This window comes from Xenorhabdus vietnamensis, from assembly GCF_002127535.1.
Classification (GTDB): domain Bacteria; phylum Pseudomonadota; class Gammaproteobacteria; order Enterobacterales; family Enterobacteriaceae; genus Xenorhabdus; species Xenorhabdus vietnamensis.
In genome coordinates, this window is the sequence record NZ_MUBJ01000006.1 from 123,275 (window position 1) to 205,684 (window position 82,410).

Below are 82,410 nucleotides of genomic sequence, written 5' to 3' on the forward strand. Positions count from 1 at the left end.
GTTGTCCACCACCACACCGATGGTCAATTCCCCTCGATTTCAGATCCAGACCAAGCCTTTTGCCCCTCAATTACATAATGGGCAAAAACTGGCATTCAAACTCCGCATGAATCCCACTGTCTGCCTGACGGATAAAGATTCACGCAAACAACAACGCCATGATGTTCTGATGCATGCCAAGCGTCAGGCACAGGATTCTGATATCAGTGCTGATGAGATTGAATCATTGATGATACAAGCCGCCCAAACTTGGATACAAGATGAGAAACGGCTGGCTAATTGGGGTATCCGCTTCGATTTCACTCCAGATATTGAACGCTATACTCAACATCGCAGCTTCAAAACCTCTGGTCAGAAAGTGGCATTTTCCAGCGTAGATTATCAGGGCGTGCTTACCTTGTCAGATAGCGAGCTTTTTCTTGAGCAATACTGCAAAGGATTTGGTCGGGCAAAATCCTTTGGTTGTGGGTTAATGCTGATAAGGGCACTGTAATGGCATTTATTCCATTAAAACCCATTCCCATCAAAGACAGGAATTCGATGATCTTTATTGGCATGGGGCGTATTGATGTCAAAGATAATGCGTTCGTTGTAATTGATGAAGTCAACGGTGAACGCATGCATATTCCCGTCGGCTCCATCGCCTGCATTATGCTGGAGCCGGGCACTCGCATCAGCCATGCCGCAGTGAAACTGGCCTCAACAACCGGGACATTACTCATTTGGGTAGGAGAAGCAGGAGTCAGGCTCTATTCCGTAGGGCAGCCGGGAGGTGCCCGTTCAGACCGATTGCTTTATCAGGCCAAACTAGCGCTGGATGAGGATTTGAGGCTCAAAGTTGTCCGCAAAATGTTTGAATTGCGTTTTGGTGAACCTGCTCCCCAAAAACGCAATGTTGATCAACTTAGGGGAATAGAGGGCGCTCGTGTCAGGAAAATCTATCAAATATTGGCAAAACAATATGGGGTAAAGTGGCATGGACGCAACTACGATCATACAGATTGGGATAAAGGAGATCTCATCAATCGCTGTATTAGCGCCGCAACCTCCTGTCTGTATGGCGTAACGGAAGCCGCGATTCTGGCGGCTGGTTATGCGCCAGCCATTGGTTTCCTGCATACAGGCAAACCCTTGTCATTTGTCTATGATATTGCGGATATCCTGAAGTTTGATACCGTCATTCCCATAGCGTTTAAAGTTGCTGCCACCAATAGCATTGCACCTGACAGACAAGTCAGGATTGCCTGCCGCGAAAAATTCAGAACAGAAAAAATTCTGAAACGCCTTATTCCCTTAATTGAAGAAGTCCTTGCCGCAGGCGAAATTTCTCCCCCACCTCCACCTGCCGATGCACAACCTCCCGCCATTCCTGAACCAATATCCATCGGCGATATTGGGCACAGGAGCCAATAAATATGAGTATGACCATTGTTGTAACAGAAGCCGTTCCCCCTCGGTTACGGGGACGTTTGGCCATTTGGTTGCTGGAGATACGGGCAGGCGTTTATGTCGGGGATATCTCCCATAAAATCAGAGAAATGATTTGGGAGCAAATCACGGCGCTTACCGAAGATGGAAATACCGTTATGGCATGGCAAACCAATACCGAATCTGGATTTGATTTTCAGACCTATGGTGAAAACAGAAGGGAACCGATAGATTTTGATGGCCTACGTTTAGTTAAATTTAAACCACTTTCAGAGGATTAGTTTGGAGGAGTTAAAAGGCGATGAAAAATGGTAGAATTTTCCCTGCTAATAAAGTTATTTAAAAACAGATAACTATATTTAGAGTATTCCCCGTAGGTACGGGGATAAACGGCTCAGTTCCAGTAGTCAGGCATTGTTTTACGAGTATTCCCCGTAGGTACGGGGATAAACGGACTAATTCACCCGCTGCATCATTACTGGCAGGGTATTCCCCGTAGGTACGGGGATAAACGGAGCGATAACTTGGTATTACTGATATCGAATCAGTATTCCCCGTAGGTACGGGGATAAACGGGCTGCGCATGGCGTGGCTTTTTTTTCGTATTCGTATTCCCCGTAGGTACGGGGATAAACGGTTTAATGTATTCACTCCTGATAATAGCATCACGTATTCCCCGTAGGTACGGGGATAAACGGCAGCCGCATATCAGGATGCCACTGACGAGTAGTATTCCCCGTAGGTACGGGGATAAACCGCGCCTAACGCGACGTCTGACGACCCAGATCAAGTATTCCCCGTAGGTACGGGGATAAACCGCGAAAAGGGCAGCACTGGGTGGATGACGAAGGCGTATTCCCCGTAGGTACGGGGATAAACCGTACACATCTACTCTAAAACCTAATACTCAGATGTATTCCCCGTAGGTACGGGGATAAACCGGGCGGGCGTCAGGCGGCGGCAGCCAGCCGCCAGTATTCCCCGTAGGTACGGGGATAAACCGAGGCGGCGTATCAGGAGGCTGTAGAGGAGCAAGTATTCCCCGTAGGTACGGGGATAAACCGCATCGATTCATTGATAGCCTCTCAACATTTAGGTATTCCCCGTAGGTACGGGGATAAACCGACCACGAACAATTACGAGCGCTCACACCGGATGTATTCCCCGTAGGTACGGGGATAAACCGGCTGCTGCAATTACAGCAGATTATCAACAAAAGTATTCCCCGTAGGTACGGGGATAAACCGCTAATTTTAACTGTTTTTTGCTTTATATGTTTGTATTCCCCGTAGGTACGGGGATAAACCGCTGATTTACAGAAAGCACAGTCACAAACAGTCGTATTCCCCGTAGGTACGGGGATAAACCGTTATTACACCAAATGGTGATGCTATGGGGATGGTATTCCCCGTAGGTACGGGGATAAACCGATAAATATTCTGCCGGTACATCCCCATAAAATGTATTCCCCGTAGGTACGGGGATAAACCGCGTGGAACCAGAGGGCAAATGACGGAGGGTGGGTATTCCCCGTAGGTACGGGGATAAACCGATCGTGATGGACTACGAACAACACCGGAAATTGTATTCCCCGTAGGTACGGGGATAAACCGGTGATCGTGAACAATGATGTCGCCTGTGAGGTGTATTCCCCGTAGGTACGGGGATAAACCGATCAGTACGCCGCGCTTTGTATCAGTTCCTACGTATTCCCCGTAGGTACGGGGATAAACCGGGCGGTATAGCCTGAATGATTTGCACGCTGCTGTATTCCCCGTAGGTACGGGGATAAACCGGAAGTTCGCTCTTTAACAATATAAACCCCACAGTATTCCCCGTAGGTACGGGGATAAACCGTCGAACACTACCGCAGAACGACAAGTTCCATGCGTATTCCCCGTAGGTACGGGGATAAACCGATAACTACGCTAAATTAGCGGTTTTCTCAGGTGTATTCCCCGTAGGTACGGGGATAAACCGCTCGACGCCCTCATAATGTATACCTTTCTCAGGTATTCCCCGTAGGTACGGGGATAAACCGAACAGATGATGGTGATGTATTCGACCCGTCATGTATTCCCCGTAGGTACGGGGATAAACCGGAATAGCAACTAACGCAATGAACCATTTGTACGTATTCCCCGTAGGTACGGGGATAAACCGGATTAGCGAGCGCCTTGCTGTAGCAGTAGCAAGTATTCCCCGTAGGTACGGGGATAAACCGGGCTTACTGATTTCTAATGGTTTTATTACTCCGTATTCCCCGTAGGTACGGGGATAAACCGATGCCAAGGTGCGTCTGGAACATCGCGAGGAAGTATTCCCCGTAGGTACGGGGATAAACCGGCCTTTGTCTCTTCCCTATCGATCAGGTCGAAGTGTTCCCCGTAGGTACGGGGATAAACCGCTCAGTTCAGCGATTTTTTGCGGACGCTGCCAGTGTTCCCCGTAGGCACGGGGATACATCATATCGGTCAACAGCGGATAAAATATCAGCAGAATATTCCCTACAAATATATAAACACCCCAAAAATTGTTTAATTATTACACATCACAGTATTTCCGAAAGCTCGATAAATGACTCCAATATGTTGAGTATAAAATACATAAATATAACCACCATTTAAATAAGACATAAATAATCCAAAGTAAGATTACTAATCATCACTGAATGATGATTTATTGTGGAATTAGTCATATATAAATAAGAATAGAAACTTTCCTGTACTATTCTCTTATTTTAAATAACCAAAATAAAAATAAACATTAGGCATAATCACCATGCGAATTAATTATTTTTACTAAGATATTAGGGAGATAAAACCAGCTTTATTTGATAATAAATCGAACGAATCTTCTAAATTATGCGATATTCCATCTACAAGCATAATTCGTTAATGATTGCCAAAAATACCTATGATAATCTACGCCGCTTTCCATCCTGAGTTGTTCATTTGATATACAATTAACTGTCCAAAATAGGAAACGAATTAATTTATGAACGTAACTAACACCAGTAAATTGTTAGCCGCTACTCTGTGTCTTGCAACCTCGTATAGCTACGCAGATAGTGATCGCCCACTTTTTTCATTGACTATGTCAGAATCCGGCGTTCAGAAAACGAATAATGATGGTAGCTTATCCCAATCTACTAAATCGGAATCTCGTATTCTGCCAATTTGGGGTGATAAAGCTCGTGAGAAAGGTTACGACCTGCCTGAGCCGTTTGGAGTTAGTTATGGTTATATAAATCTGCGGCAAGATATTGTTGTAGATAAAATCGGATTTATTATGCCCGAAAACCCCGATACACCTGATGCTATAATAATTAATGCAGGGAAGACTCGAGAACGCAATGAATCACATATGCTTAAGCTAGATACATGGGTTATGCCATTTTTAAATGTTTATGGTGTATACGGAAAAACAAAAGGTTCATCGGAGACTAATATCGACAGTATATTATTTGATTTTGGTTTTCCAGGTATGAAACCAGTCCCGCTACTCAAAGATGAACCCTTTACATTAGATTTTAAAGGTAAAACCTATGGTGGAGGCCTAACATTAGCGGGGGGTTATAATCAATTTTTTGCAACATTAGATGCAAATTATACACAAACCAATTTAGATATTTTAGACGGTGATATAAAAGCCCTTGTTATAACTCCCAGAATTGGCTACGAATTTACATTTAAGCCATTATTTGCCGGACAAGGTAATACCAAAGTCCAAGTTTGGACTGGTGCCATGTATCAAGATATCACTCAACGTTTTAAGGGTAAGGTCGCTAATCTAAATATGACAGGAAAATTAGGAACAATTGTCAAAGGATTCCTTGAAAACGACCCTGAAATGTCATTCGACGTAAAACAACACCTCGCCCACAAATGGAACAATACTGTGGGCGCTCGCGTCGAAGTTACCCGTAATTTCAACGTATTATCTGAAATCGGTTTCGGCAATAGAAACAGCTTCTTTATTTCCGGTGAGTTCCGTTTTTAATGTTTGATCTCACAATATTCAAAAGGCTGGTGATTTCCAGCCTGCTTATTTTTACTGTTTCATCAGCACACGCTGATATCTTGCCTGATCGGCAAAAAATTGATGGTTGGTTAAACGAATTAGGCGGCAGCAACCATTTTGATGACCGCAAGAAAATTGACTGGGGTGTATTGCCCGGCCCTTTTTATACTCCTGAAATGGGCGTGGGGATTGGTGTCGCCGTGGTTGGTTTATACCGCCCTGACAGTTCTGATCATATTAGCCAGACATCTTCATTGGGGCTCAGTGGTTTTGGATCATCGACCGGTGCATTTGGCCTGAATTTCACCAATTATAATTTTCTTGCCAACGACCAATGGCGGTTATTTGTTTCCGGTACAGTAAATAACACCCCGACTTATTATTGGGGCAAAGGCTATAACGCCGGTAAAGATAATAGCAATAAAGAGAAATATCATTCGCAGGAATTTGATATTCGCCCCCGCTTTCTTTATCGCGTCACCAATGCCACTTATATGGGATTAGGCTGGAATTTTTCATCCGTCAATGCCAGTGATCCAGATATCGGCGCTAAACGATATTTTGATCAATCTGTTGGTGGCTGCTCAGTAGTAAGTTCCGGTGTAAGTGCCTATTTTAGTTATGACACACGGGATTTCTTACCCAATGCACAACACGGGCAGGCATTCGAGATCGTTTATACCCATTTTTCTCCTGAGTTAGGCAGCGATCATCGTTTCCATACCACGCAATTGCAGTTTTCAACCTATCACCAGTTATCTGAAAAAACGGTTCTGGCCTTTGATAACTATGCCCGTTTCAGTTCAGGCGATGTGCCGTGGAATCAGCTCTCACTGCTCGGAAATGGTCAACGGATGCGCGGGTACTATGAAGGGCGTTATCGTGACCACAACATTCTCACATCACAGCTAGAATTAAGGCATAAACTTGACTGGCGCCACGGTGTGGTCGGTTGGATAGGCACCGGTACATTGGGGAACTCTCCTTCACAATTGGGGACAAAACATTGGCTTCCTTCTGTTGGTGTTGGCTATCGCTTTGAGTTTAAGCCACGCATGAATGTCAGATTAGATTTTGGTGTCGGTAAAAACAGTACTGGGTTCTATTTTCAGGTTGGGGAAGCGTTTTGAGATTATTAGTTACCCTGTATCTCTGCTTTTTATTGATGGCATGCCAAAATAAACCTCACCCTATTAATTCGGTAAAGCCTGCCCTCGTCAGTGATACCCACGAACAGTCACAGGAAAATTGGGACGCATTACCACCTATTGATCCACCAGAGGGTTTGAGAGCCTGTTGTGCTTTTGGTTATAACCTCAAGGCCCAACTCTGGAATATTCCCATTCCTCTCTACAATATTGGCAATATTGTAGAAGCCAAGAAATTGGGAGAGCATCGTTACAATGACAGTATTATCGGTGCCAGTGCCGCATTGTTGGGAATAAGCAATGAAGAAGTTGGCCTGCTCTACACCCATAAAGGTGGGTTTATTGATATTTCTCATGTAAGGGATACCGCCGACTATACGCTCTATCTGTTCAGTCAAATTAATGCCCATCTTGGTCAAGAGTGGAGATTAACCCTGAATAATGAACTTGCCGCACGTAAAATTCACTTTTTTGCTTTTACGCCGCCGGAAGATCCTGCTGAACGTTATACACTAAGCGCTTATCTGGCCGCCAAACTCGCTTTTCAACTTGCAGCCTGGCATGAAATCGCGCAATGGTACGGCTATCAATCAGTTCCGGGATTTTCAGAAGGTATTTCAGCTTTTTCACCGGAAGATCTCTATTCGAATCTGCTGGGTGCACGACTGGCACTGACGTTGATCTTAGAAGGTCACGCACCTTCTGTGGCACAGTTCTCATCCTCCATGGCTAAGATCTTGCAAATTGCTTTGCATGAACTCGGAGATTACCCCAAGTCGGGTACAAAAGAGATGTTTGACAGCTTAGATGGCTTATGGTGGAACAGTTATCAGCGCATTCCCGAGAAATTTTTAGTACTGCAACGGAATTATGATATCCAAGACAATCGCCATCCATTCATGCCTTCGGGTAAAGAGGGCCTTGCCTTACGCCTGTCTTTGCCTGAGCACTATCAGCACTTTTCGTTGGATAAACTAGCTGAATTCCAATTATGGCCAACCAATGAGATGAAAAATCTACCTGCCCCAAAACAATACTGGGCAGTGAAAGATTTTAAAATGCTGGCGGAAAATGCCCAATATGAAGACGGGAAGCAGAAGCTAAATAAATAGGGAGTGGTAAAATCCGCCTATTTAATAATATATGTGAGGAATATACCTAATTGATAGATGTATTCCTCTATTCGGATTATTTTATTTGGATTACTTACCCAATCCCCCCAATACCCTACGTATCGGTGTATGCTGTTTAATCAATTCCTGCAAAACCTCTTTCAATAACTGACTTTTGCCATTACCCAGTAGCTCCAGTACACTTTTTTCATGAGATTCAGCTTTGGTCAGCAGCCCTTTTACCACATTTTTCCCCGTTTCAGTCAAACGTACCAACGTAACACGGCGATCACCTCCGCCATTGGAAAAACGAGCGACATACCCCTGTAATTCTAAACGCTGCAAAACACGGGTAATAGTCGGCTGTTTACTCACCGTTTTCTGCGACAGAAGGCTAATGCTAATCGAGCCACTTCCCGCCAACGTCGATAATACCCGCCACTCCAGTACTGACAACCCTTGCGCTTCAACGATATCATGGAATTCAGAAGAAACCAGCATCCATGCTTGCCCAAGCAAAGCAGGCAAGTAATTGTCAACAAACACTTTTGAATCTGGCATAAGTTGAACAACCCTTTTATCTCAGGAAGTTTTTTGTCCTCCAATGTTAAAAGGTTCCCTAGTGAAAAACACGTCCATAGCAATCATTCAGTTAATATTTTCCTGATAACAGTGAGCCAAATCTCGGAACGTATGTATTCAACCCAAGCTGTTTCAATATCATGTAGGTTGTTGCCATAGATGAGGAAATAACAAGCAATTCTGCCGTTCTTCGCTTAGCGCTAAACAGAGCATTTATTTTCACGGCAGCTCTCAAGAACAATCCCCCTTTTTCAGGGGTAATTTTGCTTATAAATGCGCTATTTTTCCGCAGTGATTCCCATTACAATCCTGACAGAAAAATAACCTCCGTTTGAGACAAAGATCATTGTGGTGAGGAACACCCGTCAGGAACATTCGTTACACACTTAAAAGGACATCAAGCATGAATCTTCAGGCTGGACAGAATATCGTTCTATCTACGACTTCTCTTCGATTGACACTTTCTTACCCAACAACTCCCTCTTTTCGCAGTGAAGTAGATGCCTCCGCTTTTCTATTGAATGCCAATGGGAAAGTCAGGGGAGATAGTGATTTCTACTTTTACAATAATCCCTCAGCCGCAGATAACAGCTTGGTTTTGGAGACATCTCACCAAAGCAGCGTTATCACTGTGGATCTGACAAAAATAGATGCCGATGTGAGCAAAATTGCTATCACGCTGGTGATAGACGGCCCTGATTCAGTCGCCAATCTTCAGCAACTGAAATTTGAAGCCCCAAATATTGCTAGCTTCACTGTTTCAACCTCCGGCAGAACTGAAAAGGCAATGATTATTGCGGAAATTTACCGTCATTCCGGCAACTGGAAACTTCGGGCTTTAGGGCAAGGGTTCAATGGTGGGCTGGAGCCTCTGGCTGTGAATTTTGGTGTGGATGTGGAACAACCTGTGCCTTCAAATAATCCACCACCTAGCCCAACCATCAGCCTTGAGAAAAAACTACAGGACAAAGCACCACGCCTTATAAACCTCGCCAAAAATGCAACTATCAGCCTGAATAAGCACAAACTACAATCAATAAAAGCACGAGTCGCATTTGTTCTTGATGCATCAGGATCGATGCACGATCAATTCAAAAAAGACCATGTGCAGGCTGTGCTGGATCGTATTGCAGTACTGGCCGTGCAATTTGACGATGACGGTTCAATGGATCTCTGGGGCTTTGCCTCAAAACACAAAAAATATCAGGACGTAACCCTAGATAATCTTGATGGCTACATTCACACAATACAGACCGCTATAAAACGCTCTATGTGGGAAATTCTTCCTGGTCTCGGCGGTGTAAATAATGAACCACCAGTTATGGAAGAGGTTATCGACTTTTTTAAAGACAGTGATCTACCTGTCTATATTGTGTTTATTACCGACGGTGGTATCAGTAAAACTCGTCAGATCAAAAATGCCATTAGACGTTCAGCAAATTATCCTATTTTTTGGAAGTTTGTTGGTTTGGGTGGTTCGAATTACGGAATACTGGAAGATCTCGATAACTTTACCGATCGTCGTCTTGATAATACCTATTTCTTTGCGATCGACAATTTTGCCACCGTAAAAGAAGATCAACTGTACGATCTGTTATTAAAAGAGTTTAAAGACTGGCACGATGCCGCCACCGCTGAACGAATTCTGTAGTTATGCAGTATGTAATTTATAACTATGAGCGCCCCAAATTAGGGGCGCTGGATTCATCCTAAAATCGCATAGAGTCTCTCAATTTCCTTTCTCCATATCTCCTGATTTTTCAGCTTCTGATGTTTCGGTTTCCGAGCCAAATCCTCTGACAAATTTTTTTCCAATACTACAATGCGTTGAAGAATGTTCTCTTCATCCGCTAAATTCACCAATGTTTCTGATTCATCATGAGTGCTTCCCTTATTCCTAACCACTTCTTTTTGAGAAGAAATCACCTTTTCATTCAGGAACTGATAATACCCATCACTGGATGTCACTTCTTCCAGCTTACCGTTTCTAATCAATAAAAAACGATTGGCGACGTTATCAATAAACGCCCTATCATGCGAAGTAATCAATATTGTCATTTCATTATTAATCAATTCACTTTCCAATTCCATTTTGCCAAAAATATCCAAGTGGTTGGTAGGCTCATCGAGAATCAAAAAATTGTGTTTATTTAACTTCAAAATTAAAAACATTAGTCTGGAGCGTTCACCACCACTTAAGCGCCCTACCAATTTATTAAAATCCGCATATTCAAACCCTGCCGCAATCAATTGTTGCTTACAGGTGATATCGTCGATATTCGGCGTGTTATTTCTAACCACATCAAAAATCGATTCATTCAGCGGAATTTTCTCCAATTCCTGATCGAGATAGCCCATATTACACTGCGGGGAAAAAGTGATATTTTCGGTATCGTAAGCCGAATTATCCAACTGCTCATCATGCTTCTTTCTTGCCTCACTGTAAGTCTCAACTAGAGTATGAATCAGCGTAGATTTCCCCACGCCATTGTCCCCCAACAAGGCAATTCTGTCTCCCGGCCGGATATATAATCCATTGATTGAAAATAAAAAATTAAACTTCCCATCCTGTTGATAACCAATCCATTTTTCTTCAATCTGCAACATGTGTTTGGATTTGATAATGTCAACATCCAACGATAATCGATAGGTCTCTCCTTCAGTTATTTTAGTTTTACTTTTTTCGAGTCTTTCAACCCGCTTCTCCATTGATTTGGCTTTTCTGGCAAACTTTTCGTTATCGTAGGTTTTTGCCCAATATGCCATACGTTTGGCACTTTCTTGTATGCGTCGAATATTCTTTTCTTCCGCTTTCAACCTCAAGGCATCAGCTTCATCTTTTTTTTGTAACTCTTCAAATGCCTGACTAAATGGCAGGGAAAATAACGCCAATTGTTGATCACGTAAGAAAATTGTCTGGTTGGTAACGTTATCCAGAAAGTTTCGGTCATGGGAAACAATAATAAAAGCACTCTTTAGATTATTATTAAAAAAATTCTCAAAAAACTTCAAAATATTAGCATCTAAATGGTTACTGGGTTCGTCAAATAAAATAATATCTGGCTCTACAATTGCACTCATGGCAAACATTAGTTTTGTCTTTTGCCCGCCACTGAGATCAGCGACTTGGGTTGTGAAATCTGTATCCTGAAAGCCAAAACTATAAAGCATTGATATTGCTTTATAATCACTATATTCATCAATCTGTTTTACTTTTTTGGATATACATTCCAGCAAAGTCATTTCAAGCAATGAATCATCAATGAATTGAGAGACCATTTCTAATCTCAGGCCATTAGCATACTCAATTAGTCCATCATCCGGTTTTTCAATGCCAGCCAATAGCTTAAGTAAGTGAGTTTTTCCTGTGCCGTTATAACCGACCAATGCAACTCTGTCGTTTTCTTTAATAGTTATGGAAAGATTGCTAAATAATGGCTTTGAATTAATACTAAAGTTAACCTTATTACAATGAATCAGCGTTGACATTGTTATGTCCCCATCATAAAAAACCTTTGTTAATCTCATATTGATGTTTATTTTGCAAGCAAAACTTATATATTCAAAGAAAAACCAGGTCAAGCCATTGTCATAATAAATGAAGGCATAACTGCGAAATTTTATGTGTCTTAATGTTATTATTTAATCCTTTTATGAGTAAATCTTTTTAATGATGGCAGGAGTGATAATTATGTGAATCCATGATTAACGTAATAATTACAAAAAGGTACTTTCCAGTAGAGGTACTTTCCAAAATAGAAAAGCACCTTGCTCTATAAAAATAAGATCTTGATTTAATCCCAATGAATATTGAGATCTGCATAAAAGAGAAAAAACATCCCACGAACACATCAAGAAATATACGCCTTAAATTCGTTGCTTAGAAACGATATCCCACACCGATATTAAATCCATTGATATTAAGTCGATCTTCACGACCTTTTAATGATGAACCTTCATAGCCAGCATAAAGGCTGAGGTTTGGAATGGGATTGATTTCCACTCCAGCACCATAAGCGAAATCGGTCGATTTATTATCCAGTTTTACAGAATAAGAAATTATTTCCCCATTTTTTCCACGCTCAGTTCCTCTCCCGAAAACATCGACTTTTGAATGAACAAAACCCAACACCCCATAAACACTCACATAATCATTAATTCGGTAAGCTGGGCCAGCCATCAACGAATAATATTTTAGATCAGCATTGGCTTTCCAAGAACGGTAAACACCACTACCACTACCATTTTCGCTGCCTTTCATATAAGTAAATGAGCCAATAATACTCACAGGAGAATCCCACTCATAACGGTAGTGAAAATTCACGCCACGAATATCTTTAATATCTTGAATCTTACTTTGAGCATAACCCACAGCGACAGTCTGTGTATCAGCATAAGCAACTGAGCCACACATAAAACCGGATACAACCAAAGTTGCAAGAAGTGCTTTTTTCATCACCATTAATTATTACCTTTTATGTTTATTAAACGTTTTAACCGTTTAGTTTTAACCGTTTAGTTTTAACCGTTTAAAGTATAGATAGTTTCTGTAAGGCTATCGGGTAAAATGCAACAAATGTGAACAGGATTGAATTATTAACATTGTGGTATCAATATAACGTGTGGATATATTTCATCAAAAGAACGAAATACCTCTATTTAAAACCCAGTATCAAATTGATATCTATTGATATTTATTTTTGATATTGCTCCACCACAATGTAATTTTGTAAATTGGCTATAATTTTTTCTCTAATCCAAATAGATAACAATAAGGTACGGCATGATAAATAAATTTATATTCCAGACATAAAATAATCTCTCATGGCTATATCCCGTCAGCTAATACAGGAACCTCAACCAACAAACCAACCGAAAAAACGCGCCACTATTTTTGATTGTCAGTCTCAAATGTCAGTATTACCTCACTTAACTCAAGGAAATGACAATGAAATTAGAAACTTTATCTATCCATGCCGGTTACTCACCAGATCCAACAACCAAAGCTGTTGCTGTCCCCATTTATCAGACTACTTCCTACGCTTTTGATGATTCCCAGCATGGTGCAGATCTTTTTGACTTAAAAGTCGAAGGCAACATTTACTCCCGCATGATGAATCCAACAAATGATGTATTGGAAAAACGTGTTGCCGCTTTAGAAGGTGGTATTGGTGCGCTTACAGTTGCATCTGGGATGTCAGCTATCACCTACGCTATTCAAACCATAGCAGGCGTAGGTGATAACATTATTTCGGTGGCGAAACTCTATGGTGGTACTTATAACTTAATGGCACACACTTTCCCAAATATTGGGATTGAAACCCGTTTCGTGGCTCATGATGATATTGCTGCCACTGAAGAGATGATTGATAAAAAAACCAAAGCAATATTTTGTGAATCCATAACCAACCCAAGCGGGAATATCATTGATATTCAGGCATTGGCAGATATTGCCCACAAGCACGGAATTCCCCTGATTGTCGATAATACCGTCGCCACCCCTTATTTATGTCGCCCGTTTGAACATGGTGCAGACATTATCATCCACTCCCTGACCAAATATATTGGGGGACATGGTAACTCGATTGGCGGAATTATCGTTGATTCAGGTAAATTCCCGTGGGCAGAACATCAAGATCGTTTTGCTATCTTGAGCACACCGGATGCTTCATACCATGGGATAATTTACACCGAACATTTTGGTATCGCGGCCTTTATCGCCCGCTGCCGTGTCGGGCCCCTGCGCAGTACTGGATCAGCGCTTTCTCCATTCAATGCTTTTCTCATCTTGCAAGGCCTTGAAACATTGGCACTGCGTATGGAACGTCATACCGAAAATGCCCTGAAAATCGCACAATATCTGGAACAACACCCTCAAGTGTCATGGGTTAAATATGCAGGACTGCCTGCACACCCAGAGCATGATTTGGCTGTGCGCTATATGGGAGGAAAACCCGCTTCAATTCTTTCTTTTGGTATCAAAGGAGGAGAAGAAGCTGGTATCCGTTTTATTGATGCCCTGCAACTGATTGTGCGTCTAGTAAATATCGGTGATGCCAAATCATTGGCTTGCCACCCAGCTTCAACAACTCATCGCCAGCTAAATGATAAAGAAATGGTAAAAGCAGGCGTATCGCGTGATCTGATTCGCCTATCCATTGGAATCGAACACAGTGATGATATTATTGCTGATCTTTCACAAGCACTGAGTGCAGCAAAATAATTATAATCCTGTCCCTTTATTTATAGATTATTAAAGTAAGGGCTGGCAAAACCAGCCCTTCAACCATCAGGCTTTAAATGTTATCCACGGCTTTATTCTTGCCACTGACTGGATTAACCCTGCCTGCTCTTGAATTTCGATCACTGGTGTAATCGGCTTATAAGCTTCTGGAGCCTCTTCACGCATACGCTCGCTTTTCAAGGTGATGCACTGCCACGGTAATCGACCATTCTTTTGGATATCGGGCCATTTACCACGCATTACCTGACGTCGCACTGAACGACCAGCTCCATGTGAACACGACCATAACCAATCTGAATTACCTTTTCCCTTCACCAAATAGGAATAATCTCCCATTGAGCCGGGGATCAGTGCCAATTCACCTGCTCTCGCTGGTGTTGCGCCTTTACGATGTAGATTCATTCCCTGCTCAGGAAAAATAATATTATGCGAAAGGTCCACAATCAGCTTGCTTTTATCCTGTGCAAATACTTTCTGCCACGCCGAGCGAACCAACTCTGTGAGAACAATACGAATTGAGGTTGTAAAGGAAACAATTTGTTCAAATATTACACTTGAGTACTTATTATTGTACATGTACAATAATAAGTACGTAAGCATTATGAGATAATGACCATGAATGTTATGAGTTATTCAGCATTTCGAACGCATTTAGCCAGTACCCTAGATAAAGTGAACGATGATCATCAACCCATCATGATCACTCGTCAGAATGGTAAACCAGCGGTTGTACTCAGTTTGGAAGATTTTCGCGCTTATGAAGAGACTGCCTATTTGATGGCAAGCCCTAAAAATGCAGCTCGCTTAAACCAAGCTATTGCAGAAGTGGAAAGCGCTAACACCCTCGAAAAAGGCTTGCTGGAAGAATGATTCTATCTTGGGCAGAAACTGCATGGGAAGATTATCTTTATTGGCCACAAACCGATAAAAAAACCCTAAAACGCATTAATACTCTTATTAGGGATATCGCACGGCAGCCCTTTGATGGTCTCGGTGATCCAGAGCCCTTAAAGCACAACTGGTCAGGATACTGGTCTAGGCGGATTGATCGCGAGCATCGTCTAGTTTACAAGGTGACAGACACAGCAATAGTTATTGTACAATGTCGCTATCACTATTAATTTATATGCCGAAATTTTCCCATCCGAATCGCCAAAATAAAAATGCGCAATCGACTACCTCCGGTACGATTGCGCTGTGATAGGCAAGCAGTCTATTCCAAGCCTATTTAAATAATCTTCCCAGCCCCCCCTCCCCAACTATCCCTTTTTCCTAATAATCCGACGACGTTTATTAAACAGATCCGGCAATATTGCCTGCGATACACATTGCCACTCAATTTGATCAATATCGACGCCCTGTTTGGCGAAATGATCAGCCAGCGCGGACTGACATTGTTGAAGGATCGCAATATCACAATCGCCTTCCAGGCGCAGCAGCAAGTCAGTTTGAGTCAACCGATAATCGCTGGTCAGTGGCAGGGTATTGGCAATAATCCGTGAACAAGGATCGGCAAAAATACTCACTTTTTCGCCATTGTGTGAAGGTAAAATCAACTGATCATCACTGCGCCCTTCTATACGCTCTATCGCCAGTGCCGGATTGCCACAAGTACATGGCGTTTTCTTCACCACCAGAATATCGTCAAGCTGATAACGCACAATAGGTTGAGTTTCCCGCGTAAAATCTGTGATGATCGGGTTAAAACGTGATTCATCGATCCATTTCGGCTCAATATGCAGAAACTCTTCGTTAAGGTGCAATGTTCCATGTGGGCAAGTACACGCTAAGAAACCTTCCGTTGCCTGATAAACCTCTCCCACTTCCCGGAATACGCCTTCCAATAATTGGCGATCTTGTGGCTCCAGCACTTCTGCCGCCGAAATCACTTTAGCGGGCGACAATGACGCCTCGCCTTGCTGGATTTTCAATGCCAGCGCGCGCAATACTTGAGCGGGCGCAACAACGATCGTGGGTTGGTATTCCACCAGCGCTTGCACCTGCTGATTAAAGTCAGCGAATAAATCAAAAAAACGGAAGGATATCCAGCGGTTCTGAACGCTATCGTAGAGATTGTTTCCTGCCCGTAAAAACAGCGCGACCCGCTCACCGTGAAATAATCCGTTTGGCAGCATTTTGGCGAGCATGGTTCCTGCCCAAATGCTCCGCTCTTTAGGGCTAATGACGAAAATTCCCCGCTGCCCTGATGTGCCTGACGACATTCCAACGCTGAATTTACCGACTGTTGGTTTGAAATCTCGTGACTGTTCGCTCAATCGCGCGCACTCCAAAAGCGCATCACGCTTGAGACCTGCCGTATTCATTTGATCGAAATTTTCCATCATGATGGCTTTATTCATGAGCGGATATTTCGCCAACGGCAAATCACCATATGAGGCAAAATAAGAACTTTTCGCCAGAATCCTATGCCGAAATTTCGCTAGCTCTCTCGATTGATGTTGTTCAAGCTGCTGTCGGCTGGAAAATTTCCACTGCTTTTTGGCTCGCCAATAATACCAAAGCGTTTTAAGAATCATTCCAAATCTCCCTCGTGACATAGCTGGATAGGAACCTGCTTTTGGTCAATTTGGTGCAACTTATTCAATGTTTCATAATAAGCACGGCTGTCATCCATAATGATATTTGCTAACTTTGCTGGCCCGCGCAGTTCACGGTAGTTACTTGGTGACCAAGCCGCATCACCCGCCAACAATACCCAACCCTGTTCAGCCAATACACAAAGGCCGAGGTGCCCAGCCGCATGGCCGGGCAGTGGAACAATAAACATCTGTTTCTGGCTCTCTGGTACAGCGTAACCTTCACCCAATACCGACAATTCTTCTGGCATCGGGCTGGTTTCAAACCCTTCATAAAAACAGGCTCTGGATTCAAAATCTTCGGGGATTAATCCCCGTACAAATGCTTTTTTCAGTGCAGCGATACCACGTAAGTTACGGGTTTGCTGCCAACCTTCCCCCGAACAGATAAATTTGGCCTGCGGGAAATCCCGCAATCCAGCAATATGATCACCATGAAAGTGAGAAATAATGATGCCATCAATATCACGCGCTTGGATGCCTTCCTCTTTCAGCTGCATCACCAATGAATCTTTGGTGTCAAAGTAGACTGGCGTGACCGTGCGATATAATCGAATGATCCCACTGCGGGTATGATCGTAAAAATGGCTGGCATACCCGGTATCAAGCAGCCAACGCTTGTCATTGCACTCCAGCAACCATGCACGGGCTGGAAATTTACATACGCGAAGACTGGCACCTTTAAGTGCCACGCAGCCGGGATGAGTACAGTATCCCACCTCAAAAACACTCATCTTAACCATGTGAATCCGCCTGCTGGTCTATCTGTTTTAACCAATTGGCTGTTAAATGAATACCTTCTTCCATGGTATAAATCGGCGAATAACCCAGCTCTTCCCGTGCCTTTGAGTTATCCAGTGTCATAGAATAATAAGCCGCCCCAATACCGTAACGAGTCAGCAACGGCTCTTTTCGGGTGAGCATAGCCACCCCTTCCATTACAGCCGCAACGCCATACAGAAATGGATAAGGCAATGATTTGATCCGATAACCAAACTGCATCTCGTCAAATAACTGCCCTAAGGTCTTCGCCAGTGGTTGTGGCTGCTGATTGGTAATGTTATATATCGCCCCACTTTGTAAACCTTCGCGTTGGGTTGCCAATGACATGGCATGGACAACATTCATTACATAAGTGAGATCCAAGGCATTCTTTCCACCCGCAGGCAAGGCCATAACACCTTTACTGGATTTAACCTGAGCCAGCAGGCGCGGCAACAACACTCGGTCATGCGGGCCAAATAGCCCACGGGGACGCAGGATAATATAAGTTGTGTCTGGATAGCGGCGAATCAGTTTGAGTATGCACTCTTCCGCCAGGAACTTCGTCCGGGCGTAATCATTAGCAAAACGCTGGCTACGCTGATTTTCGGTAATATGCTGTTGATGTGAAAAATTAAAATACACGGCCGGAGTAGAAATATGGACAAATCGCTGGATACCACATATTCCCGCCGCCTGTGCCAACATATGTGTCGCAGTTAAATTGATACGTTCAAACTCATCCGGATCACCCCAAGGAGAAGATTTAGCGGCACAATGCCAGACTGCATCACAATCTGACATCAGCTCAACGGCTTCATCTACCGTTAATGTCTCCAGTTCAGCACGGCGAAATTTGGCTCCCAACTGAATTAACGACTCTCCCGCCTGCGGATCACGCCCGGTTGCCACCACCGTCTCCCCACGCGATAACAGGTAATCAACGGCATTACGACCTAAGCCGCTTGTTGCTCCGGTTACAAGGATTCTCATGGTTTTAAAATCATCTCACTTAATGAAAGCCCTGCCGCAGTACCAAGCAACATCACATAATCACGACCATAATAGCGATCGGTCATCATAGCTTCATGCAGAGCACTGGGAATTGATGCAGCAACCTGATTACCGCGATAACGATAAATATTCACAAATCTCTCATCCCTGATATTCAATCTCTTGCGAATATGTTTCAGTCCTAAATGGCTTGCCTGATGAGGAACCACGGTATCAATATCAGACATTTCAAGATTGGCACTCGCCAGTACACGCTCGGTAAAGCCTTCAATTAATGAAGCAGTCAGTTTAAACAGTGGCTTACCTTGCATCTGGAACAGAAAATCACTATCTTCCATGCCCGCACGAAGATTCTTGCGGGTTCCGCCAGCCCGGATCTCGCATAATTCGAGGCCTTCTGGATAAGTTTCATGTTTGTAGGTCACAATCCCACTTTGCCCATCTCCTCTTTCGACGATCATACAAGCCGCCCCATCACCAAAAATCAGTGAGGATTCCTGATGTGACCAATCAATGCCACGGGAAGCCATCTCTGCGGAGACAATGGCAATACGCCGATACTGTCTGGTCGCCAACAATCCACTGGCAGCACTCAGGGCAGAGATAAAACTCACACAACTTGAATTAATATCAAAACAGGCGGTTCCTGCCTTTAATCGGCTCACTTTTAAGATATGTGCAGCGGAATAAGGTAAAGCTTGAATTGGGATTGCAGAAGCTGAAATCAGTAAATCAATTGAATCCGGCGAAATTTGATGCGTTTCTAGAGTATTATGCAATGCATCTACAGCTAATTTAGCTTGAGATGCTTCATAATCAGAATGATAGCGATATTCTATTCCGGAATGCTTTTCTACAAAACCACTCGGTTTATTTAACTTCAAATCTAAATCGGATGAATACACTTTGTTTTCTGGCAAGGCAGTACCAGACGCAATGATCTTTAATGGGATCAATTCATTTGAATTTTTCATTTTTTTATTACTTCCAAGTGTTAATTTTTTGTTTAAATTTATTATCAGAATATGAAGTTAGTTCTGAGTATAGGGGCAGAGTAAATTAGTATTTATCAGATAGTCGGTTAAACAGGAAGTAGATATTTATGATACATCATATTACTAAATTGAAATATCTGACACAGATGCATGAAAAATAAAAAATTTTCTCGGTTCATCATTTCAATGTCATAAATTTTTTTTAATAGAATTAATGTACCATGAGATTTAATCATGGGGTTTGTTGTGTTTATGTGAAATAAAAATAAATATTAATTTACAAATAAATCAACTTAATTTATTCACAAGTAATAGTTTTACTGTATTTTTATTTCCAAAGTAAATTATTCGAATCACATTGTTAAAAATAAACATCAATTAAATATCAATTAAATATTTTTGGTTATTTACACCGCCAAATAAAATAGATTGATTAATTTATCATCCTATATATTTAAAAAATAAAAATGATGAATGGATAACTCTGAATAAAACATTGTTATTCAGAGAAATGAATTCAATAAATTAAATCCTATTTTATTTTTAGTTTCTTATGCACCTCTTCATTTGCTAGTTTGCTTGCGATCAAAATGTGCCACAGTTGCCTGTAAAATTAACTGGCACAAGATGCCGATAACAATCGCCGTTGATATCCCTGCCATAAGATCGGTAAATAAATGCCGACGTAGTTGAATAATGGAAAAACCTATCAACATTCCCCACGTTAGCCACAACAACTGCCAAAATCTTTGTTTTCCTTGCCAAAGTGCATACACAGACAATGCAGTTAACGAAGCATGTAATGAAGGCAAACAATTTTGTGATGAATCTATCGTGATCAAGTAAGCCAGTATACGATCTGTAATTTTGTCGCCCGTAATCGACGGATAATCGAGAGTGGTGGGATAAAGTAAATAGATCAAACCGGAAAACAGGGCACAACCCTGCATTGCCAACATTAACCAACGTACACGGGATAGTGGGCAGAACAGATAAGCCAACGGTATCAACAGGAAGAAAGAGAGATAGAACCAAACTCCATTGGAAGAAAATGCGATCCATTCGTCAATAACAGAAAGTTGCAATATCGTCACTTGATCGTTCAAATAATAGTTAGCTGTGAAATGGTAAATAACCCCAACTGTTCCCCATCCTAATAAACAACACCATAATCGGTATCCTAGACGTTCAATTTTCCTGTTCATTCTGGCCTCCTGCTTAAGTGACAGTGCTTGTTCTCACACTTTCGCCATAATCGATTTATTGCATCAGCTAAAAGTATTTTCATCGCCTGGATTTATTTAACTTAAGCTCTAAATCAAAGGAATATACTTTCTGTTCCGGCAAAATGTACCAGAGGAAATAATCTCAGATTAGAGCAATAACTTGAATTATTAATTTTCAAAAAATATTTATTTTTGTTATTTCTTATCTTAAATGGTCGTCTCAGAAAAAATGATTTCTGAGGGCAGGGTTAGAATAAACTATTATTTATCAGATAATCGAGGGAACAGAAAGAGGATATTTATTAAATAGAAGGGAACTAAAAACAAATTCATATACAATCAATTGAAAATAAAATTATTTTTAAATTTAATTTATATTTAAATATCCTAAAGATAAATTAGTAATATTTTTGAATAAACTGATTATGTCCAAACATTTCTCACAAAAATCATTCCGGACAAACCAACACCTTGCCCTTCATCACTTTTGCGAGCATGATCGCAATACCTTTACCCATTAATCAAACAAGTTACATGCCTACAATCAAAGCACTCCAGGTCGCAATCTCAAACCTTTCTATCTGGCGCAAGGGTGATCAACGTGCACCACATAAGCCATTACTATTGCTGTATGTACTCTCTCAATATCAGAAAGGCCATGAACGACTGTTTGATTATGGGGAGGAGATCCACCAGCCATTACTAGAATTACTCAACAACTTTGGTCCAAGACGCAAAAGCCACGATCCTTCCTTACCCTTCTGGCGTTTACGTGGTGATGGTTTTTGGGAGCTGCAAAATACCGAACTCTGCACGCCACAAAAAGGCAGCAAACAACCACCAAAACGTGAACTAATTGAATTTGGTGTAAAGGCTGGTTTTGACCAACAAAACTATCAGCTATTACGCAAAAAGCCGGCTGTCATTGATAAACTGGCACAACAAATTCTCAGTGAACATTTTCCTGACAGCATACAGGAACTGCTCGCCAATCAATTAGATTTCTCGTTAAGTGATACCCGCAAAATGCGTGATCCACATTTTCGCCAGCAGATACTGCGCGCCTATAACTACGAGTGTGCAATATGTGGCTATAACCTGCAACATGACAGTACTCCCGTTGGTCTGGAAGCAGCGCACATCAAATGGAAACAATACGGCGGCCCCTGTACCGTAAATAACGGGCTTGCCCTTTGTTCATTGCACCATTCCGCATTCGATATGGGCTCAATCAGTATTGACCATAATATGAATTTACTGGTTTCAGAAAGTATTAATGGTGGGCCGATAGTTAAGCAACTTTTTTGGAATTTTGCAAAACAGCCAATATTACGTCCCCAGAACAAAAACTATTATCCGTCAGAAAGTTTCATCGACTGGCATCGTAATCAAGTCTTTAAAGAATAACCCTCAAATATTAAAAGGGGAGCAACGTCTCCCCCAATTACTTAATTGAATTTCAGATCACTGACTTGCTTTCAGTTTTTGGAAATACTCTTCGTACAAGATACTGGCATTGCCAACATCATTCTGCCATTCCCCTTTTTGGATCACGGCTTCATCTGGATACAGAGATTTATCTTCTGCCATTTCCTTAGGCAGTAATTTTTTCGCCTCTAGATTCGGGGTTGGATAACCAATTTTCTCAGCTACTTGCGCTGCAATCTCTGGACGCAACAAGAAATTGATCAATTTCATCGCACCATCAACATTCTTGGCATTCGCTGGAATAGCCAAGCTATCCATCCAGAAAATCCCACCTTCTTTCGGCCAAATAATATCAACAGGTGTGCCAGCCTGACGTGCAACATAAGCAGAGCCAGTCCACATCATACCGATATCAACTTCACCTTCCATAAATGGGTTAGCAGGGTTGTCAGAGTTAAATGCCAGTACATTTGGCATCAGTTTTCTCAGTTCCTGATAAGCGGCTTCAATCTCTTTCGGATCGGTGGTATTGCCGGAATGACCCAATTTCAGCAACGCCATCTGGAAAACTTCACGGGCATCGTCAGTCAGCACTAAGCTGCTTTTGTACTTCGGTTGCCAAAAATCAGCCCAAGCAGAGAGGTTTTTTGGATCAATAGTATCGCGATTAACGCCAATCGCCGTTGCCCCCCAAATATAAGGAATAGAGTAATCGTTATTCGGGTCAAAAGACTTATGCAGCAAATTAGGATCAAGATTATGGAAGTTGCTCAGTTTACTGGTATCGATTTTTTGCAACATCCCTTCTTTACTCATTTTTGAGACAAAGTAAGTGGATGGAACCACTAAATCATAAGCACCATCTTTATAGGTTTTCAGCTTGGTGTACATGCTCTCATTGGATTCATAGGTAGAATAAATCACCTTGATCCCAGTTTCTTTAGTGAACTGGTTGAGCAAGCCAGGCGGAACGTATTCAGTCCAGTTGTAGAAATACAGCGTTTTGCCATCATTAGCAGCAGCGGCATTTACCGAACCAATGCTTAATGCCATCATTCCAGCGGCTAACAGATAAAACCACTTTTTCATGTCATGTTTTCCACACAGTTAGTGCGTCAATATCGTATATAGGCTCTGCATGAACCTACCCCCCCAAAAACGGCTATTATAAAAGCAGCATTTTGTAGGGTAAAGCCACTTGTTAAATTGCAGGTTTATGAATTGTACAATTTATACAATTTAATTGTACAATACGCCAACCATGCACATAATATATACAAATGCAGGAGAAAACATCGTGGATACATTCACCATTTCACACGCCCGCGAAAATCTAGCAGCAGTTATCGATCAAGCTGTGGCTGGCCAACCCGTAGAGATTACCCGTCATGGTCGAGAAACTGCCGTGATTATCAGTAAAAAAGAATTTGAAGCACTCCAAAAAGCGAAATTGGACGCTGAATTTGCTGATATCGTCGGCCTATTAGATACATCGAACAGGGCATTAACAGATAGATGATTCGACACGTCACTCCCGATGAAGTAATTGCCCTTCATGATTATCTTTTACGTCGTTATGCAGGTGTGCCCGGATTGTCTGATCCTGGCCGAGCAAACGCGATAGTTAGCCGAGTGATGAACCGAGAATTTTATGAAGCTATCACTGATATCTATGAACTAGCTGCAACATACTGGCTCGCCATTGCCCGCGGCCATATTTTTATAGATGGAAACAAACGAACAGCTCTGAATACCGCTATATTATTCCTGAAACGTAACAGAGTAAAAGTTTATGACCATCCAGAATTGGTTGAATTGACGGTAAAAGCAGCTAAAGGAGAATTTGTAGCTGCACAATTGGCTACCAAACTCAGAGAACTTTTCAAACCAGAGGTTAATCCTTACTGATATTCATCGAATTGTTTACCTATGGCAAAAACGATTACAAAATAAGAAAAGCGTGGTCAACCTATAACCACGCTTAAACAACCATGCTTAAACACCCACGCTTAAAAGAAGATTAAGACTTACCCGTGCGATCGCGCATTACAAATTGGCTAATCATCACCAAAACCAACGACATAAGTAACAAAATCGTTGCCAATGCGTTCACTTCCGGCGAAATCCCTACTTTTACCATTGAATAGATCTTAAGTGGCAGGATTTCATAGCTTGGCCCCGTCACAAATGAGGAAACAACCACATCATCCATTGACAGAGTAAAACTCAGCAACCAACTCGCCATGACTGCCGGCATCGCCAGCGGCAAGATGATTTTCCGCAGGATGGTCAGTTCACTTGCTCCCAAATCACGTGCTGCTTCCAGCATTTTGATATCGAAGTCTTTCAGGCGGGAGTAAACCGTGACAACCACAAACGGCAGGCAGAAGGTGATATGCGAAAACAACAGCGACCAGAACCCCAGTGAGATGCCGAGCAACATAAACAGCACTAACAAGGAAATCGCCATCACGATATCTGGCGACATCATCACCACAAACAGCATACCGCCAACGAACTTTTTGCCACGGAATGAGTAACGATACAAAGCCACCGCAGTTAAAGAGCCAATCAAGGTCGCAAACGTAGCAGATGCTACCGCCATTGTCAGAGAGTGGCCAGCCGCTTGAAGCAGGCTGTCATTGGAAAACAGCAGACTGTACCATTCGGTGGTAAAACCCTGCCACTTAATACCAAAACGTGATTGGTTAAACGAACTTACCAGCAGAATGAGAATCGGAATATACAGGTACGCATAAATGATGGTCATGAAGCCACCGCGCAACAGGCGTCTGATCATTCCAGTTCCACCTTCTTGTTCAACAGCTTAGCTGCACGATAGTAAACCAATAACATCAACCCCATTACCAGCGTCAGACAAATGCTGGTCGCCGCCCCAAACGGCCAGTCGCGGATATTGAGGAATTGACTCTTAATCACGTTACCGATCAACAGGTTCTTTGCTCCGCCCATCAAATCCGCCACATAGAACAGCCCCATCGCTGGCAGTAATACCAGCAAACAACCGGCGATAATGCCCGGCATGGTGAGTGGCACAATAATGCGAATAAACGTCTGCAATTTCCCTGCCCCCAAATCGCGCGCCGCTTCCAGACAGGGTTTATCCAGTTTCTCAATGCTGGAATAGAGCGGCATCACCATAAACGGTAGCAGGATATAAACCAGTCCCAATACAACCGCTTCAGGGGTATACATAATGCGCAACGGTTTATCAACAATCCCCACCCACAGCAGAAAATCATTCAAATATCCGCGGGTACTGAGGAACATCTTCAAGCCGTAAATACGGATTAGCGAGTTCGTCCAGAACGGAACGATCAGCAGGAATAACATGAGTGGACGCAATTTCTGCGGCATGCGTGCCAAGAAAAAAGCGAACGGATAACCAATCACCAGACAGCACAGCGTCGCCACAATCGCCATATTCAGCGAATGCAGCAACACCTCAGCGTACAGCGGATCGAACAACCGGGTATAGTTATCCAGCGAGAATACCATCTTCACTAAATTGGCATCATCACGAGTCAGGAAGCTGGTTCCGATAATCATCAGATTCGGCAAAAAGACGAACAGCATCAGCCAAGCGACAATGCCCGTAATGACGATATTCTGGAATAGTTTACGCGTCTTCTTCATCGACCAGCACAACCTCCCAGCTTTCTACCCAAGTCACGGCAATTTTCTGGTTCAGGGAATGGTCAACATCAGGATCATCTTCGTTGAAGAATTCACTTACCATGACCATCTTGCCATTTTCCATTTCGACCACTGAATCCAGAGTCATGCCCTTGTAGTTACGCTCACGGACATAACCAATCAGGCCTGATACCTGCTCACCGTTGTTGATTTCTTCCACGCGCAGGTCTTCCGGGCGCAGCAATACTTTCAACGTTTGCCCGACCATCACAGGTAGCGAAGTGAAAATATCACATTCGTGGCCTTCAACATTAGCGCGTATCCGCTGCTCATCAATACGGTGCAATACTTCAGCATCAAAGATATTGATTTCGCCGATAAAGCGGGCAACAAACAGGTTTTTCGGCTCTTCGTAAATCTCACGTGGAGAACCATCCTGTTCAATGCGTCCGTCACGCATAACCACGATGCGGTCTGACATGACCAGAGCCTCTTCCTGATCATGGGTAACGAAGATAAAGGTGATGCCAAGCTTACGCTGGAGCGCCTTCAGCTCATTTTGCATCTGCTTGCGCAATTTGTAATCGAGCGCGGACAGTGATTCATCCAGCAGCAAGACTTTGGGTTTATTGACTACCGCACGGGCAATCGCCACACGCTGCTGCTGGCCGCCGGAAAGCTGGGCAGGTTTACGCTGGGCAAACTCTTCAAGCTGAACCATACGCAATGCTTCTTCAACACGCGGAGCAATCTCTTTTTCCGGTGTTTTCTGCATTCGAAGTCCAAAAGCGACGTTTTCAAATACGGTCATGTGGGGGAACAAGGCATAACTCTGGAAGACCGTATTAACGTGACGGTGTTCGGCGGGAATATCGGTAATGTCCTGCCCTTCCAGTAAAATTTTGCCACAATCAGCATCTTCTAGCCCGGCAATCAAACGGAGTACTGTGGTTTTGCCACAACCGGATGGCCCCAGAATGGTCAGGAACTCGCCATCATTGATTGTCAGATCAAGCTGTGAAATAACTTGTTTGCCATCGAAGCCCTTATTCAAGGCTTTCAATTCAACAAGTGGTGTCAGAGAGGTATTCTCAGTCATTTATGCTATCATCTATCCCTTGGAATAATGCAGATAGAACCGCCACGGGAAAAGACTGTGTCAGCTAGCAGGAGGCATCATTTCTCCGCTAAAGCTCAAAGCCAGTGGCGCCGGTTGAAATTACGAAGCGCGCATGATAAACGCAGTAAGCCCAAATTGAAAGCCGAAACAATGACAATATGTCATTTTTTATTATCATTTCACAAATGATAACGCTTATAACCATCTTGAACTAAATATTACCGTATGAAAATTATTTTCCACCCTCCATTTTGGAATAAGTTAAATATTGTTATTTTTCAATTAATTATCACAAAAACCCAAAGCAAACTCCATAGCCATGCGATACCCCACTCACCGATACTTCCAAGAGACTCAGGCATTCATTCTTTTGTTATGACATTCTGACTCTCTTTTCATACTGACAATCATATTGATAGCTGTCATTCCGATGATGGATTTCTTTTTTATTATTGAGGTCTATTAATTTATTAGCACTATTTTTTATTGTTTTAATAACTAATTTTGTAATTCTTGGATTCTCCTAATAAGTTCATTTTCCTGTGGTGAGAAAGGTGCCTTACTATAGCAATTGACCGCCTTTCTGAGAAATTGCATTTATTAGTCTAATCCACCAAATAGCACCAATCAACTGCACATCTAACTAATTCTTCCGTAGCATCAATATACCAATCCGTATTACCTTCCCTTTTAAGAATAACCGGTATCTCACTACACCCCATAATAAATTTTTCAACCCCAATATTTTTAAGCTGAGAAATAACTGACTCTATTAACCAATAAGCCTTTTCTTCATCGCCGCTTTTATAAGCCAAAATACTTTCCATAATAACTTCCTGCTGAATATCATCAGGAACCACAAAGTTCACTTTTTCTTTTTCCAACTGAGATTGATAAAGCCGTGACTTTATCGTCCCTGTTGTAGCAAGAATCGCAACGTTATTAATCCCTTCCATTACGATTTTATTACAAGTAATTTCAATCATATTCAGAAAGTACATTTTAGTTGATGCTTTTAACTCATCATACCAATAATGCGCTGTATTACACGGCATAATAATACACCGTGCTCCCGATGACTCTAATATTCTCAATGAAACCAACATGTTATTTAATGGCGATACTCCACCAGAAAGTATACTTTCCGTTCTGTCTGGAATATCAGGAAAAGAAACGGTAATAACAGGAATATGTTCCTGATCTCTGTTTGCTGGTGTATATTGAATTATCTTTTCCATTGTATCTACAGTTGCGGCCGGCCCCATGCCGCCAAGAATGCCAATTATTTTTCTCATATGCCATCTCCATAAGTAATCGTTATGATGGCATATAAATTACGGTTCGTGATTGCAATATTTCTATGGCCTATGTTGAATTTGCATGAACCGTTTTATTTATTGATATCAGCAAACGTTATTTTGTATGGTGGATTTATGTTTAATAATATTGAACTGAAATGGTTATATGATGCAGTAATGTTGGAGGAGTTACGAAGTTTTACACTTGCCGCAGAACGGAGGAATATATCTCAATCTTCTTTTAGTCGCAGGATTCAAGCTCTTGAGAATGCTGTCGGTTTTGAAATATTTAATCGTAACTCGAATCCATTACAGCTTTCATTGCAAGGAAGAGGTTTTATTGTTTATGTCAGGAATCTTCTTGGTGATATAGAATATCAAATCGGTAAGTTAAAAGGTGGAGAAATATCTAAATACCGAATTAATATCACCGCAGCTCATTCGCTTTCTATTTCTCTATTACCTGAGTTAATTTCTGGTTTTGCGGAAAATTCAGATAAGGTTTTTAATATCGAATCCATTAATGTTGATGAGGCTGTCAATAATCTCAAAAACGGTAAAAGTGATTTTATTTTGTCTTTCTTTAATGAAGAATTGATGACATCACCGTTCCTTCATCATAAGGTGTTGGATGCTCGATTATACCTTGTCTCTGGCTGTACAGCGGATGGTAAACCGTTATATCGGCTGGAACATACGCCTTTGCCATTAATGAAATACACCAATGAAAGCTATATGGGGCGTCAGGTAAATCAGTTGCTGGAAAAAGATTTCAGGGGACGGTTTACTTATTTTTGTCTTTCCTCCATGAGTGAACTGCTGAAACGTATGGTGCTGGATGGTCACGGTGTCGGTTGGCTGCCGGATTATTCAATCCGTGAGGAACTCAAGGAGCAGAAATTGTGTTTACTGGAACCAGAGCAGGCTTCGATAAAAATGGGCGTTTTTATTTATCGGACTTACTCCCGCCTTAATCCTTCGTCAGAGCGCTTTTGGCAATATATGCGCAAACGGTGGACAGCAATCTGACCACCAGCCTGCTATCAGATTAACTTGCTGTAATCGCTGCTGAATATAGCAAGTCTGCTCACGCTTCTTGGCGAACTATTTCATTTTGCTGCTCTGCCCGTTCATCACTACCCTGCTTTTCTTCCAATTTAGCAATCACGGCGGTGGAAATGCTGTTACCTACTACATTGGTCGCTGTGCGCCCCATATCAAGGAATTGATCAATGGCAAGGATGAGCAAGATCCCCGCTTCTGGCAGGCTGAACATCGGTAATGTCGCCGCGACCACCACCACCGAAGCTCGCGCAACGCCAGCCATGCCTTTGCTGGTGATCATCAATGTCAACATAATCAAAATTTGTTCGGTGAGACTCAGATCGATGTTGTAAGCCTGTGCGATAAAAAGGACGGCAAAGGATTGATACATCATCGATCCATCAAGGTTAAAGGAGTAGCCCAACGGTAATACGAAGCTGGAGATTTTTTTCGGTACACCAAAGCGATCTAGCGCGTTCATGGTCTTGGGATAAGCGGATTCACTGCTTGCTGTGGCAAAAGCCAATGTCACAGGTTCCCGAATAAGTTTCATCAGTGAAAACATGCCATTGCCGAGAAAAAAGAATCCAACAGCTGACAGAATCGCCCAGAGCAAAAGCAATCCGAGGTAAAAGAGTCCAATAAGTTTGCCGTAATCATAAAGCAAGCCCAAGCCTTGTACGGTAACGGCGGAGGCAATGGCAGCAAACACGGCAATCGGCGCAAATGACATTACATAGTCTGTGATACGAAACATGATGCGCCCCAGATCTTCAATCAAGGTCACAATGGGGCTTTTTTTCTGGCCGTTGTGGCAGATATAGGAAAGTGCAGCACCAAAAAAGATCGAAAAAACCAGGATTTGCAAGATCTCATTATTTGCCATCGCAGAAGCGAAGCTGCTTGGGAAAATATGGCTGATAAAGTTTTTCAACGAGAACCCGCTGGTATTGAGGCCAGTATTTACCTCTTCCTGCTGTGGAATAGTGACATTAAGCCCAACGCCGGGCTGAAATACGTTAGCCATCAGCATACCAATACCCAGTGAGACTAATCCCGCGGCAATGAACCATACCATCGCTTTAAGGGTAATCCGTCCTACGGAAGATGACCCGCCAATTGACATTAATCCCGTCACAATCGTGGCAAATACAAGTGGTGCGATGATCATTTTGATCAGGCGCAGGAATATATCGGTGATAATGTTGATATAGGCGGCAATTTCTTTTGTCTGACTGGCATCAAGATAATGATGAAAACCCCAACCGGTAATAATCCCAAGCAGTATGGCGATAATGATTTGTCGCATGAGCTTTCGCCTGTTCATGATGACCTCTTATTTTTTGTTTTCTGATTTTTACTTGATTGGATGTTTACATTTTTTTAACTTTTGATGAAATGCAAATGAAAGATACGGTATGCAGAAAACGCATGACTATATAAGGATAGAAATTAATTCCACAAATTAAATCCATTACTTCATCTATAAAGATATTTTATTGAAGTTCTGCCATAAATGGAGACTAATCTTTAGAAAAACGCTTAACTAAATACCATCAAGATAATTTATTTAATTTGTTACTGTGAATATTAAAAATATAACAAATCAAATTATTCATGTTTAATTAAGATAATGCTGATTTTCGACAACTTATCACATACTATAAGCCAAAGAAGAGATAGGTTGTGGTTTATTTGGTTATCTTGACGGCCCTAATACCTACATTCTCCATGCTTTTGTTAAGAAAAGCTCCAAAACCCCCAAGAAAGATTTGGATCTGACCAAATACCGCATGAGAGAGGTGAAGTATGAGCAGATTACACGCACTTAAAACTAAAGCATTACAAAACCCAGAGGTCAAGCAAGCTTATGATGAATTGGTACCTGAGTTTGAACTGATTAATTCACTTGGCGCATGATCGTTACAGTCATGCGCTTTGCCTGTATTTTCAATCTAATAATTTAGTTTAATACAATATCGGATAAACCCCCGGCCCAATTGGCAACCCAGCGAAATACCATCCCACTAACAGCAGTATCCAAACAGCATAAAACACCAAAGGATATGGCAGTATTAACGTGTAATAAGTGCCTAGCTGAGCATTTTTATAATAACGCTGGAGGAATCCCAAGAAGAGGGCTACTGAAGTTTTTCACGATATTCGGCAATATCCACTGTAATCCTTCAGCGCCCAGTAAATTTTTAACTCTGATGAGTTCCCCATTGGTGGGATTTTTTACACTCAAATCAAACCAAGAAAAAATAGCCATCGCTATCATTAAAACAGCAGTTAAATAAACGAATAAAACAAAAGGATTTGGAATTTTATTTCCGACTTTTTCAATCCAACCAAGAATACGCCCCGGACTTTTATTGACAGGAATAGTTGCTTCACTCATGGTTTTTTCCTTTGTGTTTGCAGTAGCTATTATTTTGTAATCAGGTAGCTTCGAAAGAAGGTAAATGAAGGGCGATAGTCGCTAAGGTTTTCACTGCGGTTTTCATCACGTTCTCATCAAAATCAAACCGCTCATGATGGTGACCTGCACTGAGCTGTGATCCGAAAATGAGGTAGGTAGCCTGACCGCCATTCGCTTTGACTCGCTCCATAAAATAGGTCGCATCCTCCGAACCCGCAGGTTGTTGAAAACTTTTGGCAACAGATGAAAGCTCTGGAATATGTTGTTGGGCTTGGTGATAAATAAAATCGACCCATACAGGGCTGGGTTGACTGCTTTGGGCGGCTCCCATTAATTTTATGTCATATTCAACACCCTGCATTTTTGCTGCGCCATCAATAATATTAAGGGCCTGATGATAGACAAACTCATTGATCTCATTAGTTTTACCACGCGTTTCCACTTTCATTAATGCGTAATCAGGTATAACGTTACGGCCAATGCCTGCCTGTAACACTCCGACATTAATGCGTGAACTGCCCTCGCTGTGGCGAGAAATAGCATGTAACCCTAAAACGGCATGGGCCGCAGCTAATAAGGCATTTTTTCCCTCTTCTGGTTTTGCGCCAGAATGGGCGGCAACGCCACGATAAGTGACATCAATTTTGGTAGTGGCAAGAAAATTATCACTCCCGCAAACCAATTCACCTTGAGGCACACCAAGACCGATATGGATAGCGATAAATAAATCCACATCATCAACGACACCCGCTTCCGCCATTGATTTTGCCCCACGAGTGCCCTCTTCCGCAGGTTGAAAAATCAGTTTTATTTTTCCTGTCAGTTGGCTTTCATATTTCTTCAATATATTGGCAAGCCCCAAGCCGATTGCTGTGTGGCCATCATGACCACAGGCATGCATCATCTGTGCGTTGCAAGAAGAAAAACCTTCGGCGTAAGGGAAATGTACATGAGTTTGCTCCTCATTCTGGTCGAGAGCGTCCATATCAACCCGAAAAGCCAATGTCGGCCCCGGTTTGCCTGTATCGAGTGTCGCAACAATGCCAGTGAATCCGCCAGAAAAATGGGGCAACCATTTAGTCAAAGCCCCCTGCTTAATTGCGCGCTGTTCTTGTGCCTGTAATACTGATTCTGGAGGTAGCCCCATTCGGGCATCTGCCTTGATAACCTCTTTTCCCATTTTCAGGCTATAACCTAAACGATGTAGTTCATCTGCCACGATAGTTGCTGTTCTGAATTCAAACCAACCAGATTCAGCAAAATGGTGGAAATCTCGACGCCAGCTTTGTAATTTCCCGGCGATTTGCCGAATAGATTCGCTTAGTAAAATATCCATAATAATATTCTCTTAAAGTTATCCAAGAAGATGGAAGTTCTTTTATTTAGTCAATATTGACTTACGTTAATAAATCAAATTAGTTTCATTCCAATTAAATTTTTTTTATTTAATTTGTTAATAATTGAAAATATTTTCGTTCTTTGATCGGGAGCTTATTTTTATTACTAATTTCTAATGTAGACAATAAATTTCATTTAAATAAGATACAATTAACTTTGCCTATATAATTAAAAGTTATCGTGAGAGAGAACAATGGCAACACCAATAAAACTCAATCAATTACGTGCTTTTGTTGAAATCAACCGTTATGGTAGCATCAGAGCAGCCAGTCGTTTTTTATCACTCTCCCAACCAGCTTTGACTAAATCGATACGAGAATTGGAAGATGCACTCGGTGCAAAATTATTTATCCGCAGTAACCAAGGTATTCATTTAACAGAGTGTGGAAAAGGTTTTCTACAACGCGCAAGTTTAATACTTGAAGAGCTTCGAATTGCTCAAGAAGATATTTAGCAACATATTGGCTTAATTGGAGGTGTCGTTAATATTGGTGTTGCAGGCAGTATTGCACGTACAATTATGCCAAAGATAATTACGCAGTTTCACCGGGATTACCCAACGGTAAAATTAAGGGTTGTAGAGGGGCAATTATTGACTATGCTGCCTCAACTTAGACTAGGTGAATTGGATTTTACCGTGAATACCTATTATCCCGGCAGTTTAGATGCAGAATTGAGCTTCGAAAAGTTGATGGAAAAAGAGTACAAGGTGATTGTACGCAAAGGACATCCAAAAACGAATGCAACCTGTTTGCAGGAATTGGCTGATTGTGATTGGACTATGCCAACACCGAAAGGCACTTATTATCGTAGCTTATTTGAAAACTTTTCATCGCTGAATAAACCACCGGTCTTTAGCGTTACGTGTGAAACATTGATGACTTGTATGAGTTTAGTCGCCGAAAGTGACTTTTTAACGATTGTGGCAGTCGATGTGGTTAATGAGATTTTGTTTGATCAGCAGTTTGTAGCTTTGGATCTTGAAGAACAACTTCCGTTTGCGACTTTTGGCCTTGTTCAACGAAGAGATACAAAACTGACTCCTGCAGGAGAACATTTGGCGAGGCTTTTTCGGATGTATTGTCGGGAGTGATTTTCGTGCTCAGGATGGAAATTTTGATCATCGTTACCTTTACAAAACTGGTGATATATTTTTATCGAATAAGCAGTGCATTAGGCACATCGTACAGATGTTCAGGATAGTGTGATTGTAAACGGTGATCTAACAGAGCCTGAAAAATATCAGCACAACTATCGTTCTTTGCTATTATTTTTCCCTCTTTATCAAACTGTATGTTAAGTCTGAATTTTTCAGCATGTAGTCTTAAGCTTTCCATAAATGAGGTGTTTTTATAATATCCTTTCTCTCTTATTGCTAAAGCTCTTCTTAGTTGCATAGCATTATTTCCCACATATGTCACAAGTGGCAATATATCAGTAAATATACTATTAAACTCTGCTTCATTAGTAAGTGCGGTAAGGTTGCTTAAATACGCCTGTTTGTAACTAAGAATGGATTCAAAAATCCTTTTATCTTTGATAAGAATATTCCCTTCAAGGATAAAAAAATCAAAATTCATTGCTATATTAAATTTGGGTTCATTATCAATTGTTAACGTATAATCTTTATAAATAAGTGATTTTATACCTTTTTTATTTTTCGTCTTCCAAGATGAATCAGCTTTTTTCACACAATAAAGAACCACATCATTATGAACTAATTTAACAGAGTAAAAATCACAATTTGCAATATTTTTCACATCCTCAGCTTTCTTAGCTTGAATCTGATTAGATGAAAAATCAATCAATTTTTGTGCTTCAGTTTCATTTGCTCCAATGTGAAGTAGACTACTTTCATTATTCTGAGCCAATAGTCCGTAATTTATTACTTCACTATATTTGCATCTTTCTTCACTAATGAAACTATTGAGTTCTTTTCTTAATTCATCAGAAACACTGACCCACCAGCCTGTATAATGAACAGCAGAATTTCGTATACTTTTCCGATAAACCCATAGAGTTAAAGATGCATCATCAATATTAAAATCCTGCAACCTATTGAGCATAATCAAGGCCTTTGATTTATAACAATAACTGACTGTACATTTTGCGACTCATACTCAATATTAGGCTGGATATCCTTATTTGCAAGCACGATACCAGTGAATTCATCTTTCCCAGCGGGAAATCTGTATGTTATTTCATACATTCGCCAATTAAAAACAATTAGCATTGGATTCAAAATCACCTGCCCTGATTTATAAGATAACCAGAATAACCATATTAGGAAAATGATAAATCCAAAGAATTTTGTATCTTGCAAATAATCAATACTCATGAATGATACAATATAAGGTAAGACATAATTCATTAAGTCTGCGGGGGTATACTTTGCTGAAATAACTTTAATTATTTGTCCTTCAGAACCGGTCAACTTAAGAGTCAGCCACGAAAACACAAAACATATCAAACATATAATAAGAAACCCCAATGATAAATAAGGTTTATATAAAGGTAACTGACAGGAATCACTGAGCAAAACATTCAAGCAAAAATTTCCTGTGGCTTTTCTCTTATCATAATCCTGTATAAGGAGGATCGTACTTAATGGCAAATATGAGCCAAGAAATATGGCAAGTGCTATAAGTAACCTTGGTTTCATACTCTCCTCCTTCTAGATATTGCGCATAGTTATAACTAAGCCATTCTTGCATCCCTTTCGTTTCAGTGCTTTCTTGGCCTATAAGCTTTAAATATTAACTATAGTGACAATATGGAAAAATACATTCAAAGAGCCCTGAATTCAGCAATTCTATGCCCGATCGATAAGTAAACCCCCCGATATAGAATCTATATCAGATTGATTTTAATAATCATCGAATAAGCCCCCATTCATCAAACTGTTCCTTAATCTCTTTAATAGAAGTCAGTTTAATCTTAGGTATAGTTAATCGTTCAAACAATGCAGCATAACATTTTCTGCTTTTTGGTGTGACAACAGTAATATGATGGATCATTTTCCATTTGATGCTGTCTTTATTGCCTGCCAGACCACCATAGCGGTTATGTTGGAAAAGAGTTCTGTTTGCATAACGCAGCAGGCTTGATGGCGTCGAGATATCTAATAAAATAACGCCTGTTGCTCTGGATAGGCGCTGTGGTAGACATTTTCTATAGTTTCCGTCTATGACCCAACTTTCTTCTTTTATTGCCATGTCATGCAATGAGATGAATTCATCTACAGGACGTTCCTGCCAGTTTGTATTTAGTAGATGAAAAAGCTGATCCAAGTGAATCACTTTCAAATTACATTTTATGGAGATGGCATTGGCAAGCGTAGATTTACCACTATTTGAAGGCCCCATAATACAAATTCTATTTCCTAAATCTGAAAGTTCCATAACAGCCTCCAGTAATTATAGATTTACCTCTGTTATCGGTATCACTGACATTAATGAGACGCCCAATTTTTCACATGTAAAACACTTAAAAATAGGAACTCAATTTAATTGTAAATCACAGCATCTGTGCATAGATGCATACACAACACGTTGATATGATTAAACTCATAACGATGTAGATAGCTAAGTTTTATGAAAAGCCTTGCAAAATCTGAATTTCAGACATAAAAAAAGACGCTTTCTTTTAGCGTCTTAATTTTGAAGGCCGGACTCGAATTTCACACCCAATAGACTGATATCAATGTATTTTATAAGTAGAAATAAATGATTATACCCGCACTTGTACCCACAAGTTAAAATCCGTACAAAAAATAGACATTGCGAGTGGGTATAAAGCCATACCAGTAGAACACCGATATGGCCATCAAAGCAACATTCAGGCAGGCAGGAAAGTTTTCTTCAGAGGCACCAAAAGTTTGGTTTCGATATCGACTTGCTCGTAGTTCTCAATAAGCGCACGGACGAGATCATCAAGCGTCCAGAGCGTCAGAGGTATCGTCGAACGGTCGGCTTCATATCGAGCATCTTTCGTAAAGCCCCCCGTACTGACATAAAGCCCGCGATCATCTTTATGGCGACCGCCGATAAAGCTGCGAATCTGCTGACTCCCCATTTGCTCCCTGCGATGTTTTACCTCAACGATAATACGTGGATTTTCAAAACCGAATCCATCAGGTGAAGCAATGATATCTTTACCCCGATCGGCTCCCGCAGGTGAAACCTGCGTTTTATAGCCCATACTGCGTAAAACTCCGGCAACCAGATTTTGCATCTCGTCCCAATCAAGAGAGTTGATGCGATCTTTGATACCTTCAAACGCCAGCATTTCCATATCGCGCAGCGGATCAGAAACGACCTCATCTTCATCAATCGCAATTGGATTCTGAGTAATAACATCTACAGTGGGTTTCTTATCCTGCAAAAGCTCTTCTAACGCATATTCCGGAAGCTGGAAAACCGTCAGCGTGGAGCCCAATGTATTTTTGGTAGCAACAGACAATCGATCGCGATCGATTTCTTCAGTATTCCATTTAACCTGCCGAGCGATTCCCATTCCCTCTTCCACCCATTCAGGATGATATTGGAAGTCGGACGTGACTTTGCCTAGCAGATAAGTACGGTTGGCTGGCGAATAGGTAATAACCCAATCACCCTTTTGGATTTCATTCACAAAACGCCAGACCTGAGATGCACCAGAGCGGGCACTTCCCAGCTTCGTTAAGGGATCGACTTCCTGGTATAAGCCGAGTAACTGGGCTCGGGACAGACCTGGTTTGACCAATGGTGCCAGTTGAGGCCAACCGATACCCACGATTTGTTTATCGCGAAAATCGTCATAAAGTTTGCCGCCGTCGCCGCGAATCATCCACATTCTGTTGCCCATACCCGTCCCTTCATGAGGAAAAGAAATTATGCTGAATCATAAGCTTGTTAGCCGTAGGCGTCAAAACTCTACAAAATTACTTCGCTAACATTCCTGGGTAGTGTTTAGCGATAATATCGTTCATCCTCTCAACTAAATCCAGGCGCTTAAAGATCAAGTGCGCAGAGCCCTTCTGAAAGTAACGAATACTGAAGAACTCATCCTCGTAAACATCTTTAGCCGAGTTGTCACGAATATGATCCATCAAACGTATAGTGACATCACCACGATTATCGGGAATCGGTTTACCATCCAGCAAAAACAGCATTCGTTCCAGGTCCGCTAATTGATCCCGCCGCCAACCCCAATTCAGACTAAAGCCCCAGCGGTTATACGTCACCAGATTGTTAATGATGATCTTCTTACCAAAGCTGCAGGGACTATTGGTTTTGTAATCCCATGATAGCCCTTTGAAGACATTGATGATCCCACGTTCGAAGACATCCATTTTGTTGAGATGCAACTGCTCAAAGGTATTGAGGATATTCGCCTCACTGATTACAGGGAGGTCGCCCTCTTCAAGGTTCTTATGCCACTGATCGCGGGCCTGCGCATCCATCAAAGCCATCATGCCGGATTTCAACATCAGATCGCGCCAGATGCTGCGGTCTATATTGCGGGTGATCGCAGGTATCGCTTTATCAACGTCTTCAGTCAGCCAACTATCATAACGGTGCCCGGGTTTCATCGCCCAGTCTTGCGCTGTACCACCGCCGACTTCTGAGGTTAACCTGGATATAGCATCAAGCTGCTCGATAATCTGTTTAATCTGCACCAGTGCAGTATCGCGGCCAGTCACAATGCGTTCGATACTGGTCGAGAGGATGAGTTCATTGTGTTCCGTCAACACGTCGGGTTCTGTTTGCATCGTAATCGTCCATAAAAGCAAACACGCCTGCCGGGAGTGGCAGGCGCATTATGTGATGAATAAAAAGGGTGGGAAGTTCAGAGGTAAAAATCAGGAATGAGACTCGAAAAATTTACGTATTCGTCAGCCCGGTAGCACGCTTTGCCCTGAGAATATCGGTAGCGCTCAGAAATGGTGTCTGCTCCTGCCAGGTGAATCCCTTACGGTCAGTACGTACCAGTTCATAGCGTTCCACCAGGAAATTCACCGCATCGGCTAGATTTATTCCCGCCTCGATATGTTCTTCGATGGCCGTATCGTCGTGGAATGGCGTGTCATTAAGTGTCAGGCCGTAATGATGCTCCAACAGATACGTTAACAGTTGCTGCCAGACCTGCACGGGCGACAGACGTGACAAAACCGGCACCGTGGCCGGTACAGTTGAAATGTGCATGGGTAGAATCCTGAGAAAAGAAGAAGAGAGAAGGTGTTACGGGGTTGGATAAATAGAAATGTAAACGTAGCCGCAGCTACCACGGGTATCAGCTATGCAGGTTAAACTCGCAAATTGAATGGTCACCTGATGTTGCTGCTGTGGATTTAGCTCACCGGAACGCAGCATTGCTTCCAGTTGACTGATAAACAGCGGGAAAGCCTGATCCAGTTTCTGCAGTTGCTTCGGAGTAAAATCCCCCGTCAACCCAGCCCTGTCAGCCAGGTAATGCAGACTGTTGCCTTCCTGAACTAATCTAGCGCCAAATCGTGGGGTGATATCGCTTTGTAGCCCCCATTCATGAGGTGGTGTGATTGACATGAAAACCTCCGTTTAAAGCAAACCCTGCTCAGCAAAAGAAACCACTTCATTCCCAACAACCAAATGATCCAGCACTCGCACCTCTACCAGTGCTAACGCTTTCACTATCCGCTGAGTGATGTGTTTGTCCTGCTGACTGATTTCTGTCGTACCTGACGGATGGTTATGCGCCAGAATTACCGCAGCGGCATTGTGTTTCAGAGCCAATTTAACCACTTCGCGGGGATGCACTTCGGTATGGCTGAGTGTGCCGGTAAATAATGTTTCGCATCCCAGCAGGCAGTGCTGATTGTCGAGATACATCACGATAAAAACTTCACGCTCCTGATGAGCCATCTGTAATTGCAGCCAGGTTTTAGTGAAGCTGGTGGAGGTAAATGGCTCACTCGGTTGACGCTGATATTTCTCCAGCAGGCGTAAAGCCCGACGAATGATACGTTGCTCGTTTGCAGGAAATACCGGGGATAAATTGAATACAGACATATTTTCTCCTTAAAAAAAGCCTCGCCGGTTTATTGGCAAGGCTTGAGGGAAGGGATAATAAAAAGGTTCATGAGGCAAGCTGCAGCATATTCTCAGCCATCATCCACAGAGCGCGGTTAAGCTTCACATCACCGTCGATACCTTTTACAGCACGGGTATGGGCACGTTTGCCTTTAGTCGTTCGCCCAGGCAGACCGCCTTTAATCAGGTTTTCCTGAATGCGCTGATAAGTGGTCCACAGGTCGTTGCTTTCATCCTGCCAGCGGCGTGGAGAGAGTATCTGCGATTCCGTCACCGGCTGATGCTCTTCACCAAAGCGATAGGTTAATGCTGCTTTCGCCATCGCCTGCTGTGCTGGTGGCGGTAACATTAGCGACTGCATGGCATCGCGTTTCTCTTCTACTCGGTCAAAAATCCCCAGCACTTCGTAAGCCCCTTCAATGACTTTCTCCGCTACGTTGCCTTTATGGGGTACACGAACCTCCCCAAAAGACTCACCGCAAATCAGCCCATTTTGACAAACCGATCTGAATAACCCCGGCAACATCTGGTAAGAGCTGGAGCCGTCATGACTGTTAAGCAAAATAATTTCCGGTACCTGTTTGCCAGTGATCTGGCCTTCGCGACGCAGGCGTAGCATGTGCTTCGTATGTTCGCGTTTGCTCTGGTCGCGTACTCGGGTCTGGCAAGCAAAGAAAGGCTGGAAACCTTCTCGCTGTAGGTTATCAAGTAGGGTAATGGTCGGAATGTATGTGTACCGATCGCTGCGGGATTCATGCTTTTCTTCGCTGAACACACTCGGCACATAGTGGGCCAGTTCATCACGAGTTAGCGGGCGGTCGCGGCGTACAAGATTGACCGCACCAAAGCGGCTGGCTAAACGTTTCATAATTAATTCCTTATAACAATACATAAAAAAGACCATGCCTCATGATGAGGCATGGTCTTTTTGTACGAGTGAACAGTGAAAGAAGATTGTGTTAAATATCGGGTGAAGTCACACGGATAGTACAGAGATAAAAACGACTGTAATTTAAATATTACCAGCCAGTATTCTGCTTCCTGATAGCCCGGTTGAGCGTGTCCAAATCTTGTATAGTTTTTTCTTTTACTGTGTAGGTGGTTCCATTCGGGTCAATAGTGACTGATTTCGGAAAATGATCCTTTATGATTTTAACCGTTGAGGGGTGACTAAAAAATCGATATCTGAGACCTGTGCTACTGATAAAGTCTCCCTCTGATGGGGTAGCCAGTTCATCTGGTGGTTGCGGCTCATACAAAACCCCGACAAAAAAACCACCCCCGCGCATACCTTCCAGCCCATTAATACACAACTGATGTGAGTGTTTTTTCCTGTTCCATCCATTTCTGGCCATGTCATGAAACGTTCTGTACTTAATGTTGTTCAGATCGAACAAAAGCGCTTCATCGTCGTTTGATCTGTTAGTGTGCACAGGAATCACCTTACATGAATAATCAATCTTTACTTCGAGGCCGTCAGCGGTGTGTTGTCTATATTTTACTGTTACCTTTCCGATAAAAAATAAAAATAACGCAGGTTTGAATTCACTATTATCAGGGGCATGAAGTTTTGTCTGCAGGTATGCAATTACTCTTCTGAGTATATCCCTCTTGTTTATTGCTTCCGCAGGCTTTGGCACGTCACTAAACATGATGTAAGGAAGCGTTTCGATAAAACTATCTCTTTGAAACAAACGATGAAACGCATCGGCTGTTCCCCTGACTATTCCATCAATAGTCAGATTATTGATTTCAAAACCCGCATTAAAAACCCTTTCTGGCACAAGGTTTTTATTCGCCACCAGTTTACCTGTAGGTAAAAGTGTATCGTTATCCATTCTGTACTTCAGGGCATCGAGCAGCATGTCCTGAATAACAGCTGAACTGCTACTACCCGTCCTCTTCGCCAGACTCAATATCATCTGATGAAGTTCAGGATAGGAAAAATTAACTGTTATTCGATTTTTACTTGCCATCACAAAACCACCATAAAGTGCAGCACTTTTTAGATTTTAACAGTGATGCACCTTTTTAAAAAGTGACTTAAATCAAGAGAATGCTCGATGCAAAAACAACCACTTTCGGCAATGCCCGGCATGGTGGCATGAGCAACAGTAAAATGTTCATCTGCTTACTGGGGCAAGAAATAGCCCCGTAGTCAGCGTACCGGGATAACTTAAGAGTGGTTTTAGTCCGAATGGCGGGAGTAATAACAGCCAGAAAACCCAATACAGCAGGGGCATACGAGGTAGCAGGTGGCGATTTCAGTGATTATTTACTGCCGGACACTAATATTATGCTTATTGTTGTTCTCTACAGTATGAGCAGGAATAGGGGTATACAGAGATCCACAGGGAAGTGGGTATAGAACCGTTAAGAGAGAGTAAAGCTATCAGCAGAGGCTCAAGCCAGTAGTAGTGTGAGGCAGTGTTTTCTTTGATCGCCCTGTAACTGCGTTAAAAGTTACCGAGGCTCTCATGGGTATGTCACCAACATCATGAGAGCCCAGAAATGATACTCAAAGAATGTAACAGCGAGAAGAATGCCTACCATATGCAGCGTCTGGAAGCGCTGACAGCCTTCGTGATGAATGAGCATGCCCGTGTATTAGCCTTCGGGCTGGATTTAAGCCTGCCGCAGCACAACCAACATAAGGGATATGAATCTGCGGTTATAACCCGTTTTATTGCCTCGCTTAAGGCACAATTAGCCGCTTATCTGAAGAGACGCAGCAGAGAAGGTAAACGAATATACTCTTGCCCGGTGTATTACGCATGGGCCAGAGAGTTCGGTGAGATGAATAGCAACAAGCATTATCACCTGGTGCTCTTGGTTAACCGTGAGGTGTTCAGTTGCATGATGCTGAAACTGGGGTTTAAGGGTACCGGAAGAGGATTATTGCTAACGATGGCAGCTAAGGCGTGGTGCCACGCGCTGAAACTGAAGGGTAAAGCGAAGGAGAGCGTAAGTTATCATCTGGCAGGCATATTTGAGCTGAACCGCAGAGAGGGAACCAACAGCCTTGATTATGAGAATTACCTGAATCGGATCTGCTATCTCGCCAAAAAACGTTCCAAAGAAAATGAGGACGGCGAGCGTAACTTTGGCTGCAGTCAGTTTAAGACCAAAGCGAAAAGTAATTTATTACCGGAGAAGTGATTGTAATGACGGAGCACACAACATGACCTTAAATCAACAGGTTAGTTTTGCTCCTGTCTTTTACCCACTCAAAGACAGAAGGAAAATCGTCATGAACAATCTACTGACTCCCGAGACCGACCTGATGAACGATAAGCTGGTGGATATGGTCTTCATCACCACCTTCACGGGCTTAACCGATAAGTGGTTCTACAAGCTGATTAAGGACGGGATGTTTCCGAAACCTATCAAGTTTGGCCGCAGTTCCGCTGGCGGGAAAGTGATGTCAGGCGCTGGGTGATGGAGCGCATAGAAAAATCCCGCTAATAAAGCCCTTTAGCGCTTCTCTGTACGCCCTACCCATAATCATTACAAATACATACACTATGTCGGTAAACGCCTGACAGGGCTTTTGCTGCGCATTATCCGGTAGTAATGCTGTGGTGATGAAATGGATAGCTTCTCAGTAGGGTTACACATAATTAAAAGGGGGAAGTGTTGGATTATTTACTGACACTTGCTCCCCCCAGACTAACCACAGGTAAATTTAATTATTAAAGGTCCAGCTACCGGAATCGGTGACAATACTGGCTTCGAGAATACGGTCACATTTCATATATTTGAAAGTAGCCACATCACCGAATTTATATTTGTAAGGCAGGATTCTGTTACCGACGCTCTCCATTTTACAGTTCCCTCTGTTAACCCGAATGGATTTCAGTACCACATTGTCATCAGTGATAGTGAGCTGAATAACGCCATATTTAGTATTCCAGCCTTCATTGCTGACAGAGCTGCCGAACTGTACTTTAAACGGTGGCGTCGTAGATTTCTGTACCTGCTGTTGCTGAGAGGATGTAGGTTTATTAGCCTGCTGGCTACCAACGCCATTAATACCATTCAGGAGGAGGCTCCTGGAAACTCTAATGGTACCCGGTTTGCAGGATACGGTGCTGGTTTCCTGCCCCATTGAATTCATGACCGTGTAATAAGCATCACCTGTACCGTCATATTCCGAATAATTAAAAGCGATAGCGCCTTCAATATCGTCACTTTCTCCGCGCAACGTGAAAGAAGCGGTTCCTACACCTGTATTAACAGCCAGATTCTGTTTCGCTTCGCCGGAAGCAATATCCAGTTTAATAACGGAGCCTCCCTCTTCGGAGTCACCACCCGGCTTTTCAAAACTGATATAAACAGTATCACTGGCATGACTGAGCGTCATTTGCTCGCCGTTTTCAAGCATGCATTGCAAGTCGTAACCTCCGCCTGCATGAGCAGACTGAGCAGCAAATAACGATATAAACAATGCAGGAATAATTAGTGGTTTCATTAAATGCTTTCCTTATCCAAAAAAATGGTCCCAGACGTTACCCGCCCACTCAATAGCCCTATCTTTCCCCTTACGTGCAAGCTCTTTGACTGGACCAGGTAACGGAACAGAATCAATAACGTCGTCAAGTATCCCGGAGATCACGCTGGTAAAGCCGCCTTTCGCTTCAGTCTTTACGTCATCGGTTTTGTACTCTTCCTTAAATTGCGAGGCTGTGCTGCTTTTAGCCCGATCTGGTAATGCACGGATCATCGTTTCTACCAAACGAAGGATGTTGTAGCCCTCATCGGCGGAGATCGGGATTACCGGATATCGCGTAAAGCCAAAACGTTCAGTAATGTAAGATTCTTTCTTTTCGATGTTGATGCGCTGTGTTGGGGACGGCTGATGCAGGTATGTATCCCATTCACGGAAGGGCTCGATTTTATCAACCTGGTTGAGGACGAACAAAACGCGCTCACCCCCACCTGCAGGGAACAGGACATTATTGTAGAAATGCTCATCTGCAGAAAAAGCTCGATCATCGCCTTTAATCACCCAGAGGATGAGATCCAGTGAGGGAAGCAAAGTACGATAAAGATCTTCGTACTCTTTATCCCGTAAAGCATTCTCACCGACGCCAGGGATATCAATGATCTTCAGCGAACGTTTACCAAAACGTATACGCAGCTCCTGAACCTCACGCGTGCAGGCTTCAACGTCACTGACCGCACAAATTTCGCCTTGAAATAGCGCATTACACACGCTTGATTTACCTGCGCCGGTCTTTCCCATAACGCCAATTACAGGTTCATAGTCGATAGCTTCACTGATTTTGTTAACCAGGTTTTCCCGCAGTGACTGAGGGAAAACATCGAGAATATCCCTGATGTCAGGTATGAGCGGCGAACTGTCGGTTTTTATCCCATTGCTATCATTAAACATATTGTCCCATAGTCCTGAAATCCCCCCTTCTCTTCTGGTGATGCCATTAGCATCAGTAATCATCCGGCCTTCCCCCTTTAACGGGTCATCCATAAAGGTCTCTTTGCTTATGTTGAAATGAACGTTGCCAGCTACTCTCTGAAGGTCTGAATAACGTCACTGATGAAACGAAAGTGTGGAAGAGCCGAAATAAACTCCTCACTGGCGGTGAGTGCATCAAGTTCAGGCTTTCTGCGAAAAGAGGTGTCAAGAACAGTCACAGCGTTAACGTCTTCCATCCGAAACACCTGTAGCTTTCTGGCTCGAGTAGCCACAAGAAACCAGTTTCTGGACTGGAAGATCAGGCGGCGAGGAGCCACTGCGTCGTAGCTCTTACCATTGACTAATAGCGTAACGGCTCGGTAGTCACGGATCGCTTCGGCCAGCTCCAGAAAGCAGGTGGTTTGGGTGATTGGCGATGGCAATCCTCCATGTCCGATAAGACATGGTGAGCACCCAGAGCTGCTGGTAATGAGCCGGATTAATCTGCGGTTCTGGGCCGGAATGATCCCCGAAATCCCAGAATTGAGGATAAACGTAAAGGTATTGGGTATATGCTCTCGACCAGTTCGCCGGATAAGTCGATAGCTGCCACTAGAATGTTCAAGATCCAGATGGATTAGACGCTGTTGAAAATCCCGCTGTAGAGTGCGCTCTGAGACACCAAACTCATTTGCCAGCGCTTTCAGCTCCAAGGATTGACCAGCCAACAATCGGCTGATAATGACCGATAGCCTTACAGAAAGGCGGTCATAATGATCATGTTGTGTTTTCATGGTGAGAACAGTCCTGAACTCCCAAAATAACCAGATATTGATATGGGAGATTATGACGTACTGGTTCGACACGTTATGTCGTACCAAAGGGTGGTGGATTGAAAAAATGGTGGGGGTAACTGCTGTTATCTAATGCTATGAAATATATGTTAATTAGTTAATTCCAAGGCGAAGTCATCATCAAAAAAACGACACAACCTGTCGCATTCCGCATTGTCAGAAAGGGACTATCTGCTGCTCACGAAAATGATTTAGTTCTGAAAAAAGTTATAAACCAATATGAGTCCGTGCATTGATTACGTTGCCGTAGGTGGAATATGGTGAGGTTTCTTTTGATTGGCTAAACGCATGAGAAAGTGCAGTGATTTTAGGCAGGAATAAAAAAGTTCAAGACCGAAGTAATCTGACAGCTACCCGTATGAATAACCGATAATTGTCAGATCTGGTCTGAGCTAAGACAATCAATTAATACTCCCACGCCTCAAACGCCAGTGGCATCTTATTGAGCAAATCTCGCCGCTCGCGCCAGTTAGAAATCAAGCGGTCCATATGTAGACGGAAACGCTCGTTGTGATGACGCTCCAGTAGATGAACCAGTTCATGCACCAGAATATACTCCAGACACTCAGGTGGTTTCTTGACCAGTTCCAGATTGAGCCAGACTCGCTTTGTGGTGGTATTACAGGTGCCCCAAAAGGTTTTCATCTTTTTTATGCCCCAGAACGTCGGGGAAACGCCGGTTCTGTCTTGCCATTCGGGCAGTAATTTAGCGACCTGCCGTTTCAGCTCATGCCGATAAAAGTCGGTTAATACCAGCTCCTTATTTTCATTGCTCGTTCCTGGCTGAACATAAAGCTGGAGTTTATTATTTCCCGCAATCTTCACCTCATGACGTCCCTGACGCTCGATCACAAACAAGCGATATTTACGACCCCAAAGATAGTGGCATTCTCCGCTGACCATCTCCCGCTCGGACTGGCGTGGCTGTCTGGCGAAATCCTGCTGTTGTTTTCGGATCCAGCGGAAGCGGGAAGCGACCGCCATCCGTATTGCCGTTTCTGTCATGTGTTCCGGGGCTGAAACGCGGACTTTACCGTCAGGCGGCAGGACGCTGATATGCAAGTTCTTAATCACCTTACGATTGACCTGTAAGCGCAGCGTGCCTATCTGCATGACCGGCATCAGTGGTATTCCTTTTGCTTACGGGCAAGCTCAAGAACGTCATCAATATTGACGTTATAACTGGCGGTTTCTTCGCGCAGCGCGCGGGCAAGCTCTCGTTCCTTAAAACGATCGCCAATCCACTCCGCTTTTTTGGTATAGCGGATTGTCGTATCAATACGGGTTGCCAGCACCTCGTCATGACCGAAGTTATCATAAAACGCGCGCTTTGCCTGCGTATCCATCGTTTCAGGATAGGATGCCCCGTTGGTTTGTTCTGGGCGGATGACCTGTTTGCTCAAATCCCGGATACGCTCCAGATACTGCTGGTAATCAAGCGCATTCTGGCGGCGAAGGGTAATCAGTTCATCCAGCAAAAGCGACATGCGCCCGTAGTATTTCGGGTTCACTGGGTTTTCATCCACGATGGTTTTACGCACGTTGTTTTCGATGGTTTCCGCCATCGCATCCTGATTGTTGCGGATCTCGTCCGGTAGAGCAGCGGTTGCTGCTGCGCCTTTTTCAACAATCAGCTCAATCAGGCTTAACTCTTCGAAATCCATCAGCACTTCGCTACCGTCGGCGCGAACGTACATATCCAGCAGGTGGCGCATGGCGGGCTCAAAGCGCTTCATGTCCAGCAGATCGCCGCTGGTCAGTTTAATGTCGTAGCGCAGTCTCTCGAATTTAGCGACTTCGGCGCAAATGCTTTCTACTTCCTCATCGGTATAACCCGCTTCCTGCATTTCATTCGCCAGGCTGGCGTATGCGCGCAGCAGGCGGGCGACATTCTGATAGAACGACAGGCGCAGCGCCTCTTTTTCGCCTAATATCGTCTGGTTTTCCCCCGACTGACCACAGAAATAGTGCTGATAGTCCTGCAATTCGCGTGGTGCCTTGACAGGTTCGCATAGGCTGCGAACTACCTCCAGCGCGCTGTCGAGATCCAGCTTTGCCTGCTCCAGACGATTTTTTAGCAGTCCATCAACATCATCGCGATCGTAATCGTCAAACGCGCCCGTGGTGTAATTGGTTATCGCTTTATCCAGCGAGCGGAACAGATCTTTATAATCGATAATATAGCCGTATTCTTTATCTTCCCCGTCCAGCCGGTTTACCCGACAAATCGCCTGAAACAGCGTATGGTCTGTCATGGTTTTATCAATATAAAGATAGGTCGCAGACGGTGCATCAAAGCCGGTTAGCAGCTTATCCACCACGATAAGCAGACGCATTTGCCCCGGTTCATTTATAAAGCGCTGCTTAACGTCTCGCTCGAATTCGGCGATACGACCAGCAATCTTCTCTTCGCTTTGTTCAAAATAGTCAGCCAGCATTTTGCGATAGGTCGAGAATTTGTACAGTTTCTCGGTCAGGCCCGCGCCGGTTTCTTCACCTTTGATACTGGCAGCATCGGGACGGAAGCTGGTTACAATTGCCACTTTTCCAGCCAAATCGGTCTGGCTGAACATCTCGTAAACCTTACAAGCCTGATACACACTGCTGCATACCAGCATGGCGTTGCCGCGCCCGTCCATCAGCCGCGGGCGGGTATCCATATCCAACAGAATATCATTAACGATCTGCTCCAGCCGCGACTTACTGGAAAGCAGTTTCTGCATTGAGCCCCACTTCTGTTTAAGCTGGGTTTTGGCTAAATTCGACAGGCCACGCGTTTTGGCTTCAAACCAGTCATCGACCTTTTTCTCAGACGTCAGGTACTGGTCAATATCGCGGGCCTCATAGCGCAGATCTAGCACCACCCCGTCGGCCACTGCCTCATCAAACTTGTAGGTGTGGATATAAGGGCCGAACACCTCCACTGATTTCTTTTTATCTTTCTTCATCAGTGGCGTACCGGTAAAACCGATGAACAAAGCTTCCGGAAGAATGGCGGTCATCGCGTTATGCAACTTGCCGGACTGCGTGCGGTGGCACTCATCCACGAAGACAAACAGATCGCCTTTGGCGCGGAACGTTTTCGTCAGGGATTGTTGCAACTCGGTGATGAAGTCGTCGGTTGCCGCAGCGTCTTCCGCTTCGCTACGACGACCAAACTTATGCACCAGAGAGCAGATGAGCCACGGGTTCGGATGGTTAAGCGTCGCAATAAGGTCGTTGCCGCTAGAGGTGCGATAAATCTCTTCATCCACACCCATAAACACGCTTTCGATCTGTTCATCCAGCTCGGTGCGGTCGGTCACAATCAGCACGCGTGAATTCGGCACATTTTCGCGGATCCACTTCGCCAGCCAGACCATCGTCAGGCTTTTACCCGAGCCCTGCGTGTGCCAGATAATCCCGCCTTCACGACGGGCAATATGCTGTTTAGCCGCCTCGACGCCAAAGAACTGATTATGGCGACAGAGCTTTTTCACCCCAACGTCAAAGGCCATGTAGTTATGGACGATATCCAGCAGCCTTGATTTGTTGCAAAGGCGGCTTAAATGGAAGTCGAGCTTATGCATGTATGCATCAGTATTTTCTTCTTTCCATTCCAGATAATATTTTTCCGGCGTTTCGATGGTGCCGTAGCGCAGCCCCTGCGTATCGTTACCCGCCATCACCAGTTGCATGGTGGTAAAGAAATTGCGGATAAAGGTTTTCTTTTGATTGTCGAGATTCTGGCGGATGCCTTCGCTGACGTGGACTGAAGAGCGTTTAAGTTCAATCACGCCCAGCGCGATGCCGTTAACGTACAGCACCAGATCCGGGCGCTTGCTGTATTCACCTTTTATCGTCACCTCGTCGGCGATGGCGAAATCATTGGCTTCAGGATGCGCCCAGTCAATCAGCCACACGGTCTGATTCTGCTCGCCCGCGCCTTCCTTCTCCTTCACGCCGTAACGCAGCAGGCGATAGACCTCTTTATTGGCGTAATACAGCTTCTTGCCTTCGCCCAGCGCGGCGGCGGAATCCAGTTGCCGAAGCACGCGGGTAATCAGCGTATCGCTGACGCCACGCCGTTTCAGCCATGCGCTCAGTATGTCCGTGTCGATATTGCTGTCACCGGCATATCCAGCGCTCCGCCCCAGATAGCGGTATCCTAAATCTTTAACAAAAAACTGAATCAAACGCTGCTGTGTGGCGCGTTCGCGCTGGCCGATAGTGCTCAAAGGGCGCTCTCCCTAAATGTTCAGCAATGGAACTCCATCACGCGGTTGATGGCAAATTGCAGATTCTTATCGTCAAATAACTTCATCTTACGACTGGCCCAGCGTTCACCCGCAGGCCACTGGTACAGCCCCTCTTTCACGGAGTCCAGCGTGGGCTGGCACTCTCCCCGGGTCAGCAGCCAGTCAACGGTTGCCAGCAGCTCCAGACCAAACGGCGATTCAAAGCCGTCAATCAACTGGCTGACCTGCTCCAGCGCCGGTAACCACGCTTTGGCCTCGTTGTTCAGCCAGAGGTTGACGTGTTCTTTTTCCTGATCGTTAAACCATATAACGTCCAGCGGCTGGCTGTCCGGGATGCGTTTCTCGGCTTTCAGATATGTGCCGTCCAGCGCATTAAGCAGATGGTTCAGGTTGGGGGCATAAGGGCCGTAATAATGCGCTTCAAACCGCAATTTGAGCACATCTTCGTGCTGGTGCAGTTCAATGGCACGTTGTAACAGCCATGCCAGCTTTTGGATTTCCAGCAGGCTGCACTCCATCCCCAGCACCCAGTAGCGGCGCACCAGTTCAGCGATCATCGCTCTGGCAGGAGTGAGCTTTTTTACGCCGGTGCTCTTAGCGACGTTCTGGTATTTTTCGGTAGGCTCATAAATCAGGATTTCAGTGCCCGGAAGGTCGCCCAGCGCAGATTCAATCCGCGCCCGAACGTCCGGCCAGTTCAGGCCTCCGTTGCCAGCACCCAGCGGCGGAATGGCGATAGACTGCACTTTCTCCTCGATCAAAAAGCGACGTAAGTCCTGCAAGCCGTCTTCAATCCACTCCATGCGGGAGTCGGTGCGCCAGTGCTGTTTGGTGGGAAAGTTGACGATCCAGCGCGGCCCCATCAGTTCGCCGGTTTCGGTAATAAACATTTTGCCGGTCATCACCTGCTTTTGTTTACAGGCGAGGGCATAGGCTTTCATATTGTCGGGGAAGCGCTCTTTGAACATCAGCGCGATGCCTTTACCCATGACGCCGACGGTATTAACCGTATTCACCAGTGCTTCCACGGGCGCGTCCAGTAAATTGCCTTGTGTGTATGTCATCATGAGAAGTACCACCCGGCCCGTGTGTGAACGGGCATTGACAGATTGCGTTGCGACAGCCACTGCTCTAATTGTAACCTGACGCCATCGTTGTAACAAATCATCCCGCCCAACAGCGTGATGGGGCAGTGCTGCCAGATTAACGCCTCGGCCTGATAGCGTTCAAACTTGGCCGGATCGTCCGGATCGCGACGGAAATCCCGCGCCTGTAAGATAGGCCAGTCGATCTGGTTCAGATCGTCCAGACGGGTGTAGTAGTTAACCCAGTTATAGTAGGCGTGGCTGTCGGTAAACACGAAAGGGACGTTTTGCTCCGCCACGTTTCGCAGGCTGCTGACCAGAATGACGATCTCTTCATTGGGGCGCTGCTTAATGCCGCCGCGCCCGCTGCGGATGTTCATCAGCATCGGCGAGAAGGGGGTAAAGTAAAACGGCACATAGTCATGCAGCGTCCCGCCCGTCCCGACAGGCACCGGATGCCCGGCGCGTTTGTCGATAAGCTCTGGGTTACCGATATTGATCCAGTTTGCAGCCTGTGCTGGGCTGTTGCCGCAGTGCAGGCCGTTGTCCAGTATCCACGGAATATTGTCCCGATGGACAATGCGCCAAATCAGGGCTTTTTCTGGATTGAGGCTGGAGCTGTAATCATGAGCCATGTGCATTCCCTTCTATACTAAGCGGGTTTTCCCGGTTAACAGTTCCTGCATCATCCCCTGTTTAAGCTGGCGGGTTTTGTCCAGACGCTGCTGCAAGGTCTGAATGTCCTTGTCCATATCGGAGAGGATGGCGGAGATGGCGGTTTGTTCTTCTTTACTTTCAGGTAACGGGATTTTAAAGCCTAACATATCTTTATTAGTTATCTGATTGATAGTGGCACCCATAATTTCGGCGATTTGCTTTTGAATAACGTTAGACTGAAATTGATGAAATATAAATCCATATATATCAGTTCGAAATACTGACATAAATGCACCGAATGCCGAACCTTGCGCATTTTTGTCAATTAATGCGCATTTACCAATAAGTTGGCGACTGCCATTTCTCACACACACCAAAATATCACCTTCTTTCACAATTGTGCGCTCAGGTGGTTCTATACTGACGAAGACATTATCATCATAAGCTAAGTGATTATTTTGAATATTGGATGAGCGTAATACCAATGTACCATAATCAGATGTATCTTCAGGTTTGTAAGTTAATCCAATAATGCAATTACCTAGTTCACCGAGATTAATACAACTCCAATCCTCAGGGATTTCCCCCAACTCACTCTTTTTATATCCCTTAACAGACCCATCATCCCGCAACGCAAACTGTGGCAAACGGGTTTTACCCGTTAGTAGTTGCTGCATGGTGGCTATTTTGATGGCTTGTTTTTTTGCGATAAGCTTTTCTGACGCTAAAATAAAGTCATCAATATCCGATAATGTATTAGCTATAGCGCTTTGTTCTTGCTTGTTTTTTGGGCACGGAATCAAAAATGCTTTTACAGCAACTAGCGGTACACGACGGTGTCCTGCACTTCCCACCATTTCTGATTCCAATGATGCTCTGAATTTTTTATCAGTTGTCCAAAAATAGATGAAGCGAGAATCGGAATCTTCACTTTCCCTTAATACATGAAATTCTGTACTACCAAAACCTATGTTAGTAAGTAATTCAGCGGTATGGCATCCCTTTCCATTTTCAAAGCATGGGGTTATTTTTGCTAACAACACATCCCCTTTTTCAAAATAAGTGAAGCCGCTTTTAACTTCTTTAAAAGGAATCTGGATACTATTTTTTAATTGTGCATCCTCACTAACATCCTGCATTCCAATAAATGAAACCAGCTCATGATCGCTGACGTTTTTTTTCTTTATGCTTGTTTTAAACAAGTTGCCAAATGGTACGCACTCCCAATCCTTAGGAATAACCCCAACTTCCGTCAGTTTAAACCCCACAGGCACGCCTTTCCCCGCCATACCCGACTGCTGCTCACTCACCATTAAATCCACCATCACCACACCAGCCCCATCGCCCGCAAATGCCCGGCCACCTTCTCGCTCAACGCCCCAACGGACGCTTCAAGTGCCGGTAACGGTTCAGCATAACGCTCTTCCAGTTCCTTCACGCGCTCTGCCAGTTGCTGGGTGATACGCTCAATCTCCGCCTTAATCCCGGCCTGTAATGTAGCCAGCCATTTGTCCTGTACCATCAATGTTTTAATCGCAGATTCATCCAGAGTGGGATAATGTTTAAATACCGCGCGATCCAGCGCCTTCTGTGCTGCTTTTCGTACTTCTTCCGCATTGGCTTTCGTCTTAATCAACGCCAGGCAGCGGGTCAGCGCTGCCAGCTCATCCGGGTCGGCGGTAGTTTTCTTCAAATGAGTCAAGCGGACATTGACCAGCTCTTTCGTCACCTTATCTTTGTCGTTCTTCGCCTCGGCCAGCAGATCGTCTTCCCCGGCCTGCTCTTCGACAAACTCCGCTAACTGACGGCCGGCTTCTTCACTGCGTTCCTGTGCGCGGTTCAGCGCATCCAGTAGTTCCGGGAAACATCGAATTTCCACCAATGAACGGGGCAGCACATCGGCCTTGTAGCGCCGCTTGTCAAACTCAAAATCGTGCGCTTCTTTCCAGACGTTTTTTCCTTTCTTGTCTTTCACTGGCTGGAGTTCGCGAATTTGCGCGGCGGCTTTCCAGCCGTCCTGCATAATCACGTATACATCGTCCTGCATGACATCGGCCCAGTAGTCCATCAGGATCTGGTACACACTGTATTTATTCAGCAACTCGCCGTTAGCATACTGCGCCAGCAGCATCTCGCTGATATCGTGGATCAGTTCCTTCGGTTTATCACCTTTGCCTATATCTGCCAGCGCCGCCTCTTTCACCCATGCCTTAAACGGCAGCAGGCTGCGGGTGGTAAAATCCTTAAATTCCTGATGCGCCAGAATGGTCGGCTTAACCTGTTGGGCTTCTACCTGCGCCCGACAGTAGCCGGGGCGATCGTCGGCAAACAGCACGTCGCGCAGGGTGGGGAATACCCGCCAGTAATCCTGTAGGGCATCAACATCGCGCGCCGGAATACCGCCCTGTAGGTGGGCGGTCAGATCGTGCAGATCTTCCGGCTCGCCGCTGTCGATATAGCGGGGGATATTCAGGTTGTAATCATTCCCGGCGATATCGATTAACGCCACCATTCGGCTGTAGCCGGGCACCGTGCGCTGGTGGTTAAACACGTCCACGATGCGGTGAATATCCCGGCTGCGCAGGCGGTTCTTATTGCCATCTTTGATAAAGCCCCGGCTGGCGTCGATCATAAAAATGCCTTTGCGGCTGTGGGCGTGCTCCTTGTCAATCACGATAATGCACGCTGGGATGCCGGTGCCGTAAAACAGGTTGGCTGGTAGGCCGATAATGCCTTTGATATAGCCCTGTTTAATCAGGTTTTCGCGGATATTCGCCTCGGCGTTGCCGCGGAACAGCACACCGTGCGGCAGGATCACCGCCCCTTTACCGGTGCTTTTCAGGCTCTTGATGATGTGCAGCAGAAAAGCATAATCCCCGTTCTTCTCCGGTGGAACGCCCCAGACGAAGCGCTCAAACGGATCTTTTTTCGGATCCAGTCCGCTGGTCCAGTTTTTATTGGAAAACGGCGGGTTGGCCACGGCGAAATCAAAGGCTTTCAGCCTACCGTTGGCTTCTTTCCACTGCGGATCGCTCAGGGTATTGCCCTGCCAGATTTTCGCAGTGGCATTGTTGTGCAGGATCATGTTCATACGCGCCAGTGCGCTGGTGGCGTTGTCCATTTCTTGCCCGAAGATCGACAGCCCGCGTCGCGTTTCGTCGCTGACTTTGAGCAGCAGCGAGCCGGATCCGCAGGTGGGGTCATACACCGTGGTATCCTGCGGCGTATCGGGCGTAATGCCGATCACTTTCGCCAGAATGCGCGACACCTCTGCCGGAGTATAAAATTGTCCCTTGCTTTTACCGGATTCGGTGGCGAAGTGGCGCATCAGGTACTCATAGGCATCGCCCAGCAGATCATCGCCATCGGCCCGGTTGCCGGAAAGATCCAGCCCCTCGAAGATACCGACCAGCTTCGTCAGGCGGTCAATCATCTCTTTGCCTTTACCAAGCTTGTCTTCGTCGTTAAAGTCGGCCTCGTCAATAACGCCTTTCAAATCGTTCTCTTCCGCCAGCTTGCGGATGATTTTGTTAATTTTATCGCCGATTTCTTTATCGTTCTTCAGCGCGACCATATCGTCAAAGCTGGCCCCTTTCGGGATAACGATCATTCCGTAAGGGTCGCCTTTATATTTGTCGGACACATACTTCATAAACAGCAGGGTCAGCACATAGTCTTTGTACTGGCTGGCATCCATCCCGCCGCGCAGTTCGTCGCAGCTTGCCCACAGAGAGGAGTAGAGTTCGGTTTTTTTGATAGCCATTAAATATCTCGTTTTACACGGTGATGTGCCGTAAGCGGGTTACAGCAGATCGGTGTTCAGTCCGGCGGCTTTCAGCCGACGGGTTAAGTTACGCATTTTGCTGAATTCAGTGCCGAGGCTCTGGCTCAGACCGGTGCCTTCACAAAAAGCTTTTGCCGTAATGTGTTCCAACTCGTCGGCATACTTAATCATTTGCAGATGCAACTCGACGGTGTACTGGTTACGTGGAGCTCCGGATAGCGCTTGCTGGATACGATGGTATATTTCGTTTTCATTCATAAAGGCTGGTATCCGTGGACATGCTAGATAATTTAGCTAAAATAGCTAAAATTGACATTGAGTTCAATGAGTAAGACGTTCAGCGACTCTGATTGCACGGTTTTTGAACAAGAAAATATCTTTGAGCAAATCAACCATCTAGATTTTCACACTGGCGTCTACGAAATCAGATTTCTGGGTTAGTTTCCTAAAGATATCGCTTATTTGTGACTATCATACATTTACATTTTTTATGCCTGACCCAGCTATCCAGCAATGATAGCTGAGTCAGGCATTGCAAGACGTGACTGTGGCCTTAAAGCCGATTAAACCAACTCGATCCTACGATTGCTATCAGTGTTCTTGCATAGTTACTTATTCTGGCTTAATGGGTTATTGATTTTTGCATAATCAAAAGGAGAAAAGATTTTTTCTCGATTCGCATCCAGATAATCAGCCCACCACTGCAGCATCAACCTACGCTCCCCAAGATGCTCGGCCTTATGAATATAAGCCGCCCGCACAGAACTACGCTCCTGATGGCTCATCTGCCTCTCCACCGCATCCCTCGACCACAGCCCCGACTCAATCAACGAACTACAAGCCATAGTTCTAAAACCATGACCACAAACTTCAACTTTCGTATCGTATCCCATCACTCGCAGCGCTTTATTTACCGTATTCTCACTCAGGGGTTTACGCGGATCGTGATCACCAACAAAAATCAGCTCTCGATTCCCACTCATGCTTTTGATCTGTTCTAAAATGGCTAGTGCTTGCCGCGACAAGGGAACAAGATGTGGAGTACGCATCTTCGAACCACGCTGAGAATGCTTAACACCTTCCAACGGTTCACGCTCACCTGGAATCGTCCACATGGCCGTTTCAAAATCCACTTCTGACCAGCGTGCAAAACGTAGTTCACTTGAGCGGATAAACACTAATAAAGTGAGTTCGACAGCTAATCGAGTTAAATGCCTGCCGGAATAATGATCAATGCGGTGAAGTAATTCATGTATGCGATTAAGCTCCAGAGCCGCACGATGCTGTCTTTTCGCCGTAGCAACTGCACCGGCAATTTCTTGAGCAGGGTTGTAGTCGATTAAACCGCTCTGTACAGCAAAGCGCATAATCGCGGTAGTTCGCTGTTGCAAACGGGCGGCGACTTCAAGGCGTCCGGATGACTCGACTGCTTTGATGGGTACAAGTAGGTCTCGCGTTTTCAGTTCTGCGATGTTCCGCTTACCGATGGCAGCAAAGAGATTATCTTCGAGACTTTTCAATACACGAGCGCTATGCGCTGAAGACCATTTCTGATTACTGGCATGCCAGTCTCTGGCAACCACTTCAAACGTTATTGCCTCTTGCTCCTGCTCTACCTTAACGGCTTTCTTATTCTCACTTGGATCGACACCATTAGCTAACAGCTTACGGGCTTCATCCCGGCGTGCCCTGGCATCCGCCAGCGAGACTTCGGGATATTTCCCCAGCGCCAGCATCTTCTCCTTACCGCCGAAACGATAACGAAGCCGCCAGTATTTAGAACCGTTAGGGTGAACCAGCAAAACCATGCCTTCACCGTCAGTAAGTTTATAGGCTTTTGCTTCAGGCTTTGCCGAACGAACCTTCACATCACTCAGAGCCATGATGAGTATCCTTTCAAGGGTTCTGTGTGGGTACAAACATTATCGAACCGGGATATACCCGCAGATGTACCCACATCAGTAAGTTGATGTAGATTGAATCAGGTTGACTTAGGTTGAGTGAAAAAGCGAGGAAAGCCTTGCGGATACTGGATTTCAGGCACAAAAAAAGACGTCCGTTGACGTCTATTGATGTTCCGATGGTGCCGAAGGCCGGACTCGAACCGGCACACCCGAAGGCGGTTGATTTTGAATCAACTGCGTCTACCGATTTCGCCACTTCGGCACTGAAGGGTTCGGAGAACGGAGGTGATTATACCTGTCAGAAGAACGTTCGCAACACTTATCCTTTCAATTTTGTTCAAGTGCTGAAAAAAGAATCACTCATGACTTTTTTTGACCAATGTAGCTCAAAACACAACCTTCTTCACCACTGCATCGCACACATCCCCCCTCTCACAATACTTTCCTGCCAATAGACAACCTATAAACTCCTTATATAATTCCAAACAATACACTGCTATGAGGTAAATTATCATGACTATTATCAGTTGGATTTTTATAGGTATCCTTGTGGGTATCGTGATCGGCGCCATTATGGCGATATTTAAGAAAAACAAATAACGGCTTGATTCCCCACTTGAATGCTCTCTGATTGGTTAATCCAAAAAATGAAAAAACGGCTATATAAACTGTGTGCAATTTCTGCCCTGACATGGGCGATTTCGGCTTGTGCGGATTCTGATGTGAATTATCAGAGCAAATTTCAACATTCCAATGCACAACCTGCAAAGTGGGAAGTTCACGAGGGTAATGACAAGAGCAATAAAATGTCTACTGTGCTGGTTGATCAATATTCGCAATCCATCTTTGATAAAGTCAGTCCTTTGGGGATGGCAATCGTAGTCATCGACAATAACCATGTTGTGCATCGCAGTTTCGGGGAAACTTATCCAGGGAGCGGCGTTCAGCCACAGCAAAACTCTTTGATTCGTATTGCTTCTATTACCAAATTGATGACCAGCGAGATCATGATTAAATTGGCACAGAATAAACGCCTTAAGATTACTGATCCGTTACAGAAATACTCGAATTACGGTGTTCATGTGCCAGGCTATGGCTCAGGTCAGCCAATCCGGCTGTATCATCTGGCAAGCCATACCAGTGGATTACCACGGGAACAACCGGGTGGGAAATGGGGACGCCCTGTGTTCATTTGGCCGACTCAATCAAACCGCTGGGCTTGGTTGAAAACAGCAGGAATAGGTGCAGCTCCCGGCACAACGGCTTCCTATTCCAATCTGGCCTATGATTTTTTGGCAGATGCTCTTTCCAAAGCAACGGGAAAGCCATATACGCGTCTGTTGCAAGAAGAGATCACCCGTCCTTATCATATGAAAGATACAACGCTGACCCCCTCTCAATCCCAATGTGCCCGTTTGATGGCAGGGGTTAAACCCAGCCCTTGTGTAAATACTATTGCCGCAGCGGGTAGTGGTGGGATTTATTCCACCCCCGCAGATATGCAGCGCTGGATGCAGCAGTTTTTATCTTCCCATAATCAATTGCGAAAAAAGACTGCCAGCCGTGAACAAGGTATCTACTTTAAACGAACCGATCTGACGTCAATCAAAGGAATGGATGTAGCAGGTCTGGCGGATGGCATCGGGCTTGGATGGGTGTATATGGATGCCAAAGGCGATGTTCCCGGTATTTATCAAAAAACCGGCGGTGGCGGCGGGTTCAATACCTATATGGCGATGATCCCTGAACAAAATATTGGCGTGTTTGTGGTAATGACGCGCAAAGAACAAAGTAAATTTAGCAATGTGACTAGCGGGGTTAATGAATTAGTCGCGGCATTAGCACGTAATCATAATCAAATTTAATTTTGTTATTAATAAATTTTGTTATTAATAAAATAGTACCAGATACCAATCAGAGCATTACACAGTTAATACTCTGATTGGTTATGATAGAAAAATAAACGTAGTTAAATATCAGCCTGTTATGTTTTCCTATGCAAAAGTAAGTAAATACTCACAACAAAGAACAACAAACTTGGCAGCAACGCCCCTAGTATCGGTGGCATGCTATAAACCAGACTGAGCGGGCCGAATATCTCATTCAAGACATAGAAAACAAAGCCCATGCTAATACCTACAACTACCCTGAATCCCATTGGCACGCTGCGCAGTGGCCCGAAAATAAAAGAAAGTGCCATCAGCATCATCACCGCGACCGATAAAGGTGCAAAAAACTTCTTCCACATATTGAGCTGGTAACGTCCAGCATCTTGCTGCCCCTGCTTCAAATATGTGATGTATTGATGCAAATCACGAATAGAGAGAGCTTCAGGCTCAAGGGAAACCACTCCCAGTTTTTCAGGTGTCAACCGGCTTTCCCAAACCGCAGAAAGACGCTGTGATCCAGTGATTCGCCCATCCTGCATTAAATCAGACTCTTCAACCTGAGATAATTTCCATTGATGATTATCTTTGTCATACACCGCCGAAGCAGCATATCTGACGGATAACAATTTTTTATTTTCATTAACATGGTAAATATTGATGCCATTCAGAGAATTATCCTTGCCCACGCTCTTTATATAGACAAAGTCCTGCCCATCCTTCGCCCACAACCCTTTGGTCGTAGACATCAGTGAGCCTCCGAACATTTTTTGGGAGCGATAATTACGAGCAAGTTGCTCTCCTTGTGGGGCCACCCATTCACCGATGACCATCGTCAGCAAGACCAGCGGAATCGCCGTTTTCATGACAGAACCCGCCACTTGCAGGCGGGTAAAACCAGAAGCCTGCATCACCACCAGCTCACTGCGTGTTGCCAGTGCTCCCAATCCCAACAACGCTCCGAGCAAGGCGGCCATGGGAAAGAAAATCTGAATATCTTTGGGAATACTCAACAATGTGTAAATGCCGGCAGAAAATGCAGTATATTCTCCCTGCCCGACCTTACGCAGCTGATCGACAAATTTGATAATGCCGGAAAGGGATACCAGCATGAACAAAGTCATCAGGATGGTTTGCAGGATTGTCCGGCCGATATATCTATCCAATACCCCAAACATCATGACGCTCCTTGACTCTTAAAGCGTGAACGCAGTTTGCGCATGGGTACGGTATCCCACAGATTCAGCACGACAGCCAAGGCAAAATACACACCGTTGACCAGCCACATCCAAAACATAGGATCAATTTTGCCTTTCCCCCCATTGGAACGCAGGGAACTTTGCAGCAGGAAGAAGATCAGGTAGAGCAACATCGCTGGCAGCATACTGAGTATCCGTCCCTGACGCGGATTCACAACACTCAATGGCACGACCATCAGCGCCATGATCAGCACCGAGACAATCAACGTCAGACGCCAGTGGAATTCTGAGCGGGAATCATGGTCAGTGTCATGCCAAAGCTGCTCCATCGATTTTTGTTCAACTTTGTTGCCATCGATATCTACTCTTTGATGCCCAATCACTGCCTGATAATCCTTGAACTCAGTAATGCGGAAATCACGCAATTGCGCCGTACCTTCATAACGCGTCCCCTTGTGGAGTACCGCCACTTGGTTACCATTCAGGCGCTCTTCCATATGTCCACCATCCGCAAGCACAATGGAAGGACGCTGATCATTCGTCGGACGCAGCTGAGCCAGAAAAACATTTTCGAACGTATTGCCCTTCACATTGCCGATATAAAGCACCATGTTGCCATCGCGGGAAGGCCTGAACCGCCCTTCCATGATGGCTGCCAGGCTTGGATTGGCTTTTACATCCGCCACCACTTGCTCTTTATATTTGGAAGACCATGGAGTGAACCAGATAACATTGGCAGCCGCTAACGCTGATGTAAGCAAAGCCAGAATAAGGGCTGATTTCACCAATGCACTTTTGCCCAACCCACAGGCATGCATGACGGTGATTTCACTTTCGGTATAGAGTTTGCTGAACGTCATTAATACCCCGAGAAATAAACTCAGGGGCAGAATAAGCTGCGCCATATCTGGCACACCTAAACCTAACAACGATAGAACCAAATTTGCAGGAATATTTCCTTCTACTGCCGCACTCAATACATCAACTAATTTCTGACTGAAAAAGATCAGCAGCAAGATGAAAAGTATTGCGATTTGGCTTTTCAGGGTTTCCCGTACTAGATATCTAATGATGATCACGCTTATTACGCCTGTGAAAACTTGTCTTTTTGCAGGAAAGTCGCTAACTTCGTCGTATATCTACCATTTATATGAATCAGTTTGGCTTCCCCATTGCTGAAATGATACCAAAGCATTCCATATATTGGTTCCCAATTAGAGCACACTTATCGTTAGCTAAATACCAAAAAATAATGTGCTTAGCTTAACATAACAGTTACTTTTCTTTGGGATGCATTAATGCGTAACGTGATATTTTAGCGATTGTATCCGTCTTTGTCTTTAAGATTCAGGAGAACTCATGGAGTTTAGTGTAAAGAGCGGTAGCCCGGAAAAACAGCGTAGTGCCTGTATTATTGTCGGCGTGTTTGAACCCCGCCGTCTTTCCCCTATCGCAGAGCAACTTGACAAAATAAGTAACGGCTATATCAGTGCCTTATTGCGCCGTGGTGAACTTGAAGGCAAGGTAGGTCAAACCTTGTTGCTGCATCATGTTCCTAATGTATTGTCTGAACGTATTTTGCTGGTTGGTTGTGGAAAAGAACGTGAACTGGATGAACGCCAGTATAAGCAAATTATCCAGAAAACGATCAGTACCCTCAATGAAACCGGTTCAATGGAAACAGTTTGTTTCTTGACAGAACTGCATGTGAAGGGACGCAACAATTACTGGAAAGTACGTCAGGCAGTCGAAACAGCCCAAGAGTCACTATATGTTTTTGACCAGCTCAAGAGCAGCAAAAATGAACTGCGTCGCCCACTGCGCAAAATGGTGTTCAATGTACCAACCCGCCGCGAACTGACCAGCGGTGAGCGTGCCATTCAACACGGTCTTGCCATTGCATCAGGCATCAAGGCAACGAAAGATTTGGCCAATATGCCACCCAACATCTGTAATGCCGCGTATTTGGCATCACAGGCGCGCCAGCTTGCTGACAACGCAGCTAATCTGATAACCAAAGTCATTGGTGAAGAACAGATGAAAGAGCTGGGCATGAATTCTTATCTGGCGGTTGGTCAGGGTTCGCAGAATGAATCCTTGATGGCAGTCATGGAGTATAAAGGCAGCAAAGATGCCAATGCGAAGCCAATCGTACTGGTAGGAAAAGGGCTGACTTTTGATTCCGGCGGTATCTCCATCAAACCATCCGAAGGCATGGATGAGATGAAATATGATATGTGCGGTGCAGCTTCTGTTTATGGTGTCATGCGCGTTGTTGCTGAACTGAAACTGCCAATCAATGTCATCGGCGTTCTGGCAGGTTGCGAAAACATGCCCGGCGGACGAGCTTATCGTCCCGGAGATGTTTTGACCACCATGTCCGGTCAGACCGTTGAAGTAACAAACACCGATGCGGAAGGCCGTCTGGTACTGTGTGATGCGCTGACTTATGTTGAGCGTTTTGAACCGGAATTGGTCATTGATGTGGCAACCCTGACAGGCGCTTGTATCGTTGCACTCGGAAGCCACTACACGGGGCTTATGTCCAACCACAATCCACTGGCGCATGAGCTGCTGAACGCTTCAGAGCAGGCAGGAGATCGCGCATGGCGTCTGCCGTTGAGTGATGAATATACCGAACAGTTAGAATCCAATTTTGCGGATATGGTTAACTCATGCGGACGTTCCGGTGGCGCAATTACCGCTGGTGCTTTCCTGTCCCGCTTCGCAACGAAATACAACTGGGCACATCTGGATGTTGCCGGTACAGCATGGCGTTCAGGCAAAGCGAAAGGAGCGACAGGTCGTCCGGTTGCACTCCTGTCACAATTTCTGTTAAATCGTTCAGGTCTGAATTCTGATGATTAATGCCCCAGCTACTTATTTTTATAGATAAACTCGATAAAAATGTGGCACAAAGGTATTAAGGAAATAAATGGAATTAAGGGTATTGCAATCGCGATACCCTTTTTCGTCACTGTTTCCCATAATCTTGTAACCAAGAAACTATGAAAAACGCTATCTTCTATTTATTGGAAAACCAATTATTGGAAAACCAGTTATTGGAAAACCAGTTACTGGAAAACCAGTTACTGGAAAAACAGCTATTGGAAAAACAACCAGCGGAGCAATCATCGCCAGATGATCTACAACCACATGAATGGCTGGCGTGTCAGCTTGCTGCGGACCAATGGCGTGCAGGGAAGCGGGTTCTGATTGCTTGTGAAAGTCAGCAACAGGCAGAAAAATTGGACGAAGCATTATGGCAACGTGAGCCAAGTCAATTTGTACCGCACAATCTTGCTGGAGAAGGCCCCCGCTATGGCGCACCAGTAGAATTGTGCTGGCCACAAAAAAGAGGTAGTGCTCCCCGCGATGTGCTGGTGACACTACTTCCTCATTTTGCAGACTTTGCCACAGCTTTCCATGAAGTGATAGACTTCGTCCCTATTGATGAAAATCTGAAACAGTTAGCACGCGAGCGATATAAATCTTATCGTGGCGTCGGCTTTAATTTGACCATGGCAACCCCGCCAACCTATTAAATATCAAGACACAATGGAAAAGACACCCGATAATCAAACGCAATCTGAGCCATCTCTCGATAAAACGTACAACCCGACAGAGATAGAGCAACCTCTTTATAAACACTGGGAACAGAGTGGTTACTTCAAGCCGAATGGTGATACCAGCCGTGAAAGCTTCTGCATCGTCATTCCGCCACCAAATGTCACCGGCAGCCTGCACATGGGGCACGCGTTCCAGCAGACAATTATGGATACCATGGTGCGTTACCAACGCATGCAGGGAAAAAATACCCTGTGGCAAGCGGGAACTGACCACGCAGGCATCGCAACCCAAATGGTTGTTGAGCGTAAGATCGCGGCAGAAGAAGGCAAAACCCGCCACGATTATGGCCGTGAAGCCTTTATCGACAAAATTTGGCAATGGAAAGCGGAATCGGGTGGCAATATCTCCAACCAGATGCGCCGTCTGGGTAACTCCGTGGATTGGGAACGCGAGCGCTTCACCATGGATGAAGGTCTGTCCAAAGCGGTTAAAGAAGCTTTCGTTCGCCTGTATCAAGAAGATCTGATTTACCGTGGCAAGCGTCTGGTTAACTGGGACCCGAAACTGCGCACAGCGATTTCTGATCTGGAAGTTGAAAACCGTGAAGTAAAAGGTTCCATGTGGTACCTGCGCTATCCGCTGGCTGACGATGCCAAAACCGCAGAAGGCAAAGAATATCTGATTGTTGCCACAACCCGCCCAGAAACCATGCTGGGGGATACCGGCATTGCCGTTAACCCGGAAGATCCACGTTATAAGGATCTGATTGGCAAAGAAATCCTTCTGCCGCTGATAAACCGCCGCATTCCTATCGTTGGCGATGAGCACGCAGATATGGAAAAAGGCACTGGCTGCGTGAAAATCACCCCAGCCCACGATTTCAATGACTATGAAGTCGGTAAGCGCCACAGCCTGCCAATGATCAACATCCTGACCTTTGACGGCGATATCCGCGAAGCTGCAGAAGTGTTCGATACCAATGGCGAAGCCTCTGATGTGTATTCGACTGATATCCCTGCTGAATATCGCGGTATGGAGCGCTTTGCCGCACGTAAAGCGATTGTGGCAGAGTTCGAAAACCAGGGCCTGCTGGTTGAAATCAAACCTCATGACCTGACTGTGCCTTACGGCGACCGTGGCGGTGTGGTTATCGAACCGATGCTGACTGACCAATGGTACGTCCGCACTGCACCACTTGCAAAAGTGGCGATTGAAGCGGTTGAGAACGGTGATATCCAGTTCGTACCAAAACAGTACGAAAACATGTACTACTCTTGGATGCGTGATATTCAGGATTGGTGTATCTCCCGTCAATTGTGGTGGGGCCATCGCATTCCGGCATGGTATGACGCACAAGGCAACGTCTATGTTGGTCGAGATGAAGAAGAAGTTCGCCGTGAAAACAATCTGGGCGCAGATATCACCCTGACCCAAGACGAAGACGTACTGGATACCTGGTTCTCCTCTGGCCTATGGACGTTCTCCACGCTAGGCTGGCCTGAGCAAACGGAGGCGCTGAAAACCTTCCATCCGACCAATGTGCTGGTTAGTGGCTTCGACATCATCTTCTTCTGGATTGCCCGCATGATCATGATGACCATGCACTTTATCAAAGATGAAAACGGCAAGCCGCAAGTGCCATTCAAGACCGTCTACATGACAGGCCTGATCCGTGATGATGAAGGTCAGAAGATGTCAAAATCCAAAGGGAACGTTATCGATCCACTGGATATGATCGACGGTATCTCACTGGAAACATTGCTGGAAAAACGCACCGGCAACATGATGCAGCCACAACTGGCTGAGAAAATCCGTAAGCGTACTGAAAAACAGTTCCCGGAAGGCATTGAAGCCCACGGTACTGATGCCCTGCGTTTCACACTGGCAGCTCTGGCTTCCACTGGCCGTGATATCAACTGGGACATGAAGCGTCTGCAAGGTTATCGCAACTTCTGTAACAAGTTGTGGAACGCCAGTCGTTTCGTGCTGATGAACACTGAAGGACAGGATTGCGGCCAGAACGGTGGTGAAATGTCGCTATCACTGGCAGATCGCTGGATTCTGGCAGAATTCAACCAGACAGTTAAAGCCTACCGCGAAGCGCTGGATACCTACCGTTTCGATATCGCTGCGAACATTCTTTACGAATTCACGTGGAACCAATTCTGTGACTGGTATCTGGAACTGTCAAAACCAGCTATTAACAAAGGATCAGAAGCGGAAGTCCGCGCGGCTCGCCATACGCTGATTGAAGTGTTGGAAGGTTTGCTACGTCTGGCGCATCCAATAATTCCATTCATTACAGAAACCATCTGGCAACGGGTGAAAGTGGTCAAAGGCATTGATGCCGATACCATCATGCTGCAATCTTTCCCTGAATTCGATCAGACGAAAGTTGATGAACTGGCACTGAACGATCTGGAGTGGATCAAGGAAGCGATCATTGCGATACGTAATATTCGTGCAGAAATGAATATTGCACCAAGCAAGCCACTGGAAGTTATGCTGCGTGATGCGAATGATGACGCACAACGCCGCGTTGCTGAAAACCTCAACTTCATTCAGGCGATGGGTCGTCTTGCTTCTGTTACTGTATTGGCAGCCGGAGAAGAAGCGCCTGTTTCTGTCACCAAACTGATCAACGGGGCAGAAGTATTGATCCCAATGGCAGGCTTGATCGATAAAGATGCAGAACTGGCACGTCTGGATAAAGAAATCGAGAAGCTGGATAAAGAGATCAACAGCATTGAAACCAAACTGGCTAACGAAGGCTTTGTCAGCCGTGCACCGGAAGCCGTTGTTGCCAAAGAGCGCGAACGTTTGGCGACTAACAATGCAGCGAAAGAAAAATTACGGGCGCAGAAAGAGGCTATCGCTGCTCTGTAATTTTTTTAGTTGAAATTTATTCATGTAAAGCCACTGCAAATAAAATTGCAGTGGCTTCTTTTCTAAAATTAATTGAAGGTTTTTCAACAAGCTGATTAATATAAATTATTAACAACTACATTATTATGTTTATAATTAAAAATACCTAGCTATTTGGATAGAATACATCAACATGAATATAATCTTCATGTAGTTGATAATCATTTTTTAATAGCTCAGACATATCATTAATCATATTAGGGGATCCACACATATAAACTTCAATGTCATCATTCAAGTCAATTTCTTTTCTGAAAACATCTTGTACATACCCACAATGGCTTTCTAAATGTTCTTCTTCATTCTGGCGGGACAAAGCCATATGAAAATTAAAATTGTGCAGTGTGTTCTTCCAGTTATCTATGATTTCAGAGAAATAGTGTTCTACTCTTCTTCTTCCTCCCCAAAGAAGATAAATTTTTCGTTCATTAAATAAGCCAGATTCTATTATGGATTTTATAGGAGCAAATCCTGTTCCTGTCGCAACAAAAACAATGTCCCTAACCTCATCATGATACCCGGAAATGAAGTCGCCATAAGGCCCGTATATCCACAATACATCATTGACCTCAAGTTTCTCACAAATTAAATCTGAAAAAACACCATTTTTATTCTTAGCTACATGAATTTCAACATATCCATCATTTTTAGGAATGTTTGCAATAGAATAATATCTGTATTCTCTATTAGGCACTTCTATTCCGATATACTGGCCTGGAATAAAATTCATCTTAGATCTTTTCGATAACTTGAATTTTAAGATAGTAACTCCAGGTATTCTTTTTATATCACATATAACAGCGCCTTCTTTGGTCTCAGATAGAGTTTTATTATCACCATCCAATTCACAAGCAATGTTACTTTTAGCAACAGCACAGCATGGTAAAAAATAATTCTCATCTAATTCTTTCTTTGTTAACCCAATTTTATTACCAACAATATATTCTATATCACCGGATAGTAATTTTAACTTACAAACCCGGCAGGCTCCCAACCGACAACCATTTTTTAAAGAATGTCCATTAAGCTCGGCTTGTTCCAATATAGTGAAATTTTCATCAGAAAAAAATTCAATTTCCGTTTTATTGATACTAACAAAATGTTTCATATTTCAGCTAAAATCATTCCATACCATTTAAATATTCAATATATCTCTTCCCAGATGCAATAAACTCTTCTGGTGAAAAACCACCGCCAGATTCTTCAACAATAAAATTACCCTGATAACCCTCACTCGCCATGAAAGATAATACTCTGTGATAATCGAAGTTCCCTTCACCTAATGGCAAATGAACATGTTCACCATTTAGGACATCATTGAAATGTGCATTTTTAATATATGGGATAACTCTTTTTAATGCTTCATTGTATTCTCTAGTACTTTTTTTATGCATAAATGATTCAAAGTGCACAATGTCCAGTGTTAAGAATACACCATATTGATTACATAAGATCTCATGCTGCTCATCACTTAACACGATATACTTTTCTCTGTCACTTCCTGTATTTTCTAATAAAATGGTCATGCCATTTTCTTTGGCTATCTCTGATAATTTCTTGATAGATTTAGATAACTGTTTGAAATCAAAATCAAATATCCCATTATCATCAAATTCAAGATAACCAGGATGAATCGTGATGTATTCAGCACCAATCTTCTTAGCTTCATAGATGAATGATGAGAGATAATCAACAGCAATAATTCTGTCTAGCTCTTCACTGTTAGCTATATCTGTTTTTATTCCAATATATGGCGCATGAACAGAATAATAAAGATTATTCTCTTTTTTTAATTTATTCAATACAGAAATTTTATCATTCCATTTTTCAGGGTAATAATCAATTAAATCCCTTAACTCTTTTTCAAATTCAATTTCAATATTCTTAAAATTCTTACTTAATTTATCAACCAGAACTTCTATTTCTGCCGGATTTTCAAAAATGTTTGTTGAGAAGCCAATTTTTTGAGAAATATTCATAATCTTTCCTATTACAACTCTTGCTGAGAAATTTTATTGCTAGACAGTCTATTAAAATAGAACCTTCTTTCTAAACCTAAGTGTTCTGGATTAATAAATTCATAAGTTTCAGGGAATTTTTTGATTCCACTTTGGTGAATACCGGCACATGTTGAAAATGCATGTTTTCCTAATAATGGTTTATTTGGATAAGGTAGTTTATTTATCACTTCATAATAAAAATTACACAGTTCAATCAAATCTTTCATAACGATATCGGTTTTAAATCTATTACTATATTCATTTCTATAAAAAAGGATTGCCATAACCTCTTCAAATGAAGCATTTCCGCAACGCTCTCCGACACCTCCCAATGTGACCTGTACTTCATCAGCTCCGGCATCAATTGCACTGATTGAATTAGCTACCGCCAAACCCAGATCATTATGACAGTGAACAGAAAACCTTACATCAGGGAACTTATTTTTAAAAAAGCTAATAAGTTTATTAACGTATAACGGCGTAGCACAACCTGTTGTATCTGCAAAACAGATATCATTGACATGATAAGATGTCAGTAAATTAATTTTCTCTTCTAAAAGTTCAAAACTTCCTCTTGATGAATCTTCCAGGATTGCTGATACCTTACCTGTATAATCACTATTAATTATATATTCTAAAGAATCCTTTAACATTAGCAGTATATTATTTTTAGTTGAATTAAATTTCTTTTTGATATGTATTTCCGAACCAACACATAATAAATTTAGTTTAGGTTTTTTAAATCTATTTAAAGCCAAGATTGTTTTTTCAATATCAACTTGTTTCAATCGGCATAATGAAGCAATATATGTATCTTTGAAATCTATATTAGATGATGCTGCTTCATAAAAAAAACTTTCACTGCATTCATCGGTTACCATACCAATTTCAATAGAATCAACACCTAGATCAATTAAACGTGGTAATAATTTCAATTTTTTTTCATTTGAGAGCAAATATCCAATACCCTGCTCACCATCTCTTAATGTTGTATCAAAAAAACATATTTTTTTCATTCAGCCACCATGATATTAAGATAAATAAAACAGATGATATAATCAAACTCTTTAATATAGAACCAGTGCGTTTACTAATAAAATAAGCGGTTATAACAGTAATTATGGCAAGAGCATATTTAATTTCAAAACCAAAAATTAAATTACTAATCTTTATATTATCAAGAGATATATTCACGATAATACTGCCAAGAATGAAACATACAGAATAATCTAATGAAGCAATGAGAAAACCATCTTTTTTAATTTTTTTATTACTTATTAAAAATGGTATTATCCTGAAAAAGAAACTAATAGCTCCCATCAATAATATTAGCATCATAATCAGACTCCCTCTTTAATTCTTAACTCATAAAACGCAATACACATTCCGATAATAATCGGTATCAAGACATCCATAAGTTGAACATTTATTTCATTTATGAATGGAGCACATATCCCTCCTATTAGCGTAGCAAAAACAGAAAAATCTTTTCCTGCCCGCTTAGCCGCAAGGGATGAAAAATGTATTGGAATTAACATCACTAAAAAAAGAGAGATGGAATCATAATTTAAATAATTTGAAGATACATACCCTAGCAATGTTGCCAAAACGGCAATAAAAAAACTTGGTATAGATACACCTAGATAATAATCAAATTGAGATTTTCCATCAGGAATTTTCTCTGAAACCAGATGAGTGTGAGTCACGGTGTATGTACTGGCGCTAAATGCTAACATTGACAATAATATTTGTCCCTTAGGTATACCATGAAAATACTGTGACATAACCATAGACATCAGAAAGAAACGAAAGTTTATGATTAGAGTCAGTATTATCACTGATAAGAAAACTCCATCAGCAAAATGATTAACGACAGCGACCTGCAAAGGTGCAGCAAAAGTGAATACAGACCCAGCCATCGTCTCTATTAATGAAATTCCTTTATTTTGATATAGAGCACCAACAGAAGCAAAAATAAGGAAAAAAGAAATACAGACGGGTAAAGAATCTATCATTCCTTTTTTGAATAATGAGTTTTGCATTGAGCACCAACTTTTAATATTAATAAATTCACACTAATAATCACGACATAAAAAACATTACATTAAAAAATATGATAATTCAATGTTTTCAATACCATCTTAATGAGATCGATTATTATTTACATTTAATATATGTTTAACTAGTCATATTTTATGTCTTCATATTTTGTGTGCGCTATATTAAAAATACCTTAAAATCAAAAAGATATAAAAAAATAATAAAATAGAGGAGCCTTTTCAATAATTATAAATACCTTATTAAAAATTGTATTAATCAACATCATTTACAAAACCAACTATCAATTATCATTTTTATCATGATATTTTTATATTGAAATTAAATTACATCATATAATTTCATATTATATATAAATCTTCTTGGTATAAAGGCCAGAACGGTGGTGAAATGTCGCTATCACTGGCAGATCGCTGGATTCTGGCAGAATTCAACCAGACCGTTAAAGCCTACCGCGAAGCGCTGGATACCTACCGTTTCGATATCGCTGCGAACATTCTTTACGAATTCACGTGGAACCAATTCTGTGACTGGTATCTGGAACTGTCAAAACCAGCTATTAACAAAGGATCAGAAGCGGAAGTCCGCGCGGCTCGCCATACGCTGATTGAAGTGTTGGAAGGTTTGCTGCGTCTGGCGCATCCAATAATTCCATTCATTACAGAAACCATCTGGCAACGGGTGAAAGTGGTCAAAGGCATTGATGCCGATACCATCATGCTACAATCTTTCCCTGAATTCGATCAGACGAAAGTTGATGAACTGGCACGTCTGGATAAAGAAATCGAGAAGCTGGATAAAGAGATCAACAGCATTGAAACCAAACTGGCTAACGAAGGCTTTGTCAGCCGTGCACCGGAATCCGTTGTTGCCAAAGAGCGCGAACGTTTGGCGACTAACAATGCAGCGAAAGAAAAATTACTGGCGCAGAAAGGGGCTATCGCTGCTCTGTAATTTTTTTAGTTGAAATTTATTCATATAAAGCCACTGCAAATAAAATTGCAGTGGCTTTTTAATTTTACAACCACACCAATCCAACAGCTATTATCAAACGTAAATTACATCAACAAAAATTGTATCAACATAAAAAACGCCAACGACAGAACCAAACTTTTCAATATCGAATGAGTATATTTGCTAATAAAATAAGCCAAAACAACCGTCAATAATGCAAGCACATATTTAATATTAAACTGTTCGATTAATTCACTAATTGATAAATTATTTAATGATATATTGACAATAATAGTACCCAGAATAAAACAGATGGCATAATCCAGTGAAGTAATCAGCAAGCTCTTTCCTTTGAACAAGCTGTTGTTATTCATCAAGAAAGGTGCTGTTCTTAATATAAAACTTATCACTCCCATTAATACTATCAGCAGCATCATGATGTTTTATCCTGTTTAATTTTCCACTCCCATAACGCGATTACTATTCCACATAAAATAGGGATGACCAGATCCATGACTTTCATATCCACTTCATTCAATAACGGTGCGCACAACCCGCCCATGACCGTCGCCAATACGGACATATCTTTACCGGAACGCTTGGCTGTCAGAGACGCGAAATGAATAGGAACCAACATCACTAAAAACAGTGAAACGGATTCATAATTCAAGTGTTCTGCCGAAACATATCCCAACAAAGTGGCACAAAATGTAATCACAAAGCAGGGGATGGCAACCCCTAGATAAAAATGAAACTGGGATTTTCCATTCGTAATATTTTCTGCAGAGAGATGTGAATGCGTCACCGTATAAGTACTGGCACTGAACCCTAACATCGACAGCAGGATCTTTCGTTTTGGGATACCATGAAAATACTGTGACATTACCATTGCCATCAGGAAAAAGCGGAAATTAATCAACAATGCCAAGATGATAACAGAGAATGCCGCCCCATCCGCCAGATAACCTACCGCAGCCACCTGCAAAGGTGCGGCATATATCAACAATGATCCGACCAATGTTTCCATTAATGGAACACCATGGCTTTGATAAAGAGCACCAATCGAAGCAAAAATAAGAAAAAATGAGACACAGACAGGCAATGAATCAACCATGCCCTTTCTAAAGAACGGATTCAACACTTAGCACCTATATTTAAAATTGTAGAGTAATCGACTAGCATCATAATAATGATATATCCAATAAGCTATTTCGTTGAAAAATAAGGCATAATATACCTAATGATATTATAATTTGTTTATCAATATCTGTGACGCTCTTCAATATAAGAAAAATTTCTCAACAATTTATGAACAGGAATCAGTCTAACAGTTGTAAATATTTAAATAAATAGTCTAATAAAAATTGCAACCACATCACCATCAGCAATAGAATCATATAAAAACACACTGATATTAATCATAAAAAATAACAAAATAAGAGCAAAACAGAGAATTAAAACCAATCATTAATATGATAGTAAAAATACAAAGAAACTCCTAATCACTGAAAAAAACAACCATTAAAATTAGCATTTTTTAATAAAATCCATTTAATTAAATCACCGTGTAAATTTATAGTGGAATATCTATAAAAAGCATGATAGAAACTTAACTACACCTTACACAACAAAAAACATAAAGATTCAGAAACATTTATTATTTCATCTCAGCATAGGTCATCTCAACAAATAATAGGTCACCTCAATAAATATTTAATTTAAATAAATTTAATATTTATTTTTTATCATCAGGAAGAAATAACATATGAAAAAGCATAAAATTGTCATGTGCATCATCCCGTTAACTTTAGCATATGCCACAACTTCAACTGCCGCATCTCTGAACTACAACCCGGATAGTGTATCAGTCACCACTTCATTAGGAAGGCTTTGGGGCCAAGCAGACGAATACCTCTATAATTCCCAGACTGGACATAAAAATAGCGAGCTAAACTGGAAAATTAACAATGCCCCAATTATCAAAGGTGATATTTCGTGGAATATCTTATCAAATTTAACACTGAACGCGCGTGGCTGGATAACATTGGAATCAAGCCATAGCAGTATGGATGATTATGATTGGGAGCGTCCTGAAAAAGCAATGTGGACTAACTGGAGCCATTCCAACACAAACCTAAATTATGCCAATGAATTTGATATTCATTTAAAAGGCTGGTTACTAAAACAACCTAATTACAGTTTCGGGGGCGTATTAGGTTACCAGCAAACCCGATTCAGTTGGACTGCTATTGGAGGTCATCAGATATGGTATGACAAACACGACAAAAGAAGTGACCATGATTTTTCAAATACTTCTGTGATTGGTTATAAACAAAAATTCAGTGCTCCCTATATAGGATTAATCGGACAATACCGTTACCACGATTTTGAATTTAATGGATTGCTAAAATTCAGCCCGTGGGTTCAAGCAAAAGATAATGATGAACACTATCTGCGTAGAGATCCTGGCCCTCTTAGTTACCGTGAAAAAACCAATAAATCACTCTACTATTCTGCCACTCTTAATGCAGGATATTATATTAATCCGAACACTAAATTATTCACAGAATTAAGCTGGAATAAATTTACACAAGGTAAAGGAGATACGGAAATTTTTGATCGAAAAACAGGGGAATATATTTACTTTGGTGGAAATTCGGCAGGCATTGCAAATACTAACTATAATATTACAGCGGGTATTCAATATCGCTTTTAATTTAATAAAACAGGTGCCTTTGGCACCTGTTAAATATTGCCCCCTATTAATATAAGTAAACAAATGAATAGAATATAACTTTATTTTATATACGAAGGCTTTGTAATCACCGTTATGATAGCAAACATAATTTTTAATTTTAGCCTTCGGAGATATAATGAAAACCATCATAAGTATACTACTGGTAAGCATCTTCCAACTAAATATCTCTCATCTTGCTTATGCACAATCCACCCTTGATAACATTCAATCTACAGGAATATTCAGAATTGGGACGGAAGGTGCTTATGCACCATTCAGTTACCATGATGCATCTGGAAAGCTGACCGGATTTGATGTAGAAATCGGTCGTGAAATTGCTTTGCGTATGAAAGTTAAACCTGAATTTGTTGAAGGCAAATGGGATGGTTTGATTGGTGGCCTTGATGCCGGACGTTCCGATGCAGTAATGAACCAAATCGCCATTACACCTGAGCGCGAGAAAAAATACAGCTTCTCCCTGCCTTATGTGGTTTCAGAAGCGGTATTGATTACCCGAAAAGACAACAATGACATTAAGACGTTTAGCAACTTAAAAGGAAAAAAATCAGCACATACCCTGACCAATAACTTTGCCCAGATTGCTCGCAACTATGGTGCAATAATCATAGGTACTAATGGTTTCAGTCAGGAAATAGAACTGGTAAGTACAGGCCGGGCAGACGCAACAATCAACGATAAACTTTCTTATCTCGATTACAAAAAACATCGCCCTTATGCGCCGGTAAAAATTGTTGCTGCGGATACTCAGGCTGCAAAAACTGCCGTACTGCTGCGTAAAAGTGATAAAGAATTAAAAGCCGCAGTAGATAGAGCCATTACTGAGATAAAAGCGGATGGTACTTATCAACGCATTTGGGATAAATATTTTTCTGAGGGAACTGTTGAACAATAAAAATAAAAAAATAAATAAGATCAGTATCTATTGAATTTAGAAAAAGCAGGCGTCATTGATGCCTGCATTATTATTACTACTGAATATCAGTAAAAAGAAATCGGATATTACCAACCTATTGCAAAACCAGCCCCGAATACCGCACCATCCGAGTTATTCCAGCTTGTAGAAGCCTTAATATTTATGTTTTCAGTCAATTTTGTCTGGGCACCAACCGCAATAGCACTGCCATCATGATATTGCCCCAAGCCAACACCAACACTAAAACGATTCGCATTACTGAAAGGAATATTGGTCATTGCTGCAACACTGGCAATACCTGCGTTAGCACGTTTTTCTACACGGTTAATTTTGTTATCTAATTGACGAACATTCTGACGCATTTCAGATTTTAAGGCGTTAAAACGTTTTTCAGAGTAAACATGGTACTCACCCATTTTTGTATTAACACCCTGAGCATATTCATAAATATCATCTGCTTTTGCGTCAAGCTTATTAGCCCTTTCTTCAGAAGCCTTCTTAACAGTTATGATTTTCTCATTTAACTCTTTTGTTTCTTTAACTGATTTTTTACTTTCTTGCTGAGTTGCCAAATTGATTCTTTTATTTACCTCAGTTTCTGTAGCGTTTTTTTCAGCTCTATCTGCTGCATTTTTAGCTGTATTCACATGATTTTCTATCTCTTTTACCGAACCAATTACTACTGTTTCAGATACCACGGCCGCTTGTTGCGCCGTATCCGCTTTTGTTGCCGAATCCGTTGCCGCTTGCGCTGACTGCACTGCCGCCTGTTGCGCTGTGTTCGCCTGTGTTGCCGAATCCGTTGCCGCTTGCGCTGACCGCACTGCCGCCTGTTGTGCTGTGTTTGCCTGTGCTGCCGAATCCGCAGCCGCTTGTGCTGACTGCACCGCCGCCTGTTGTGCCGTGTTCGCCTGTGTTGCCGAATCCTCGGTCGCCTGTTTCGCCGTGTCCGCCTGCTTCGCCGAACCTGCTGCCGCTTGTTCTGATTTCGTGACAACCTGTTGGATTGTAGAAAGCTTCACAAGAGCATCATCTATTTCTTTTACAGCCCCTCTCGCTTTATCTCCAATATCTTTTTGTAATTCATTAATAACACTACTTTTAACAGCATCAAGCTGCTTTTTATTAACCGCGTCGTTCGGGTTCTGAGCGTCGGCAATATTAACTAATCGTAATTGAGTTTGGTTATCACCAAAGGACACTACATTACTCTCATCTACTTCAGAATTAGGGCTTCCCACAAAATATGAGGTTGTATATGTGGGGTTGGAAAAGAAACCACGGCGGTTCAATTGAGCTAAAGTCACTGCATCTTGATCTTTAATGCCATCAGCAATGTTTGTTAACTGTTTATTTTTAGTGATATCAGTGCTATTTCCAAACGAAACCGAATTATCTCTGTCTGTTTCGGCCTCTACCCCGATTGCAACTGCATTAGTATGGGAAGAAATAGCTGATTGCCCCAAAGCAATACCATAAATTTTATGAGCAATAGCTTTCCGCCCTATTGCAATACCTTGCTTTGCCTTAACGTTTGATTTATGGCCTATAGCTACCGAATCGCCACTCTTATCATCAATTTTTCCTATAAAAGCGAAAGAGTTAGAACTGGAATTGCCAATTATTCCATCGCTCAAGGCAACAGAATTAGGGTTATTATCACCAATACGCCCGTCGCTCAACGCAACAGAATCCCAGCTATTATCGCCAATATACCCTTGGCTCAAAGCGACAGAGTGATGTCCACGTTTTCCAATTGAACTCTCAAGTATTGCAATGGAATTTACAATGCCGGAATAATTATTTCCTATATCTAGGCTACTATTATCTATACTACTATCATCTGATACAATATATTTAAATCCATGCTCTTTAATATCAGACTGATACACTCTCAAATATTCTAGCAAATTCAAAAAAGGATATTCTGACACTGATTCTGAATCAGTATTATTGCTGGCATATGATACTGATACCATACTAGCTAACATCAACAAAGCCATTGATTTAAACAAAACATTTCTCATTATTTATTTCACCGTGATAAAAATAGATAAATTCACTTATTAAAGCAAAAAATTAATCCAATGAAACACCAAGAATAAACTCAATCTGTCTTTATTAATTCCTTATAAGAAATCACATATTTATATAAAATCAAAATAAACACAGTTCTTATCTTGCGAATTAACAATAGAATATGTTGCATAAGTTGTAACTTAATAAATAAAATTAAGATAATTAAACTTGTGTGCTTATTGAGATGAGTCTATCAGTAGATATTAAAACCAAATAAAAGACAAGTTTTTTCATTCATGAGCCTTACATTACAATGCGTATATCAGAATAATTCGATCTTTTACATCTTATCTGTTATCGCTAATTTTATGATTTTATTGATATTAAATAAACCATTTAAGACTTATCCTATAATACACATTAAGTTAACAATTAGACGCACTATTATAATTTACATCAATTCACCATTTAATTCTGAAAACAATTTTCATTAATAAAACACTTTAAAAACAAATTAATGAAATTATTTATTTTAAATATGAATCTAAAAACACAATAACATCATTGCTTATGATAACTCTACTCCTTGCCACATTTATCAATATCACTGGCTCATAATAAAGTTCTAAGCTATAACTTTATTGTATATAGCGTTCACCTTTTCTTGCCATATCATCATTAAAACAAGCCTATAAAAAATAAACATATTTTTAATATTTATCGATTAGGAAGAATCTATGACCCCAGATTGGCTCAGTTTAGCGCTGGATTCCCTTTGGCCGATGCTTTATGCAGGTCTCACATTTACTATTCCCCTCACGCTGATTACTTTCGTACTTGGGATTTCGTTGGGATTCGTTGTTGCTTTAATCAGGCTGTATGGGCCTAAACCACTGGTTGCGGTGGTTCGGTTTTATGTTTGGTTAATTCGCGGTACACCGCTGTTGGTGCAACTTTTTCTGATCTTCTACGCCCTGCCCAGCGCAGGTATTACATTGGAAGCCTTCACTGCTGCCATTATCGGCTTTACCCTGAATGTTGGTGCCTATACCTCAGAAGTCATCCGCGCAGCACTGACTTCGGTTCCCAAAGGGCAATGGGAAGCTTCTCACTCTATCGGCATGAGTTGGTGGCAATCAATGCGCCGGATCGTTCTGCCGCAGGCGACAAGAGTTTCAATTCCACCCCTGTCCAATACCTTTATTTCGCTGGTAAAAGATACTTCTCTGGCTTCCGTGATTACCGTACCGGAAATGTTTCTGGCGGCACAGCGTGTCGCCGCCGTTACCTATCAACCACTCATCTTATATACCGAAGTCGCTATTCTCTACCTCCTCTTGAGTTCGGTGTTGTCAGCACTGCAAACCCGCTTAGAAAAGAAATTCTCCCAGCAGAACGGCGGTAACCAACAAAACAGCAATAAGGAAGGCAAAGATGATTCAGCTCACCAACATTGAAAAAAGTTTCGACGGACAAAAGGTGCTGAAAAATATTAGCCTGACCATTAAGGAAGGCAGCTTGACGGCACTTATCGGCCCTTCCGGTAGTGGGAAAAGTACTTTACTGCGTTGTATTAATCTGTTGGAGATCCCACAAGCCGGCAAGCTGAAAATTGGCACGGAGCAAATTACATTTAACGGTAAAGAACGGCTATCGCATCGGGAAATTCAGCGCTTTAGCCTACAAACCGGTATGGTATTCCAGAACTTCCAGCTTTTCCCGCATTTAACGGTAATTGAAAACATTATGGAAGGGCTGATTTGGGTACAGAAATGGTCACGCGAACGAGCCAGAAAGCGAGCATTTGAGTTGCTGGAAAAAGTCGGCCTGTCACACAAGGCGGATGTTTGGCCAAGCACTTTGTCGGGCGGTCAGCAACAGCGTGTGGCAATCGCCAGAGCAATGGCACCTTCACCCAAGGTACTGCTGTGTGATGAGCCAACGTCAGCACTCGATCCTGAATTATCTAAAGAAGTTGTTTCCGTTTTGAAACAACTGGCAGGAGAAGGCACCACCATGTTAATGGCAACGCACGATTTACGTTTGGCAGCCAATCTTGCCCATGATGTCGTATTTCTGGAATCCGGCGATATTATTGAAACCGGCCCGGCAAAAACCATCTTCACCCGCCCCAGTAAAGTACGTACTGTCGAGTTTATCTCAACCCTGACAGAAACCTTACCGGATTGGGAAATCTAGCAAGCAGTCACGTTTAATATCAGCAACATCATTTGTTCGGAGAAACGCAATGAAAAAAATTTTGAGTTTGTTACTGGCAGGCGCGACTGCCCTTGCTATTGCTTCCCCCAGCTATGCTGGTAAAGATTTCGATGCCATAAAAGCCTCTGGCGTCTTTAAGGTTGGTACAGAAGGCACTTATCCCCCTTTTACCTACCACGATGCCAGCAATAAATTAACCGGTTTTGACGTAGATATCGCACGGGAAATAGCCCGTCGCCTGAACGTCAAACCTGAGTTCTTGGAAGTCAAATGGGATGGTTTAATTGCAGGGCTGGATGCCAAGCGTTTTGATGCTGTTATCAATCAAGTAGGCGTCACTCCGGAACGAGAAGCAAAATTCAGTTTCTCCATTCCTTATACAACCTCTCAAGTCGTGTTAATCACCCGCAACAATAACAGTGATATTAAGACATTCACTGATATTAAAGGGAAACGTTCCGCCCAATCACTAACCAGTAATTACGGCCAACTGGCGACATCTTATGGTGCGAATTTGGTCAGTACGGATGGTTTTAGCCAAGCCATTGATCTGGTTGCTACCGGGCGCGCTGATGCCACACTGAATGATCGTTTGTCATTCCTCGATTTCAAAAAACAGCGTCCTAATGCTCCAGTGAAAGTTGTCGCCCAGAAATCCGATGCAAGTAAATCAGCCGTTTTACTACGCAAAGGCGATCCGGAACTGATAGAAGCAATTAATAAAGCACTGCAAGAGATGAAAGATGACGGCACTTATGCCCGTATTTCCGAGAAATATTTTGGCGTGGATATTTCTAAGTAAATCTGGAAAATCTTAAGAGATTGCATGACCACTTTAAAAGTGGTCACAAAACATGAATTATTTCATTTAATTATTTTATGCAAAGTATATGGGGCTACAGCCCCGTATTTATTTGGTTATTTTTTCAGGTCACGCAATATCAGGTACTCCTGAGCGATTTAAATACGGGGTTCAAAAGCATAAATCATCAGTTTGTTATTTTTGTCAAATCCATAAACTCTTAAATACAGAACATCATAGAGATTAACAACATCGACTTGTGAGTAACGCGCAACATACATTCTTCCCCTATGCCATGTATAAAACAGTTGCTTTCCCCGATCAATAACAAGAGGGAATATTTTACGAATTAAAGACAATACCCATAAATGAATTAAAATCATTGTAATAGAAAATAGAAAGAAACCACCATCTAGTAATAAGTTTTTTCGTACTCTATATTTTTCATAAAAACCATTGTCCATATAACTAATATGAAAATATTGAGGTCACGATATACTCTTTTCATCAGCAATATACTCATATAGCAGAATCAACATAACCTGACATATTCAATATGCTCCGTAAACAACTCATCAACTGAACATCTTTTTTGCCTCCTTATCGCTTTTGCTCCGCCCC

72 protein-coding genes, 1 tRNA gene, 5 pseudogenes and 1 CRISPR repeat array (1 of these 79 running past the window's edge) are annotated in these 82,410 nt (G+C 43.0%); of the genes and pseudogenes, 28 read left to right on the forward strand and 50 right to left on the reverse strand.

Annotated elements, in window-relative coordinates:
• The 6 genes from cas6e to Xvie_RS07710 form a co-directional block, all read left to right on the forward strand.
• Window positions 1-493, forward strand: the 3' portion of a protein-coding gene (gene cas6e / locus Xvie_RS07685; RefSeq protein WP_086108749.1) for a type I-E CRISPR-associated protein Cas6/Cse3/CasE. The gene continues 182 nt to the left of window position 1, outside the view; 493 of the gene's 675 nt are visible here — the last part of the coding sequence; the start codon falls outside the window, past its left edge; the stop codon is at window positions 491-493.
• On the forward strand, window positions 493-1,413 hold the full coding sequence (gene cas1e / locus Xvie_RS07690) for a type I-E CRISPR-associated endonuclease Cas1e (RefSeq protein ID WP_086108750.1): 921 nt from the start codon (window positions 493-495) through the stop codon (window positions 1,411-1,413). The genes cas6e and cas1e overlap by 1 nt, the downstream gene beginning before the upstream one ends.
• A 2-nt stretch (window positions 1,414-1,415) precedes the next feature.
• Window positions 1,416-1,709 carry a type I-E CRISPR-associated endoribonuclease Cas2e gene (gene cas2e / locus Xvie_RS07695; protein ID WP_086108751.1) on the forward strand — a complete coding sequence of 98 codons (294 nt, stop codon included), beginning with the start codon at window positions 1,416-1,418 and terminating at the stop codon, window positions 1,707-1,709.
• Window positions 1,710-1,792: 83 nt separating this feature from the next.
• A CRISPR array of direct repeats spans window positions 1,793-3,896; the repeat unit is 29 nt; unit sequence GTATTCCCCGTAGGTACGGGGATAAACCG.
• A 529-nt stretch (window positions 3,897-4,425) separates the two neighbouring features.
• Window positions 4,426-5,430 carry a hypothetical protein gene (locus Xvie_RS07700; RefSeq protein WP_086108752.1) on the forward strand — a complete coding sequence of 335 codons (1,005 nt, stop codon included), beginning with the start codon at window positions 4,426-4,428 and terminating at the stop codon, window positions 5,428-5,430.
• Window positions 5,430-6,581 carry a BamA/TamA family outer membrane protein gene (locus tag Xvie_RS07705; protein ID WP_086108753.1) on the forward strand — a complete coding sequence of 384 codons (1,152 nt, stop codon included), beginning with the start codon at window positions 5,430-5,432 and terminating at the stop codon, window positions 6,579-6,581. The genes Xvie_RS07700 and Xvie_RS07705 overlap by 1 nt, the downstream gene beginning before the upstream one ends.
• Before the next feature lie 35 nt (window positions 6,582-6,616).
• Window positions 6,617-7,711, forward strand: a complete 1,095-nt coding sequence (locus tag Xvie_RS07710; protein ID WP_086108821.1) for a DUF4056 domain-containing protein — start codon at window positions 6,617-6,619, stop codon at window positions 7,709-7,711.
• 90 nt (window positions 7,712-7,801) lie between these two features.
• On the opposite strand, the gene Xvie_RS07715 is transcribed toward Xvie_RS07710, so the two are convergent.
• Entirely contained in the window at window positions 7,802-8,272 is a 471-nt protein-coding gene (locus Xvie_RS07715; RefSeq protein ID WP_086108754.1) for a MarR family winged helix-turn-helix transcriptional regulator, read from the reverse strand.
• A 424-nt stretch (window positions 8,273-8,696) separates the two neighbouring features.
• On the opposite strand from Xvie_RS07715, the gene Xvie_RS07720 reads away from it, so the two are divergent.
• A complete protein-coding gene (locus tag Xvie_RS07720) occupies window positions 8,697-9,944 on the forward strand; it encodes a vWA domain-containing protein (RefSeq protein ID WP_086108755.1) in 1,248 nt (415 codons plus the stop codon).
• Window positions 9,945-9,997: 53 nt separating this feature from the next.
• On the opposite strand, the gene Xvie_RS07725 is transcribed toward Xvie_RS07720, so the two are convergent.
• Window positions 9,998-11,875 carry an ABC-F family ATP-binding cassette domain-containing protein gene (locus Xvie_RS07725; RefSeq protein WP_208612537.1) on the reverse strand — a complete coding sequence of 626 codons (1,878 nt, stop codon included), beginning with the start codon at window positions 11,873-11,875 and terminating at the stop codon, window positions 9,998-10,000.
• 298 nt (window positions 11,876-12,173) lie between these two features.
• A complete protein-coding gene (locus Xvie_RS07730; RefSeq protein WP_086108757.1) occupies window positions 12,174-12,755 on the reverse strand; it encodes an Ail/Lom family outer membrane beta-barrel protein in 582 nt (193 codons plus the stop codon).
• A 486-nt stretch (window positions 12,756-13,241) separates the two neighbouring features.
• Here Xvie_RS07730 and Xvie_RS07735 point away from each other — a divergent pair, with 486 nt between their 5' ends.
• Window positions 13,242-14,516 carry a bifunctional O-acetylhomoserine aminocarboxypropyltransferase/cysteine synthase gene (locus Xvie_RS07735; RefSeq protein WP_086108758.1) on the forward strand — a complete coding sequence of 425 codons (1,275 nt, stop codon included), beginning with the start codon at window positions 13,242-13,244 and terminating at the stop codon, window positions 14,514-14,516.
• A gap of 66 nt (window positions 14,517-14,582) precedes the next feature.
• Here the strand turns inward: Xvie_RS07735 and Xvie_RS07740 are convergent, their stop codons facing one another.
• On the reverse strand, window positions 14,583-15,137 hold the full coding sequence (locus Xvie_RS07740) for an RtcB family protein (protein WP_339373944.1): 555 nt from the start codon (window positions 15,135-15,137) through the stop codon (window positions 14,583-14,585).
• A gap of 9 nt (window positions 15,138-15,146) precedes the next feature.
• On the opposite strand from Xvie_RS07740, the gene Xvie_RS07745 reads away from it, so the two are divergent.
• Window positions 15,147-15,407, forward strand: a complete 261-nt coding sequence (locus Xvie_RS07745; protein ID WP_244175537.1) for a type II toxin-antitoxin system Phd/YefM family antitoxin — start codon at window positions 15,147-15,149, stop codon at window positions 15,405-15,407.
• Complete coding sequence (locus Xvie_RS07750) at window positions 15,404-15,658, forward strand: Txe/YoeB family addiction module toxin (RefSeq protein WP_086108759.1); 255 nt, start codon at window positions 15,404-15,406, stop codon at window positions 15,656-15,658. The genes Xvie_RS07745 and Xvie_RS07750 overlap by 4 nt, the downstream gene beginning before the upstream one ends.
• A gap of 138 nt (window positions 15,659-15,796) precedes the next feature.
• Here the strand turns inward: Xvie_RS07750 and Xvie_RS07755 are convergent, their stop codons facing one another.
• The 5 genes from Xvie_RS07755 to Xvie_RS07775 all read right to left on the reverse strand — a co-directional run bounded on the left by Xvie_RS07755 (window position 15,797) and on the right by Xvie_RS07775 (window position 21,110).
• Window positions 15,797-17,074, reverse strand: coding sequence for a F390 synthetase-related protein (locus Xvie_RS07755; RefSeq protein WP_086108760.1), 1,278 nt, complete (start codon window positions 17,072-17,074; stop codon window positions 15,797-15,799).
• Entirely contained in the window at window positions 17,071-17,877 is an 807-nt protein-coding gene (locus Xvie_RS07760; RefSeq protein WP_086108761.1) for an MBL fold metallo-hydrolase, read from the reverse strand. Before Xvie_RS07760 ends, Xvie_RS07755 begins: the two co-directional genes overlap by 4 nt.
• Window positions 17,870-18,889, reverse strand: a complete 1,020-nt coding sequence (locus Xvie_RS07765) for an NAD-dependent epimerase/dehydratase family protein (RefSeq protein ID WP_086108762.1) — start codon at window positions 18,887-18,889, stop codon at window positions 17,870-17,872. The genes Xvie_RS07760 and Xvie_RS07765 overlap by 8 nt, the downstream gene beginning before the upstream one ends.
• Window positions 18,886-19,884 (reverse strand): 3-oxoacyl-[acyl-carrier-protein] synthase III C-terminal domain-containing protein, encoded by a 999-nt coding sequence (locus Xvie_RS07770; protein WP_086108763.1) that lies wholly within the window; start codon window positions 19,882-19,884, stop codon window positions 18,886-18,888. Before Xvie_RS07770 ends, Xvie_RS07765 begins: the two co-directional genes overlap by 4 nt.
• Window positions 19,885-20,468: 584 nt before the next feature.
• On the reverse strand, window positions 20,469-21,110 hold the full coding sequence (locus Xvie_RS07775) for a phosphatase PAP2 family protein (protein WP_086108764.1): 642 nt from the start codon (window positions 21,108-21,110) through the stop codon (window positions 20,469-20,471).
• A 555-nt stretch (window positions 21,111-21,665) separates the two neighbouring features.
• Between Xvie_RS07775 and Xvie_RS07780 the strand changes: the two genes are divergently transcribed.
• A complete protein-coding gene (locus tag Xvie_RS07780; protein WP_086108765.1) occupies window positions 21,666-22,538 on the forward strand; it encodes a phosphorothioated DNA-binding restriction endonuclease in 873 nt (290 codons plus the stop codon).
• A gap of 57 nt (window positions 22,539-22,595) precedes the next feature.
• On the opposite strand, the gene potD is transcribed toward Xvie_RS07780, so the two are convergent.
• A complete protein-coding gene (potD, locus tag Xvie_RS07785; protein WP_086108766.1) occupies window positions 22,596-23,648 on the reverse strand; it encodes a spermidine/putrescine ABC transporter substrate-binding protein PotD in 1,053 nt (350 codons plus the stop codon).
• A 208-nt stretch (window positions 23,649-23,856) separates the two neighbouring features.
• Between potD and Xvie_RS07795 the strand changes: the two genes are divergently transcribed.
• Together Xvie_RS07795 and Xvie_RS07800 are read left to right on the forward strand one after the other, a co-directional pair.
• Complete coding sequence (locus Xvie_RS07795; protein ID WP_244175539.1) at window positions 23,857-24,078, forward strand: type II toxin-antitoxin system Phd/YefM family antitoxin; 222 nt, start codon at window positions 23,857-23,859, stop codon at window positions 24,076-24,078.
• Window positions 24,078-24,467 carry a type II toxin-antitoxin system death-on-curing family toxin gene (locus Xvie_RS07800; protein WP_086108823.1) on the forward strand — a complete coding sequence of 130 codons (390 nt, stop codon included), beginning with the start codon at window positions 24,078-24,080 and terminating at the stop codon, window positions 24,465-24,467. The genes Xvie_RS07795 and Xvie_RS07800 overlap by 1 nt, the downstream gene beginning before the upstream one ends.
• A 112-nt stretch (window positions 24,468-24,579) precedes the next feature.
• Here Xvie_RS07800 and potC read toward each other — a convergent pair whose 3' ends face one another.
• The 4 genes from potC to cuyB form a co-directional block, all read right to left on the reverse strand.
• Window positions 24,580-25,359, reverse strand: a complete 780-nt coding sequence (gene potC, locus Xvie_RS07805; protein WP_086108768.1) for a spermidine/putrescine ABC transporter permease PotC — start codon at window positions 25,357-25,359, stop codon at window positions 24,580-24,582.
• Entirely contained in the window at window positions 25,356-26,216 is an 861-nt protein-coding gene (gene potB, locus Xvie_RS07810; RefSeq protein ID WP_086108769.1) for a spermidine/putrescine ABC transporter permease PotB, read from the reverse strand. Before potB ends, potC begins: the two co-directional genes overlap by 4 nt.
• Window positions 26,200-27,315, reverse strand: a complete 1,116-nt coding sequence (potA, locus tag Xvie_RS07815; RefSeq protein ID WP_086108770.1) for a spermidine/putrescine ABC transporter ATP-binding protein PotA — start codon at window positions 27,313-27,315, stop codon at window positions 26,200-26,202. Before potA ends, potB begins: the two co-directional genes overlap by 17 nt.
• Window positions 27,316-27,941: 626 nt before the next feature.
• Window positions 27,942-28,631, reverse strand: a complete 690-nt coding sequence (gene cuyB, locus Xvie_RS07820; protein WP_086108771.1) for a cysteate racemase — start codon at window positions 28,629-28,631, stop codon at window positions 27,942-27,944.
• Window positions 28,632-28,769: 138 nt separating this feature from the next.
• On the opposite strand from cuyB, the gene Xvie_RS07825 reads away from it, so the two are divergent.
• Window positions 28,770-29,663, forward strand: coding sequence for a LysR substrate-binding domain-containing protein (locus tag Xvie_RS07825; protein WP_086108824.1), 894 nt, complete (start codon window positions 28,770-28,772; stop codon window positions 29,661-29,663).
• Window positions 29,664-29,721: 58 nt separating this feature from the next.
• On the opposite strand, the gene Xvie_RS07830 is transcribed toward Xvie_RS07825, so the two are convergent.
• Window positions 29,722-31,005, reverse strand: a complete 1,284-nt coding sequence (locus Xvie_RS07830) for a dicarboxylate/amino acid:cation symporter (RefSeq protein ID WP_086108772.1) — start codon at window positions 31,003-31,005, stop codon at window positions 29,722-29,724.
• A 352-nt stretch (window positions 31,006-31,357) separates the two neighbouring features.
• On the opposite strand from Xvie_RS07830, the gene Xvie_RS07835 reads away from it, so the two are divergent.
• Entirely contained in the window at window positions 31,358-31,510 is a 153-nt protein-coding gene (locus tag Xvie_RS07835; protein ID WP_086108825.1) for a type II toxin-antitoxin system RelE/ParE family toxin, read from the forward strand.
• Window positions 31,511-31,646: 136 nt separating this feature from the next.
• Here Xvie_RS07835 and Xvie_RS25300 read toward each other — a convergent pair.
• The 3 genes and pseudogenes from Xvie_RS25300 to Xvie_RS07855 all read right to left on the reverse strand — a co-directional run.
• A pseudogene (locus Xvie_RS25300) lies at window positions 31,647-31,823 on the reverse strand (AbgT family transporter); the annotation flags it as partial.
• Window positions 31,819-32,079: pseudogene (locus tag Xvie_RS07850) on the reverse strand (AbgT family transporter); the annotation flags it as partial. The pseudogenes Xvie_RS07850 and Xvie_RS25300, both read right to left, overlap by 5 nt.
• A 40-nt stretch (window positions 32,080-32,119) precedes the next feature.
• Window positions 32,120-33,436: a M20 family metallo-hydrolase gene (locus tag Xvie_RS07855; protein ID WP_086108774.1), complete on the reverse strand. Its 1,317-nt coding sequence runs from the start codon at window positions 33,434-33,436 to the stop codon at window positions 32,120-32,122.
• A gap of 255 nt (window positions 33,437-33,691) precedes the next feature.
• Here Xvie_RS07855 and Xvie_RS07860 point away from each other — a divergent pair.
• Window positions 33,692-34,591 (forward strand): annotated as a pseudogene (locus Xvie_RS07860) (LysR family transcriptional regulator).
• A gap of 61 nt (window positions 34,592-34,652) precedes the next feature.
• On the opposite strand, the gene Xvie_RS07865 reads toward Xvie_RS07860, so the two are convergent.
• From Xvie_RS07865 to Xvie_RS07910, 10 genes are all read right to left on the reverse strand, one after another.
• Entirely contained in the window at window positions 34,653-35,564 is a 912-nt protein-coding gene (locus tag Xvie_RS07865; RefSeq protein WP_086108775.1) for a Kiwa anti-phage protein KwaB-like domain-containing protein, read from the reverse strand.
• A gap of 2 nt (window positions 35,565-35,566) precedes the next feature.
• On the reverse strand, window positions 35,567-36,160 hold the full coding sequence (locus tag Xvie_RS07870) for a hypothetical protein (RefSeq protein ID WP_086108776.1): 594 nt from the start codon (window positions 36,158-36,160) through the stop codon (window positions 35,567-35,569).
• Between the two features lie 211 nt (window positions 36,161-36,371).
• Complete coding sequence (locus Xvie_RS07875; RefSeq protein ID WP_086108777.1) at window positions 36,372-36,899, reverse strand: P-loop NTPase family protein; 528 nt, start codon at window positions 36,897-36,899, stop codon at window positions 36,372-36,374.
• A 436-nt stretch (window positions 36,900-37,335) separates the two neighbouring features.
• Complete coding sequence (locus tag Xvie_RS07880; RefSeq protein ID WP_086108778.1) at window positions 37,336-38,343, reverse strand: restriction endonuclease; 1,008 nt, start codon at window positions 38,341-38,343, stop codon at window positions 37,336-37,338.
• Between the two features lie 76 nt (window positions 38,344-38,419).
• On the reverse strand, window positions 38,420-39,250 hold the full coding sequence (locus tag Xvie_RS07885) for a DUF4942 domain-containing protein (protein WP_086108779.1): 831 nt from the start codon (window positions 39,248-39,250) through the stop codon (window positions 38,420-38,422).
• 112 nt (window positions 39,251-39,362) lie between these two features.
• Complete coding sequence (locus Xvie_RS07890) at window positions 39,363-39,683, reverse strand: TA system toxin CbtA family protein (protein WP_086108780.1); 321 nt, start codon at window positions 39,681-39,683, stop codon at window positions 39,363-39,365.
• Window positions 39,684-39,719: 36 nt separating this feature from the next.
• Window positions 39,720-40,043, reverse strand: a complete 324-nt coding sequence (locus Xvie_RS07895) for a type IV toxin-antitoxin system YeeU family antitoxin (protein WP_086108781.1) — start codon at window positions 40,041-40,043, stop codon at window positions 39,720-39,722.
• A gap of 12 nt (window positions 40,044-40,055) precedes the next feature.
• Complete coding sequence (gene radC, locus Xvie_RS07900; RefSeq protein ID WP_057068553.1) at window positions 40,056-40,526, reverse strand: RadC family protein; 471 nt, start codon at window positions 40,524-40,526, stop codon at window positions 40,056-40,058.
• A gap of 67 nt (window positions 40,527-40,593) precedes the next feature.
• Window positions 40,594-41,415, reverse strand: coding sequence for a DUF932 domain-containing protein (locus tag Xvie_RS07905; protein ID WP_086108782.1), 822 nt, complete (start codon window positions 41,413-41,415; stop codon window positions 40,594-40,596).
• A 151-nt stretch (window positions 41,416-41,566) separates the two neighbouring features.
• Window positions 41,567-42,523, reverse strand: a complete 957-nt coding sequence (locus Xvie_RS07910; protein WP_086108783.1) for a hypothetical protein — start codon at window positions 42,521-42,523, stop codon at window positions 41,567-41,569.
• Between the two features lie 535 nt (window positions 42,524-43,058).
• On the opposite strand from Xvie_RS07910, the gene Xvie_RS07915 reads away from it, so the two are divergent.
• On the forward strand, window positions 43,059-43,706 hold the full coding sequence (locus Xvie_RS07915) for an inovirus Gp2 family protein (RefSeq protein ID WP_086108784.1): 648 nt from the start codon (window positions 43,059-43,061) through the stop codon (window positions 43,704-43,706).
• Window positions 43,707-43,797: 91 nt separating this feature from the next.
• Window positions 43,798-44,012: pseudogene (locus Xvie_RS07920) on the forward strand (helix-turn-helix transcriptional regulator).
• A 220-nt stretch (window positions 44,013-44,232) separates the two neighbouring features.
• On the opposite strand, the gene Xvie_RS07925 reads toward Xvie_RS07920, so the two are convergent.
• The 12 genes from Xvie_RS07925 to Xvie_RS07980 all read right to left on the reverse strand — a co-directional run bounded on the left by Xvie_RS07925 (window position 44,233) and on the right by Xvie_RS07980 (window position 58,747).
• Window positions 44,233-45,018: a hypothetical protein gene (locus Xvie_RS07925; protein ID WP_086108785.1), complete on the reverse strand. Its 786-nt coding sequence runs from the start codon at window positions 45,016-45,018 to the stop codon at window positions 44,233-44,235.
• Between the two features lie 12 nt (window positions 45,019-45,030).
• Window positions 45,031-46,035 (reverse strand): GTPase family protein, encoded by a 1,005-nt coding sequence (locus Xvie_RS07930; RefSeq protein ID WP_086108786.1) that lies wholly within the window; start codon window positions 46,033-46,035, stop codon window positions 45,031-45,033.
• Between the two features lie 38 nt (window positions 46,036-46,073).
• The gene (locus Xvie_RS07935) at window positions 46,074-46,757 is read right to left on the reverse strand and encodes a WYL domain-containing protein (RefSeq protein WP_086108787.1); all 684 of its coding nucleotides are present in this window, start codon (window positions 46,755-46,757) and stop codon (window positions 46,074-46,076) included.
• Between the two features lie 465 nt (window positions 46,758-47,222).
• The gene (locus Xvie_RS07940; RefSeq protein WP_086108788.1) at window positions 47,223-47,939 is read right to left on the reverse strand and encodes a M48 family metallopeptidase; all 717 of its coding nucleotides are present in this window, start codon (window positions 47,937-47,939) and stop codon (window positions 47,223-47,225) included.
• Window positions 47,939-51,034, reverse strand: a complete 3,096-nt coding sequence (locus Xvie_RS07945) for a type I restriction endonuclease subunit R (RefSeq protein ID WP_086108789.1) — start codon at window positions 51,032-51,034, stop codon at window positions 47,939-47,941. Before Xvie_RS07945 ends, Xvie_RS07940 begins: the two co-directional genes overlap by 1 nt.
• Before the next feature lie 20 nt (window positions 51,035-51,054).
• Window positions 51,055-52,122 (reverse strand): type II toxin-antitoxin system antitoxin DNA ADP-ribosyl glycohydrolase DarG, encoded by a 1,068-nt coding sequence (gene darG, locus Xvie_RS07950; protein ID WP_086108790.1) that lies wholly within the window; start codon window positions 52,120-52,122, stop codon window positions 51,055-51,057.
• On the reverse strand, window positions 52,119-52,775 hold the full coding sequence (gene darT / locus Xvie_RS07955) for a type II toxin-antitoxin system toxin DNA ADP-ribosyl transferase DarT (protein WP_086108791.1): 657 nt from the start codon (window positions 52,773-52,775) through the stop codon (window positions 52,119-52,121). The genes darG and darT overlap by 4 nt, the downstream gene beginning before the upstream one ends.
• A gap of 12 nt (window positions 52,776-52,787) precedes the next feature.
• Window positions 52,788-54,122 carry a restriction endonuclease subunit S gene (locus Xvie_RS07960; RefSeq protein WP_086108792.1) on the reverse strand — a complete coding sequence of 445 codons (1,335 nt, stop codon included), beginning with the start codon at window positions 54,120-54,122 and terminating at the stop codon, window positions 52,788-52,790.
• Entirely contained in the window at window positions 54,122-56,560 is a 2,439-nt protein-coding gene (locus Xvie_RS07965; protein WP_086108793.1) for a type I restriction-modification system subunit M, read from the reverse strand. Before Xvie_RS07965 ends, Xvie_RS07960 begins: the two co-directional genes overlap by 1 nt.
• A gap of 39 nt (window positions 56,561-56,599) precedes the next feature.
• Complete coding sequence (locus Xvie_RS07970; protein ID WP_012543063.1) at window positions 56,600-56,839, reverse strand: HTH-like domain-containing protein; 240 nt, start codon at window positions 56,837-56,839, stop codon at window positions 56,600-56,602.
• Window positions 56,840-57,189: 350 nt separating this feature from the next.
• On the reverse strand, window positions 57,190-58,464 hold the full coding sequence (locus tag Xvie_RS07975) for a tyrosine-type recombinase/integrase (RefSeq protein ID WP_086108794.1): 1,275 nt from the start codon (window positions 58,462-58,464) through the stop codon (window positions 57,190-57,192).
• 198 nt (window positions 58,465-58,662) lie between these two features.
• Window positions 58,663-58,747: transfer RNA gene (locus tag Xvie_RS07980), tRNA-Leu, on the reverse strand.
• 385 nt (window positions 58,748-59,132) lie between these two features.
• Here Xvie_RS07980 and ampH point away from each other — a divergent pair.
• Complete coding sequence (gene ampH / locus Xvie_RS07985) at window positions 59,133-60,350, forward strand: D-alanyl-D-alanine-carboxypeptidase/endopeptidase AmpH (protein ID WP_086108826.1); 1,218 nt, start codon at window positions 59,133-59,135, stop codon at window positions 60,348-60,350.
• Window positions 60,351-60,469: 119 nt separating this feature from the next.
• Here the strand turns inward: ampH and lptG are convergent, their stop codons facing one another.
• Window positions 60,470-61,549, reverse strand: coding sequence for an LPS export ABC transporter permease LptG (lptG, locus tag Xvie_RS07990; RefSeq protein WP_086108795.1), 1,080 nt, complete (start codon window positions 61,547-61,549; stop codon window positions 60,470-60,472).
• The gene (gene lptF / locus Xvie_RS07995) at window positions 61,549-62,649 is read right to left on the reverse strand and encodes an LPS export ABC transporter permease LptF (RefSeq protein ID WP_086108796.1); all 1,101 of its coding nucleotides are present in this window, start codon (window positions 62,647-62,649) and stop codon (window positions 61,549-61,551) included. The genes lptG and lptF overlap by 1 nt, the downstream gene beginning before the upstream one ends.
• Window positions 62,650-62,929: 280 nt before the next feature.
• Here lptF and pepA point away from each other — a divergent pair, with 280 nt between their 5' ends.
• From pepA to Xvie_RS08010, 3 genes are all read left to right on the forward strand, one after another.
• On the forward strand, window positions 62,930-64,438 hold the full coding sequence (pepA, locus tag Xvie_RS08000; RefSeq protein WP_086108797.1) for a leucyl aminopeptidase: 1,509 nt from the start codon (window positions 62,930-62,932) through the stop codon (window positions 64,436-64,438).
• A 140-nt stretch (window positions 64,439-64,578) separates the two neighbouring features.
• The gene (locus Xvie_RS08005) at window positions 64,579-65,115 is read left to right on the forward strand and encodes a DNA polymerase III subunit chi (RefSeq protein WP_086108798.1); all 537 of its coding nucleotides are present in this window, start codon (window positions 64,579-64,581) and stop codon (window positions 65,113-65,115) included.
• Between the two features lie 13 nt (window positions 65,116-65,128).
• Window positions 65,129-68,026, forward strand: coding sequence for a valine--tRNA ligase (locus tag Xvie_RS08010; protein ID WP_086108799.1), 2,898 nt, complete (start codon window positions 65,129-65,131; stop codon window positions 68,024-68,026).
• A 145-nt stretch (window positions 68,027-68,171) separates the two neighbouring features.
• Here Xvie_RS08010 and Xvie_RS08015 read toward each other — a convergent pair whose 3' ends face one another.
• The 5 genes from Xvie_RS08015 to Xvie_RS08035 are packed head-to-tail and all read right to left on the reverse strand — an operon-like array spanning window position 68,172 to window position 72,107.
• Entirely contained in the window at window positions 68,172-69,173 is a 1,002-nt protein-coding gene (locus Xvie_RS08015; RefSeq protein WP_086108800.1) for an FAD-binding oxidoreductase, read from the reverse strand.
• Window positions 69,174-69,186: 13 nt separating this feature from the next.
• Window positions 69,187-70,044 carry a sugar phosphate isomerase/epimerase family protein gene (locus tag Xvie_RS08020; RefSeq protein WP_086108801.1) on the reverse strand — a complete coding sequence of 286 codons (858 nt, stop codon included), beginning with the start codon at window positions 70,042-70,044 and terminating at the stop codon, window positions 69,187-69,189.
• Window positions 70,045-70,055: 11 nt separating this feature from the next.
• Window positions 70,056-71,081 carry a LeuA family protein gene (locus tag Xvie_RS08025; protein ID WP_086108802.1) on the reverse strand — a complete coding sequence of 342 codons (1,026 nt, stop codon included), beginning with the start codon at window positions 71,079-71,081 and terminating at the stop codon, window positions 70,056-70,058.
• Complete coding sequence (locus Xvie_RS08030) at window positions 71,059-71,403, reverse strand: AzlD domain-containing protein (protein ID WP_086108803.1); 345 nt, start codon at window positions 71,401-71,403, stop codon at window positions 71,059-71,061. The genes Xvie_RS08025 and Xvie_RS08030 overlap by 23 nt, the downstream gene beginning before the upstream one ends.
• Before the next feature lie 2 nt (window positions 71,404-71,405).
• The gene (locus Xvie_RS08035) at window positions 71,406-72,107 is read right to left on the reverse strand and encodes an AzlC family ABC transporter permease (protein WP_086108804.1); all 702 of its coding nucleotides are present in this window, start codon (window positions 72,105-72,107) and stop codon (window positions 71,406-71,408) included.
• Window positions 72,108-72,495: 388 nt separating this feature from the next.
• Between Xvie_RS08035 and Xvie_RS08040 the strand changes: the two are divergent.
• Window positions 72,496-73,077, forward strand: a pseudogene (locus tag Xvie_RS08040) (class I tRNA ligase family protein); the annotation flags it as partial.
• Between the two features lie 104 nt (window positions 73,078-73,181).
• Here the strand turns inward: Xvie_RS08040 and Xvie_RS08045 are convergent.
• Window positions 73,182-73,514, reverse strand: coding sequence for an AzlD domain-containing protein (locus tag Xvie_RS08045; protein ID WP_086108806.1), 333 nt, complete (start codon window positions 73,512-73,514; stop codon window positions 73,182-73,184).
• Entirely contained in the window at window positions 73,511-74,215 is a 705-nt protein-coding gene (locus tag Xvie_RS08050; protein WP_139838830.1) for an AzlC family ABC transporter permease, read from the reverse strand. Before Xvie_RS08050 ends, Xvie_RS08045 begins: the two co-directional genes overlap by 4 nt.
• A 627-nt stretch (window positions 74,216-74,842) precedes the next feature.
• Here Xvie_RS08050 and Xvie_RS08055 point away from each other — a divergent pair.
• Both Xvie_RS08055 and Xvie_RS08060 read left to right on the forward strand, forming a co-directional pair.
• Complete coding sequence (locus Xvie_RS08055) at window positions 74,843-75,793, forward strand: omptin family outer membrane protease (protein ID WP_086108808.1); 951 nt, start codon at window positions 74,843-74,845, stop codon at window positions 75,791-75,793.
• 157 nt (window positions 75,794-75,950) lie between these two features.
• Window positions 75,951-76,727 (forward strand): amino acid ABC transporter substrate-binding protein, encoded by a 777-nt coding sequence (locus Xvie_RS08060; protein WP_086108809.1) that lies wholly within the window; start codon window positions 75,951-75,953, stop codon window positions 76,725-76,727.
• 107 nt (window positions 76,728-76,834) lie between these two features.
• Here the strand turns inward: Xvie_RS08060 and Xvie_RS08065 are convergent, their stop codons facing one another.
• A complete protein-coding gene (locus Xvie_RS08065) occupies window positions 76,835-78,775 on the reverse strand; it encodes a YadA-like family protein (protein WP_086108810.1) in 1,941 nt (646 codons plus the stop codon).
• A gap of 729 nt (window positions 78,776-79,504) precedes the next feature.
• Between Xvie_RS08065 and Xvie_RS08070 the strand changes: the two genes are divergently transcribed.
• Genes Xvie_RS08070 through Xvie_RS08080 form a run of 3 tightly spaced genes read left to right on the forward strand, consistent with a single transcriptional unit; the run spans window position 79,505 to window position 81,789 of the window.
• Complete coding sequence (locus Xvie_RS08070; protein WP_086108811.1) at window positions 79,505-80,224, forward strand: amino acid ABC transporter permease; 720 nt, start codon at window positions 79,505-79,507, stop codon at window positions 80,222-80,224.
• Entirely contained in the window at window positions 80,202-80,966 is a 765-nt protein-coding gene (locus Xvie_RS08075; RefSeq protein WP_086108812.1) for an amino acid ABC transporter ATP-binding protein, read from the forward strand. The genes Xvie_RS08070 and Xvie_RS08075 overlap by 23 nt, the downstream gene beginning before the upstream one ends.
• Window positions 80,967-81,015: 49 nt before the next feature.
• Window positions 81,016-81,789 carry an amino acid ABC transporter substrate-binding protein gene (locus Xvie_RS08080; RefSeq protein ID WP_086108813.1) on the forward strand — a complete coding sequence of 258 codons (774 nt, stop codon included), beginning with the start codon at window positions 81,016-81,018 and terminating at the stop codon, window positions 81,787-81,789.
• Window positions 81,790-82,410: the final 621 nt, after the last annotated feature.

Bases quoted from the DNA above. Each gene is read 5' to 3' on its own strand.
- cas1e (WP_086108750.1), top strand. From the start codon at position 493: ATGGCATTTATTCCATTAAAACCCATTCCCATCAAAGACAGGAATTCG.
- cas2e (WP_086108751.1), top strand. From the start codon at position 1,416: ATGAGTATGACCATTGTTGTAACAGAAGCCGTTCCCCCTCGGTTACGG.
- Xvie_RS07700 (WP_086108752.1), top strand. From the start codon at position 4,426: ATGAACGTAACTAACACCAGTAAATTGTTAGCCGCTACTCTGTGTCTT.
- Xvie_RS07705 (WP_086108753.1), top strand. From the start codon at position 5,430: ATGTTTGATCTCACAATATTCAAAAGGCTGGTGATTTCCAGCCTGCTT.
- Xvie_RS07710 (WP_086108821.1), top strand. From the start codon at position 6,617: ATGGCATGCCAAAATAAACCTCACCCTATTAATTCGGTAAAGCCTGCC.
- Xvie_RS07715 (WP_086108754.1), bottom strand. From the start codon at position 8,272: ATGCCAGATTCAAAAGTGTTTGTTGACAATTACTTGCCTGCTTTGCTT.
- Xvie_RS07720 (WP_086108755.1), top strand. From the start codon at position 8,697: ATGAATCTTCAGGCTGGACAGAATATCGTTCTATCTACGACTTCTCTT.
- Xvie_RS07730 (WP_086108757.1), bottom strand. From the start codon at position 12,755: ATGGTGATGAAAAAAGCACTTCTTGCAACTTTGGTTGTATCCGGTTTT.
- Xvie_RS07735 (WP_086108758.1), top strand. From the start codon at position 13,242: ATGAAATTAGAAACTTTATCTATCCATGCCGGTTACTCACCAGATCCA.
- Xvie_RS07740 (WP_339373944.1), bottom strand. From the start codon at position 15,137: ATGCTTACGTACTTATTATTGTACATGTACAATAATAAGTACTCAAGT.
- Xvie_RS07745 (WP_244175537.1), top strand. From the start codon at position 15,147: ATGACCATGAATGTTATGAGTTATTCAGCATTTCGAACGCATTTAGCC.
- Xvie_RS07750 (WP_086108759.1), top strand. From the start codon at position 15,404: ATGATTCTATCTTGGGCAGAAACTGCATGGGAAGATTATCTTTATTGG.
- Xvie_RS07755 (WP_086108760.1), bottom strand. From the start codon at position 17,074: ATGATTCTTAAAACGCTTTGGTATTATTGGCGAGCCAAAAAGCAGTGG.
- Xvie_RS07760 (WP_086108761.1), bottom strand. From the start codon at position 17,877: ATGGTTAAGATGAGTGTTTTTGAGGTGGGATACTGTACTCATCCCGGC.
- Xvie_RS07765 (WP_086108762.1), bottom strand. From the start codon at position 18,889: ATGAGAATCCTTGTAACCGGAGCAACAAGCGGCTTAGGTCGTAATGCC.
- Xvie_RS07770 (WP_086108763.1), bottom strand. From the start codon at position 19,884: ATGAAAAATTCAAATGAATTGATCCCATTAAAGATCATTGCGTCTGGT.
- Xvie_RS07775 (WP_086108764.1), bottom strand. From the start codon at position 21,110: ATGAACAGGAAAATTGAACGTCTAGGATACCGATTATGGTGTTGTTTA.
- Xvie_RS07780 (WP_086108765.1), top strand. From the start codon at position 21,666: ATGCCTACAATCAAAGCACTCCAGGTCGCAATCTCAAACCTTTCTATC.
- potD (WP_086108766.1), bottom strand. From the start codon at position 23,648: ATGAAAAAGTGGTTTTATCTGTTAGCCGCTGGAATGATGGCATTAAGC.
- potC (WP_086108768.1), bottom strand. From the start codon at position 25,359: ATGATCAGACGCCTGTTGCGCGGTGGCTTCATGACCATCATTTATGCG.
- potB (WP_086108769.1), bottom strand. From the start codon at position 26,216: ATGAAGAAGACGCGTAAACTATTCCAGAATATCGTCATTACGGGCATT.
- potA (WP_086108770.1), bottom strand. From the start codon at position 27,315: ATGACTGAGAATACCTCTCTGACACCACTTGTTGAATTGAAAGCCTTG.
- cuyB (WP_086108771.1), bottom strand. From the start codon at position 28,631: ATGAGAAAAATAATTGGCATTCTTGGCGGCATGGGGCCGGCCGCAACT.
- Xvie_RS07825 (WP_086108824.1), top strand. From the start codon at position 28,770: ATGTTTAATAATATTGAACTGAAATGGTTATATGATGCAGTAATGTTG.
- Xvie_RS07830 (WP_086108772.1), bottom strand. From the start codon at position 31,005: ATGAACAGGCGAAAGCTCATGCGACAAATCATTATCGCCATACTGCTT.
- Xvie_RS07855 (WP_086108774.1), bottom strand. From the start codon at position 33,436: ATGGATATTTTACTAAGCGAATCTATTCGGCAAATCGCCGGGAAATTA.
- Xvie_RS07865 (WP_086108775.1), bottom strand. From the start codon at position 35,564: ATGCTCAATAGGTTGCAGGATTTTAATATTGATGATGCATCTTTAACT.
- Xvie_RS07870 (WP_086108776.1), bottom strand. From the start codon at position 36,160: ATGAAACCAAGGTTACTTATAGCACTTGCCATATTTCTTGGCTCATAT.
- Xvie_RS07875 (WP_086108777.1), bottom strand. From the start codon at position 36,899: ATGGAACTTTCAGATTTAGGAAATAGAATTTGTATTATGGGGCCTTCA.
- Xvie_RS07880 (WP_086108778.1), bottom strand. From the start codon at position 38,343: ATGGGCAACAGAATGTGGATGATTCGCGGCGACGGCGGCAAACTTTAT.
- Xvie_RS07885 (WP_086108779.1), bottom strand. From the start codon at position 39,250: ATGCAAACAGAACCCGACGTGTTGACGGAACACAATGAACTCATCCTC.
- Xvie_RS07890 (WP_086108780.1), bottom strand. From the start codon at position 39,683: ATGCACATTTCAACTGTACCGGCCACGGTGCCGGTTTTGTCACGTCTG.
- Xvie_RS07895 (WP_086108781.1), bottom strand. From the start codon at position 40,043: ATGTCAATCACACCACCTCATGAATGGGGGCTACAAAGCGATATCACC.
- radC (WP_057068553.1), bottom strand. From the start codon at position 40,526: ATGTCTGTATTCAATTTATCCCCGGTATTTCCTGCAAACGAGCAACGT.
- Xvie_RS07905 (WP_086108782.1), bottom strand. From the start codon at position 41,415: ATGAAACGTTTAGCCAGCCGCTTTGGTGCGGTCAATCTTGTACGCCGC.
- Xvie_RS07910 (WP_086108783.1), bottom strand. From the start codon at position 42,523: ATGGCAAGTAAAAATCGAATAACAGTTAATTTTTCCTATCCTGAACTT.
- Xvie_RS07915 (WP_086108784.1), top strand. From the start codon at position 43,059: ATGATACTCAAAGAATGTAACAGCGAGAAGAATGCCTACCATATGCAG.
- Xvie_RS07925 (WP_086108785.1), bottom strand. From the start codon at position 45,018: ATGAAACCACTAATTATTCCTGCATTGTTTATATCGTTATTTGCTGCT.
- Xvie_RS07930 (WP_086108786.1), bottom strand. From the start codon at position 46,035: ATGGATGACCCGTTAAAGGGGGAAGGCCGGATGATTACTGATGCTAAT.
- Xvie_RS07935 (WP_086108787.1), bottom strand. From the start codon at position 46,757: ATGAAAACACAACATGATCATTATGACCGCCTTTCTGTAAGGCTATCG.
- Xvie_RS07940 (WP_086108788.1), bottom strand. From the start codon at position 47,939: ATGCCGGTCATGCAGATAGGCACGCTGCGCTTACAGGTCAATCGTAAG.
- darG (WP_086108790.1), bottom strand. From the start codon at position 52,122: ATGATGACATACACACAAGGCAATTTACTGGACGCGCCCGTGGAAGCA.
- darT (WP_086108791.1), bottom strand. From the start codon at position 52,775: ATGGCTCATGATTACAGCTCCAGCCTCAATCCAGAAAAAGCCCTGATT.
- Xvie_RS07960 (WP_086108792.1), bottom strand. From the start codon at position 54,122: ATGGTGGATTTAATGGTGAGTGAGCAGCAGTCGGGTATGGCGGGGAAA.
- Xvie_RS07965 (WP_086108793.1), bottom strand. From the start codon at position 56,560: ATGGCTATCAAAAAAACCGAACTCTACTCCTCTCTGTGGGCAAGCTGC.
- Xvie_RS07970 (WP_012543063.1), bottom strand. From the start codon at position 56,839: ATGAATGAAAACGAAATATACCATCGTATCCAGCAAGCGCTATCCGGA.
- Xvie_RS07975 (WP_086108794.1), bottom strand. From the start codon at position 58,464: ATGGCTCTGAGTGATGTGAAGGTTCGTTCGGCAAAGCCTGAAGCAAAA.
- ampH (WP_086108826.1), top strand. From the start codon at position 59,133: ATGAAAAAACGGCTATATAAACTGTGTGCAATTTCTGCCCTGACATGG.
- lptG (WP_086108795.1), bottom strand. From the start codon at position 61,549: ATGTTTGGGGTATTGGATAGATATATCGGCCGGACAATCCTGCAAACC.
- pepA (WP_086108797.1), top strand. From the start codon at position 62,930: ATGGAGTTTAGTGTAAAGAGCGGTAGCCCGGAAAAACAGCGTAGTGCC.
- Xvie_RS08005 (WP_086108798.1), top strand. From the start codon at position 64,579: ATGAAAAACGCTATCTTCTATTTATTGGAAAACCAATTATTGGAAAAC.
- Xvie_RS08010 (WP_086108799.1), top strand. From the start codon at position 65,129: ATGGAAAAGACACCCGATAATCAAACGCAATCTGAGCCATCTCTCGAT.
- Xvie_RS08015 (WP_086108800.1), bottom strand. From the start codon at position 69,173: ATGAAACATTTTGTTAGTATCAATAAAACGGAAATTGAATTTTTTTCT.
- Xvie_RS08020 (WP_086108801.1), bottom strand. From the start codon at position 70,044: ATGAATATTTCTCAAAAAATTGGCTTCTCAACAAACATTTTTGAAAAT.
- Xvie_RS08025 (WP_086108802.1), bottom strand. From the start codon at position 71,081: ATGAAAAAAATATGTTTTTTTGATACAACATTAAGAGATGGTGAGCAG.
- Xvie_RS08030 (WP_086108803.1), bottom strand. From the start codon at position 71,403: ATGATGCTAATATTATTGATGGGAGCTATTAGTTTCTTTTTCAGGATA.
- Xvie_RS08035 (WP_086108804.1), bottom strand. From the start codon at position 72,107: ATGCAAAACTCATTATTCAAAAAAGGAATGATAGATTCTTTACCCGTC.
- Xvie_RS08045 (WP_086108806.1), bottom strand. From the start codon at position 73,514: ATGATGCTGCTGATAGTATTAATGGGAGTGATAAGTTTTATATTAAGA.
- Xvie_RS08055 (WP_086108808.1), top strand. From the start codon at position 74,843: ATGAAAAAGCATAAAATTGTCATGTGCATCATCCCGTTAACTTTAGCA.
- Xvie_RS08060 (WP_086108809.1), top strand. From the start codon at position 75,951: ATGAAAACCATCATAAGTATACTACTGGTAAGCATCTTCCAACTAAAT.
- Xvie_RS08065 (WP_086108810.1), bottom strand. From the start codon at position 78,775: ATGAGAAATGTTTTGTTTAAATCAATGGCTTTGTTGATGTTAGCTAGT.
- Xvie_RS08070 (WP_086108811.1), top strand. From the start codon at position 79,505: ATGACCCCAGATTGGCTCAGTTTAGCGCTGGATTCCCTTTGGCCGATG.
- Xvie_RS08075 (WP_086108812.1), top strand. From the start codon at position 80,202: ATGATTCAGCTCACCAACATTGAAAAAAGTTTCGACGGACAAAAGGTG.
- Xvie_RS08080 (WP_086108813.1), top strand. From the start codon at position 81,016: ATGAAAAAAATTTTGAGTTTGTTACTGGCAGGCGCGACTGCCCTTGCT.